Raw genomic sequence first — 115343 nt, forward strand, 5'->3', positions numbered from 1 at the left:
CTTGCGCGATTGAAAAGGTCTGGTAGAATCCGCGGCCTAATTACGTGCGGTATTCAACAATAGTGTTGGGTGGCGGCACGCTAGCCTGAGGAAGACACCATGAAAGCCGAAATCCATCCGAACTACCCGGAAATCGCTGTTACCTGCAGCTGCGGTAACAAGTTCGAAACTCGTTCGACCTACGGCAAAGCCCTGGCGATCGACGTTTGCAACGAATGCCACCCGTTCTATACCGGTAAGCAGAAGACTCTGGACACCGGCGGCCGTGTGCAGAAGTTCGCAGACCGTTTCGCTACTTTCGGCGTCGGCAAAAAAGCCTGAGGCTGATCATTTTGGAAGGTCGCTTCGGCTTCTCCAGACTGATGAAAAAGGCGTCCCTAGCGGGCGCCTTTTTTGTGTCTGCGATTTGACTGTCCGCCGCCCAGGCGTTCTGCCCGGCACCCGCAGGGCTGACCAGCGTTTCCGTGCAGCGAGTGGTCGATGGCGACACCCTGCGCCTGAGCGATGGCCGCAGCGTGCGCATGATCGGCCTCAATACGCCGGAGCTGGGCAAGCAGGGCCGCAGCGACGAACCCTTCGCCGTGGCGGCGCGCAAACGCTTGCAAGCACTGGTCGATGACAGCGGCGGCCGGGTCGGTCTGCGGCCCGGCAAGCAGGCGAAAGACCATTACGGCCGTACGCTGGCGCATGTTTACAGTGTCAGCGGTGCCAATCTCGAAGCGCAGATGCTTGCCGCTGGCCTGGGTTTTCAGGTCGCGGTGGCGCCGAACGTCGATCTGGTCGCCTGCCAACAGGCCGCCGAACGCAGCGCGCGACAGGCCGGACTTGGTCTCTGGCGGCAATCGCCGGTCCAGAAAGCGCAGCAGATCCAGCGTTCGGGCTTCGCCGTAGTCAGCGGTCGGGTGAGCAAGGTGCGGCGCAATCGCGGCGGAATCTGGATCGAGTTGCAGGACACGCTTGTATTGCGGGTTGCACCCAATCTGCTCGGACAATTTGACAGTGCTGGTTTGCAAGCATTGAAAGGCAGGCAGATCGAGGCGCGTGGCTGGGTGGTTGACCGATCCCGGCGCGGTGGTCTGCAAAAAGGTCAGGCGCGCTGGTTGCTGCCGTTGACCGATCCTTCGATGCTGCACGTACCGCGCTGAAGAAAAATTGTAGACATTTTTACGGCTGATTGTGAACAGTCCAGCCCTTGTGCGCCGTGGCTCTTGGCCCAAAGTCGTAGGGCAGGGCGCTTGACAGCGGTGACTGCCCAGTCTTGTGGGGACTTTGCGAGGCGCGTATCCTCGCTGACCAGTCTGTCCAACAGTAAAAAAGCGGAATGCCAAAATGTCTGATCTGAAAACTGCCGCTCTCGAATACCACGCCAATCCTCGTCCGGGGAAGCTGAGTGTCGAGCTCACCAAGGCCACTGCTACCGCCCGCGACCTGTCGCTGGCCTACAGCCCCGGCGTAGCTGAACCAGTGCGCGAGATCGCTCGCGATCCTGAACTGGCCTACAAATACACCGGCAAGGGCAACCTGGTGGCAGTCATTTCCGACGGCACCGCGATTCTCGGCCTGGGCAACCTCGGCCCACTGGCTTCCAAGCCTGTAATGGAAGGCAAAGGCGTGCTGTTCAAGCGTTTCGCCGGCATCGACGTATTCGACATCGAAGTCGACTCGGAAAGCCCGCAGGCCTTCATCGACACCGTCAAGCGCATCTCCATCACCTTCGGTGGCATCAACCTGGAAGACATCAAGGCGCCAGAGTGCTTTGAGATCGAACGCGCTCTGATCGAGCAGTGCGATATTCCGGTGTTCCACGATGACCAGCACGGCACCGCGATCGTGACCGCTGCGGGCATGATCAACGCCCTGGAAATCGCTGGCAAAACCCTGCCGGAAGCGAAGATTGTCTGCCTCGGCGCCGGTGCTGCCGCCATCTCCTGCATGAAACTGCTGGTGAGCATGGGTGCTCGCATCGAAAACATCTTCATGGTTGACCGTACCGGCGTGATCCACTCCGGCCGTGACGACCTGAACCAGTACAAAGCCGTATTCGCTCACGCCACCGAGAAGCGCACACTGGCAGACGCACTGGCAGGCGCTGACGTATTCGTCGGTCTGTCCGGTCCGAACCTGCTGAGCGCCGAAGGCCTGCTGTCGATGGCGGCCAACCCGATCGTCTTCGCCTGCTCCAACCCGGATCCGGAAATCTCCCCGGAACTGGCGCACGCCACCCGTAGCGACGTGATCATGGCTACCGGTCGTTCGGACTACCCGAACCAGGTCAACAACGTGCTGGGCTTCCCGTTCATCTTCCGTGGTGCCCTGGACGTTCGCGCCAAGCGCATCAACGAAGAAATGAAAGTCGCCGCCGCCAACGCCCTGCGCGAACTGGCCAAACTGCCTGTTCCACAGGACGTGTGCGATGCCTACGGCGGTGCTCCGCTGGAATTCGGCCGTGAGTACATCATTCCGAAACCAATGGACAAGCGCCTGATCACCCTGATCTCCGACGCCGTGGCCAAGGCTGCAATCGAGACCGGCGTGGCCACCCTGCCGTATCCGAAGAACTACCCGCTGAAAAGCGTGGATGACGTGTTCAACGGTTAAAAGCAGCCGCCCATAAAAAAACCCAGCCTGGTGCTGGGTTTTTTTATGGGCTGCAAGCTGCAAGCTGCAAGCTGCAAGCGTGCATCGTTCGCGCTTTTGCTTGCCGCTTGTAGCTTGGCGCTCGCAGCTGCTCCCCTAGAACAGATCAATCGGCGCCTGTTCATCCGCCGGCAGCGGGCTGCCTGGCACAACGCCGTTGCCCAGCTCGTTCACCGATGGCGGCGTGTCTTCGGCCTTGAACAGTTCGAAGTACGCCCCCGGTGTGCTCGGCGTCGCTGCACGGCCGCTGACCGGATCCACCCGCAGGCTGAGCAGACCTTCCGGCTCAGGCTGCACATGTGGCGGCTTGTCTTTCAGCGCGGCCGACATGTAATTCATCCAGATCGGCAGCGCCACGGTGCCGCCGAACTCACGGCGACCGAGGCTTTCCGGCTGGTCGAAACCGGTCCACACGGTGGTTACGTAATCAGCGTTGTAACCGGAGAACCAGGCATCTTTCGATTCGTTGGTGGTACCGGTCTTGCCGGCGATGTCGCTGCGGCCCATGGCCAGTGCACGGCGGCCGGTGCCGAGTTTGATTACGTCCTGCAGCATGCTGTTGAGGATGTAGGTGGTACGTCCATCGACAATCCGCTCGGCCACGGCCGGCGCTTGCGGCACTGCCGGATTGCCGGGCGCTTCACCGGCAACTGGTGTGGCGTTGACCGTGAACGACTCGGTAGCCGGCGCAGCGATACCGTCGGTCGCCGAACCACCCTGTGGCACGGTCGGCGGGTTGGCGATGAACAGCGTGTCGCCGTTACGGCTTTCGATCTTGTCGATGATGTACGGGGTGATCTTGTAGCCGCCGTTGGCGAAAGTGCTCCAGCCAGTGGCGATTTCCATTGGTGTCAGCGTTGCGGTGCCGAGTGCCAGCGACAGGTTCGGCGGCAGGTCCTGCTTGTTGAAGCCGAAGCGGGTGATGTAGTCGATGGTCTTGCCCACGCCCATGGCCTGCAACAGGCGGATCGACACCAGGTTGCGCGACTTGTACAGCGCTTCACGCAGGCGGATCGGGCCGAGGAAGGTGTTGGTGTCGTTCTTCGGGCGCCAGACCTTGTCCAGGTACTCGTCGACGAACACGATCGGCGCATCGTTGACCAGGCTGGCAGCGGTGTAGCCATTATCCAGCGCGGCACTGTAAACGAACGGCTTGAAGCTCGAACCAGGCTGACGCTTGGCCTGCATGGCGCGGTTGTAGTTGCTCTGCTCGAAAGCGAAGCCACCCACCAGCGAACGGATCGCGCCGTTCTGCGGATCCAGCGACACCAGTGCGCCCTGAGCCTGTGGAATCTGGCTGAATTTCAGCGAATTGTCGGTCTGGCGCTGCACGCGGATCAGATCACCGACCTGCGCGACATCCGACGGCTGGCGCGGGTTGGCGCCCATGCTGTTGGTATTGAGGAACGGTCGCGCCCATTTCATCGTGTCCCAGGCAACGTGTTCTTCACCGGTGCGGGTCAACACCTGCAGGCCGGTTTTATCGACCTGGGTGACGATCGCAGGTTCGAGACTGCTGATGGTGCGCTGCTTGGTCAGTTCGCTGGCCCACGCTTCGCGGGTCTTGCCCGGCAGGCGCGACTCGGGGCCACGGTAGCCGTGGCGCTGGTCGTAAGTCATCAAGCCTTCGTGCAGTGCGGTGTTGGCCATTTCCTGCAGATTGCTTGGCACCGTGGTGGTGACACGGAAGCCTTCGGTGTAGGCCTCGCTGCCATAACGACCGACCATTTCGGCACGGGCCATTTCGGCGATGTACGGTGCGTTCACTTCCGGGGTCGGCACGTGGTAGCTGGCGTTCAGCGGCTCGTTGATCGCCGCGGTGTAGTCGGCTTCGCTGATCTTGCCCAGCTTGTACATGCGCCCGAGGATCCAGTCGCGGCGTTCTTTGCTGCGTGCCGGGTTGGCCAGCGGGTTGAAGCGCGACGGAGCTTTTGGCAGACCGGCGATCATCGCCATCTGCGCCAGGCTGATGTCACGGATCGATTTGCCGTAATACACCTGCGCCGCCGCCTCGATGCCGTAGGCGCGGTTGCCCAGGTAAATCTTGTTGACGTACAGCTCCAGGATTTCGTCCTTGGTCAGCTGCCGTTCGATCTGCAGGGCCAGCAGGATTTCCGTGGTTTTGCGCGAAAAGCTGCGCTCGCTGGTGAGGAAGAAGTTCTTCGCCACCTGCATGGTGATGGTGCTGCCGCCGGACTGAATGTGCCCGCTCTTGACCAATTGCGTTGCCGCACGCATCAGGCTGCTCGGATCGACGCCATAGTGATTGGCAAAATTGTCGTCTTCAGCACTTAGTAACGCATTGATGAAATTGGGCGGAATGTCGGCGAAACGGATCGGCGTACGGCGCATTTCGCCAAATTCTGCGATCAACTTGTTGTCGCTGCTGTACACGCGCAGAGGAATCTGCAACTGAATGCTTCTCAGCGCCTCCACAGACGGCAAACCCGGACTAAGGTAAAGAAAGGCGCCGCTGAGACCTAAGAGCAGTCCGCAGAAAACGGCGACGATGGACCAACCGAAAAATTTCAGCAGACGAATCAAGGCTTTTGGACATCCAGGGCAAAGAATGAATTTGGCACGGGGCTGCGGTTACACACAGAGCCATCCGCGCGGGCAGTAAAAAGCGGAAAAAATCGCTGGGCATTATAAGCACTTTTCCGTCGGAGGCGTCATTGGCGCTTCTGTCAAGACGGGGGTGAAGGAACGCAATGCGTATTACAGAGTCCGTAACTCACGGAAAGTCATAGGGAATTGGTAGTGCTGGGACTCTTCAATAAAAAGACCAATGCGTTACTGGGGATCGACATCAGCTCCACGTCGGTGAAGCTGCTGGAACTGAGCCGTCAGGGCGAGCGCTACCGGGTCGAGGCCTACGCGGTGGAGCCGTTGCCGGCGAACGCTGTGGTCGAAAAGAACATCGCCGAACTCGAGGGCGTTGGCCAGGCACTGAGCCGCCTGCTGGTCAAGGCGCGTACCGGGGTCAAGAGCGTGGCGGTGGCAGTGGCGGGTTCGGCGGTGATCACCAAGGTCATCGAGATGGACGCCGGGCTGTCCGACGACGAACTGGAAAACCAGCTCAAGATCGAGGCCGACCAATACATTCCTTATCCGCTGGACGAAGTCGCCATCGACTTTGAAGTCCAAGGCGTCTCGCCGCGCAACCCGGAACGGGTCAACGTGCTGCTCGCCGCCTGTCGCAAGGAAAACGTCGAGGTACGAGAAGCGGCGCTGGCGCTCGCCGGCCTGACCGCGCGGGTGGTGGATGTCGAGGCCTACGCCCTCGAGCGCTCGTTCGGCCTGCTGGCGACGCATCTGGCGGCCTCCCAGGAGCGCCTGACCGTGGCGGTGGTCGACATTGGCGCGACCATGACCACCCTCAGCGTCCTGCACAACGGCAAGATCATTTACACCCGCGAGCAATTGTTCGGCGGACGCCAGCTCACCGAAGAGATCCAGCGCCGCTACGGCCTGACCATCGAACAGGCGGGGCTGGCGAAAAAGCAGGGCGGGCTGCCTGACGATTACGTCAGCGAGGTCTTGCAGCCATTTCGCGAGGCGCTGGTGCAGCAAGTCTCGCGTTCGCTGCAGTTCTTCTTCGCCTCCGGCCAGTACAACGCGGTCGACCATATCCTGCTGGCCGGCGGCACCGCCTCGGTACCCGGCCTGGACCGTCTGATCGAACAGCGTCTGGACACGCCGACGCAGGTCGCCAACCCGTTCGCCGACATGGCCTTGGGCAGCAAGGTCAACGCGGGAGCGCTGGCCAGCGACGCGCCAGCCTTGATGATTGCCTGCGGGCTCGCGCTCAGGAGTTTCGACTGATGGCGCGGATCAACCTTCTCCCCTGGCGCGAGGAGCGCCGCGAAGAACGGCGCAAGCGCTTTCTGCTGGTCCTGATCGGCGTGCTGGCCGGCTCGATCGGCGCGGTGCTGATTGCTGACCAGATCATCACTGCGGCCATCGAGCGGCAAATGGCGCGCAACGATTACATCGGCAAACAGATTGCCGTGGTCGACGAACGCATCAAGCAGATCAGCGAGCTCAAGGCGCGCCGCCAGCAATTGGTCGAGCGCATGCGCATCATCCAGGACCTGCAGGGCAACCGGCAGATCAGCGGGCGAATCTTCGATCAGTTGGCACGCACGTTGCCGGACGGCGTGTATTTCACCGATGTGAAAATGGCCGGCAAGACCCTGTCCATCAGTGGCGCGGCGGAGTCGAACAACCGGGTCTCCGAGCTGATGCGCAATCTCGATGCGTCCGACTGGTTCGACGCGCCGAGCCTGAATGAGGTCAAGGCCACCAGCGCCGATCAGGTAGAGCAGGCCAACATCTTCCAGCTGACCGTTCGTCAGACCCAGCCCAAGGTTGTGGAGGACGAGCAATGAAAGCCTCCGAGTGGCTGCAGGGCCTGCGCAACATCGATTTCAACGACCTCGACACCAGCAACATCGGCTCCTGGCCACCGGCAGTGAAAACCCTGTGCGGTGCGCTGGTGATGGTGTTGATCCTCGCGCTTGGCTATTACTTCTTTATCAGCGATATGGAAAATCAGCTCGACCTCAAGCGCGAAGAAGAAATCACCCTCAAGGAACAATTCGCCAGCAAGGCGCGGCTGTCGGCGAACCTTGAGCTCTATACCCAGCAAATGAAGGAAATGGAAAACACCTTCGGCGTGCTGCTGCGGCAATTGCCCAGCGACACCGAAGTGCCGGGCCTGCTCGAAGATATCACCCGCACTGGTCTGGGCAGCGGCCTGGAATTCGAGGAAATCAAGCTGCTGCCGGAAGTGACCCAGCCGTTCTACATCGAACTGCCGATCCAGATCACCGTAACCGGTGCCTATCACGACCTCGCGACCTTCGTCAGCGGCGTCGCCGGCCTGCCACGGATTGTCACTCTGCACGATTTCGAACTGGCTCCGGCCAATCCCGAGGGCGGGACGAAGCTGCGCATGAGTATTCTTGCCAAGACGTACCGCTATAACGACAAGGGGCTGGAGAAATGACCCCGATTCGTTATCTCGTCCTGCCCATGATGCTTGCGTTGAGCGGCTGCGGTGGCGGCGATGACTTCAGCGACCTCGATGCTTACCTCAACGAAGTGCGCCTGCGCCCGGCGGGCAAGATTGAACCAACGCCGACATTCCGGTCTTACCCCACATTCACTTACAGCGCCGCCAACCTGCGCAGTCCGTTTTCGCGGCAGGCGCGGGTCGATCTGGCCGGGCAGAAGCATGGGTCGCGCAACGTCAAACCCGACCCCAACCGCGTCAAGCAATACCTTGAAGGGTTCAATATCGAGCAGTTCGAAATGGTTGGCACGATCGCCAATGCCTCGGGCTCGTTCGCGCTGCTGCGCGGCGCAGGCGGGGTGCATCGTCTCAAGGTCGGCGACTACCTGGGCCGCAACGACGGCCGCATCGTCGCCATCAGCGCGACCCAGGTCGATGTCGTCGAGATCGTGCCCGACGGCGCCGGCGCCTGGCTGGAGCGGCCGCGCACCATTCCTTTGAAAGAGCACTCATAGTGGAAGTCGAACAATGAACAGGATTTTCTCCACCCTCGGTTTTTCGCTATGGATAGCGCTGGTGTCACCGATGGTAATGGCGGCCAGTCTGAAAGCGCTGGATGTTGCCGCGCTGCCGGGTGACCGTGTCGAACTGAAGCTGTCGTTCGACGGACCGCCACCGCAGCCCAAGGGCTACACCACCGAATCGCCGGCGCGTATTGCACTGGATCTGCCGGGCGTGACCAGCCAGTTGGCCAACAGGAATCTTGATCTGGGCAGCGGCAACGCGCGCACGGCCACGGTGGCCGAAGCCAAGGATCGCACGCGTCTGATTGTCAGCCTGACGCAATTGGCGCCGTACAGCACGCGGGTCGAGGGCAATAATCTGTTTGTGGTGGTCGGTCAGGGCGCTTCCGCGACTGCGCCGCGCCCGGCTGCCGTTGCACCGCGTGCCGCCACGGCCGCTGCCGCACCTGCCAGACCAGCCGCGCAACGCAGCAGGGCGATTCGCGGCGTCGATTTCCAGCGCGGCACCGAGGGCGAGGGCAACGTAGTCATCGACCTCTCTGATCCGACCATCGCCCCGGATATCCAGGAGCACGATGGCAAGATCATCCTCAGCTTCGCCCGCACGCAATTACCGGAAAAGCTGCGCGTGCGCCTGGACGTCAAGGACTTCGCCACGCCGGTGCAGTTCGTCAACGCCGCGCTCACCGGCGATCGCACCGTCATCAGCGTCGAGCCCAGCGGCACCTTCGACTACTCCACGTTTCAGACCGACAACAAGCTCACCGTCAGCGTGCGGCCGATGAGCATCGACGACCTGCAAAAGCGCAACGCCGACCGTCAGGCCTATGTCGGCGACAAGCTCTCGCTGAATTTTCAGGACATCGACGTGCGCTCGGTGCTGCAACTGATCGCGGACTTCACCAACCTCAACCTCGTAGCAAGCGATACGGTGCAGGGCGGTATCACCTTGCGCCTGCAGAACGTGCCGTGGGATCAGGCGCTGGATCTGGTGTTGAAAACCAAGGGCCTGGACAAGCGCAAGATCGGCAATGTGCTGCTGGTCGCGCCGGCCGATGAAATTGCCGCTCGCGAGCGTCAGGAACTGGAATCGCAGAAGCAGATCGCCGAGCTGGCGCCCCTGCGTCGCGAGTTGCTGCAAGTCAATTACGCCAAGGCAGCGGACATCGCCAAGTTGTTCCAGTCGGTGACCAGTGCCGAGGCGAAGGTCGACGAGCGCGGTTCGATTACCGTCGATGAGCGAACCAACAACATCATTGCCTACCAGACCCAGGATCGCCTCGACGAACTCCGGCGGATCGTCGCGCAGCTGGATATTCCGGTACGCCAGGTGATGATCGAGGCGCGCATCGTTGAGGCCAACGTCGACTACGACAAGAGCCTGGGCGTGCGCTGGGGCGGTTCGGTGCAGAACAAGGGCAACTGGAACGCCTCCGGGGTCAATGGCTCGTCGAGCACCATCGGTACGCCGGGCAGTACCGGCACCAACTCGCCGTTCGTCGACATGGGCACGGTCAATAACACTTCGGGGATCGGCATCGCATTCATCACCGACAACGTGCTGCTGGATCTCGAACTGACGGCGATGGAAAAGACCGGCAACGGTGAAATCGTCTCGCAGCCGAAGGTGGTCACCTCGGACAAGGAAACCGCAAAAATCCTCAAAGGCACCGAGATTCCCTATCAGGAGGCCAGCTCCAGCGGCGCGACCTCGGTGTCGTTCAAGGAGGCCTCGCTGTCGCTGGAAGTCACTCCGCAGATCACCCCGGACAACCGCATCATCATGGAGGTCAAGGTCACCAAGGATGAGCCGGACTACCTGAACAAAGTGCAGGATGTGCCGCCGATCAAGAAAAACGAGGTCAACGCCAAAGTGCTGGTAAATGACGGCGAGACCATCGTAATCGGCGGTGTTTTTTCAAATACTCAAAGCAAGGTCGTAGATAAGGTGCCATTTCTTGGCGATGTGCCGTATCTTGGCCGCCTTTTCCGGCGTGATGTGGTTTCGGAGAAAAAATCCGAGCTGCTGGTATTTCTCACTCCGCGTATCATGAATAACCAGGCGATTGCTGTGAGTCGTTGATTCTGTGCGAAATTTGATACTTGTAGGACCGATGGGTGCTGGCAAAAGCACCATCGGCCGATTGCTGGCCAAAGAGCTGCGCCTGCCGTTCAAGGATTCCGACAAGGAAATTGAGCTGCGCACGGGTGCCAATATCCCATGGATCTTCGACAAGGAAGGCGAGCCCGGCTTTCGTGACCGTGAGCAGGCGATGATCGCCGAGCTATGCGCGTTCGATGGCGTGGTGCTGGCGACCGGCGGCGGCGCAGTGATGCGTGATGCCAATCGCAAGGCCCTGCATGAAGGCGGGCGCGTGGTGTATCTGCACGCCTCCGTCGAGCAGCAGGTCGGCCGCACCTCCCGTGATCGCAATCGGCCGCTGCTGCGTACCGCCGATCCGGCGAAAACCCTGCGCGACCTGCTCGAGATCCGTGATCCGCTTTATCGGGAAATTGCCGATCTGGTGGTGGAAACCGACGAGCGGCCGCCACGCATGGTGGTGCTCGACATTCTCGACCGCCTCGCGCAGTTGCCGCCCCGTTAAAGCATCGTCCGAAATGCGCTATCCTCGGCGTCCTGTCAGCGTCCGCCGAGGGTGTGGCGGATGCCGGGCGAGCGGCGTCATACCGCTACAGGCCGCAGAACACCAATAATTTCAGGGCAGGATGCCTGCTTCCATCTTCACTGTGGGGACACATGCAGACACTCAAGGTCGATCTAGGCGAGCGCAGCTACCCGATTCATATTGGCGAAGGTCTGTTGGATCAGCCGGAACTGCTGGCGCCGCATATCCACGGGCGGCAGGTGGCAATCATCTCCAACGAAACCGTCGCGCCGCTCTATCTCGAACGTCTGACCCGCAGCCTTGCGCAGTTCTCGGTGATCTCGGTGGTGTTGCCTGATGGCGAAGCCTTCAAGAACTGGGAAACCCTGCAACTGATTTTCGATGGTCTGCTGACCGCCCGTCATGACCGCCGCACCACCGTGATCGCCTTGGGCGGCGGGGTGATCGGCGACATGGCCGGTTTCGCGGCCGCCTGTTATCAGCGCGGTGTCGATTTCATTCAGATTCCTACCACGCTGTTGTCGCAGGTCGACTCCTCGGTCGGCGGCAAGACCGGCATCAACCATCCGCTGGGCAAGAACATGGTCGGCGCGTTCTATCAGCCGAACGTGGTGCTGATCGATACCGCATCGCTGAAAACCCTGCCGCAGCGCGAGTTGTCGGCGGGCCTGGCGGAAGTCATCAAGTACGGCCTGATCTGCGACGAGCCGTTCCTGACCTGGCTCGAGGAAAACGTCGATGCCCTGCGTGCGCTGGATCAGACCGCGCTGACCTATGCGATCGAGCGTTCCTGCGCGGCCAAGGCTGCGGTGGTCGGTGCCGATGAAAAGGAAACCGGCGTGCGCGCCACGCTCAACCTCGGCCACACCTTCGGCCACGCCATCGAAACCCACATGGGCTATGGTGTCTGGCTGCATGGCGAGGCGGTGGCGGCGGGCACGGTGATGGCGCTGGAAATGTCCGCGCGCCTGGGCTGGATCAGCGAGCAGGAGCGTGATCGCGGCATTCGTCTGTTCCAGCGTGCCGGCTTGCCGGTCGTTCCGCCTGAAGAGATGAGCGAAGCCGATTTTCTCCAACACATGGCAATTGATAAAAAAGTGATCGACGGTCGTCTGCGCCTGGTGCTGCTGCGCCGGATGGGCGAAGCGGTAGTGACCGACGATTATCCGAAAGAGGTTCTACAGGCCACGCTGGGAGCGGATTACCGCGCCCTGGCTCAGCTTAAAGGTTAAAACGATTCCGATGACTAGTTTGCATGCCGACGAGGCGTTTCTCGGCCATTTCCAGTTAAGTCACGACCCGTTCGCGCCACGGGTGCCGGGCTTCAAATTCTTCCCGGCCCAGCGCAAACCGGTGCTGGGTCAACTGCATCACCTGGCGCGCTACAGCCAGTTGCTGCTGGTGGTCACCGGCCCGCAAGGCAGCGGCAAGACCCTGCTGCGGCAGGCGCTCGTTGCCAGTACCAACAAGCAATCGGTGCAAAGCGTGGTGGTTTCCGCCCGTGGCGCCGGTGATGCGGCCGGCGTGCTGCGCCAGGTGGCGCAGGCGCTGGATGTCGCTCAGGCAGAGGTCGGTGCGATTCTCGAGCAGGTGGTGCAACTGGGTCTGACCGGGCAGGAAGTCTATCTGCTGGTGGACGATGCCGAGCAGCTCGACGAGTCCGCGCTGGAAGCGTTGATGGCGCTCGGCGCCGGCACGCCGGAAGGTCGTCCGCATGTGTTCCTGTTCGGCGAGTCGTCGCTGATCGCTCAGCTCGAGGCGTTGCAGCTCGAAGAAGAGCGTTTCCATGTCATCGAATTGCAGCCGTACACCGAAGAAGAGACCCGCGAATATCTCGACCAGCGGCTGGAAGGCGCGGGTCGGGGTGTCGAACTTTTCACCGCAGATCAGATCTCTGATATTCACGAAAGCTCCGAGGGCTGGCCAGGCAACATCAACCAGGTCGCTCGCGATGCACTGATCGAAGTCATGATTGCCAGCCGCTCCGCGGTCAAGCGTCCAAGTATGGGGTTCAACATGCCGAAGAAACACGTATTGGCGATTTCCGCCGTCGTTGTGGTCGCGGTTGCCGCCGCCTGGCTGATGCCGGGTCGCAGCAAGGCACCGACCACCGGTGCTCCGGCCAATGAACAGGCGCAACTGCCATTGGGTCAGGGCGCAGCGAATGGCGCCAACCCGTCCGTCGAATTCGCCGGCAACACCCAGCCGATGCCGCTGCCATTGGTCGGCAACTCGCAGCCGGTCATGCGTGGCCCGCTGGCGGAAGCCGCCGGTGGCATCACCGAAGGCGACGACGGCGTGCCGCTGGAAGGCTCCAGCGATACGCCGCCGACCGTAACCACCTCCGCGCCGCCTGCTGGCGTTCCGGCCGGTCCTGCGCCGACACCGGTCCCGACCCCTGCCGCCAAACCGGCACCAACCCCGGCGCCGACGCAGATCGCCACAGCCAAGCCTGCTCCGGCCACTCCGGCGCCAGCCGCGAAACCGGCTCCTGCTCCGGCCAAGCCTGCCGACAAGCCAGTCACCGTGGCCAAAGCCGCCGGTGGCAGCTGGTACGCCGGTCAGCCGACCAGCAACTACGTGGTGCAGATCCTCGGTACCAGCTCGGAAACCGCCGCGCAGAACTTCGTCAAGGAGCAGGGCGGCGAGTACCGTTATTTCAAGAAAGTCCTCAACGGCAAGCCGCTTTACGTGATCACCTACGGCAACTTCGCCAATCGTGATGCGGCCGTTTCTGCCATCAAGGCCTTGCCAGCGAAGGTTCAGGCTGGTAAACCTTGGCCTCGCACTGTCGCCAGCGTCCAACAGGAACTGGCAACAACTCGCTGAAGATTCGGCGGCCTTACCCAGGCCGCCTCTCCCGGCACCTCAAAATCTCCATAAGTGCGCGCTTTCTGAAAAGGATGCGTGCCTTGTGGTGTCTGCGTCACAGTAGTTTTTGAGTCGTTGCGGTCAGAATTTAAAAAAGTTTTGACTAGCACAGCAGATCGTTTTAAACCTTTCACAAATGCGACATGAATTTGCGACAGTTCGTCGTCAAATTTGTGAGCCTCTGTGTCGCTGTGTACAATGACCACCCTTTTGCCCCCGCTAAGCCGGCGTACGTTCGGCGCGGATCGCAAGTGGTTGAATTGAAAAGAAATTTGCCTCGAATAGAGGCAGCCTGGTGAGAAAGTGTCTATGAAAGCAGGTCTGTACCAACCAGATGAATTCAAGGATAACTGCGGTTTCGGCCTGATAGCTCATATGCAGGGCGAGCCCAGTCATACCCTTTTGCAAACGGCCATCGAGGCCCTGACCTGCATGACCCACCGCGGTGGGATTAATGCCGACGGCAAGACCGGTGACGGTTGCGGTCTGCTGATTCAAAAACCCGACGCCTTCCTGCGAGCCATTGCCCGGGAAAGCTTCGGCGTCGAAATGCCCAAGCAATATGCCGTGGGCATGGTGTTCTTCAATCAGGATCCGGCCAAGGCCGAAGCCGCTCGCGAGAACATGAACCGCGAGATCCTCGCCGAAGGCCTGCAACTGATCGGCTGGCGCAAAGTGCCGATCGACACCAGCGTCCTCGGCCGCCTCGCCCTTGAACGCCTGCCGCAGATCGAGCAGGTCTACATCGGCGGCGAAGGCCTGAGCGATCAGGACATGGCCGTGAAGCTGTTCAGCGCCCGTCGCCGTTCGTCGGTGGCCAACGCCGCTGACACCGACCACTACATCTGCAGCTTTTCGCACAAGACCATCATCTATAAAGGCCTGATGATGCCGGCCGACCTGGCCGCGTTCTATCCAGACCTGAGTGACGAGCGCCTGCAAACCGCAATCTGCGTGTTCCACCAGCGCTTCTCTACCAACACCCTGCCGAAATGGCCGCTGGCGCAGCCGTTCCGCTTCCTCGCCCACAACGGCGAGATCAACACCATCACCGGTAACCGCAACTGGGCGCAGGCCCGGCGGACCAAGTTCACCAACGATCTGATGGATCTGGAAGAACTCGGCCCGCTGGTCAACCGTGTCGGTTCCGACTCCTCGAGCATGGACAACATGCTCGAACTGATGGTCACCGGTGGCATCGACCTGTTCCGTGGCGTGCGCATGATCATTCCGCCTGCGTGGCAGAACGTCGAAACCATGGACCCGGATCTGCGTGCGTTCTACGAGTACAACTCGATGCACATGGAGCCGTGGGACGGCCCGGCCGGCGTGGTAATGACCGACGGTCGCTACGCGGTGTGCCTGCTCGACCGTAACGGTCTGCGCCCGGCGCGCTGGGTCACCACCAAGAACGGTTTCATCACTCTCGCCTCGGAAATCGGCGTGTGGAACTACCAGCCTGAAGACGTGCTCGCCAAGGGTCGCGTCGGCCCTGGCCAGATCTTCGCTGTGGACACCGAGACCGGGCAGATCCTCGATACCGATGCGATCGACAACCGTCTGAAATCCCGTCATCCGTACAAGCAATGGCTGCGCAAGAATGCCCTGCGCATTCAGGCGACCATGGAAGACAACGACCACGGTTCGGCTTTCTACGACGTCGATCAGCTCAAGCAGTACATGAAGATGTATCAGGTCACGTTCGAGGAGCGTGATCAGGTGCTGCGTCCGCTCGGCGAGCAAGGCTACGAAGCCGTGGGCTCGATGGGCGACGACACGCCAATGGCCGTGCTGTCCCAGCGTGTACGCACGCCGTACGACTATTTCCGTCAGCAGTTCGCGCAGGTCACCAACCCGCCGATCGACCCGCTGCGTGAAGCGATCGTGATGTCGCTGGAAATCTGCCTCGGTGCCGAGCGCAACATTTTCCAGGAGTCGCCGGAACACGCCTCGCGCGTGATCCTCAGCTCGCCAGTGATCTCGCCGGCCAAGTGGCGCTCGCTGATGAACCTCGACCGTCCGGGTTTCGAACGGGCGATCATCGACCTCAACTACGACGAAAGCCTCGGCCTCGAAGCGGCGATCCGCAACGTTGCCGATCAGGCTGAAGAAGCCGTGCGCGCGGGGCGTACCCAGATCGTCCTGAGCGACCGCCATATCGCCCCGGGCAAGCTGCCGATCCACGCTTCGCTGGCGACCGGTGCCGTGCACCACCGCCTGACCGAGAAAGGCCTGCGTTGCGATTCCAACATCCTCGTTGAATCCGCGACCGCCCGTGACCCGCACCACTTCGCCGTGCTGATCGGTTTCGGCGCCTCGGCGGTCTATCCGTTCCTGGCCTACGAAGTGCTGGGTGACCTGATCCGTACCGGTGAAGTACTGGGCGACCTCTATGAGGTGTTCAAGAACTACCGTAAGGGCATCACCAAAGGCCTGTTGAAGATCCTGTCGAAGATGGGTATCTCGACCATCGCTTCGTACCGTGGTGCGCAGCTGTTCGAAGCCATCGGCCTGTCCGAAGAAGTCTGCGAGCTGAGCTTCCGTGGGGTGCCAAGCCGCATCAAGGGCGCGCGTTTCGTCGACATCGAAGCCGAGCAGAAAGCCCTCGCCGTCGAAGCCTGGAGTCCGCGCAAGCCGATCCAGCAGGGCGGTCTGCTGAAGTTCGTCCACGGTGGCGAATATCACGCCTACAACCCGGACGTGGTCAACACTCTGCAAGCCGCTGTGCAGCAGGGCGACTACGCCAAGTTCAAGGAATACACCTCGCTGGTGGACAACCGTCCGGTGTCGATGATTCGCGACCTGTTCAAGGTCAAGACCCTCGACACGCCACTGGACATCAGTGAAGTCGAGCCGCTGGAGTCGGTGCTCAAGCGCTTCGACTCCGCCGGCATCTCGCTGGGCGCACTGTCGCCGGAAGCTCACGAAGCCCTGGCCGAAGCCATGAACCGCCTCGGCGCGCGTTCCAACTCCGGCGAAGGTGGTGAAGATCCGGCGCGTTACGGCACCATCAAGAGCTCGAAAATCAAGCAGGTTGCGACTGGCCGTTTTGGTGTAACTCCGGAATACCTGGTCAACGCTGAAGTGCTGCAGATCAAGGTCGCGCAGGGCGCCAAGCCGGGCGAGGGCGGGCAGCTGCCGGGCGGCAAGGTCAACGGGCTGATCGCCAAGCTGCGTTACGCAGTGCCGGGTGTGACCCTGATTTCGCCCCCGCCGCACCACGACATCTATTCGATCGAAGACTTGTCGCAACTGATCTTTGACCTCAAGCAGGTCAACCCGCAGGCGCTGGTTTCGGTGAAACTCGTAGCTGAAGCGGGCGTTGGCACCATCGCCGCCGGTGTGGCCAAGGCCTATGCGGACTTGATCACCATTTCCGGCTACGACGGTGGCACCGGTGCTTCGCCGCTGACCTCGATCAAATACGCAGGCGCACCGTGGGAACTCGGCCTGGCTGAAACTCACCAAACCCTGCGCGGCAACGACCTGCGCGGCAAAGTCCGGGTGCAGACCGACGGTGGCCTGAAAACCGGCCTCGACGTGATCAAGGCCGCAATCCTCGGCGCCGAGAGCTTCGGCTTCGGTACCGCGCCGATGATCGCACTGGGCTGCAAATACCTGCGCATCTGCCACCTGAACAACTGCGCCACCGGTGTCGCGACGCAGAACGAGAAACTGCGCAAGGATCACTACATCGGCACCGTCGACATGGTGGTGAATTTCTTCACCTACGTCGCCGAAGAAACCCGTGAGTGGTTGGCCAAGCTTGGCGTGCGCTCCCTCGAAGAGCTGATCGGTCGCACCGATCTGCTGGAAATCCTCGAAGGCCAGACCGCCAAGCAACATCACCTGGACCTGACCCCGCTGTTGGGCAGCGATCACATCCCGGCGGACAAACCGCAGTTCTGCGGCGTCGAGCGCAACCCGCCGTTCGACAAAGGTCTGCTGGCGGAGAAGATGGTCGAGCTGGCCGCGTCGGCGATCAACGACCTCAGCGGTGCTGAGTTTGAGCTGGATATCTGCAACTGCGACCGTTCGATCGGCGCCCGGATCTCCGGCGAAATCGCGCGCAAGCACGGCAACCAGGGTATGGCCAAGGCGCCGATCACCTTCCGTTTCAAAGGCACGGCGGGGCAGAGCTTCGGCGTGTGGAACGCCGGCGGTCTGAACATGTACCTCGAAGGCGATGCCAACGACTATGTCGGCAAAGGCATGACCGGCGGCAAGCTGGTCATCGTGCCGCCGAAGGGCAGCGTCTATAAAACTCAGGAAAGCGCCATCATCGGCAACACCTGTCTGTACGGCGCCACTGGCGGCAAGCTGTTCGCCGCCGGCACCGCAGGCGAGCGTTTCGCCGTGCGTAACTCCGGTGCCCACACCGTCGTGGAAGGCACTGGCGATCACTGCTGCGAGTACATGACCGGTGGTTTCGTCTGCGTGCTGGGCAAGACCGGTTACAACTTCGGTTCTGGCATGACCGGTGGTTTCGCCTACGTGCTCGATCAGGACAACACCTTCGTTGACCGGGTCAATCACGAACTGGTGGAGATCCAGCGGATCAGCGGCGAGGCGATGGAAGCCTACCGCAGCCACCTGCAGAACGTGCTGAACGAGTACGTCGCCGAAACCGACAGCGAGTGGGGTCGTGAACTCGCCGAGAACCTCGATGATTACGTGCGTCGTTTCTGGCTGGTCAAACCGAAGGCAGCGAGTCTGAAATCTCTGCTCTCCAGTACTCGTGCGAGTCCGCAGTAACGACGCAGCTGCAAGCCACTAGCTTCAAGCGACAAGCTGAAGCTAGTACGCGTTGTACCGGACTAATGTGATTTTCTTGCAGCTTGAAGCTTGTAGCTTGGAGCTGTCGTGTAAGAGGTTTTAGTAATGGCTGAACGTCTGAATAACGACTTCCAGTTCATCGATGTCGGGCGCAAGGATCCGAAGAAGAAACTGTTGCGTCAACGCAAGAAAGAGTTCGTTGAAATCTACGAACCGTTCAAACCCCAGCAGTCGGCCGATCAGGCCCACCGCTGCCTGGGTTGCGGCAACCCGTATTGCGAATGGAAGTGCCCGGTGCACAACTTCATTCCAAACTGGCTCAAATTGGTGGCCGAGGGTAACATCCTCCAGGCCGCCGAGTTGTCGCACCAGACCAACACCCTGCCGGAAGTCTGCGGCCGGGTGTGCCCGCAGGATCGTCTGTGCGAGGGCGCCTGCACCCTCAACGACGGCTTCGGCGCGGTGACCATCGGTTCGGTCGAGAAGTACATCACCGACACCGCATTCGCCATGGGCTGGCGCCCGGACATGTCCAAGGTCAAGCCGACCGGCAAACGTGTCGCGATCATCGGCGCAGGCCCGGCGGGTCTGGGTTGTGCCGACGTGCTGGTGCGTGGCGGCGTAACTCCGGTGGTATTCGACAAGAACCCGGAAATCGGTGGCCTGCTGACCTTCGGCATCCCCGAGTTCAAGCTGGAAAAGACCGTGCTGAGCAATCGTCGCGAAGTCTTCACCGGCATGGGCATCGAGTTCCGGCTCAACACCGAAGTCGGCAAAGACGTGACCATGGAACAACTGCTCGCCGAGTACGATGCGGTGTTCATGGGCATGGGCACCTACACCTACATGAAGGGCGGCTTTGCCGGTGAAGATCTGCCGGGCGTTTATGACGCGCTGGACTTCCTCATCGCCAACGTCAATCGCAACCTGGGCTTTGAAAAGTCGCCGGAAGATTTCGTCGACATGAAAGGCAAGAAGGTTGTGGTGCTCGGCGGCGGCGACACGGCGATGGACTGCAATCGTACCTCGATCCGTCAGGGCGCCAAGTCGGTGACCTGTGCCTATCGTCGTGACGAAGCGAACATGCCCGGCTCGCGCAAAGAGGTGAAGAACGCCAAGGAAGAAGGCGTGAAATTCCTCTACAACCGCCAGCCGATCGCCATTGTCGGTGAAGACAAGGTCGAAGGCGTGAAAGTGGTCGAGACCCGTCTCGGCGAACCGGACGCCCGTGGCCGTCGCAGCCCCGAGCCGATCCCGGGTTCCGAAGAGATCATCCCGGCCGACGCCGTGGTCATCGCTTTCGGCTTCCGCCCGAGCCCGGCACCGTGGTTCGAACAGTTCGAGATCCAGACCGACAGCCAGGGCCGTGTTGTTGCGCCTGAGCAAGGTCAGTACAAGCACCAGACCAGCAACCCGAAAATCTTCGCCGGTGGCGACATGGTGCGCGGTTCTGACCTGGTGGTGACGGCGATCTTCGAAGGGCGCAATGCGGCTGAAGGCATCCTCGATTACCTGGGTGTCTAACCCCGGCGCCTGAGCCAAACGCAATACTCCTGTGGGAGCGAGCCTGCTCGCGAAAGCGGTCTGTCAGCCAACTTCAATGTTGGATGTGCCGGCCTCTTCGCGAGCAGGCTCGCTCCCACAGTTGTTTTAGGGTGTTGCGGAAAATCGTGTTCCAGCGCGACAAATTGACCCGATAGACAAAAGGCTGACCCACATCCGTGCCTTTTGCCTCGCGCTCTGAGAAAATGCCCGCACTTTTTTTCCGGATGCCGACATGACTGCCCTGAAGAACGACCGTTTCCTCCGCGCCCTGCTCAAGCAACCCGTTGACGTCACCCCTGTGTGGATGATGCGCCAGGCCGGTCGCTACCTGCCGGAGTACCGCGCCAGCCGCGCCCATGCCGGCGACTTCATGAGCCTGTGCATGAATCCGGAGTTCGCCTGCGAAGTCACCCTGCAACCGCTCGACCGCTACCCGCAACTGGACGCGGCGATCCTGTTTTCCGACATCCTCACCATTCCCGATGCCATGGGCCAGGGCCTGTACTTCGAGACCGGTGAAGGCCCGCGCTTCAAAAAAGTTGTCAGCACCCTGGCCGACATCGAAGCCCTGCCGATCCCGGATCCGCACAAAGACCTCGGCTACGTGATGGACGCGGTCAGCACCATCCGCCGCGAACTCAACGGCCGTGTGCCGCTGATCGGTTTCTCCGGCAGCCCGTGGACCCTCGCGACTTACATGGTTGAAGGCGGCTCGTCAAAAGACTTCCGCAAGACCAAGGCGATGCTTTACGACAACCCGCAAGCCATGCACCTGTTGCTCGACAAATTGGCGCAATCGGTGACTTCGTACCTCAACGGCCAGATCATGGCCGGTGCACAAGCGGTGCAGATCTTCGATACCTGGGGCGGCAACCTGTCGGCGGCGGCGTATCAGGAATTCTCCCTGGCCTACATGAAGAAAATCGTCAGCGGCCTTATCCGCGAGAACGACGGACGCAAAGTGCCGGTGATCCTCTTCACCAAGAACGGCGGCCTGTGGCTGGAAAGCATCGCCGAAGCCGGCGCCGACGCCCTCGGTCTGGACTGGACCTGCGACATCGGCAACGCCCGTGCCCGTGTCGGCGACAAGGTCGCGCTGCAAGGCAACATGGACCCGACCGTGCTCTACGCCAAACCGGAAGCGATCCGCACTGAAGTCGGGCGCATCCTCGCCAGCTACGGCAAGGGCAGCGGCCACGTGTTCAACCTTGGTCATGGCATCACCCCGGAAGTCGATCCGGAACATGCCGGCGCGTTCCTGCGTGCGGTGCATGAGCTGTCGGCGCAGTATCACGAGTGATCAGCGCCCAATAAAAAACGCCCGGCCAATGCCGGGCGTTTTTGTTTGAACAAACCTTAACGACCGAGCAGTTGCTCGGCGTAGCGGGCGATGATGTGGTCGAAAGGCTTTTGATCCGAGGCTTTGGCCGCTCGAATCACAGTGACGAGGCGTTCAAGGTCTTCATTGCTGACGCTCGCGATGAATTCATCATCAAACAGCCGACGGATCGTGTCTCGGCGCCGGTTGTTCAGGTAGGCAATATCGAGCGCTAGAACTTCAATCATTTTGGCGGCTGGCAGGTCTTCAGTGTCTGCGGGCTGAATTCCGCCATTTTGCAGATATCGGAAGCGCAGTTCGCATTGCTCATCCATTGGAGATATGTGCAACGCTTCTTCAAACCAGTTGCCTTTGCGGTGTCCACAATGCAGTGGATTGCCGGGTCTGGTTTCGCGCAGACAAGACGCGAAAAGGTTTTCGTAGTCCAGCGCAAGGGCTTCAAAGTGCTCTTGAGGGCGAAAATGTTCTATGTGACTGGTAGCCGGTTCTATCTCTCTGCCGCAATAACAGCAGAGTGATCCTTGTTCCTCTAACAAGGCCGCGTGTAGCTCTCGCTTTTGCGGGTTTTGCAGAACGGGATAGGTTGGAACCCATTCATCGTTTGCCGAGCTTTTCCAGTCTGTGAATGAGGCGGGTTCAGTTCCTTTGAGCACTCGCTTCATTTACCAAGAATCTCCTTGCGCCTGAGCAGTGCCTCTGCACCGGCAAACTCCGGAAGATCCGGAGCCTTCTTCTTCAGGGCCTCAAGCTGCGATTTCGCCCTTTGCAGGTCGTTGTTCTCCAAGGTTGAAAAAAGCTCCGAGAGCAGGTTTTCAATCTCGGGTTCGCGCTGTTCAACGCCCATGACTTCTTCGAGCACGCTGCTGGAGTCCAGACCATAGGTAACGCGAGGGTGTGAGGATTCGCCGTCGTGCAGGACGATCACCTCTTCGGGCTTCAAGCTGCCGATGATTTGCGGGGAGTGACTGGCGGCGATGAACTGGACATTGGGGAACGCTGCCGTCAATGCCGGAACGATGCTGCGTTGCCACGCAGGATGCAGATGAATATCCAGTTCATCAATGATGATCACGCCTGATGTATTCTTCAGGGCGTCCTTGCCCATATGAGGGTTGAGGATGCACATACGGCGGGCGATGTCGGTGAATAGCGCGATCATGCCGCGCTGACCGTCACTGAGGTGATTGAAGGGAATGGTCTTCTGGTCGATGTCGATCAGCAAGCTTTGCAACCTGAGGTCATAGCGCAGATTTTGTGCATGAGGAATTGCGCAAGCTATAGCACTGTTGACCCAAACCAGCTCGTCGTTGAAATCTGCAGAATGTTGATTGGCATCCAGAAGATCCTGCATTCGTTCCAGTGTTCTGCCGATCAACCAGCTCTCGAAATCACTGAGATCTGCCACCGCATCGAACCAGTTTGCATAACCATCAAAACGCGACAGGCGTTGTTTGGCTGCAAACTCTGCTGATACGCCTGCGCCTTGCCAGCGACGATTGGAGCGATAGAACGCCAGCATCGGTAAATCGACCGGCATGGCCAGGTTGATCTTCTGCCTGAGCTTGACCAACTCAGCCTCGAAAGCTGAATTCACGAGTGGGGGAAAGCCATCTCCGTCTCGTTTCAGAATCCATTCGGTTGCGCCAAAAAACACCCCCGTCCCTTGTACCAGCAGCGGGTACTGCCGTTCGAAACGGCTTCTGTTTTCAAAGCGGTCAATGACGAAGCGAATATCTTCGTCTTTTATCGAGATCTGACTCGGCTTTACCGCGTTGCCGAATTCGATGAAGGAAACAGCAATGGCCTGGAGCAGTGACGTCTTACCGCTGCCATTGACCCCCACCACCAGATTGAACCCAGGCTGGAAGTCAAACGTGGCATCTTCGTAGCAACGAAAATTCCTAATGTGGAGTCGGTCCAGGCGCATTCTGGCTTCCCTTTACCAAAGCAGACGAATGTCGTCAGTGTACCTTGGCGTGCGATTACCGCTAGGGCGCAGTTGTCGCTAAACCTTTGCGCTCCCAGGGAGCGGCGGCAGCTTCGCCAGCTTCAACGCCACCAGCAGGGCAATCAGCAACAACGCACCAATGAACAGGCCGATGCCATTCCACCCACCCAGATGCCAGAACACCCCGCCCGCCGTCCCGGCAATGCTCGACCCGGCGTAATAACTGAACAGATACATCGACGACGCCTGACCCTTGGCGGTCAACGCGCGCCGGCCGATCCAGCTGCTCGCCACCGAGTGCGCGGCGAAGAAGCCGAAGGTGAACACCAGCATGCCGACGATCACCAGCAACAACGAGGTGAACATGGTCAGTGCCAGTCCGGCGAACATCAGTGCAATGGTCGCCCAGAGCACTTTGCGTCGCCCCAGCTTGTCCGCCAAAGAACCGATTTTCGCCGAGCTGTAGATCCCCGACAGATACACCACCGAGAGCAATCCGACAAATACCTGATCGAGGTTGTACGGCGCCGCCAGCAAGCGGTAGCCGATGTAGTTGAACAGCGTGACAAACGCGCCCATCAGCACAAACGCTTCAAGAAACAGTAGCGGCAGGCCGGCGTCGCGAAAGTGCATGGTGAAGCCGTCGAGCAGGCTGCGCGGGTGCAGCGAGCGAGCGCGGAAGTTGCGCGACTCCGGGAGTATCTTCCAGAACACCGCCGCTGCGACCAGCGCCAGACCGCCGATCACCAGCATCGCCGTGTGCCAGCTGACGAAGTCGATCAGCACGCCGGTGATCAAGCGTCCGCTCATCCCGCCGATCGCGTTGCCGCCGATGTACAAACCCATTGCCAGGCCGATGTGCTGTGGATGGATTTCTTCGCTCAGATAGGTCATCGCCACCGCTGCCAGGCCGCTCAATGACAGGCCGATCAGCGCGCGCATGATCAATACGCCGTGCCAGCTCGGCATCATCGAACTGGCGATGGTGCACAACGCGGCAGCGAACAGTGCGGCGACCATCACTGGTTTACGGCCGATGCGGTCGGAAATCGGCCCGGTGATCAGCAGACCGAAGGCCAACATGCCGGTCGCCACCGAAAGGATCAGACTGCTCTGCGCCGCGTTGATCCCGTATTCGTGGGACAGCAGCGGCATCATCGGTTGCACGCAATAGAGCAGCGCGAACGTCGCAAAGCCGCCACAGAACAGCGCCAGCACTGTGCGCATGAACGCCGGCGTGCCTTTTTCGATGTAGATCTCCTGCAGCTCGGCGAGGGCATCGTCGTCGGCTGCGGGCGGGATTTCGTGGGCAAGGGGCGCGACAGCAGTTTTCACTTCAGACCTCGGAGAGCACAGCCGGGCAGGCAATGAAAAAATCATATAGCTGGCTAATGTTTCTATCCAATATATTGTTCGACCTGTTTGATAGCTTCAGCGACCTAATGGTAATCCTATGGAACTGCGTCATCTGCGTTACTTCATCGCCGTCGCCGAAGAACTGCATTTTGGCCGGGCCGCACAGGTGCTGGGCATCTCCCAGCCACCACTGAGCCAGCAGATTCAGGCGCTGGAGCAACAGCTCGGCGCGCGATTGTTCGAGCGCACCAATCGTCGGGTCGAATTGAGCGAGGCGGGCAGGTTGTTTCTGCAGGAGGCGCGGCTGGTGCTGGCACAAGTCGACAAGGCGGCGGATGTTGCCCGCCGTGCGCAACTTGGCGAGCTGGGTGAGTTGAAGATTGGCTTCACCTCGTCGGCGCCGTTCAATTCGACGATTCCGCAGGCGATTTTTTCCTTTCGTCAGCGCTTTCCGGCGGTGCATCTGAATTTGCGCGAAATGAGCAGCACCATGGTCGCCGATGCCTTGGTGGACGAGTCGATCGAAGTCGGCATCATGCGCCCGCTCGGATTGCCGGATTCACTGAGTGTTGTGGAGTTGATGCGCGAGCCATTGGTGGCGGTGCTCAGTTCCAAGCATCCGTTGGCCCAAGGCAGCGACCAAGGCCTGTTTCTCTCGGCGCTGGCGCTGGAGCCGTTCGTGTTTTTCCCGCGCAGCTATGGCAGCGGGCTCTATGCACAACTGTTGAGCCTGGCCCGTGACGCCGGCTTCAGCCCGCACTTTGCCCAAGAGGCTGGCGAGGCGATGACCATCATCGGTCTGGTGGCGGCGGGCTTGGGTGTATCGGTGCTGCCAGCGTCCTACCAACGCATGCGCATCGACGGCGTGGTCTACCGCCCGTTGCTCGATCCCGAAGCGATTTCGGCGGTGTGGCTGGTGCAGCGCAAAGATCAGAAATCACCGATGGCCAAGGCGTTTGTCGAACTGCTGACGCGCAAGGTTGAGCCTGTGACGGTGTGAAGGCCGCTGGCGCTTTCGCGAGCAGGCTCGCTCCCACAGGGAAACGCATTCCAAGGTGGGAGCGAGCCTGCTCGCGAAGGCGTCGGCCCAAACATCACAGATTTCAGGGCAACCGCACCAAATCCCCCTTCAAAGCCACCCGGGTAACAAAAACTCCTGCCCGGCACTCGTACGTATTCAAATCCTTGCGTACACGCTGGTCGTAGTAACTGACGATATTCACAACCGCATTCGCCCCGACCCGCTTGGCATCAGCCTGCAATTTGATCAGATTCGACTGCAACACCCATTCACACGAAGCCTGATCGCTCTTGTTGAAGCCGTTGGTTTTCAAATCACTGACCACCCCTTGGCGCAGCAACTGCTGAGTGCCCTGCGGCCCGTTGCCGATCAGGTAGAACTTAACACTGCCATCCAGCCGACCGGCGCGAATGGCGTCCGACAGCACGGTTTCGAAAGGCATGTACATGAGGTTGGTGGCATGGCTGGCACTGGGCAGCAGGGCGATAAGCGCAGCGGCCATCAGGGCTTTCACTTGCATGGTCATCTCCTTTGACGGTGAAAGAGAACTGCGAGGGCAGGTACTGAGCCGGGACCTGCTTAAGCGAGTGTAGATGGTGCAAGGGAGCGAGGGGATTGCAGAGAGCTACATTTCCCGTTACGGATCTGCCTTAGGGGAACGCTCGATTTTTGCGCAAAATCGCCTCTTTTCCAGTGAGTGCCACGGATGCCTCTTCGATACCAGCCCAAGGAGGGCAGCGTGCTAATTTGCGATTTCAGAGGCTATGAAGTGCCTGAGATGGTGAAAGTCAGGCCCGTTGTCGTTCTGCGTAAACACCGCAGCAATAGTCTGTTGGTGGGACTGTGATGGCACTGAATATGGCGCCGAGAGGCGAAACGCCAGCCGTTGTCTGCCGATGCATTTCAAGCAATACTGCCTGCGTTCCCGAAAGGGGCTTGTGAGACTCTGAGGATCCTGGGCAACCAGCCATCGCAGAGCCAGGCAGGTAATCGGCGATGACAAGCCAACCTGTCTGTGAAAGGGCGCCAAACGGCGCCCTTTGTCGTTTCTGGCGTTTATTGAACCTTCGCCAGATCACCCTTCAACGCAACGCCCGCCATGATCGCGCCGGCGTGGCATTCGTAGGTTTGCGCGTCCTTGCGCTCGTTGCGCTTGTAGAAGCTGACGATGTTGGTCACGGCGTTGGCGCCGGCGTTTTTCGCGGCCTGGTGCAGGCTGATGATTGCCGATTGGGCGACCCATTCGCAGGCGACTTCGTCGGACTTGTTGAAGGCGTTGGTTTTCTTGTTGGTCACGGCGTCGGGGCTGACCACGGTGACTTTGCCGGCCGGGGTGTTGCCGGCCAGATAGAATTTCACGCTGCCATCGATCTTGCCGGAGCGGGTGGCTTCGGCGACGGCTTTGTCGAATGGCAGGTAGACCGCCGTGTCGCGTGCCTGGCTGATCGCTGGCAGGGCGCAGAGCAGCAGGGTGACAGCGGCGAGTTTGTTGAAGTGCATGTAGGTCTCCTTGACCTGGATTGATTCGGTTATGCCCAGCGGCGGAAGATCAACGAAGTGTTGACACCACCGAAAGCGAAGTTGTTGTTCATCACATAATCGTGGTGCATCTGACGAAACTCGCCGCGCAGGTAATCGAGCTTGCCGCAGTGCGGGTCGACCTCGTCGAGGTTGAAGGTGTGCACGTAACGGTCGCTGTTGAGCATCTCGATGCTGAACCATGACTCCAGCGCACCGCAGGCACCGAGGGTGTGGCCGAGAAAACTCTTCTGCGAACTGATCGGCATGTGTTCGCCGAACAGGCTGCTGGTGGCCAGCGTTTCGGCGATGTCGCCCTGTTCGGTGGCGGTGCCGTGGCCGTTCACATAGCCGATGGCGTCCGGGGTGAGGCCGGCATCTTCCAGGGCCAGCTCCATGGCGCGGCGCATCGTGACCTGTTCCGGGCGGGTGGTGTGCTGGCCGTCGGCGTTGCTGCCGAAACCGACGATTTCCGCGTGAATGTGCGCGCCACGGGCGAGGGCGTGTTCCAGCTCTTCAAGCACCAGCATGCCGCCACCTTCGCCGATCACCAGACCGTCGCGGCCCTTGTCGTACGGGCGAGGGCTGGTCTGTGGTGCATCGTTTTTCAGGCTGGTGGCGTAGAGCGCGTCAAACACCATGGCTTCGGTCGGGCACAGCTCTTCCGCGCCGCCGGCGAGCATCAATGGCAGGCGGCCGAACTTGATTGCCTCATAGGCGTAGCCGATGCCCTGGCTGCCGCTGGTGCAGGCGCTGGACGTCGGAATCAGGCGGCCGGTGAGGCCGAAGAAAATGCTGATATTGGCGGCGGTGGTGTGCGGCATCATCCGCACATAGGAGTTGGCGTTCAGTCCCTCGGCCACCGAGTTGAGCAGCATGTTGCCGAACGCTTTGATCTCGTCAGTGCTGCCGGTAGACGAACCACAAGCAACGCCCATGCGCCCGTCCTTGATCGATTCGTCACCGAGCAGGCCAGCATCGGCCAGAGCCTTTTCTGCTGCGCCGACCGCCAGTCGCGAAACCCGGCCCATGCTGCGCAACTGCTTGCGGGTCCAGTGCGACGGCACGAGAAAGTCATCGATGGGCCCGGCCAGGCGCGTGTTGAGTTCAGTGAAGCGATCCCACTCGTCCATGCGGCGAATGCCGCTGCGATTGGCCGCGAAATTGCCGGCAATGGTCGGCCAGTCGCTGCCCAGCGAGGTGATGCCGGCCATGCCGGTGACGACGACGCGCTTCATCAGCACAGGCCTCCGTTGACCGCCAGCACCTGGCGAGTGATGTACGAGGCTTCCGCCGACATCAGGAAATTCACCGCAGCGGCCACTTCTTCAGGGGTGCCCATGCGCTGCGCGGGGATCATTTTCATCAATTCCTCCACCGGCACGTTTTCGTCGAGCATGGCCGTGTCGATCAGGCCAGGGGCGACGCAGTTAACCGTAATTTTGCGCTTGCCCAGCTCGATCGCCAACGCCTTTGCCGCACCGATTACGCCGGCCTTCGAGGCGCTGTAATTGACCTGGCCACGGTTGCCGATCAGGCCCGATACCGAGGTGATGCAGACGATGCGCCCGGCGGCGCGACGACGGATCATCGGCATCATCACCGGGTGCAGAACGTTGTAGAAACCGTCGAGGTTGGTGCGCAGGACCACGTCCCAATCATCATCGCTCAGCGCCGGAAACGCGCCGTCGCGGGTCAGCCCGGCGTTGAGCACCACGCCGTAATAGGCACCGTGATTTTCGACATCGGCTTCGAGAATGCTTTTACAGGTTTCACGGTCGGCGACGTCGAATTGCAGGATGCGCGCGCGGCGGCCCAGTGCTTCGATTTCGGCCTGCACCGCTTGGGCTTCGGTCATGCCGCTGCGGCAATGCAGGACGATGTCGTGCCCGGCTTGCGCCAGACGCAAGGCAATGGCGCGGCCGATGCCACGGCTGGAGCCGGTGACCAGTACGGATTCAGTCATCGTGCGACTCCTTTGTCTGTTGCAGATATTGGTTGGCTTGCGGCGGACGGAACACGTTCAGGCGGGCGCTGGCATGAATGCCGTCACCGTGGATGTGACATTCGAATACGCCCATGCCGTTGTCGTCTTCCAGTGAGCGCAGGCCGTGGACGGTCAGCTCGCTGCCGGGCGCAAAGGCTTCGACGTTGCACTCGAATTTGCGCGTGCCGAGGAGAAAGCCGAGCTCCGGCGGATTGCCTTTTTGCCGGGCGTGGCAACCGGCGAAAGCGGCGACGCTCTGCGCCATCAGCTCGACGCCGACCCACGCCGGCAGGCTGCCGTCGGGCAGGTTGAACAGGCCATCGGGCTTGACCGTCAGGCGGGTAAAAATCTGCTCATCGTCAAAGCGCTCGATGGCGTCGATCAGGATCATGTCGCCGGCATGCGGCAGCAGTTCGGCGAGCGGCCAGTGGCTCATGGTGCGTCTCCGATAATCAGGCTGACGTTGTTGCCGCCGAAGGCAAACGAGTTGCTCATCAGGTAGCGCGGTGCAATGGACGTCAGGCGTTCGCTCGCGGTCACCCAGTTGAGCGGCGGCAGCGCGGGATCGGCGTGACCGTCCCAGATGTGCGGCGGCAACGCCTGTTCAGGGTTTTCGGCACTCAGGCTGAGCCAGCAGAACGCCGCTTCCAACGCGCCGGCCGCGCCGAGGGTGTGACCGGTCAGCGGTTTGGTCGACGAGCAGGCGACGCCTTCGGGAAACAGCGCCGCGACCGCCAGACTTTCCATCGCGTCGTTGTGCGCAGTGGCGGTGCCGTGCAGGTTCAGGTAGTCGATTTGCGCGGCTTGCAGACCAGCGCGGCCAAGGGCTTTGTGCATCGCTTGCAGAGCGCCGCGGCCGCTCGGCTCCGGCGCGGAAATATGGTGCGCATCCGAGCTGGCGCCCGTCCCCAGCAGGGCGATTCCGGGGCCTTCGCCGCGCTGTGTGCTCATCACGAACAGTACCGCTGCCTCGCCGATATTGATGCCGTTGCGGTTGACGGAAAACGGATTGCAGCGCTCGTCGGAAACGGCTTCCAGCGAAGAGAAACCGTTCAGCGTGAGCTTGCACAGACTGTCGACGCCGCCACACAGCACCGCATCGCACAGGCCCAGATCGAGCAGGCGCTGGGCGCTCATTAAAGCGCGGGCGCTGGAAGTGCAGGCGGTGGAAATCACGTAGGCCGGGCCGCTCAGTTGCAGCCATTCGGCGAGGAAATTCGCCGGGGCGCCGAGTTCCTGCTGGCGATAGTCGTACTCGGGGGGAAATTGCTGTTCGCGGATGTAATGCGCCAGACCCCGGCTGGCCTCGTCGATGCCCGAGGTGCTGGTGCCTAGCACCACGCCTATGCGCTCGCGGCCGAAGGTCTGGATCGCACGATCGATGTCGTCTCGAATCTGCAGCGCTGCTTCCAGCAGCAGCTGATTGTTGCGGCTGCTGTGCTCGATCAGTTCGACCGGGATCGGCGCCAATTCACCGTGCACGCTGGCCACAGGCAGTTCACGTTCGGCGACCCAACCGGACTCGCGGCGCATGCCCGAACAGTCGCCGGCAAACAGATTGCGCGCGACTTCAGACTTGTCGCGGCCCAAAGCGCAGATCACGCCGAGGGCATTCAGGTAAGCGGTCATGGCGTCGATTCACCTAACTGGGAAACGCGATAGTGCGGGCCTTGGGGCAGATTCAATTGGAAGCTCAACGGTTGTGAATAGCGGATGTTCCAGCGCGCCGGCAGTGAACGCTGATCGGCCTGTTGCCGGGCGTCGGGATAGTTGCGCAGCAACTCGGCGGACGGCGTAAGGGCGAACAGCAATGCGGCGAACAACTCCCGCGCTTCCGGGCTCGGCGGCAACAGACCGTCGGCCTGCCAACGCCCGTCGATCAGTTGCTGGCGGGCCTGGGGAATGCCCAGCGGATCCATCATCGACCAGCGCGTGCCGGCGCCTTCACGCTGGATCACCAGCAGCCAGTCCTGACGCTGCCCGGCCTGCTCGCGTTCGATGTGCAGTTGCAGCGGCAGGGGCAATGTCGGGTTGGCCGCTGGCAGCGGTGGCTGGCTGGCGCAGGCACTGAGCAGCAGGGCTGACAAAACGATCACCATCCATGCAGCAAACCCTGTGGGAGCGAGCCTGCTCGCGAATGCAATCTGACATTCGCCACCTTTGCTGACTGATACTCCGCTTTCGCGAGCAGGCTCGCTCCCACAGGGTTTCAGGTGTTCAGATCGATAGCCGTACATCAGACAGATTCCTGCAATGGCTTGCGCGCGACGACATTCACCAGCGTTTCTTCACGCTCACCGAATGGCTTGGGTTTGCTCAACCCCAGCCGCTCCAGCAATCCAAAATCCTTCGACCGGCTCCACCACAGATACGGATAGGAGACATTGCGCTCGGCAAACTCGAAACCCTGCTCGCGGATCATCTGCAGATAGCCGGCGGCGCTCTTCTGCACATGCATCGGATGGCGGAACAGCCAGCGAATCACCCAGGTATCAATGTAAGCCTCGGTGGATTCGGCGAACAGCAGATAGCCGCCCGGCTTGAGCACGCGATAGAACTCGGCCAAGGCCTTTTCCTGCTCGACCAGATGATGGAAGGTCTGGTGGCAGAACAGCAGATCGACGCTGGCATCGGCGACGTTGAGCGTGGCGCAATCGCTGCCGATCAACTCGACTGGCATGCCCAGGCGCGCTGCCTCTTCGGCGCTGAGTTGCAGGCTGTGCGGGTCGGCGTCGACGCCGATCAGGCGCTGCGGGGCGAAGGTCTGGCGCAGGTGGCCGAAGGACTTGCCCTGACCGCAACCGGCGTCCAGCAGCACCGGGCGTTCCGGCAGCGGCTCACTGAATAATCCACGCAGATCATTGATCGCCACGCGCAGCACATGGTGCTGCCAAGTGCGGCTGCGCAGGAACCAGAGACCGAAGCGGGTTTCCTCGACGTAGCTGTCGCTCAGGTAATTCATGAGGCGTCCTGCGCGCAGAGTTGGGAAATCATCTTCAGCCGGCGCCGCGCTTCGCTGACGAACGGGTTGCGCTCGTCCCAGGCGTAACCGGCGAGGATCGAGCAGATCATCCGGCGAATCTCCGCCTGGCTGTCTTCGTAGAAAATCACGTCCTGGAAGGTGCCGGCGTACCAGCCTTCGACGTAGCAGCGGAACGTGTCGACGCCGCGTTTCAACGGCTCGGCGAATTCGCTTTGCCAGTCCACCGTTTCACCCTGCAACTGACGGTGCAGCACGCCGGCAGCCATGCTCGCCGAACGCATGGCGATGGTCACGCCGGAGGAGAACACCGGATCGAGGAATTCTGCGGCGTTGCCCAGCAGCGCGAAGCCCGGGCCATGCAGGGTTTTCACATTGGCTGCGTAGCCGCCGAGGGTGCGCGCCGGGGTGTCCCAGACCGCGTTGTTCAGAACCCCGGCGAGGCTTGGCGTCTCGGCGATGAAGCTGCGCAGGCAGACATCGAGGTCGCTGTCGCGGCCCCGGAAATGTTCCTCCGCTGCGACCACGCCCACCGAGCAGCGGCCGTTGCTGAACGGGATGGTCCAGAACCATACATCGCGATGCTCGGGATGGGTGGTGACAAGGATCTTTTCGCGGTCGAACGCAGGATTGTCGATGTGATCTTCAACGTGGGTGAACACCGCCTGGCGCACCGGGAAATTCGAAGGTGCTTCGAGGTCGAGCAAGCGCGACAGCACGCGGCCGTAGCCGCTGGCGTCCAGGACGAAATCGGCTTCGACGCGGTACTCGCTGCCGTCTTCGCGACGCACATCAAGGAATGGTTTCGCCTGATCGAAATCGACGCTGACGATCGCATCGCCATAGCGGATTTCCGCGCCTTGCAGTGCCGCTTGATCGGCCAGCAACTTGTCGAAATCGGCGCGCTGCACCTGGAACGTGGTCGGCTTGCCGGCGGTGAAAGTGTCGCCAAAATCGAAAGCGCTGTAGCGCTCGCCCCAGGCAAACGCTGCGCCGGTCTTGCGCTGGAAACCGGCGGCGTTGACGGCGTCAAGCATGCCGGCTTCTTCGACGAAATCCAGGCAGTGGCTGAGCAGGCTTTCGCCAATGGAGAAGCGTGGGAAGTGCTGGCGCTCGAGCACCAGCACATCGTGGCCCTTGCGTTTGAGCAGGGCGGCGGCGATAGCGCCGGACGGGCCGGCACCGATGATCACGACCTGACGGGATTCCATTTCAACGATTGGCACGTGAGCTCCGGGGCAGAGGACTGTTCAGATTCAAGGGCGCGCGATGCAGGCCGATCAGGGCCGGCAGCAGCGTCGCGATCAGGCCCATCAGCATCAACGCGAAATACAGCGCCGGGGTGATGAGCTGTTGTTGCAACAACAGATTGAGAAAGACGATTTCGCTCAGGCCGCGAATGTTCAGCAGTACGCTTTCGCGCCAGCGGCTGGCACCCGCGAACGAGGCGCCAGCCCAACCGAGGCCGAGCCAGTTGCCGAGCAGTTTACTGACAATCGGCAACAGCAGCAGCGCCGCCCACTGCCCGGCGCCGAGGCTGGCGAGGGCGCTGTGCACGTCGATCTGGACGATGCCAAACGTGAGGATCAGCGGGATCGCGATCCACGTCTGCAAGCGGCTCATCCAGCGTGCCGGCAACGGCAGCACCAACGGCACTTTCAGCAGCGCCATGCACAGCAGATAGCCGATGCCGAAAATCAGCGCGTTGAGTTTGTAATGCTCGGCCATCACCAGCAACGCGAAGAAGCCGAGGCTGTAGGTCAGCGGGCGACGCACGCGCAGCAGGTGCAAAAGCAGCGGCACGCCGGCCATTGCCACAGGCAGCAACAGGCTGCTCAAGTGCAGGCTGCCCTGGGCGAGGCCGAACAGCGTCCAGCAGGTCAGGTCGATAAGGATCGCGGTTTGCACCAGACGCCGGGTGGCAGCGGGCGGGTAATCGATGTGACGCAGATACAGGTACAACACCGGGATCGCGGTAATGGCGAAGACCAGTCCGATGGCCAATGCGTTGAGCCACGGCTGCGACGGCAGCAACCAATACGCGACCGCCAACCCGCAAGCGAACGGCACAGCGAAACTCGGCACAGCGATTTTTACGCTCTGGCGATCCAGACGCAGATCGATGACATCGCTGAGAATGTGCCCGAGCAGCAAGGCGAAACTCAGGCTGTAGAGGTTTTTCAGCCAGTCCGGAGCTATCAGTTGTGCGCCGCTGAGCTGCCAGCCCGGTTCGATCCAGAAGTACATCAGCAACGGCAAACCGAAGCTCGCCAGCAGCAACTGACTGACGATCGGAATCAGGCCGAAGTGACAGCCGACCCGGGTCGCCAGGGCAAACAGCGCCAAGGCCAGCAACCAGAAGCCGAAGACCATCATGCCGCTGGCTCCGCAACCGGTTCATGGCGCCCGGCCCACGGTGCGAGCATGAAGCTGAACGCCAGACCGAGGCTTACCGACAGGCCGAAATTGCTCACCGCCGGCGTACTGGAAACCGCCAGCAGGCCGAACGACAGCCACGTCGTCACTGCTGCGAGCAAGGTGCCGAGCAGGCTCACCGCCGCGCCGCCCACCTGTTCGCGCATGAGGATTGCGTAATCGACGCTGATCGCCGTCACCAGCAACAGGCCGAACAGGCTGAACAGGGTCAGTGGCTGACCGAGCCAGCCAAGGCTGGCCAGACTGCACAGCGCCGCCAGCAGTGGCAGGGCGACGATGCGCAGTGCGCCAGTCAGGCCGAACGGCAGCATCAGCACCAGCACGATCACCACGCAGGAGGCCAGTTTCAGTTCGGCGGCGCTGATCTGCGTGGCGGCGAACACCTTGTTCAGGTCACCGAGGCGATCGACCAGCACCACCCCCGGCAAATCGAGTGCTTGCACGCGCAACAACGACGGATTGTTCAAGCCCTGCAAACTGGTCATCGCTGCGACGCCGTCTTCAGTCGGTCCAAGCCACAGTGTCCGATACGGCTCACCGAGCGGGCCGGCCAGCGCGGCGTCGATGTCTTCGGCGGGCAGGGTCTGCAATTGCTGCAATTCGTTTTGCAACGCCGTCACTGGCACGCCGAGATCGAGCAGCGGTTGCCAGAATGACGGCAGCCTGTTCAGTGATTCGCGCACTTGCTGTTGCTGGCTCGGCGCGCTGACCAGTTGATCGAGGGCGAGAAAGCCTTGCAGCTTGTCGAGGTTGACCAGTTGCTGCAGGCGTTCGCTCAGCGCTGCCTGGCGCTCGAGCAATTGCTCCTGATTGGCCGCACGGATCAGGAAGAATTGGCTGGTCGGTTGATACCCGGTGATGCGCGCGATGGTCTGCGCTTCGTCGGTCAGATGCTGCGGCGCGCCGACCCATTGGCGGATGTCGTTCTTGCTCTGCAACTGCATCAGGCCGCCGACGCAGAAGGCGATCAGCAGGGCCAGCAGCACGGGCGTGCGAATGCAATCGAGCAGCGCTTCACGCAGATGAATCAAGCGTTCGGCCAGGCGCAGCGGCCATTGCGCCGGGCGCAGTTGAACATTTTTCAGCAGCGCCGGCAGCAGGCAGACCGCAGAAAGATAGGCACCGAGCAAGCCGGCGGCGGAGAACACGGCGATCTGCGTCAATGCCGGGAACGGGGTCCAGGCCAAGGCCAGATAACCGATGACGCTGGTGATCAGGCTCAGGGTCAGCCCCGGCAAGGTCAGGCGCAGGGCCGGCCAGCTGCGCCAGGGCTTGAGACTCCAACTCTTGGACAGATAGTGCAGCGGGTAATCGACGGCAACGCCGATCAGGCTCGAACCGAGCACCAGCGTCATCACATGCATGTGACCGAACAGCGCCACGCAGGCCACCGCGCCGAACAGCATGCCGACCAGCACCGGCACAAACGCCAGCAGCACGCCCCAGCGGCGAAACGCCAACAGCAGCAACAGCAGAATGCCGACCGTCGCGCCACCGCCGACCCAGGTCATTTCGCGGGTGGCTTGTTGCTGGCCGTTGGCGGCGTAGAGCAGGCCACTGGCGGCGAGCAACTGCACGTCGCTTTTCGCCGCTTGTTCGCGGCTGTGCTTGAGCAGCTCTGCCACTTGCAACGGCAGGTTCATGTCGAAGGCATTGCCGGTGGTGCGCGCACGCAGCATCACCCAGCTCTTGCCGTCGGCATCGGCGACCAATGCGCCGCTGCCGATGTCCAGTTGCACTGCGCCATGTTTCGGCTGGCTGTTCTGGATGCGCGCGGTCAGGCCGAGCCAGTCGTCCTGGCTCGGCACCAGGGTGAAGCCGTTGAACGGGTCGAACAGCGCCTGCACCCGCTGCTGGATGAACGCGTCGGGGTGCTCGCTGAGTAACTGCCGATCATCCGCCGAGAGCATCGCCAAACGCCCTTGCAGCAATTGCTTGCGCAGCGCCGGCAAGTCGGCTTGCAGGTTCCACTGCACGATTTCGAACAGACCGCTGGCCTGCCATTGTTCGCCCAGTTGCTGGACCATGGTCAGCGCTTGCTGGCGATCGGCGTGGCCGACCAGCACCAGCATTTCGCGATTGAGCGGTTCTTGCATGCGCTGTTCGGCGCGCACTTCCAGCGCATCGGGACTGGTCCCGGGTACCAGCTCCATGAGATTGGCCGACAGCGGCGCACCGTCGCGCCACTGCCAGGCAGCCAGCGCGACGACGGCCAGCAGCAGGCTCAGAAACAGCCAGGGCAGCCTGCGTTCACTCGGCGAAGTCATGTTGCTCCGCTTCGCTCAGGGGTTGCTCGGCCGTGCTGTCCTGCATGCGCAGCAACGTGCTGTCGCCTTGGGTTTCCAGCAGTTCGATGCTTTGCACCAGAGCACCGCCGTCAATATTGATTTGCTTGAACACTTGCTTGAGCAGCATCGAACGCGGCGTCAGGGTCAGTTGCCACTGCTGCGCCGTGCCGCTCAGGGCCAGTTCGAAATCCCGCTGCAAACCGCTGCTGTCACCTTGCAGCACGGCGAGGAACAAACGGTTCTGCTCGGCGCCGGCGCTCTTGTTCGGCAGCAGTTGCCAGCCGTTGCTGTCACGGCGGGCGATGCCGTTGGCGGTGATGCGGTAATCCTGTTGCAGTGGAGTTTTCAACAGCCACAGCAGGCCATGATTTTTCGCGAGGACGAAGCTGCCCTTGCTGATCAGCGGCTGCGGCAGGGCGCGCAGGTGTTTTTCCTGAATGAACTGGCCGTGGATAACATCCGGTTTCGCCAGTTGTTCACTCAGTTGTTGCAGGTCGAAGGCATTGGCCCATGACGACACGGCCAGCAGCGTTAGTGCGCCAAGGCTTCTGAAAAACACATTCATCGCAGCATCCTTTCCACGGCATCGGTGAAGACTTTGGGTGAAGCCAGTTGCATCTCGCGGCTGCTGACCTCGACAGCGACCTGCACGGAGCTTGCGCGGGTCAGACGTTCGCCGGTCTGCAGGTCGCTGATCAGATAGTTTATCTTCAGACGGTTTTCCCACTCGACCAGACTGGCGCGCACGTTCAGCCGCTGGCCGAACACCGCGCTGCGCACGTAGCGCAGTTGCAGGTCGATGATCGGCCAGGCGTAACCCGACTCGACCATGTGCGTGTAGTTATGGCCGATCTTGTCCAGCAGCGCACAGCGCGCCACTTCGAGGTATTTGACGTAATGGCCGTGCCAGACCACGTGCATGGTGTCGACGTCGAAAAACGGCACGAGAATCTCGGTATCGGCGTGAAGCACTCCGGCACTACGCATGCAGCCTCCAGTGTTGCGCGGCGATGCGTTGCAGGCACAGGCGCAGTTCGCCTTCCAGCGCGCGGTCTTCGATGACCGGCTGGAAGTCTTTGCCCAGCTCTTCGTGCATCGCCGCCAGTGCCGGCGGCAGCGGACGCGCATCGGCGGCTTGAGCGCGCAGCCACACGCCCTGATTGGCGGCGAGCAGGGTGGCGGCGGCGACCTGTTCGGTCAGCTCCAGCACCCGAATCGCATCACGGGCGGCGATGGTGCCCATGCTCACCTTGTCCTGGTTGTGGCATTCGGTGGAGCGCGAGAACACGCTGGCCGGCATGGTGTTTTTCAGCGCTTCGGCGGTCCAGGCGCTGGTGCCGATCTGCACGGCTTTGAAGCCGTGGTTGATCATCGCCCGATCGGCGGGGGCGCCGGAGAGGTTGCTCGGCAAGCCGTGGTTGTAGCGCTCGTCGACCAGCAACGCCAATTGCCGATCGAGCAGATCGGCGACGTTGGCCACGAGGTTTTTCAGGCTGTCCATGGCGAACGCAATGTGGCCACCGTAGAAGTGTCCGCCATGCAGAACACGCTCGGCTTCGGCGTCGATGATCGGGTTGTCGTTGGCGCTGTTCAGCTCGGTTTCGATGAAGCCGCGCAGCCAGTTCAGGCTGTCGGCCAGCACGCCGAGCACATGCGGCGCGCAACGCAGCGAATAACGATCCTGCAGGCGATGCAGTGGTGCGGTCGGCGCGTCGATTGCCAGATCCTTGCGCAGCCACGCGGCGACCTGCATCTGTCCCGGATGCGGCTTGGCGGCGAACAGACGTTCGTCGAAGTGCTCCGGATTGCCTTGCAGCGCGACAACGTTGAGCGCGGTGATGCGCGTGGCCAGTTGCAGCAGATAATCGGCGCGAGCGAAGGCGAGGCAGGCGAGGCCGGTCATCACCGCTGTGCCGTTCATCAGCGCCAGCGCCTCTTTCGGACGCAGCACCAGCGCTGTCCAGCCCAGCTCGCGATGCACGTCGGCAGCCTGACGACGTTCGCCACGGAACATCACTTCGCGCTCGCCGGACAGGGTTGCGGCGACATAGGACAACGGCGTCAGATCGCCGCTGGCACCCACCGAACCTTCTTCGGGAATCAACGGCAGGATGTCGTATTCGAGAAACGCATGCAGACGCTCGAGCAGTTCGACGCGCACCCCGGAGACGCCGTGACACAACGACTGCAAACGCGCCGCCAGCACCGCGCGGGTTGCCTGCGCGTCGAGCAGTTTGCCCAGGCCGCAGCCGTGAAAAGTGTAGAGATGACGCGGCAGCGCCTCGACGTGATGCAGCGGCACCGCGACCACGCAGGAATCGCCGTAACCGGTGGTGACGCCGTAGATCACACCTTCCTTGTCCAGCAGCGAATCGAGAAACCGCGCGCCCTTGGCGATGCGCTCGCGATAGTCGGCGTCAGCCTGCAACTGCACGGGCGCCTGACGGTTGGCCAGGGCCAGCACGTCTTCGATGCGCAAAGGGCGTTCGCCGAAGGTTACCGGCTCATGGGTTGGCGTCGTCATCGGTCTTCCAGAAAGGGTAAAAGTTGAACCATTGCTGCGGGGCTTCGAGGCAATAGTGACTCAGGCGCTGCGCGTAGCGAGTGGCCCACTGATGAATGACCTGTTCGCGCTCGCGGCGCGTCCACACCACCGCGTCGGCGAACGGTTCGAGGGTCAGGCGATAGTGGCCGTCGGGTTGCTTGAGGCACATCAGCAGATTGACCGGGCACTTGAGCAGGCCGGCCAGCAACCACGGGCCTTGCGGAAATGGCGCCGGATGGCCGAGAAAATCCACCGTCACGCTGCGCCCGCCGTGCAGTGGCACGCGGTCACCGGCAATCGCCAGCCACTCGCCGCGTTCCAGCCGTTCGTGCAGTTGCAGCATGATCACCGGGTCGAGTTCGCTGACCTGGATCAGGCGCAGATTGGTCGCCCCGGCCTCGCCAAGCAAGCGGTTGAATTGCTCGGCATGCTTGGTGTGCACCAACACATTCATGGTGACCTTTTCGCCGATCTCCGCCAGCGCCCGGCACACTTCAAGATTGCCCAGATGCGCGCCGACCAGCAGTTGCCCGCGACTGCCGCGCAACTGCTTGCGCAGCAGCGCCGGGTCGATGATTTCGATCTGCTCGATGCTCAGCTTGCCATTCCACACGTCGAGCTTGTCGAGCAGCGAATCGGCAAAGGTCATGAACTGGCCGAACACCCGCCAGTGGCTCGGGCGCAGGTCGTCGCGCCGGCTCCACTTGGCCAGCCGCTGCTGGTACTGCCAGGCACTGCGCCGGGCGATCCGGCCGAAGAGGAAAAAATACAGGACGATGCCGTACAGCAACGGACTGAGCAGGCGGCGGCCGAGGACTTTGGCGGCGAACGCGGTAAATTTCATCAGCAGGAAGCTGCCGCGCTCTTCGCGGTCGGCCCAGTGCTTCTTGTCAGCTTCTTCGCTCATGGCTTCCACCGTCGCCAGAGGATCAGCGGCCAACGCAGCAACATGCCGAAGAACAGCCGCGTGTGCATGCTGGAAATCAGCGCGTTGTCGTGGAACAGGCGAAAGTGCGATACACCGTCCAACGGGTAATGCACGCTGGTCTGCAGCCAGCGCATCGGCTGATTGCGCCAGGCCAGACGCACGAGAATGTCCGAATCGAAATCCATGCGCTTGCCGACCTTGGCCGAGTCGATCACGGCCAGAGTCGGCGCCAGCGGATAAACGCGGAAGCCGCACATCGAATCGCGAATCTGCAACGACAGGGTGTTGATCCACACCATCACGTGGGTCAGGTAGCGCGCGTACAAACGTCCTTTCGGCACGCTCTCGTCAAACAGCGGATAGCCGCAGATCATCGCCTCGGGATGGGCGCGGGATTCGCCGACGAAGCGCGCGACGTCGTGCAAATCGTGCTGGCCGTCGGCATCGACCTGCAAGGCATGGCTGTAACCCAGACGCGAGGCTTCACGCAGACCGGTCATCACCGCGCCGCCCTTGCCCTGATTGGCCGTCAGGCGCACCAGAAAAACCCTGTCGCGCTGGGCCAGGGTGTCGAGCACCCGCGCGCAGGACGGCTCGCTGGCATCGTCCACCAGAATGCACGGCAGACCTTGCGCGAGCAGGGCATCGACCACGGTGGTGATCGCGGTTTCGTGGTTGTAGACAGGGATCACGGCGCAGGGGTTATGCATGGGCAGGCCCCAGCAAAATCCGCCCGCTGGAACAGGTCGCCGTGGCATTGCGATAAGCGAAATACAACTTGCCGCGCTCGGCATCGAAACGCAGATGCAGCTGGATTTCATCACCGGGCCGCACCAGTTGCTGGAACTTCAGCACCTCCATTCCGGCAAACGCCCCGTCCAGCTTCAGCAACTGCCGACCCAGATTCAGCGCCCATTCCACCTGCACCACGCCGGGCAAAACCGGCGCTTCGGGAAAGTGCCCGCTGAAGTAGGCCAGATCCGGCGGCACGCTGAGTTGCAGGCTCCATTCGCCGTTGGTTTCGCTTCGCTCCAGCACTTCGGGGGCTTTGGGTCGCGCGGCCAGCAGCAACGCTTCGACGTCGGCCTGCGCCAGTTTGCCCTGGCTGTTCAATGGCAGTTGCCGCAGCAGGCGCCAGCGCCGGGGCAGGGCGAGGGCTTCGCAATGTTGGCTGAGATGTTTGCGCAGGGTTTCGGTCAGACCACGGCGGCCGTGCTCGCGCAGAGCGAACAGGCCCGATTCGCTGAGCACCAGCAGCGCACCGAGCGAGGCGCGGTTTTCCTGGACCACACCGAGGCGCGCTTCGGCGACCCAGTCGTGATCGACCAGAGCCTGTTCGAGCATCGGCAACGAGATGCGTTTTTCTTCCAGTTTGACGATGCGGTCGAGCCGACCCAGCAGTTCGAAGCGTCCATCGGCGGCAATGCGCGCAGCATCGGCGCTGTGTTCGACGTGGCCAACTGGCAGATACGGCGAGGCGATCAGCAGGGCGCCGTCGCTGTCCTGGCTCAGCTCGACGCCAGCGAACGGCTGCCAAAGAGACTCGCCCTGGCGCCAGGCGATGCCGCCGGTTTCCGAGCTGCCGAGGATTTCCGTCGGCCATTGCTGCAAGCGCTGTTGCAGGCTTTGCGCAGCCTCCAGCGGCAACGCGCCACCGGAAGAAAATACCCGGCGCACCGCGCTCAGGGCCGGCCAGTCGAGGTTGTCGCCCATTCGTTTGAGCAGCGCCGGGCTGGCGACCCAGGCGAAGGCCGGGTGTTCGCGGCTGGCGCGCTGCAAGTCTTCGGAGAACGCCAGTTGCCGGCGCACGAACCGACGCCCGGCGCACAAGGGCCACAACACGCGAAACAGCAGGCCATAGATGTGTTGCGTGGCGACACTGCCGATGATGCAGGCTTCACCGAGGTCAGCGCCCCATAACTGTTCCAGCGCTTCGACCTCGTTGGCCAATTGGCGCAGGGTCTTGTCGATGCGCTTGGGTTCGCCGCTGGAGCCGGAAGTGCACAGGCTCAGGCTGCATTGATCGAGATCCAGTTCTGCACCGGGCAGGCCGGGCTGAGTGAAGTCGTGCAACTGGGCGTCGCCGGGTTGATCGGTCAGCCATAGATCGACTTGCTGCGACCAGCGCTGACGCGTCTGCGCTTGCAGATCCGCCGGCAGCAACACGCTGACGCCGGCACGCCAGGCACCGAGCAGGGCGATGGCGAGGTCGGCGGCATCTTCCAGATGCACGGCCAGCCTTTTCACGCCTCGGCTTTGCAGACCCGCGGCGACGCTCAAGGCCTGCGCTCGCAGTTGCGTGTGATCGAGTGCCGGCGCCTGGCAGATCGCCCGTGCCGGCAGTGCCTTGAGCAACAGCTGCTCAAGTTTTATCCAATTCATGTACGGCCTCTTACCCGTTGTCGTATCAGCCATTCAATGGCAAACATCAGGCCGATCAATCCGTAGGAGATCAGGCCGGTGTACAACATCCACCAATCCAGCGGCGCCCACAGGGTGAGGAGGGCGGCGCACAAACCGTTGCAGAAGAAAAACACGCTCCAGGCCAGCGTGACCTTGCGCGTATAGCGAATGGCAACCTCCGGCAGTTGCGGCTCGCGCAAGCGCGCCAGACGCTCGACCATCGGCGGGCCGTATTTCAGGCTGGCGCCGAACAGCACCAGCATGAACGCGCTGATCAGCACCGGGTACCAGCGCAGCAGCTGCGGGCTGTCGAACACCGCCAGCAACAGGCAGAACACCATCGCCACGCAGGCCATCCACAGGCTGCCGGGCTTGCGCTCGCCGGTCAGGGCGCGCGCCAGCCACAGGCTGCCCAGCAGCAGTGCAAATTGCCACGGGGCGAAATGCTCCATGCCGAAATACACCGCAAAGGGGTACAGCAGACCGGCCAGCAGCAGGCCCAGGCCGATCAGTCGGCTCATGCGGCCGGTTGAACCAGACGGAACACCGCCTCGACCACGTCACCGACGGTGCGCACCGATTTGAACTCTTCGGCGGCGATTTTCTTGCCGGTCTGGCGTTTGATGTGATCGATCAGGTCGACCGCATCGATGCTGTCGATTTCCAGATCCTGATACAGATTGGCGTCCATGCTTACACGAGCCGGATCCAGTTCGAACAGCTCGACCAGGGCATCGCGCAGGGTGTTGAAGATATCGTCACGAGTTTGCATGGTCCGTTCTCAAGCTGCCTGTTTTGCCGTGACGAATGCCGCAAGGCTGGCCACGTTGGTGAAATGGTTGCGGGTGTCTTTGGCATCGGCGTCGATCTTGATGCCGTATTTTTTCTGGATCGCCAGACCCAGTTCCAGCGCGTCCACAGAGTCCAGGCCGAGGCCTTCGCCGAACAATGTCTGCTCGTCGCCGATGTCCTCGGGGCTGATGTCTTCGAGACCCAAGGCGTCGATGATCAGCAGTTTGATGTCACGCACCAGGCTAGCGGTGTTCAGTTCGCTCATCTGCGGCGAGCTCCTTAATGAAATAGTCATGCAAATAATCGTTGAGCTTGCGCGAGGCCTGCGGTGCGGGGCCTTGCGCGGCGAAGGTCTGTGGGTCTATATCGGCCCCCACGCGAAAACTGAAGTGCACGCGGCGATGGGGGATGCGATACCACGGCTCGGCTTTGGTCAGGGTGGTCGGGCTGACCTTGATGATCACCGGCGTAACGATTTTCGCACCGCGCAGGGCAATCGCCGCCGCCCCCCGATGAAAGGCCGGCGCCTGCCCCGGCTGGGTGCGCGTGCCTTCGGGGAAGATGATCAGAGTCTGGCCGTCCTGCAACGACTGCGCGGCGGCGTCGAGCATGTCCATGCTGCCGTCGTTGCTGATGTACTCGGTGCGGCGCAGCGGGCCACGGGTGAACGGGTTTTCCCAAAGGGTTTTCTTCACCACGCAGTTGGCGTGGCGCACCAGACCGATGAGAAACACCACATCGATCAGCGACGGGTGGTTGGCGATGATCATCTGCCCCGGCTTACCGAGGCGCTCGGCACCCTCGATGTCGTAGGTGAGCACGCCGGTGCGGGCCATGAAGCGCACGAAAAACCAGAACAGTCGGCTGACCGTACGCCGCGCGCGCAGGCGATGGACCAGCGCGTCACCGGGCAGGCAGCCGAGCAGCGGAAATACCAGCAGGCGCAGACACAGCCCGCCGAGCCCGAACAAGGCGAAGCTCGCAGCAGTGGCCAGCAGGCGCCAATAGTAGGCGTCGCGGTGTTTGGCGGTCACGGGTTGCGATGCCAGGTCCATACACGATTTTTCCACGCATGTTGGCAGTCAGGTTGCTGGCCCAGCAGGGTTCGCAGCAGGTTGAGCGCGTGCGGCCAGTGCGCCTTGGACCGGGTTTCGGTGCTGCTGTTCAGGGTCAGCCGCCAGTCGGTACCGGGCGTGAGCAATAAACCCAGCGCGTAAGGGAACGGCACGTCATCGACCCACTGCGAGTACGCTTCGGGCGGTTGCTCTTCGGTGATCACCAGCAGCACGGCCGGAGCGCCTTCATCAAGCAATGCGGCCGCTTCGAGCATGCCATGTTCCAGACCATCGCCAGCGGCGGCGAGGGCGGTCATTTCGCTGGTTTCACCGCGTATGATCGACCACAAACCGATGATCGCGTTATGCACCGAAAGGCTGAATTGGGTCGGCGACAGGGGCTGTTCGGTGGCCAGATCGCGGAGGATTTCAAATGTGCGTGGGGTTTCGCCGTGCCGCGAGACGAACACCAGCGGCAGATGATCCCGGCCTTCGGCCAGCGGCCAGCCAACGCTGAAGGCCATCCGCGCCAAGCGGCTGAGGCGACGGCGTTGCATGGCCGGCAGAAACGACACATCGGGCGCGGCATCACTGCTCTGCAGCACGACCGGTTGTCGGCTCCAGGCCTGCCAGGCGTCCACGCTGTCGAGCCCCGGGGCCCACGCGCGCCATTGGGCGATGTTGAAGTTGATCACGGACATTCATCCCGCCCCTGCGGGCTTTCGTTGACGCGTTGAGTCGCCAGCGCCGCAGCAGGCTTGGCTTGGCGCAGGGCGCCGGGTGGCGCGCATTATCCCGGTGCGACGTGTGTGTAGCAAATGTTGGTTACATTTTGCCCAACAAAATGTACCGAGCGGTTCGCTGCATAGCTATCACTTGGCCATTATCCAGATTTGACGCGGCGTGTCTGTCAGGTGTCTCTGGGATGGCTGGCGGTTTTTTCCATGCCTGGGCGTCGATTTTTACACCTGACGACGTAGTCCATGTCGGTGAAGGTAGCGAAGCGCGGTCACCGCCAACTACACTCGGTCATTCTTTGATACACGGAGGTTTGGTCATGCGGCGCGTGGTGTTCAATCAGAAAGGTGGCGTGGGCAAATCCAGCATCGCCTGCAATCTGGCGGCGGTCAGCGCCAGCGAGGGTTATCGCACGTTGTTGGTCGACCTCGATGCCCAGGCCAATTCCACCCAGTACCTGACCGGGCTCACCGGCGACGACATTCCTATGGGCATCGCCGATTTCTTCAAACAGACCCTGTCGTCCGGGCCGTTCTCGAAAAAGAATCAGGCGGACATCTACGAAACCCCGTTCGACAACCTGCACATCATTACCGCCACTGCCGAACTGGCCGACCTGCAGCCCAAGCTCGAGGCTAAACACAAGATCAATAAGCTGCGCAAGTTGCTGGACGAATTGTCCGAGGACTACGACCGGATTTATCTGGATACCCCGCCGGCACTGAACTTCTACGCGGTGTCGGCGCTGATTGCGGCGGATCGCGTGCTGATTCCCTTCGACTGCGACAGCTTCTCGCGTCAGGCCCTGTACGGGCTGATCGCCGAGATCGAAGAGTTGAAGGACGACCATAACGAAGGCCTGGAAGTGGAAGGCATCGTGGTCAATCAGTTTCAGGCCCGGGCCAGCCTGCCGCAGCAGATGCTCGATGAGTTGATCGCCGAAGGCTTGCCGGTGTTGCCGGTGTACCTGAGCAGTTCGGTGCGCATGCGCGAGTCGCACCAGGCCAGCATGCCGCTGATCCATCTCGATCCACGGCACAAGCTGACGCAGCAGTTTGTGGAACTGCACAACCTGCTGGAAGACCACTGATACCCCGACTCACACGCAAATCCTGTGGGAGCGAGCCTGCTCGCGAAGAGGCCGGCACATTCACCATCGGCGCTGAATGATCGACCGCCTTCGCGAGCAGGCTCGCTCCCACAGGGTGGTCTGTGTTGGGTCAGATGCCTTGGCTACGCAACCACGCCATCAACTGCGGCAATGGAAATGCACCGCTTTGCCGCGCCACTTCCCTGCCGTTTTTAAACAGAATCAGACTCGGAATCGAGCGAATCCCCAACTGCGCCGACAACTGCTGATTCGCTTCGCTGTCGAGCTTGGCCAGCCGACACTTGCCCGCCAACTGCGCCGCAGCCTGTTCGAACACCGGCGCGAACGACTTGCACGGCCCGCACCAGTCCGCCCAGACATCCACCAGCAGCGGCAGATCGCCCTTGATCTGACTGGCGTAATCGCCTTGCTTGAGTTCGAAAGGCTTGCTCAGCAGTACCGCAGATTTGCAGCGTCCGCACTTGGGTTGATCGGCGAGACGCTCGGCTGGAATGCGGTTGACGCCGTTGCAGGAGGGGCAGGGGATGAGGAGTGGGGTGGTCATGATTGGTTCTCTGATAGGCAGTCTATAGAACTGATTTGGAGTCGATCTGCCAACTTATCAATGTCGCAACTGCTCACATTTTTCTCAAAACCGTTCCGGGATCGATGGCTAGTCTGAAGACCAATTCGGCGTTTTACGCTTGTCGTGAGGAGATCGCTTTGTCTGTATCTGCGTGCTACTTTTGTTGCACTAATCCAGGAATCGATGATTCCTATGCATCAAATCGGAGCGACATAATGTCCGTAACTTCCAAGATACGCCGCCAAGGCGGCGCTGCCGTCATTACGATTCCGCCCACGCTTTTAAAGTTGTTGCATCTGGAGGTTGGCGCACAGCTAGAGCTGAATGTGGTCGATGGCGAACTGATTGCTCGTCCAGCCGTAGCCGCTACGCGTAAGCGTTATAGTTTGTCAGAGCTACTCGAAGGCGCAGAAGAATTGCAGAAACTTAACGCCCAGACTAGCGAGACTCTTGAAGGTGATTCTGTCGGCCGGGAGCTGGGTTGATGGTGCGCCGACAGCCCCCTCAGCGGGGTGACGTTTACTGGATTGATCCAAACCCAGTGGCGGGGCGGGAGATGATGAACAGACATCGCTTTGTGGTGATTACGCCCAGAGAGATCAACGCATTGGGCGTGAGCATGACGGTGCCTGTTACTAGCGGTGGGAATTTCAGCCGGAATATGGGTTTGGCGGTCGCCATTACTGGCCACGAAACCAATGGTGTAGCGGTGTGTAATCAGGTTCGCAGTTTTGACATAGAACAACGGGTACGAAACGGCACGGCCAAATTCATCGAGCGACTGGATGATGTGACAATGTCTGACATCGTCGACCGTGTAATCAGTGCAATCGACCCGCTAAGCTGAAGCGCCTACGAAGAACAACTGATCTCCAAATGCTTGCCCCACTCCGGTGGCCGCTCGGCGTAACCCTCCATCCCCGGCTGCTCCTCAAACGGTTTGCTCAGCACCGCATGCAGCCGGCGCACTTCGGAATAATCGCCTTGCTCGGCCGCATCGATAGCTTTTTGCGCAAGGTAATTGCGCAGGATGTACAGCGGATTGACTGCATGCATTCGTGCGCGGCGTTGTGCCTGATCGGCGCTGCCGTCGCGGGCCACCCGGGCGATGTAGCGTTCGCCCCAAGCATCGAAACCCTTGATATCGACGAAGTCATCGCGCAGGCGGGCGATGGCCTGTTCGGCTGGCTCTTCACCGAGGCGGCGGAAGAACAGCGTGTAGTCGACGCCGCTGTTCTGCATCAGTTGCAGCAGGTTTTCCAGCAGTTGCTGATCGTCATCCTCGGCAGTGGTGAAGCCGAAGCGGCGGCGCATCAGGTCGAGGTAGTGCGCCTGGAACAGCGGCAGGTACAAGCCGAGGGTTTCCCGCAGGGCTTCGACGCTGATGAATGGCGTCAGTGCCTGGGCGAGGGCGCTGAGGTTCCACTGCCCCACCGGCACCTGATTGCTGAACGAGTAGCGGCCCTGATCGTCGGAGTGGTTGCAGATGAAATGCGCGTCGAAGTCATCGAGGAAGGCGAACGGGCCGAAGTCGAAGGTGATGCCGAGGATCGACATGTTGTCGGTGTTCATCACGCCGTGGCAGAAGCCATAAGCCTGCCACTTGGCGATCAGCTCGGCGTTGCGCTCGACGATCTCGCGGAACATCGCCAGATACGGTTCCGGTTGTTCCAGGCATTCGGGAAAGTGCATCGCCAGCACATGCTCACCAAGTTGCTTCTGCTGCTCGGGGCGCTTGGTGTAGTAGAAATATTCGAAGTGGCCGAAGCGGATATGGCTCGGTGCCAGACGCAGCACCATTGCCGCGCGTTCCTGTTTTTCCCGCCAGACCGGCGTATCGGAGCCGATCACGCAGGCGGCACGCGAAGATGGAATGTTCAGCGCAAACAACGCCTCGGAGGCGAGAAATTCGCGAATCGATGAGCGCAGCACCGCGCGACCATCGCCCATGCGCGAAAAGGGCGTTTGCCCGGCGCCCTTGAGGTGCAGGTCCCAGTGCTCACCAGCGTTGTTGTAGACCTCGCCCAGCAGCAGACCGCGACCGTCACCCAGTTGCGGGGTGTAGCCGCCGAACTGATGCCCGGAATACACCATCGCCCGTGGTTCGGCGTCGGCCCACAGCTTGTGGCCACCGAACAGTTGCGCGAATTCTTCGGTTTCAGCGCTGGCCGGATCAAGATCCAACAGAGCCAGGGCGGCCGGACTGGCGACCACCAGGCGCGGATTGTCGATCGGCTCGGGCAGCACGTGCGCGGAGAACGCGTCGCCCAGGCGGGCGAAGCGATTGTCGAAAGTCAGTTCGTCGAGGGCTTTCACGGGCCGGCTCCAGCAGAATGTCCGAGCATTCTGCTGGGACCATGTCGGTTAGTCGAGTTTGCTCGTTGGCGGTTCCGGCAACGGTTTCTGCCCGTCGACGATCGGCACGATGGTTTTGTTCTCCGGTTCCACAGGCACCATCTTGTATTCCTGGCCATGCAGGTTCTTCAGATAGACCTCCATCTGCCGGAACGAGATGTTGATGTGCTGCTTCTTGAACTCGCGGTTGATGAAGCGGTTGACCTCATCCAGCACCGGGTTGCGGTCACCGAGGTCGCGCACATGCATGCGCAGTTCGTGGTCGAGGGTGCTTTCGCCGAAGTTGAGGAAGTACACGTGCGGCTCCGGTTCCTTGAGCACGCGCGGGTTTTCCCGGGCCGCTTTGAGCAGCAGTTCCTTGACCAGATCCAGATCCGAGCCGTAATCGACGCCCAGTTTCAACGTGACGCGGGTGATGGTGTCGGTCAGCGACCAGTTGATCAGTTGCCCGGTGATGAACGTTTTGTTCGGGACAATGATGTCCTTGCGGTCAAAATCCGTGATGGTCGTGGCGCGGATACGGATCTTGCTCACCGTGCCCGAGAGGTTGCCGATGGTGATGGTGTCACCGATCCGCACCGGGCGTTCGAAGAGGATCATGATGCCGGAGATGAAGTTGGCGAAGATCTCCTGCATACCGAAACCGAGGCCTACCGACAGCGCCGCCACCAGCCATTGCAACTTGTCCCAACTGACGCCGAGGGTCGACAGGGTGGTGACAAAACCAACGCCGGCAATCACGTAGGACAGCAGCGTGGTTGTCGCATAAGCGCTGCCCTGGGCCAGGTTGAGCTTGGACAGTACGAACACTTCGAGCAGACCGGGCAAGTTGCGCGCCAGCGCGAAGGTGATGCCGATGATGATCAGCGCGCCGAGCATGTCGCCGATGCTGATCGGCACCATGCTCATGTTGGCGCCGGTGCCGCTGGTGTATTCGTAGAGGGTGATGTTGTCCAGATACGAGAACACCGAAATCAGGTCCGACCAGACCCAGTACAGCGCCGCGATGAAACCACCGAGCAGGGCCAGGCGGATCAGGCGCAGGGACTGTTCGTTGACCTTTTCGATGTCCAGGGTCGGCTCTTCGATCACCGCTTCGCCGTCGCCGGCCTCTTTTGCCGCCTGCCGTTTGGCCAGCGCGCGCTGGTAAGCCAGACGCCGCGCGGCAACGCTCAGACCACGCACGAAGGTGGCCTCGATCACCAGCCAGAACATCAGCAGGTACAGGGTATTGATCAAGCGGTCGCTGAGTTTCAGCGCGGTGTAGTAGTAGCCGAAGCACACCGCGACAAACAGGGCGATCGGCAGCAGGGTGAACATCACTCCGACGGCTTTGCGGAACAGCGAAGCGTTCTGGTGCGTCGGGCTGCTGATCAGCAGGCGACTGAGCAGCCACGCCATCAAGGCGTAGCAGGTCAGCACCACCGGCATGCCGAGCACGTCATCAGCCAGCGCCGCTGGTTGCAACTCGGCGACGGCCACCACGGCCACCAGCGCCATGACCACAAGGCCCAATCGACGCACCCAGCCCTGAAGGAACTCGACCTGCGGCTTCTCCCAGCGGAAGTGCAATTCCGCCACGCCACCCGGCGCAAGAATCCGGTACGCGGTGTAGAACACCAGCCAGGCCTGGCCCATCTGCAACAGCGCCGCGCCCATGTTGGCGTTCTGCCCGCGCGCGTCGATCTGCAGGGCCAGGCCGCACAGCGCCAGACCCAGCGCCACCGGCATCGCCAACAGGATGTTGATCAGAATCGCCTGCGGCGTGTGCCACTGGCTGTCGCGCTTGAAGTGGCCGATGTCCTGGTGAACCTTGTTGAGTCGTCCGTACAGCGCCTTGCGGCGCCACAACAAGGCGCCGATCAGCAGCGCCAGAGGCAAGAACAGCAATGGCCGCTGGGTCAGGCCGTCAGCCAGTTCGCTCAGGCTCGATGCCCACGGCAAGGTGTTGACCTGCCGCTCCAGGCGCTCGGGCACACCGCGCATCCATTCCACGTCCAGCGGCTTGTTGCTGGGGATCCAGAACATCTGTTCGTCGAGGGTCGCGCGCAGGCTTTGCGCGGTGCTCAGCAGTTGTTTCTGATTGAGCTGCAGGGTGATCGACTCATTGAGCATCGCGCTCAATTCGCGGTTCAGCCGCTCAAGCAGATCAGCGCGGGTGTTGGCCAGATCGAGCAGGCTTTTGCGCAGTTGCGGGGTGACCTGCTCTGGCGGCTGCGTCGCCAGCAGGTTTTCGACGTAGGTCGCCGGGTTACTTAGTAGCTCGCGTTGCTGGCTGACATCAAACTGATACAGGCGAATATCGGCAATCTGGTCGGCGAGGTCACGGTCGACCTTCAAGTGCGGCAGCGCCTGCTTCTGTTTATAGAGAATTTTCGACAGCAGCAGGCTGCCCTTGAGCACACTGATCTGCTCGTCCAGCGCCGAATCGCTCTGGGTCAGGGTGTCGAGTTGCTGTTTGGTCTGCAGGTTCTGCTGCGTGACTTCATTGAGACGGTCGGTGCTCTTGAGCAAATAGTCGGAAAGCTTGAGGTTGGTGGCGCTCTCGCTCGCCAACAAGCTGCTGCCGCCGGCCTTCTGCGCTTCGATCGATTGCTGGGTAACGGTTTCCTGCGACTGCGCCAGACGCTTCTGGTTGATCAGGGTTTGCAGTTCCTGGATCTCGCGGTCGAGGCGGTCGGATTTTTCCGAGAGCAAGTCATGCTGAGCGTTGCCCAGATCCTGCAACTGGGTGTTGCCGGCCAGTTCCTGGCGGCGCAGTGGAATCAGCGCATTGAGTGCGGCCAGTTCGGCGTTCAACTGGTCGCGCTGTTCGGCGGTGACCGTTTTGCCCGTGTCCTTGCCGGATTTGAGGATGGTGTTGATCTGCTGGATGCGCGTCTGGCTGGCGGAAATTTCCGCCTGAGCGCGCTCGGGGCGAGTCTGTGCAGTGATGATCAGGCTGTTGGCTTCGGCCAGGGCTTTTTGCAGATCGCTCTGCTGGGTCGAGCGATCGGTAAGGATCTGCTCCAGTTGCTGAATCGACTCCTTCGGAAAACGCTGCGCGACCGGCACTGGGGCGGTGGCCTTGAGGCGGCTGAGTTCGCGGGTGTTTTCAATCGTCTGCTTCGGCGCGTTGGCCAACTGACGCTTGAGATCGATCAGTTTCTGCTCGTAATCACGCTGGTTGTTCAGCTGATTGAGGGTGTTCTGCAGGACGGTCTGCAGGGTCTTCTTGTCGGCGTCCGGCAGTTTGCTGTCGGCCAGCTTGTCGAGGCTGGCCTGCACGGCATCGCTGGACGGTGGTTCGGCAGCATGCAGCGGGCCGACGACAAGACTAAGGCCCAGCAGGGCCGCGGCGAAAAAGGAGCGCAGGGTAGGCATAGAGACCGGTCAAGCAAGTGAGAGTGGAGGCAGTTTAGAGGAAGAGTCCGGGGCCCGGGCGACTTCCTTCGGGGAATCTGACGCCCACTTTGCCGATCTTGTTCCCGTCCATGACCGCGACCGTCCAGTGGGTGTTGTTCCACTCCACCTGGTCGCCGACGATGGGAGCACCCCCGACTTTTTGCGCGATGAACGCGCCCAGGGTCATGTCCGGATCGATGCCTTCGGCCGGCAAGCCATACAGCGCTGCAACCGCTTTAAGCTGGGCATCTCCTTCGAGCACGAAGTCGCCGAAGAAACGCAGATCGAGGCCACGTTGCGGCGCCTGGCTGAACAGTTTGCCGAGGGCGGGCAAGTTGTGTTCGTGGCCAATAACACACAGCAAATCATCGACTTCCAGCACCGTACTACCCGACGGATGGAGCAGTTGCTGGCCACGAAACAGCGCCGCGATGCGTGTGCCTTCGGGCATTTTCAGCTCACGCAGGGGCGAACCGATGCACCATTTCTCGGCGCCGAGCTTGTAAACGAACAGTTCCCACTCGCTGGTGACGTGCACTTCCAGTGCCGCCCGGGATATCGGCGCGGGTTCTGGCGGAACGGTCACCTTGAGTAATTTGGCCACCCACGGCAGGCTCGTGCCCTGCACCAGCAGCGACACCAGTACGATGAAGAACGCCAGATTGAAATACAGCTGCGCTTGCGGCAGCCCGGCCATCAGCGGGAATACCGCGAGAATGATCGGCACCGCGCCGCGCAGGCCGACCCAGGAAATAAAGGCTTTTTCACGACCATGGAAGGCCTTGAACGGCAGCAGGCCGACCATCACCGACAGCGGCCGCGCGAACAGAATCATCCACAGCGCCAGACCGAGGGCGGGCAGGGCGATCGGCAGCAGATCGTGGGGCGTGACCAGCAGGCCCAGCACCAGGAACATGCCGATCTGCGCCAGCCAGGCCATGCCGTCGAGCATGTGCAGAATGCCGTGGCGGCTGCGCACCGGGCGGTTGCCGATCACCAGACCGCACAGATAGACAGCGAGGAAGCCGCTGCCATGCAAGGCGTTGGTCAGCGCGAACACCACCAGACCGCCGGCGATAATCAGAATCGGATAGAGCCCGGCGGCTAGATTGATGCGGTTGACCAGTTGCAGCATCACCCAACCGCCGCCCAGACCGATCACGCCACCGATGCCGAACTCGCGGATCAGGTGGGTCAGCAGGCTCCAGTGCAGGCCGGTTTCGCCGCTGGCGAGCATGTCGATCAGGGTCACGGTGAGGAACACCGCCATCGGGTCGTTGCTGCCGGATTCGATTTCCAGACTGGCGCTGACCCGTTCGTTAAGGCCTTTACCGCCGAGCAGCGAGAACACCGCAGCGGCGTCGGTCGAACCGACAATGGCGCCGATCAGCAGGCCCTGAATCAGATTGAGGTCGAACAGCCACGCCGCGGCCATCCCTGTCAGCCCGGTAGTAATCAACACCCCGACCGTGGCCAGCGACAGCGCCGGCCATAACGCCACGCGGAAACTCGAAACCCGCGTGCGCAAACCGCCGTCGAGCAGGATCACTGCCAGGGCGAGGTTGCCGACCAGATAGGCCGTCGGGTAGTTATCAAAAATAATCCCGCCACCATCGACCCCGGCGGCCATGCCGACCGCGAGAATGATGACCAGAATCGGAATGCCGAGACGTGAAGACAGCGAGCTGACAAGAATGCTTGCGCCTACCAGCAACGCGCCGATCAAGAACAGGCTGTTGATGGTCGTCGCATTCAAAGGCAGTACTCCAGAAGCGTAAAGACGAGGCACAAACTGACCATGCAGTCTGCGTGCCAGCGATTCTAACCTGTTGAAATGTGATGCTGTCAAAAAGGATTTCAGGAGGGCATCGGAATTCGAGTTCGACACGGCATTGCTGCCCCTCACCCTAGCCCTCTCCCGGAGGAGAGGGGACTGATCGGAGTGAATGTGCCTGCTGCTGCGCCCTGAACTACCGAGTCGAACGGGCATTTCGAAAGCCCCCCGATCTGCTCCCTTCCCCCTCGCCCCCTTGGGGGAGAGGGCTGGGGTGAGGGGGTCGCTTTTGATCTTGCTTTCGGTTACAGGCTGAACCGCCCAACCATATTGTTCAGATCCAGCGCCAAGCGCGACAGCTCATTGCTCGCCGCGCTGGTCTGATTGGCGCCGGTCGCCGATTGCACCGACAGATCGCGGATGTTGACCAGATTGCGATCAACTTCCCGCGCCACCTGCGCCTGCTCTTCGGCAGCGCTGGCGATGACCAGGTTGCGCTCGTTGATTTCGACGATGGCACTGTTGATGGTGTCCAGCGACATCCCGGCGCCACGGGCGATGTTCAGCGTCGATTCGGCGCGCTCGGTGCTGTTGCGCATCGAATCCACGGCGTGTTCGGTGCCGCTCTGGATGCTGCCGATCATGCGTTCGATTTCGCTGGTCGACTGCTGGGTGCGATGGGCCAGAGCACGCACTTCGTCCGCCACTACCGCGAAACCACGACCAGCCTCACCGGCACGGGCCGCTTCGATCGCTGCGTTCAAGGCCAGCAGGTTGGTCTGGTCGGCGAGGCCACGGATTACGTCGAGCACTTTGCCGATGTCGCGGGACTCATTGGCCAGGTCGCCGATCAGCGAAGCAGTGCTCTGCACATCGGCGCTCATGCGTTCGATGGCGCTGACGGTTTCCTGCACCAGATCCCGGCCGTCGCCCGCCGAAGTGGTGGCGTTTTTCGAGGCTTCCGAAGTGCTCACCGCGTTGCGCGCGACTTCTTCGACAGCGCTGGTCATCTCATTGACCGCAGTGGCCGCCTGCTCGATTTCGTTGTTCTGCTGGGTCAGGCCGCGAGCGCTTTCGTCGGTGACGCTGTTCAGCTCTTCCGCGGCAGACGCCAGTTGCGTGGCCGAACCGGAGATGCGCTGCAGGGTGTCGCGCAGCTTCGCTTGCATCTTCGCCATCGCCGCCAGCAGGCGCCCGGCTTCATCTTCGCCATCGACATGGATCGGCTGGGTCAGGTTGCCTTCGGCGATGGTTTCCGCCGCCTCCAGTGCCTTGGAAATCGGCTTGGTAATGCTCACGGTCAGCAACCAGGCGAACAGCAGGGTCAGGCCGCTGGCGATCACCAGCAAGGTCACCACCAGATTGAACGACAGCGAATACTGATCCTTCGCGCCCTGATCAGTCTCGGCAATCTGCTGGGTGTTGATCTCCAGCAAGCGCGCCAGCGCGGTGTTCACCGCTTCCGAATTGCTCAGCAAATCGCTGTTGAGCATCTGCCGCAACTCGTCGATCTGATTGTTGCGCGACAGGGTTTTCATGCGCTCTTCAAGCTGACGGTACTGCGCCAGCAATTGCACGTATTGATCGTACGCCGCACGTTCCTGCGGGCCTTCGATCAGTGGCTCATACGCGCGTTGCGCATCCGCGATCTGGCGGTTGCGCATGTCGAACAGTTCGATGGTTTTCTGCTGCACGTCGGGTTCGCGGTTGATCAGCAGGCGGTAAGAGAGCACGCGCAGGCGCAGGGTCAGTTGGGTGAATTCGTCCAGAGCCTTGATCGACGGCACGCTGGCGGTAGCGATGTCTTCGCCGGCCGCGCGGATCTTGCTCATCTGGTTCAGCGCAAACACGCCGAGGATCAACATAAGGGCGCCGATCAGGGCGAAGCCGGTGAACGCCCGTGGGGCGATATTCATATTGCGAAGGGACATGGGCGGATACCGAAAAGGGCCGCATCCATGCGGGCTGAGACTGCTGTATGGGTGACTTATCGGTCATACGACTAAAGTCTTGAGGTGGTGTGCGTATTTGTCGCAGGCAGGCTTGAGCGACGAAGTGCAGGAACCAGATCGACCAATCACAGTCTTTTAAACTCGCGAGAACGCTTGCCCCCAGGAAAATCAAGGCCTTGCGCCGGTTTAACCCTGGCATCCGTGGTGACTTTTCTTTATCGTACGCGCCCTTTGAAAAACGCTTGGAAGATCAAAATGTTGGAAGCATCCCTCAGCCAATTGGAACAGCTCGTCAGCGACCTCGTTCAACAGAACCAGACTCTGCTGCAGACCAACCAGACCCTGTCCACGGAACTGGCCCAGGCCAAGGATGAAAACGAAAACCTGCAACTGAACCTGATGGAGCAGGAAGAAAAACACGGCGCCACCGCCGCGCGCATTCAGGCGCTGGTTGATCGCGTCAATGCCGGTCCTGTCAGCGCATGAACCACGGCACAGCAGGGGTAAAAGTCATCTCCATTCTCGGCGAGGACTATTCGATCAAGGCACCGGCCGGGGAAGAACAGACCCTGCTGGACGCGGCGATGATGCTCAAGGCAGCGCTGGAAGACACCAAGCGCAAGTACCCGACGCTGATCGGCGACCGTTTGCTGGTCCTGGCGGCGATGAATCTGTGTTCGCAGCAGATCGAAATGAAGAAGCAGCACCAGGAAGAGCTCGACCGTTATCAAGAGCAAGTCAGCGCCACGGTCGACACCATTGCCAAGACGATCAGTCAGGGTTGACTCGCTTTTCGCAGCGCCTCGGTACATTGAGGCGCTGAACATGCTGAGGTCTTGTTGCTATGAGGCTTGGAGTATCGGCTGCCAGTAGACTTTTGTTGTCCATTCTCCATCGGATTGCTTGATGAACTCTGAGTGGGAAACTCTATAGGTGGTATTTTCGATCGTCACTTCATCACCCTTGGAAAGCAGGTGGATATATTCTGCCGACGGAATTGGCTGAGCTGTGCTGTACGTCGTGCCTGCGAGGGTGGTGATCGTAATTTTGTAATGGATTACCGGGAAAACCATGACCTCGGTGAAGTGCCTGCGAATAATCATCGATTGAGAAGTCGAGCTCCCGACAAAGTCGCCAATGAGCGCCGATTTAACAAACGTATCGTTGTCAGCCATTGCCTGAACAAAGTTCTCTCGTGGACCGGTGTCAGTCATGTTCTTTCTCCTGCTATGGACGGCTTGGATCTGCGACGCGGATGCTTGTCACAGACGTGAAACCGTGAATCTAAGCCACCCGATGCAAGTTGTAACCTGTCAGACTTGACAGTGAATCCCTAGATATAACGGCCTGCTTCTTGCTAGTAAGGATACGGCTGTACCGAAGGTTGTGTTTTATTCTGATGCTCTTTGTATACAATCGGCACGGCTGTTGCAGTGGTTCAGGCTCTTATTCTTCGGGGGTGATCCATGCAGTGGTGGCGACGCAGTATTCAATGGCAGTTGATTCTCGGCATGGGCGCGGCCCTGCTGATCAGCATTGTGATCGTGGTTGGCATTTATACCCTGGTGGTCAACCGCCTCGCGCAGAACTATCTGGTCGAGCAAGCGCTGCCGTCGAGCATCGAAGCGACGCGCAACGATATCGAGCGCATCCTCGTCCAGCCACTCACCGCCGCCAAGGACATCGCCAGCAACACCATGGTGCGTGACTGGCTGGCTACAGGCGAAGACAGCAGCAAAACCGCGCTCTTCGCGCAATATCTGGAAGGCATCCGCGCCGAACACAGAGCGTTCACCGCGCTGATCATCGGCACCGAATCCAATCACTACATCACCGAAAAAGGTCTGGATCGAACCCTCAGTCGTGCCAAACCGGCCGATGCCTGGTTCTATTCCTTTCTCGACAGCAATCAGCCGCGCACCCTCAATATCGACAACGACGGCGCCACCGGCGAACTGGCCTTGTTCATCGATCTGAAGGTCGAGCAGGCCGGCAAAGTCGTCGGTGTCGCCGGGCTTGGGCTGAGCATGAAAGAGCTGTCGGAGCTGATCCACAACTTCAGTTTCGGCGAGCGCGGCAAGGTCTATCTCGTGCGTTCCGACGGTCTGATTCAGGTCCATCCTGAGGCGCAGTTCAGCGGCAAACGCACCTTGACCGAGCAGATTGGTGCCAATGCGGCACAAGCGCTGATGGGGCACAAGGATGCGGTCAACAGCAGCTTCCAGCGCGACGGTGAAGACTTCCTCGCCTTCAGCCTGCCGTTGCGCGATCTCGGCTGGACGCTGGTGGCCGAAGTGCCGCAGTCGCAGATCTACGCCGAAGCACGCAAAGCGATGTGGATGAGTGGCGGCATCGGTCTGCTGGTGGCGCTGGTCTGCCTGGCGTTGGTGGTGTGGCTGGCCCAGGGGCTGGTGCGACCGATTCGACAAGTAACACGGGCGCTGGTGGCCATCGGTAGCGGTGGTGGAGATTTGACTCACCGGTTAGATTCCAGCCGTGCCGATGAGCTGGGCGACCTCGCGCGCGGCTTCAACCGTTTCCTCGACAGCCAGCGCGCAATGATCGGTGAAGTGCTGACCACCAGCGAGCGCTTGCGCACGGCCGTAGGGCAAGTGGCGACGGTGGTGGACAACACCGCCGAGCGTTCCGGCCGGCAGCAGGAAATGACCGACATGGTAGCCACTGCCGTCCACGAAATGGGCCTGACTGTGCAGGAGATCGCGCAAAACGCCGGCAACGCCGCGCTCGCCTCGCAAACTGCCCGTGATGAAGCGCTACAGGCGCGGGAAGTGGTCGGTGGCTCGATCCGTCATATCGAAAGCATGTCCGATGAAATCGGCGTGGCGGCGGGCGCAGTGGGTGAGCTGGCGCAGCAAGTGGCGTCGATCGATTCGGTACTGGCGGTGATTCGTGGCGTTTCCGAACAGACCAATCTGCTGGCACTCAACGCGGCCATCGAAGCCGCCCGTGCGGGTGACATGGGCCGTGGTTTCGCGGTGGTCGCCGATGAAGTGCGCACCCTCGCGCGCCGAACCCAGGCCTCGACCGACGAAATTCAACTGATGATAGGCAGCCTCAAGCAAGGTGCGGAGAACGCCGTGTCATCGATGCGCACCGGTCAGGCCGCGACCGGCACCGGGGTTGAATCGAGCCAGCGCACCGGTGCGTCGCTGACGGCGATCACCGGTCAGGTCGAGCGCATCAGCGATATGAACCATCAGGTGGCGACGGCGACCGAAGAGCAGTCCGCGGTGACTGAAGAGATCAACCGCAACGTGCAGGGGATTTCCGATCTGGCACGGGCGACGGCGGGGGAGGTCAGGGCTTGTCGCGAAGACTGCCAGATGTTGCAGAAACTGGCGGATGATCTGGCGCGGCAGATGGGTGGGTTCAAGTTGAGCTAAAGGATCAAGATCAAAAGATCGCAGCCTTCGGCAGCTCCTACATTGGAATGCGTTTCCTGTAGGAGCTGCCGAAGGCTGCGATCTTTTGCTTTTAGAACCACGCGTCCCGCATCTCCAGACACGTATCATCCCGCGCCTCCAGCAAGTCCAGCTCATGCTGGCACCCCGGTACTTCCCATGTCAGGAAATACCGCGCCGCCTGCAACTTGCCCTTATAGAAGTCGACATCCGCCGCGTTTCCTTTGCCCAAGCCTTCCTCAGCGCGAATCGCCTGCTCCAGCCAGCGCCAGCCGATCACTGCGTGGCCGAACACTTTCAGGTACAGCGCCGAGTTCGCCAGGCTGCTGTTGACCTTGCCTTGGGCCAGATCGGTGAGCAGGCCGATGGTCACGGTTTGCAAGCGGGCCACGAGTTTTTCCAGCGGTTCGCGCAGGGTGGTCAACGAATCGTATGCAGTGGCACGTTCGGCCGTGTTGGCGATCAATCGAATCAGCTGCTTGAGACCGGCGCCACCGTTCTGCGCCAGTTTGCGCCCGAGCAAATCCAGCGACTGGATGCCGTGAGTGCCTTCGTGGATCGGATTCAGGCGGTTGTCGCGGTAGTACTGCTCTACCGGGTATTCGCGGGTGTAGCCGTGGCCGCCAAGAATCTGGATCGCCAGTTCGTTGGCTTTGAGGCAGAACTCCGATGGCCAGGATTTGACGATCGGCGTCAGCAGGTCCAACAGCTCATGAGCCTGTTTGCGTTCGGCTTCGGTTTCCAGCGTGGTGGTGTCATCGAACAAACGCGCCGCATACAGGCCGAGGTCAAATGCACCTTCGACGTAGGATTTCTGCGTCAGCAACATGCGTCTGACGTCCGCGTGCTGAATGATCGCCACCGGCGCCGTGGTCGGATCCTTGCTGTCCGGCACCCGGCCCTGCGGTCGCTCACGCGCATATTCCAGCGAATACAGGTAACCGGCATAGCCGAGCATGACCGCGCCCATGCCGACGCCGATCCGCGCTTCATTCATCATCTGGAACATGTAGCTCAAACCGTGGTGCGGCTTGCCCACCAGATAGCCGACGCACTCGCCGTTATCGCCGAAGTTCAGCGCCGTCGATGTCGTGCCGCGCCAGCCCATCTTGTGGAACAAGCCGGCGAGCAGCACGTCGTTGCGCTGGCCGAGGCTGCCGTCGTCGTTGACCAGAAACTTCGGCACGATGAACAGCGAAATACCTTTCACCCCCGGTGGGGCGTCCGGCAGCTTGGCCAGAACCATGTGCACGATGTTTTCCGACAGCGGGTGATCGCCACCGGAAATGAAAATCTTGTTGCCCTTCAGGCGATAGGTGCCGTCGGATGCGGGCTCGGCGCGGGTGCGAATGTCCGACAGCGACGAACCGGCATGCGGCTCGGTCAGGGCCATGGTGCCGAAGAAACGCCCGTCGATCATCGGTTGCAGGAAGCGCTGTTTCTGCTCTTCGCTGCCGAAGCTCTCGATCAGGTTGGCCGCGCCCATGGTCAGGAACGGGTACGAGGTCGACGCTGCGTTGGCGGACTGAAAGTGCGCGAAGCAGGCTTGCGACAGCAGGGTCGGCAGTTGCATGCCGCCCGCTTCAAAACTGCGTGCGGCGTTAAGAAATCCGGCCTCGAGAAAGGCATCCACCGCCGGTTTCACTTCGGGAATCAGAATGGCCTGGCCATCTTCATAGCGCGGCTCGTTTTCATCGCCCTTGCGGTTGTGCGGGGCGAAATACTTTTCGGCGATGTTGCGCGCGGTGCCGATGGCGGCGTCGAAGGTCTCGCGATTGTGCTCGGCAAAGCGCTCGCGCCGGGTCAGGCCCTCGGCATCGAGGACTTCGTACAGCTCGAAAGCCAGATTGCGGGAACTGAGCAGCGTCTCGGACATGGCGGCCTACCTTAAAGAAAGTATGCCGCAGTCTAGGTAGGCCCATAAAAATGGGGAAGGAAGATAGATAAGGGTGATGGGGCGGCACAAGCCACAAGCTTCAAGCTGCAAGTAAGAGCAGTTTGCTTCTACTTGCAGCTTGCAGCTTGCAGCTTGCAGCTTACAACTTGCCGCTGCTGCTTAACCTATCGTCATCAGACTGGCATTGCCTCCAGCAGCAGCCGTGTTGACGCTCAATGCCCGTTCGATCACCAGACGCTCCAGGGCAATGTTGGTCTCGCCCTGAGACAGGCCCTGAACGCCAACGATCGCGCCGCCACGCTGGGCGATCTGCTGGCAGACGCCGCGCAACTGGTCGGAGTGGCCGTGATGCAGTACGGCATCGAACACCACTTCGTCCTTGTTCCAGTCGGCAACGCGCTTGATCCGCGCCTGCACTTCTTTAGGCAGACGGGCGAACAAGGCCTTGCTCAGCTCGGTTTCCGGCCACACTGCCGAACCGCCCACTGCCAGCACCGCCGCCAGTTGCGTCAGCAGATCACCTTCAACTTCCGCCAGGCACAGCACGTGCTCGCGCGGCAGGATCGCGTAGCTGTTTTTCTCGCCGGTCGGGCCAGCCAGCACGCGGGTGATGCCGCTCTGCGATTGCGCTGCATATTGCACGCACAGGGTGCTCAGGTCGGCGAACTTGTTGTTGTCGGCCCAGGCTTTCAGCGCGTTCAACGATTGGCTCATGGCATCGCGCAAACGCACGTCCGGGGCGCTGATGGCGTCACCGCGAGCGAAGGATTGCTCGATTGCGTCGCTAGGGCGCGTCGACAGCAGGCGATACAGATACAGCGGGCCACCGGCTTTCGGGCCAGTACCCGACAGGCCTTCGCCGCCGAACGGCTGCACGCCGACCACGGCACCGACGATGTTGCGGTTGACGTAGACGTTACCGGCGTTGACGTTGTCGATCACCTTGGCGATGGTCTCGTCGATGCGCGTGTGCACGCCCAGCGTCAGGCCATAACCGGAGGCGTTGATCTGGCCGATCAGTTGATCCAGCTCTTTGCGCTTGTAGCGCACCACGTGCAGTACCGGGCCGAAGATTTCGCGTTGCAGTTCGTCGAAGCTTTCCAGCTCGATCAGAGTCGGCATGACGAAGGTGCCGCGCTTGACCTCTTCGCTGTCGGCAATCGCCACCTGGTAAACATTGCGACCTTTGTCGCGCATGCCCTGGATGTGCTTGTCGATGCCAGCCTTGGCTTCGGCGTCGATCACCGGGCCGATGTCCACGGACAGACGCTCGGGGTTGCCGAGACGGCTTTCGGCCATGGCACCTTTGAGCATTTCGATGACGCGATCGGCGGAATCTTCCTGCAGGCACAGTACCCGCAGCGCCGAGCAGCGCTGGCCGGCACTGTCGAAGGCCGACGACACTACGTCGATCACCACTTGTTCAGTCAGTGCCGAGGAATCGACGATCATCGCGTTCTGGCCACCGGTTTCGGCGATCAGCGGAATCGGACGGCCCTGGCTGTCGAGGCGCCCGGCGATGTTGCGTTGCAGCAGACGGGCGACTTCGGTGGAACCGGTGAACATCACGCCTTTGACGCGTTCGTCACCGACCAGACCGGCGCCGACGGTTTCACCGCGACCCGGCAGCAGTTGCAGCACGCCTTCCGGAATGCCGGCTTCGAGCATCAGGCGCACAGCCTGAGCGGCAACCAGCGGAGTCTGCTCGGCCGGTTTGGCCAGCACCGGGTTACCGGCGGCCAATGCCGCAGCGACCTGGCCGCTGAAGATTGCCAGCGGGAAGTTCCACGGGCTGATACATACCACCGGACCCAGTGGGCGGTGGGCGTCATTGCTGAAGTCGTTGCGCGCCTGCACTGCGTAATAACGCAGGAAGTCGACCGCTTCGCGGACTTCGGCGATGGCGTTGGCGTAGGTCTTGCCGGCTTCGCGAGCCAGCAGGCCCATCAGCGGCTGGATCTCGCCTTCCATCAAGTCAGCGGCACGTTCCAGAATCGCAGCACGTTCGGCCGGCGGGGTGGCCTGCCAGATCGGCGCGGCGTTCAGCGCGCATTGAATGGCGTTGTCGACGTCTTCGACGGTAGCTTCTTGAACGTGACCGACCACATCGCGGTGATCGGACGGGTTCAGCACCGCGACCGGCGTTTCGTTGCTGGAGGCGCAACCGAGCATCGGCGCGGCTTTCCAGTCGTTGTGTGCAGTGGCGAGCAAAGCGCAGGACAGCGAGGCCAGACGATGTTCGTTAGCCATGTCGATGCCGCTGGAGTTGGCGCGCTCGGCACCGTACAGGTCACGCGGCAGCGGAATGCGCGGGTGCGGCAGGCCGAAACCGCCTTCGACGGTGGCCATCTGCTCGATCTGTGCCACCGGATCGGCCACCAGTTCCTGGATCGAAATCGACTGGTCGGCGATACGGTTGACGAACGAAGTGTTGGCACCGTTTTCCAGCAAACGACGCACGAGGTACGCCAGCAGGGTTTCGTGGGTGCCGACCGGTGCGTACACGCGGCATGGACGGTTCAGCTTGCCCTCGGAAACCTTGCCTACAACTTGTTCGTACAGCGGTTCGCCCATGCCGTGCAGGCACTGGAATTCGTACTGGCCCGGGTAATAGTTCTGACCGGCGATGTGGTAGATCGCCGACAGGGTGTGGGCGTTGTGCGTGGCGAACTGCGGGTAGATGACTTCCGGTACCGACAGCAGTTTGCGTGCGCAAGCGATGTAGGAAACGTCGGTGTACACCTTGCGGGTGTAGACCGGATAGCCTTCCAGACCTTCGACTTGGGCGCGCTTGATTTCGCTGTCCCAGTACGCGCCTTTCACCAGGCGGATCATCAGGCGATGGCGGCTGCGGCGGGCCAGATCGATCACATAGTCGATCACGTACGGGCAACGCTTTTGGTAAGCCTGGATAACGAAACCGATGCCGTTCCAGCCAGTCAGTTGCGGCTCGAAGCACAGGCGCTCGAGCAGATCCAGCGACAACTCGAGGCGGTCGGCTTCTTCGGCGTCGATGTTCAGACCGATGTCGTATTGCTTGGCCAGCAGGGTCAGCGACAGCAGGCGCGGGTACAGCTCGTCCATCACCCGCTCGTACTGCGCACGGCTGTAACGCGGGTGCAGTGCAGAGAGCTTGATGGAAATGCCCGGGCCTTCATAAATCCCACGGCCGTGGGAGGCTTTGCCGATCGAGTGGATCGCCTGTTCGTACGACGCCAGGTATTTCTGCGCGTCGACTTCGGTGAGTGCCGCTTCACCGAGCATGTCGTAGGAGTAACGGAAGCCCTTGGCTTCGAACTTGCTCGCATTGGCCAGCGCTTCGGCGATGGTTTCGCCGGTAACGAACTGCTCGCCCATCAGGCGCATGGCCATGTCGACGCCCTTGCGGATCATCGGCTCGCCGCTCTTGCCGATGATGCGGCTCAGCGAAGAGGTCAGGCCGGCTTCGTTGTGGGTGGACACCAGTTTGCCAGTCAGCAGCAAGCCCCAGGTGGCGGCGTTGACGAACAGCGAAGGGCTGTTGCCCAGGTGCGGATGCCAGTTGCCGGTGCTGATCTTGTCGCGGATCAGCGCATCGCGGGTGCCTTTGTCCGGGATGCGCAGCAGCGCTTCGGCCAGGCACATCAGCGCCACGCCTTCCTGGGAGGACAGGGAGAATTCCTGCAGCAGGCCCTGAACAATACCGGCACGACCGCCGGCACTTTTCTGGTTACGCAGTTTTTCGGCGATGGTCGCCGCGAGCTTGTTGGTGGCTTCGGCCATCGGTGCCGGCAGGCGCGCCTGCTCGATCAGCATCGGCACCACTTCCGGCTCAGGACGGCGGTAGGCGGCGGTGATCGAAGCACGCAGCACCGATTGCGGCAGGATGCTTTCAGCGAATTCGAGGAAGCATTGGTGAGCGTGATCGGTCTGCACTTCGCCTGCGTCATCGGCGTCTTTGGCGGTTAAACCGTTCAACTCGGTCAGGGTTGCACCACTCTCGAGTTTTTCCAGGTAATTGAAAATTGCCTGCTTGATCAGCCAGTGCGGCGTGCGATCAATCGAGGTTGCGGCAGCCTTCAGGCGCTCGCGGGTCGGGTCATCGAGTTTGACCCCAAGGGTGGTGGTAGCCATATTTTTATCCTCATGGTTGCCACAGTTGCGTGGCATCAGCTGGCCGCAAGATTAGCCGTGCGTTGAATGAGGTGCAACCGGGTGCAACCCTTTTTTTACCGGAATAATACGCAGCTCGTCAGGAAATAATTTCTGGTACGAAAGTGCTGCTCCTGCTTGGTGCTTTTGCTTCTAGCAAAGAGCCATGACTGCCACAAAAGGGAGCAAAAACGGGGCGATCGTCGATTAATCCGACTGGGTGCAACTAATTCTCGCGAAACTGGTTGCACCTTATTTGCTTTGTTGCATAGCATTCGCCGCCAAGGTGCAACCGGGAATAACCCGGTGCATCGGCTGATGGCTTTCCTGGGGAAACATCAGTCTTAAATGCGCGGGATCCCGGATCGTCTGCCAAACGTCGTCGTTTGCGAGCGGTTCACCACCGCCGCTACATAAAAACAAAGCCAGGGCGTAACTCAATGAGCGTAAGCAATCCAACCCTGATCACATTCGTGATCTACATCGCAGCAATGGTGCTGATCGGCTTGATGGCCTATCGCTCCACCAACAACCTTTCTGACTATATTCTCGGCGGTCGCAGCCTCGGCAGCGTTGTAACCGCGCTGTCTGCCGGTGCTTCCGACATGAGCGGCTGGTTGTTGATGGGCCTGCCGGGCGCCATCTACATGTCCGGTCTGTCCGAAAGCTGGATCGCCATCGGCCTGATCGTCGGTGCCTACCTGAACTGGCTGTTTGTCGCCGGCCGTCTGCGTGTGCAGACCGAGCACAACGGCGATGCCCTGACTCTTCCGGACTACTTTTCCAGCCGTTTCGAAGATAAAAGCGGCTTGCTGCGGATCATCTCGGCGATCGTGATTCTGGTGTTCTTCACCATCTACTGCGCTTCCGGCATCGTCGCCGGTGCCCGTCTGTTCGAAAGCACGTTCGGCATGACCTACGAAACGGCGCTGTGGGCCGGTGCGGCGGCGACGATTGCCTACACCTTCATCGGCGGTTTCCTCGCGGTGAGCTGGACCGACACCGTCCAAGCCACGCTGATGATCTTCGCGCTGATCCTTACGCCGATCATCGTTCTGCTGGCCACCGGCGGCGTCGACACCACGTTCCTGGCCATCGAAGCGCAAGATCCGAGCAACTTCGACATGCTCAAAGGCACCACCTTCATCGGCATCATCTCGCTGATGGGCTGGGGTCTGGGCTACTTCGGTCAGCCACACATCCTCGCGCGTTTCATGGCGGCGGATTCGGTCAAGTCGATCGCCAAGGCGCGTCGCATTTCCATGGCCTGGATGATCCTGTGCCTGGGCGGCACCGTTGCGGTGGGCTTCTTCGGTATCGCCTATTTCTCGGCGCACCCGGAAGTCGCCGGTCCTGTGACCGAGAACCCGGAGCGCGTGTTCATTGAACTGGCGAAAATCCTCTTCAACCCATGGGTTGCCGGTGTACTGCTGTCGGCCATTCTGGCGGCGGTGATGAGCACCCTGAGCTGCCAGTTGCTGGTGTGCTCGAGCGCCCTGACCGAAGACTTCTATAAAGCCTTCCTGCGCAAGTCCGCTTCGCAACTTGAGCTGGTCTGGGTCGGTCGTGCCATGGTGCTGCTGGTAGCCTTGATTGCTATCGCGCTGGCTGCCAACCCGGAAAACCGCGTACTGGGCCTGGTGTCCTACGCCTGGGCCGGTTTCGGTGCTGCATTCGGTCCTGTGGTGCTGATTTCGGTGGTCTGGAAAGGCATGACCCGCAACGGCGCACTGGCCGGTATTCTGGTCGGCGCGATCACCGTGGTGGTCTGGAAGCATTTCGAACTGCTGGGTCTGTACGAAATCATTCCGGGCTTCATCTTCGCCAGCCTGGCCATCTACTTTGTCAGCAAGGCGGGTGAGCCGACTCGCGGCATGGTTGAGCGTTTCGAGGCAGCGGAAAAAGACTTCCATCTGAACAAGTGATGGACTGAGCTTCGGCTCACATGAAAACGGCCCGTTTCCTACAGGAAGCGGGCCGTTTTTTTGTGCCTGTGATTTCTCGAATCCTGTGGAAATCCATTGTGGGAGCGAGCCTGCTCGCGAACGCGATTGATCATTCAATGAATGTATCGACTGACATGCCGCTTTCGCGAGCAGGCTCGCTCCCACAGGGTGGGTGGCAGGTTTGATTGAATTGTCTGTAGTCGAACGGCCGAATTAACAAGGTCGTTTCAGCAAACCACGTAGGGCAAATCTGAATTTCCCGTCACCTGCTCGGCACCCCTTGCCCCTCATGCAGAATCGCCCGCCCTCACACTGCAGAGAGACATCGGATGTTCGCGCCTGCCAATCAACCGCGTTTCACGTTGACACTCGAAGGCGCCCGGCATGACCTCAAGGTCCTTGAGTTCACGGGCAGGGAAGCCATCAGCCAACCCTTTCGCTTCGAGCTGGAACTGGTCAGCGAGCGGCCGGACCTGGATCTGGAAAGCCTGCTGCATGGTCAGGCGTTTCTGAGTTTCGATGCTCAGGGTTGCGGTATTCATGGTCAGATTTATCAGGTCGGGCAGGGCGATTCCGGGAAACGTCTGATACGCTATCACCTCAGCCTTGTCCCGCGTCTGACGTATCTGGGGCATCGCATCAATCAGCGGATTTTTCAGCATCAGAGCGTGCCGCAGATCATCACGCAGATCCTCAAGGATCATTCGATCCTGCGCGATGCCTTTGAATTTCGCCTGGGCAGCGAATACCCGGAGCGCGAGTACTGCGTGCAATACGCCGAAAGCGATCTGGCCTTTATCCAGCGCCTGTGTGCCGAAGTCGGCATTCATTACCACTTTCAACACAGCCCCGAAGGCCATTTGCTGGTATTCGGCGACGACCAGACCGTGTTCCCCAAGCTGCCCGAGCCGACGCTGTATCTGCCGGGCAGCGGCATGTCGGCGGGGGCGCCGGCGATTCAACGTTTCAATGTGCGCGTGGAAACCCGCACCAGCGTCGTCACCCGGCGCGACTACAACTTCGAAAAACCACGGCTGTCTCTGGAAAGTCGCAGCGACGGCGAGCAGCGTCCGGTGCTGGAGGACTATCACTTCCCTGGCCAATTCAATGATCGCGAAACCGGCAAACACCTGACGCGCCGCGCGCTTGAAAGGCACGTCGCCGATTACCGTCAGGCCGAGGGCAGCAGCGACGAATCCTCGCTGGTCTGCGGGCATTTCCTGCACCTCACCGAGCATCCGCGCAGCGACTGGAATGATCTGTGGTTGCTCACCGCCGTTGAACATCGCGGCCGCCAGCCACAAGTGCTTGAGGAATCGGTGACCAGTGATGGCGAATCCTTTCAGGGTTACCGCAATACTTTCGTCGCCACGCCGTGGGACGTGGTCTTTCGTCCGGCACTGTGCCCGGAAAAACCGCGCATGTCGGGCTACCAACCTGCCGTGGTCACCGGCCCGAAAGACTTGGAAATCCATTGCGATGAATATGGCCGGGTCAAGGTGCAACTGGCTTGGGATCGTGATGGCGAACTCAACGAGCACTCCAGTTGCTGGCTGCGCGTCGCGACCGGTTGGGCTCACGATCACTACGGCAGCGTGTTGATTCCGCGCGTCGGCATGGAAGTTTTGGTCGGCTTCATTGATGGCGATGCTGACAAGCCGCTGGTCATGGGTTGCCTGCCCAACGCCGCGACACCGATCCCGCTGGACTTGCCAGCGGACAAGACCCGCAGCATTTTCCGCAGCCAGAGCAGCCCCGGCGGTGGTGGTTATAACGAACTGCGCATCGAGGACAAAAAAGGTGCCGAGGAAATCTACCTGCGTGCCCAGCGCAACTGGACCCAGCACGTGCTCAATGACCAGCAGCTGCAGGTCGACAACCAGCGCAGCGTGGTGGTCACCGGCACTGCCCGACATGAACTCAAGTCCGACGAGCAGCGCATCACCCACGGCCAGCGTCAGACCGAGGTCAGGCAGGATGACCATTTGTCCGTGCTTGGCGATCAGCAGGTTCGGGTGAACAGCCAGGCCACCAGCGCCTCGGCGCAGATCCACATCAGCGCTGGTCAGCAGGTGGTTATCGACGGCGGGGTGAGTGCGACGATTCAGGCTGGCGGGCAGTGGATCAACATCGGCCCCGGCGGAATTTTCAGCAGCGTGCCGATTGTTGTGGGTGGCTCGCCAATGGCGGCAACGAGTGCGGCACCGGTGGTGCCGGGATTGCCGGAGAAACTGATCGCTGCGTCGGCGGCGGTTCTCACCGCCGCACAGATCATGAGTCTCAAAGGTGATGCGCCTTTCTGCGAAGAGTGTGAGCGGTGCAAGGACGGTGTTTGTGCAGCCTGAAGTACTGACCCCCGAAGATTGGCTGGCGCGGCAGCCGCTGCACGCGTCGGAGCAATTGTTCGCAATTTTCAGCCGCGCCAGCGATGCCGATGCTTTCAAAGCCTGGCAGGGCACGGCGATTCCGGTCTGGGCCGAGACCATTTATGCCGAGTGGGACGCGGTGATGCCCTATGTGGGAATTGTCGCTGCAGACAGTGAGTTTTTACGCTGGGTGATGGAAACCGACTCGCGGGACTGGGGGTGGCTGGCGGTGTCTTCGGCGGATCTTGACGTGCTGGTCGAACATTTCCGTAGCCTGACTCAAGTGCTGATGCCGGACGGTAAAGCGGTGTTTTTCCGCTTTTGGGATGGTCGGTATCTGTTGCCTCTTTTGCAGTCTGACGAGGTGAATCCCGCAGAGTTGCTACCGGTAATTTCGCGAGGGTTGATCAATGGCCAAGCCTTTGAAATCGGGGGCCGTGCGCTGGTTTCGGGGCGAATCTTTCCGTGGTGGAACGTGCCGAAATCAGTGTTGGCGCAGACTGATGAGAGCGTACGCGTCGCGAACGCTCTGCAATGGCTGAGCGAAGAACAGCCAGCCATATTCGAGGCGTTTCCCGGAGCGGTCCTGCGCTGCAAGGTCGGGCAGTTTTTCAAATTATCGATGTCGGAAGATTCGTCACGATCGGCGCTTCTGGAGTTTTTGCTGGCAGAGGCAGAGTGAAATTTCGGGGCAAACGCTTCGGACGTTTCCTTCGAATCGCGGCGGCTTTCATGAACTGGTGCGTGGTGGGTTGCAGGGATAGTCTTTTCGTTGTCACTGCGAGAGCGGTGGCAGGGCGTAGGACCCCTGTGAAATTCACCGCGCACCAGGCTGCCATTTGATTGCGGCACTTAATATGTGTCCGTAGCATCGTTTGCGGCAGCTGTGCGCGGGAACGCTTCGGCGTGACTGAGTTTGGTGGGTTTCTCAGTTTCCTACTCTCGCGTACGGCTGCCACCTATACCCGTAGGAAGGTCATTTGGCAGCCCCTCTATACCTATTGAGGAACAACTGAAATGACTATGCATAAACCCGATCCACCCTACGAAAAAATCACCCCCCACCCCGACAACCGCTTCATGGCCCTGACCGGCAATTGCAGCGACATGCCCAGCCTGTTCATCGACACCCACGTGCCCCTCGATATCCTCATGGACGCCGCCAACCATCGCATCCGCGCCGTGGTCCAGGTTCTGGAAAACATGTGCATGCGCGGCTCGATCGAATGCGACTCCTTCATCCTCAGCGACTTTGCATTGCTATGCGCCATTCCATTGCGTGATGGCTGTGATGTGCTCGATGTCATCGGCAAGCGCCTGCGCAGCTTGCCCGCCTGAAAAGATCAAAAGATCGCAGCCTTCGGCAGATTAAACGCCTATCCCGTGTAGGAGCTGCCGAAGGCTGCGATCTTTTGATGTTGATTGAAATCAGAGTGTCAGTCAGAGATATACGCATCTTGAGTTTGGATAAAGCGGTTGAACGCCTCGGAGTTGTAGATCTTCAGGCACGCAAGAAACACTACTTTTTCATTCGAGTATTTGCTGTTTGAAGGTGTCTGCTCGTAAGCCGCCAATACGTGGTTTCGGGTTTCTTTATAGGGATCGCGCAGCACCTGCAGCATGTCTTCATTTTGCAGGATGGTATGCATGCCTTTGCCCGTGAACGAATAGGCATTGGCGGACAGTGCAATGTCTTTTTCCAGCGCTGAGCGTTCGTTGAATGGCTTCAGAATGCAGTGGCTCAGCCCGTAGTTCTTTAGTGTTTCAATGTGGGTTTCGTCGGCAAGGGCGAGGTATGGGCCAAGAAGGCTGAGTAAACAGATGATCAGATATCCCATGAGTTTTTGACTTCCTGTCGTTCATGGTTAGCCAGTTTAACGCCATAAAAGCAAAGCCCCTCACCCTAGCCCTCTCCCAGAGGGAGAGGGGACTGACCGAGTTGTCTGGGTGATGTACGCCGACCTGCGACTTCAGTGGTGAACTTCGCTTGGCCAAGCCTGGATGGTGGTGTTCTTTCTGGGGACTGACCGAGTTGACCGGGTGATGTACGCCGACCTGCGACTTCAGTGGTGAACTTCGCTTGGCCAAGCCTGGATGGAGGTGTTCTTTCTGAAGACTGACCGAGTTGTCTGGGTGTTGTACGCCGACCTGCGACTTCAGTGGTGAACTTCGCTTGGCCAAGCCTGAGATCACGCTGATCTTCCAGGTCGATGTAACTCGCAAGTTCGCCACCGTCAGTCCCCTCTCCCTCCGGGAGAGGGTTAGGGTGAGGGGCAGGCTTTTGTCCGCTCAGCCGCCAACCCCTGACTTGCCGCCCGGTAAAAGGTAAACTTTGCGCCCTTCGCAGGAGCAGCCATGAATTATCGTCACGCCTTCCATGCCGGCAATCACGCCGATGTGTTCAAACACCTGACCTTGACCCGCCTCATCGCCCTGATGTCGCGCAAGGAGCAGCCGTTTGCCTATCTCGACACGCACGCCGGCATCGGTCTGTATGACTTGCAGGGCGATCAGGCCAATCGCACCGGCGAGTACCTGGAAGGCATTGCGCGGTTGTGGGATCAGCCGGACCTGCCGGCGCTGACTGCCGACTATATGAAGGTGCTGCACGAGATGAACCCGGATGGCCAGTTGCGCTATTACCCGGGTTCGCCGGAGCTGGCGCGGCGCCTGACGCGGCCGCAGGATCGGGTGATGCTCAACGAGAAGCACCCGGAAGACGGTGTGTTGCTCAAGGACAACATGGCCGGCGATCGTCGAGTGAAAGTCCATCTGGGCGAGGGCTGGCACGTGGCGCGGGCGATGTTGCCGGTGCAGGAAAAGCGCGCGGTGATGCTGATCGATCCGCCGTTCGAGCAACTGGACGAGATGCAGCGTTGCGCGGCGTCGATGAAAGAAGCCATCGGCCGCATGCGCCAGACTGTGGCAGCGATCTGGTATCCGGTGAAGGATCAGCGTGCACTGCGGCGTTTCTATCAGGACCTGGCAGGCACCGGTGCACCGAAGTTGCTGCGTGTGGAGCTGCTGGTGCATCCGCTGGACACGCCGAACAGCCTGAACGGTTCCGGGCTGGCGATCGCCAATCCGCCGTGGGGGCTTGAGGAAGAGTTGCGTGAGTTGCTGCCGTGGTTGTCTAAGAAGCTGGGGCAGACCCAGGGTGGCTGGCAGATGGATTGGTTAATAGCGGAATGAAGCTACAAGCTACAAGCTACAAGCTACAAGCTGAAGCGAAAACAGCGCTTGCAGCTTGAAGCTTGCCGCTAGCAGCTTTTAGTTCGGCATGCACACGCCGGTGCCGCCAATCCCGCAGTAACCTTCAGGGTTCTTCGCCAGATACTGCTGGTGATACGCCTCGGCAAAGTACACGGTTGGGGCCTGGTCGATCTCGGTGCTGATTTCACCCAGACCGGCCTTGGCCAGTTCCGCCTGATACACGTCTTTGCTTTTCAGTGCCGCATCCAGCTGCTCCGGGGTGGTCGCATAGATCACCGAGCGGTACTGGGTGCCGATGTCGTTGCCCTGGCGCATGCCCTGAGTCGGGTTGTGCAGTTCCCAGAACATCGCCAGCAGTTCTTCGTAGCTGACTTTGGCTTTGTCATACACCACCAGCACCACTTCGGCGTGGCCGGTCAGGCCCGAGCAGACTTCTTCGTACGTCGGGTTCGGCGTGAAGCCGCCGGCGTAACCGACGACTGTGCTGACCACGCCTTCGCGCTGCCAGAAACGTCGTTCCGCGCCCCAGAAGCAACCCAGACCGAAGATCGCAAAATCGACGTCCTGAAAGAATGGACCGAGCAGCGGAGTGTCTTCGAAGACGAAGTGTTTTTCCGGCAGGGTCATCGGGGTTTCGCGGCCGGGCAGGGCTTGTTCTTTGGTTGGAAGCACGTTTTTGTTCACCAGAATTTCCGAGCGCAGAACCATGAGCGTTCCTCTCAGTCAGGTTGGAGGTAAAAAGTCAGACCGCCAGTGTGCCGAATGATGCCGGAATTCGCACTATCAAAACTGTGGGAGCGAGCCTGCTCGCGAAAGCGGTGTGTCAGGCGACGAAGATGTCGACGGTTTTATCGCCTTCGCGAGCAGGCTCGCTCCCACAAGGGATCTTCATAGAGGCAGGCGTTAGAGGCAAAGCGGCCCACGGGGATAGCGCTTGAGCGCTTTGATCAGTTCATCACCGGGAATTGGTCGGTCGAACAGATAACCCTGCCCGACGTCGCAACGATGCCGGCGCAGGAACGCCAGTTGCTCGGCGGTTTCGATGCCTTCGGCGACAACCTTGAGTTTCAGGTTGTGGGCCATGGCGATCACCGCAGAGGTGATTTCCATGTCGTCCTGGTTGTCGGGAATTTCGTGGATGAAGCTGCGATCGATCTTGATGATGTCGATCGGGAATTTCTTCAAATAACTCAGCGATGAATACCCGGTGCCGAAGTCATCCATGGCTAGCGTCAACCCGAGGCGCTTGAGCTGGTCGAGTTGCAAGTGCGTGTCTTCGGTGGCTTCCAGCAGCAGGCCTTCGGTCAGCTCCAGTTCGAGCAGACTGGCCGGCAGCGCTTCTTCCTTGAGGATGTTGGCGATCGAGGCGACCAGATCCGGATCGGAGAACTGTTTCGGTGACAGATTGATTGCCACCTGCAGATTGCCCAGGCCGGCAGCGGTCAGGGATTTGCTCATGCGACACGCCTGACGGGCGATCCACTTGCCGATCGGAATGATCAGGCCGGTTTCCTCGGCGACGCTGATGAACTGGTCCGGGCGAATCATGCCGCGCTCCGGGTGGTTCCAGCGCAACAGCGCTTCCATCCCCAGCAGGCGACCGCTGCGCAGGCACAGTTTCGGCTGGTAGAACACGTCCAGCTCGTTCTGGGTCAGGGCGCGGCGCAGGTTGTTCTCGACGAACAGTTTGTAACTGGCTTCGGCGTTCAGCGCTTCAGTGAATACCTGCAACTGGTGTTTACCGTTGGCCTTGGCCTTGTGCAGTGCCAGACCGGCGTTGCGCATCAGGGTTTGCGGATCGCGCCCGTGCAGCGGCGCGCAGGCCAGGCCCACGGAGCCGGTCACGCTGATCAACTGGTTGTCGACGAACATCGGCTTGTCGAGGGTCATCAGCAACTGACTGGCAATCTGCTGCCCGGCCTCAAGATCGGTGTCGTCGAGCAACACGGCGAATTCGTTACTGGCAAAACGCGCCAGACTGCCACTCGGGCTGAGGCTGTTGCGCAGGCGCCGGGCGAGGCTGATCAACAGTTTGTCGCCGGTCTGGTGGCCGAGGCTGTCGTTGATCCGCTTGAAGTTGTCGATGTCGACCAGCAACAGGCTGATCGGTGTATCGCTGTCGCGGGCGAAACGCTCGTCGAGATTGCGAATGAATGCCGGACGATTGCCGAGGTTGGTCAGGTTGTCGGTGTAGGCCAGGCGCTCGATACGTTGCTGCGCGAGTTTGGTCTGGGTGATGTCTTCGTAGATGCCGATGTAATGCGTCAGCTCTCGGTTGTCACCATAGACCTTGGAAATCGACAACTGGCCCCAGTACGGTTCGAGATTCTTGCGGCGGCTCTTGAATTCACCCTGCCAACTGTTGCTCTGGGCCAACGCCGAGGGCGCGTCGAACAGCAATTCGCTGAGGTTTTCCAGCGCCGGCAATTCCGACAGGCGCTGACCGTGGACTTCCTCGGTGGTGTACTGGGTGATCGCAGTGAAGCTCGGATTGACGTACTCGACCACGCCGTCGCAGTTGACCAGCAAAAAGGCGTTGGCGCTCTGCTCGACCGCGCGTTGAAACAGGTGCAGGGCGCTGGTGGCGGTGCGCCGGTTGTGATTGTTGATCACCTGCGCAAACTGGTCGGCCAGTTCACCGGCAAAGGCGATTTCGTCGGACTGCCAGGCGCGAGTGACGCCGGTCTGTTCCAGACACAACACGCCGACCACCTGGCCGTCGACGCGGATGCTGGCATCGAGCATGGCATTGACGTCACGCGGACGCATCGCCTCGGCCATCTCGCGGGTGCGCGGGTCATGCATGGCGTTGTTTGCGTCGATGGCGCGGCTGCTGTGCAACGCTTCCATGTAGTCGGGGAAGCCGCTGATATCGATCGGCTCCGGCAGGATGTATTCCTGGGTCGCACGATGGTAGGCGGAGATCGGCAGCAAGCGCTGACCGTCGAGGTTCCACAGGCTGGCGCAGTCGATTTCGTAGATATCGCAGGCGCAGCGGGTGATCAGTTCGGCGGCTTCCTGCAGCGAGTTGTGCGTGCTGTAGCGCTGGCGGGCGAGCAACAGAATCAGATCCTGCTGGGCGCGCACGCGCTCCAGATGCTGCAGTTGTTCCTGTTGGGCACGCTGGTTCAGCTCAAGGGCGATTTGCAGGCGCGAGTTCTGGGTTTCCAGATCCACCGAAGGCAGCGCCTGGGCTTGGTCGAACACCTCGTCGACGGCCAGCAGGTAGCCGCGCAGCAAATGCCGGTTGTGCTGTTTGTAGGCTTCACCCAATTCGAGGATATTCAACGCGCCGGCGGCGGTGTGCAGGGTGTAGCGCACCACGTAATGCGCGCTTTTGCTTAGTTGCTGCTGGATTGCGTCATGCAGTTGATAGCGCGCTTCCGGCTCCATCAGGCTGGCGTAGGGCGAGCCGACCAGCGCGCAGAGCTCGACGGCGGGCTGGCCGAACTGGCGTTCACAGTTTGGGTCGAGGAACAACATCGCCCAACTGGCTTCATTCAAGCGCTCGAAACGCAGCATGCCGAGCCGCGAGGGCACAGGCAACTGCGTCACTACCTCGGCCGCCGTACGGCTGGCGGCATCGGGTTGGCTCTTCATGAATGGAACTCGCTTGGAAATATGCTGAATGCGCCGGGCTCTCGCCCTCTTGTCTGTTGGCTGCGGCAAGGTTGCATCATTGCGGCACCGACTGACAAGAGAGATGAAGGCCAAGTGCTATAAGAATATGTCGGCTGCAGTGAACATTTCTCCAGTGCACAACTGAAATGAGCAGAAGATCGCAGCCTTGAACAACTCTTGCAGGCGCCACGTAGCCATATAGGAGCTGCCGAAGGCTGCGATCTTTGGGTGTTTCAACGCAATTTCATACTGATCGACTGCAGCTGCTTGCCATCGCGGTCATGGTAATTGACCAATATCTGATCAGCCTCAACGACCACATGAGCAAAATTGTCCTGACTCACTACGGCACTGGTCAGCTCGTGCCGATAATCCCCGGCCGCCGTGCGCACCAGCGGTTGATTGAGGATGAATGTCGAGGCTCTGGCATACGGCAGCAATTTGCTGTTGTGCAGCGGCGAGGACACGATGGTGTGCACTTCGAATCCGGCGTCCTCGCTGTGAGACAGGCGACTGGTCAGAGAACCATGAACGTCGCCGGAAACGAACACCACGTTCTTGATCCGATGGGTGCGAATGGTTTCCAGCAGGCGCAGGCGCTGTTCGGGAAAGGCTTTCCAGGCATCGTCACCGTTGAACTTGCGATCGGGATAGAACATCACGCTGGTCACCACGAACTTCACCCGTGCCGGGCTGTGGATCAGCCAGTCAAGCAACGCCTGTTCCTGCTCAGCGTCGAGAATGCGCCGGTCATCCTTCGACAGGTTGCGCCGGGTGCGACTGTCGGTGACGAACCAGGCGATATCGCTGTCGCCGAACTGATACCAGTAATGCTTCAAGGTATTCCGGTCTAGCTGGCCCTTGCCATTACATGCGTAAACCGGGCTGTGGCTGGCTTGATAAAGTTCATAAGCGGCCATGGCATTGCGATACAAGTCCTTGTCTGCTGCTTTGGCATTGGCGGGCCAGTTATCTTCGATTTCATGATCGTCGAGCATCATGTAAGTCGATGTATTGGACATCAGTCTTTGAATATTCGGTTGCGAGAATGCCGTTCGGTACTTTTTCAGAATGTCCTTGGCTGCGCGATCCGGTGCAATGATATTCAAGTCATCTACATAAACTTGATCGCCGGTCATGATCACCGCACTGACCGGTAAATGACTTTGCTCGACGAGCTGATTGATCGAGCCAAAGATGCGGTCGCCCAGCTGCGGCAAGGAGGCGATGCCAGCGGTGATCCGCAGATAACGGCAAGAACCGACAATAAAGCCTCGAGGCTGCCTCGCTTGCGCAGTGCGGGTGCGAAAGCGATAGAGCTGCCGTGGCCATTGCAGTGGAAACTCCACCACGGTGTCGACGGTGTGCACTGGATTCATCGGGCTTAACCAGCCAGCCTGGTATTCATATTCACAATCGGCATCCAGATCCTGTAATACGAGCACACCCGACATATCATTGGCTGGATTCAAAAGTGCAAATACGCTGTTCGACCATTTCTCCGCACCGCTTTTACGGGCGCGGACTCCGGCAAATACACGTTTTCTGTCCTGCTGTTCACCGCGAATGAAAATTCGCACTTCGTTAGTTGTGGTGTGGCCCACAATGGGGCCTATGGTCGGTTTGAACATGGTCGATTCCGTTCGAAAGTCAGAGAAGTAAGAGTTAAATAATCGGAGCGCGTTGAAGCAACTTTCCAGAGCAGAGGTTAGTTGCCGAGCGGCGGAAAATATTGGCGCTAAGTGGACAGGGTTTGTGGCCGATGTCAGCGATAGTTGTGGGAAAAAGACGCCCGCCGATTTCATTCAGGCAAAAAAAAGCCCCGCCAGACTGGCGGGGTTGAGGTACGAGCGTGTGGCGCTCGAAAGGGTGCAGCAAGCGGCCCCCCGTTGCCGGAGGGCCGTTTGAGTTACAGCAGGATGGTGCGGATGTCGCCCAACAGACTGCCCAGACGCTGAGTGAAGCGTGCAGCTGCAGCGCCGTTGATCACACGGTGATCATAGGACAGCGACAGTGGCAGCATCAGCTTCGGCTGGAAGGCTTTGCCGTCCCAGACTGGCTGGATGGTTGCCTTGGACACACCGAGGATCGCCACTTCCGGCGCGTTGACGATCGGCGTGAAGCCGGTGCCGCCAATGTGGCCGAGGCTGGAAATGGTGAAGCAGGCGCCCTGCATCTCGTCCGAGGACAGCTTCTTGGTGCGGGCTTTTTCAGCCAGCGAAGCCGCTTCGGCTGCCAGTTGCAGCAGGCTCTTCTGATCGACGTTCTTGATCACCGGCACCAGCAGGCCATCCGGAGTGTCGACGGCGAAGCCGATGTTCACGTATTTCTTGCGGATGATCGCCTTGCCGCTTGGTGCCAGCGAACTGTTGAAGTCCGGCAGCTCCTTGAGCAGGTGCGCGCAGGTCTTGAGCAGCAGCGGCAGGATGGTCAGCTTGACGCCAGCCTTCTCGGCCACGGCTTTCTGCGCAACACGGAAGGTTTCCAGCTCGGTGATGTCCGCCGAGTCGAATTGCGTCACGTGTGGCACGTTCAGCCAGCTGCGGTGCAGGTTGGCAGCGCCGACCTGCATCAGGCGGGTCATCGGCACTTCTTCGATTTCGCCGAAACGGCTGAAATCGACCACCGGGATCGGCGGGATGCCCGCGCCACCGGTAGCGCCGCCAGCAGCGGCCGGTGCTTCCTTGGCCTTCTGCATCATCGCCTTGACGTAAACCTGCACGTCTTCCTTGAGGATGCGACCGTGCGGACCGCTGGCGCCAACGGCGCTCAGCTCGACGCCGAACTCACGAGCCAGTTGACGCACGGCAGGGCCGGCGTGAACTTTGGCGCCCGGTTTCGCTGGTGTGGCAGCCGGCGCTGCGGCTGGAGCGGCAGCAGGTGCAGCGGCAGCCGGAGCAGCAGCGGCAGGTGCCGGAGCGCTCGGTGCAGCAGCCGCAGCCGGGGCAGCAGCAGGTGCCGCGCCTTTGACTTTCAGCTTGAGGATCAGGTCGCCGGTGCCGACTTCGTCATCCAGCTTGATCGAAACGCTTTCGACCACGCCAGCGGCAGGCGATGGAATTTCCATGCTCGCCTTGTCGGATTCCAGAGTGATCAGCGACTGGTCGGCTTCGACCGTGTCGCCCGCCTTGACCAGCACTTCGATGATCTTGGCTTTGCCAGCCGAACCGATGTCCGGGACATGGATGTCCTGAACAGTGTCAGCGGCCGGTGCCACCGGAGCCGCCGCCGGGGCTGGCGCAGCGGCAGCAGCAGGCGCAGCAGCCTGAGCCGGAGCGGCAGCAGCAGGGGCCGCAGCACCCGCCACTTCCAGATCCAGAATCAGGTCGCCAGTGCCGACTTCGTCGTTGAGCTTGACGCTGATGGCCTTGACCACGCCAGCGGCAGGCGACGGGATTTCCATGCTCGCCTTGTCGGACTCCAGGGTGATCAGCGATTGATCAGCTTCGACGCTGTCGCCGACCTTGACCTGAATCTCGATGATCTGCGCCTTGCCCGACGAACCGATGTCCGGCACGTGCACTTGCTGTACCGAGGCAGCAGCAGGAGCAGCGGCAGGAGCGGCAGCAGCAGGGGCGGCAGCCGGTTTCTCCTCGGCTTTCGCAGCAGGTGCGGCGGCAGGTGCAGGGGCCGCTTCAGCGGCGCCCTCGACTTCCAGCTCAAGCAGTTCGTCGCCTTCTTTCAGACGGTCGCCCAGCTTTACTTTCAGGCTCTTGATGACGCCGGCTTTCGGGGCCGGCACTTCCATGCTGGCCTTGTCCGATTCCAGGGTCAGGATGCTCTGGTCGGCTTCGATGCGGTCGCCGACCTTCACAAACAGTTCAATTACTTCACCTTCACCGCTGCCGATGTCAGGTACGCGAATGAGTTCGCTCACAAAATGTCTCCTCAGCAGTCCAGTGGGTTGCGTTTTTCCGGGTCGATGCCGAACTTGGCGATGGCTTCGGCCACAACCTTAGGTTCGATATCACCACGGTCAGCCAGTGCTTCCAGGGCTGCCAACACCACGAAATGACGGTCGACTTCGAAGAAATGACGCAGTTTCTTGCGGCTGTCGCTGCGGCCGAAACCGTCGGTGCCCAGGACTTTGAATTCCTTGGACGGTACCCACTGACGGATCTGCTCGGCGAACAGCTTCATGTAGTCGGTAGAAGCAATGACCGGACCTTTACGGCCGTTCAGGCACTCTTCGACGTAGCTCAGCTTAGGCTTCTGGCCAGGCTTGAGACGGTTGCTGCGCTCTACAGCGAGGCCGTCGCGACGCAGTTCGTTGAAGCTGGTAACGCTCCACACGTCAGCGCCGATGTTGAACTCTTCACGCAGGATCTTCGCCGCTTCACGCACTTCGCGCAGGATGGTGCCGGAGCCCATCAGCTGAACGTGGTGCGCCGCATCGCGAGTGTCTTCCTCAAGCAGGTACATGCCTTTCTTGATGCCTTCTTCGGCACCGGCCGGCATGGCTGGCTGCTGGTACGACTCGTTCATCACGGTGATGTAGTAGAAGATGTCCTGTTGCTCTTCGGTCATCTTCTTCATGCCGTCCTGAATGATCACCGCCAGCTCGTAGCCGTAGGTCGGATCGTAGGTGCGGCAGTTCGGGATGGTCGCGGCCAGCAAGTGGCTGTGACCGTCTTCGTGCTGCAGACCTTCACCGTTCAGGGTGGTACGGCCAGCGGTGCCGCCGATCAGGAAGCCACGGGTACGGCTGTCGCCGGCAGCCCAGGCCAGATCGCCGATGCGCTGGAAGCCGAACATCGAGTAGAAGATGTAGAACGGCAGCATCGGCTGGTTGTGGCTGGAGTACGAAGTACCGGCAGCGATGAACGAGCTCATGGCGCCTGCTTCGTTGATGCCTTCCTCAAGGATCTGACCTTTCTGGTCTTCCTTGTAGAACATCACCTGGTCTTTATCGACTGGCTCGTAGAGTTGGCCGACGGAGGAGTAGATACCCAGCTGACGGAACATGCCTTCCATACCGAAGGTACGGGCTTCGTCCGGGATGATCGGAACGATGCGCGGGCCGATTTCCTTGTCCTTGACCAGTTGCGCGAGGATCCGCACGAAAGCCATGGTGGTGGAAATTTCACGGTCGCCCGAGCCATCGAGGATGGCTTTGAGGGTGTCCAGATCCGGGGTCGGTACGCTGAAGCTCTGCGCACGGCGCTGCGGCACGAAACCGCCCAGTGCGGCACGGCGCTCGGCGAGGTAGCGGGCTTCGGCGCTGTTTGGCTCTGGCTTGAAGAACGGCAGATGCTCCAGTTCTTCGTCCTTGACCGGGATGTCGAAGCGGTCGCGGAACAGCTTCAGGCTGTCGACGTCGACCTTCTTGGTGTTGTGCGCGGTGTTCTTCGCTTCGCCGGCACCGGTGCCATAACCCTTGATGGTCTTGGCGAGGATGACGGTCGGTTGTTCCTTGTGGTTGACCGCTTCGTGGTACGCCGCGTAGACCTTGTACGGGTCGTGGCCGCCACGGTTGAGTTTCCAGATCTCGTCGTCGGACAGATCGGCAACCATCGCCTTGAGTTCAGGCGTGTTGAAGAAGTGCTCGCGAACGAACGCGCCGTCTTTGGCTTTGTAGTTCTGGTACTCGCCGTCGATGACTTCGTCCATGCGACGTTGCAGGATGCCGTCGACATCCTTGGCCAGCAGCGGGTCCCAGAAACGGCCCCAGATGACTTTGGTCACGTTCCACTGAGCGCCGCGGAACACGCCTTCGAGTTCCTGGATGATCTTGCCGTTGCCGCGAACCGGGCCGTCGAGGCGCTGCAGGTTGCAGTTGATGACGAAGATCAGGTTGTCCAGCTTCTCGCGGCCGGCCAGGGAAATGGCGCCCAGGGATTCCGGCTCGTCGCACTCGCCGTCGCCCAGGAAGCACCAGACTTTCTGTTTGCCCGGCTGGATGAAACCGCGGTGTTCCAGGTACTTCATGAAGCGCGCCTGGTAGATCGCCTGGATCGGACCCAGACCCATCGATACGGTCGGGAACTGCCAGAAGTCAGGCATCAGCCAAGGGTGCGGATAGGACGACAGGCCTTGACCATCGACTTCCTGACGGAAGTTGTTCATCTGGTCTTCGGTGATGCGGCCTTCCATGAATGCACGGGCGTAAACGCCTGGCGAGGTGTGGCCCTGGAAGTAGATCAGGTCGCCGCCGTGTTCGTCGGTCGGGGCCTGGAAGAAATAGTTGAAGCCGATGTCATACAGGGTCGCACTGGAAGCGAAGCTGGAGATGTGACCACCCAGGTCCGAATCTCGCAGGTTCGTGCGCATTACCATGGCCATCGCGTTCCAGCGTACCAGCGAGCGAATGCGGCGTTCCATGAACAGGTCGCCAGGCATGCGTGCTTCGTGGGTAACGGGGATCGTGTTGCGGTAAGGCGTGGTGATCGCGTAAGGGAGCTGCGAGCCGCTGCGGGTCGCGAGTTCGCCCATACGGGTCATCAGATAGTGAGCACGGTCTTCGCCTTCTTTGTCGAGAACCGATTCCAGGGCGTCCAGCCATTCCTGGGTTTCGACGGGATCGAGGTCTTGCATGGCTTGCTCCAGGGCGGAAAGGCTTCCAGAATCGGTTGCCTGAGTTTGCGACTGGCCTTGTGGGCAGACGATTTAAAATTCTTGGATTGCCGACAGGTTGTTCCGGCGGCGTGTAGTTTTACTACAAATCTTCCGGCATTTCAGCCTTGCGAATGTATAGACGAGTAGTAAAACTACAGATGAAAGGCTTGTGGCCTCCGACTGCGTTGTGAGAATAATCGTTAAGGCGGGTCGATTTCCATCCGAATAAGGTGAAAGTTTGATGCTGGATGCCAAAGAAGAAGAAATTTCAGCTATTTCTAACTTTTGTTCGACAGTCCTTCACGTAGCGGGTTTTCATCATTCACTACAAGCGGCCCTTATTACGCCGATCAAGGATAGACCATGACCCTGCCCGTGCTTGCCGATCTGCCCGCCATTCTCCTGCCGTTGGTCAGCCGATCCGAGCAGTCGTTCCGTACGTCCGTCGCCGCCCTTGAGGACGATCATGGCTTGTCGAATTGGTCGCCTGAACGCTGGGCGCAGTTCGCCCGCGTTACCGCCGCGAGCGAGTTTGTTATTGAACAGAGCATTCGTGACCCTTTGATGTTGCTGTCACTGGTGGCGTCCGGCGAACTTGATCGAGCGTTTGCGCCCGGCGAGCTGTGCGCACAGATTGCCGCCGCTGTGAACAGCGCGCAGAGCGAAGACGAACTCGGCCGCGCCTTGCGTCGCCAGCGCGCACGCCATCAGGTGCGGATCATCTGGCGCGACCTGACTCGTCAGGCCGATCTGGTGCAGACCTGCCGCGACCTCTCGGACATGGCCGACGCCACCATCGATCAGGCTTATCAATGGCTGTACAGCCGCCATTGCGAGCAATTTGGCACACCGACCGGGCGGCGCAGCGGTGAGCCGCAGCAGATGGTCATTCTCGGCATGGGCAAGCTCGGCGCGGTCGAGCTGAATCTGTCTTCCGACATCGACCTGATCTTCGCCTACCCCGAAGGCGGCGAAACCGTCGGCGTGAAACGCTCGCTGGATAATCAGGAATTCTTCATCCGCCTCGGCCAGCGTCTGATCAAGGCGCTCGATCCGATGACCGTCGACGGCTTCGTCTTCCGCGTCGACATGCGCCTGCGTCCATACGGATCGTCCGGTGCGCTGGTGCTCAGCTTCAATGCGCTGGAGCAGTATTACCAGGATCAGGGCCGCGACTGGGAACGCTACGCGATGATCAAGGCGCGGGTGGTGGCTGGCGATCAGGTTGCCGGCGCGCAGTTGCTCGATATGCTGCGGCCGTTCGTTTATCGGCGCTATCTGGACTTCTCGGCGATCGAAGCGCTGCGCACCATGAAGCAGTTGATCCAGCAGGAAGTCCGGCGCAAGGGCATGGCCGACAACATCAAGCTCGGCTCCGGCGGCATCCGCGAGGTCGAGTTCATCGCGCAGGCCTTTCAACTGATCCACGGTGGCCGCGACCTGAGCCTGCAACAGCGTCCTTTATTAAAGGTGCTGAGCACGCTGGAAGGGCAGGGCTATCTGCCGCCGGCGGTGGTCAGTGAACTACGCGAGGGTTACGAGTTTCTGCGTTACACCGAACATGCCATTCAAGCGATTGCCGACCGTCAGACGCAGATGCTGCCGGACAGCGCTCAGGATCAGGCGCGGATCGCCTTCATGCTGGGCTTCGCCGATTGGTCGGCGTTCCATGAACAACTGATGTACTGGCGCGGGCGCGTGGCCTGGCATTTCGCCCAGGTGATCGCTGATCCCGACGAAGAAGAGGGCAGCGAAAGCGAAGTGGTAGTCGGTGGTGAGTGGCTGCCGCTGTGGGAGGAAGAACAGGACGAAGAGGCCGCTTGCCGACAGTTGCAGGAAGGCGGTTTCGTCGATGCCGGCAAAGCCCTGAAAGCGCTGGCCGGTTTGCGCGGCAGTCCGCAACTGCGCGCGATGCAGCGGCTGGGACGCGAGCGTCTGGATGCGTTCATTCCGCGACTGCTCGCGCAAGCGGTGGAGCATGACAATCCCGATCTGGTGCTCGAGCGCGTGCTGCCGCTGGTGGAAGCAGTGGCGCGGCGTTCGGCGTATCTGGTGTTGCTCACAGAAAACCCCGGCGCGCTGCGCCGCCTGCTGACCTTGTGTGCGGCGAGCCCGTGGATTGCCGAGCAGATCACGCGCTTCCCGCTGCTGCTCGACGAATTGCTCAACGAAGGCCGGCTGTTCAAGCCGCCGCTGGCGCCGGAACTGGCGGCCGAGTTGCGCGAGCGGCTGACACGAATTCCCGAGGACGACCTCGAGCAACAGATGGAAGCCCTGCGCCATTTCAAACTGGCGCACCGCTTGCGCGTCGCCGCGTCGGAAATCGCCGGCAGCCTGCCGTTGATGAAAGTCAGCGATTACCTGACCTGGCTGGCCGAGGCGATTCTCGAACAAGTGCTGGCCCTGGCCTGGCGGCAGACCGTGGCCAAATACGGCACGCCGCTGCGCACCGACGGCACGCTGTGCGATCCCGGCTTCATCATTGTCGGTTATGGCAAGGTTGGCGGTATTGAATTGGGGCATGGTTCGGACCTGGATCTGGTGTTCATCCATGACGGCGATCCGCAGGCGGAAACCGACGGGCCGAAATCCATTGATGGCGCGCAGTTCTTTACGCGTCTGGGGCAGCGGATCATTCACCTGCTCACAGCGCAGACCAACTCCGGTCAGCTGTATGAAGTGGATATGCGTCTGCGGCCGTCCGGTGCTTCCGGGCTGTTGGTGAGCTCACTCGGCGCGTTCGCCCGCTATCAGGAAAACGAAGCCTGGACGTGGGAGCATCAGGCCTTGGTGCGCGCGCGGGTGCTGGTGGGCAGTCAGGATGTTGGCCAGGCCTTCGAGAAAGTCCGCGCCCAGGTATTGGGCAAACCTAGGGATCTGGCCAAGCTGCAACAGGAAGTCAGCGAGATGCGCGCGAAAATGCGCGACAACCTCGGCACCCGCAGCACCGCAGCCGGCACGGCGGCGAATGCGTTCGACGGGGGCGTGCCGTTCGACCTCAAGCAGGACGCCGGAGGTATCGTCGATATTGAATTTATGGTGCAATACGCGGCCCTGGCGTGGTCGCACAGCCATCCGCCGCTGCTGCGCTGGACCGATAACATCCGCATTCTGGAAGAGCTGGAACACGAACGGCTGATGCCCGCCGAAGATGCCAGTCTGTTGCGCGAGGCCTACAAGGCCTACCGCTCCGCCGCCCACCGGCAGGCCTTGCAGAAGGACGCCGGGGTGATACCGGGCGACCAGTTTGCCGACGAACGTCGGCAGGTTTTGCGGATTTGGCGTGAGTTGGGGCTAAGCTGAAACGCGCCAATGAACGCAATGAGATTCAAACGGTGGGAGCGAGCCTGCTCGCGAAGGCGGAGTGTCAGACGACACCGATGTCGGATGTGATGGCCCCTTCGCGAGCAAGCTCGCTCCCACAGTGATCTGCGCTGAAATGCAGATGTTGAAACAGATGCAAAACCCTGTGGGAGCTGGCTTGCCAGCGATAGCGGAGTATCAGACGACAATACTGTTGAATGTGAAGACCCCATCGCGGGCAAGCCCGCTCCCACAGTAGATCTACAGTGTTTGTAGAATTATCGAGGCGGGGAGGCGTAAATGCCTCCCCGGTTCGTTTTTGGAAACCACATGAATATTCTGATCGTTGGGCCCAGTTGGGTCGGTGACATGGTGATGGCGCAGACACTGTTTCAGTGTCTCAAACAGCGCCACCCGCAATGCGCAATCGACGTGCTGGCGCCTGAATGGAGCCGGCCGATCCTCGAACGCATGCCCGAAGTGCGCAAGGCCTTGAGCTTCCCGCTCGGCCACGGCGCGCTGGAACTGTCGACGCGTCGGCGCATCGGCAAGTCCCTGCGCGGTCAGTACGATCAGGCGATCCTGCTGCCCAATTCGCTGAAATCGGCACTGGTGCCGTTTTTCGCCGGCATCCCGAAACGCACCGGTTGGCGCGGCGAGTTTCGCTATGGCCTGCTCAATGACGTGCGTACCCTCGACAAAGAACGCTACCCGCTGATGATCGAGCGTTTCATGGCGCTGGCCTATGAAGCGAACGCCGAGCTGCCGAAGCCGTACCCGCGCCCGAGTCTGCAAATCGACCCGGTGACCCGCGAAGCGGCACTGGCCAAATTCGGCCTGACTCTCGATCGCCCGGTCCTGGCTTTGTGCCCCGGCGCCGAGTTCGGCGAATCCAAGCGCTGGCCGTCCGAGCACTACGCCAAGGTCGCCGAAGCGCGCATCCGCGAAGGCTGGCAGGTGTGGCTGTTCGGCTCGAAAAACGATCACGCGGTCGGCGAAGATATCCGCGCACGTTTGATCCCGGGCCTGCGTGAAGAATCGGTCAACCTCAGCGGCGGTACCTCGCTGGCCGAGGCCATTGACCTGCTCTCATGCGCCGATTCCGTTGTATCCAACGATTCCGGCCTGATGCACGTCGCAGCGGCATTGAATCGTCCGCTGGTCGCGGTGTACGGCTCGACCTCGCCGGGCTTCACCCCGCCGCTGGCCGAGCAGGTCGAGATCGTGCGCCTGGGCATCGAATGCAGCCCGTGCTTCGATCGAACTTGCCGGTTCGGCCATTACAACTGCCTGCGCCAGCTGATGCCGGACGCGGTCAACGATGCCTTGCAGAAGTTGCAGGGCTCCGTGGTCGAGGTTCATTAACTTGCGGGTATTGCTGATCAAGACTTCATCGCTGGGCGACGTGATTCACGCGTTGCCAGCGCTGACCGACGCCGCACGGGCGATCCCGGGCATCAAGTTCGACTGGGTGGTGGAAGAGGGTTTCGCCGAGATTCCGAGCTGGCACCCGGCGGTCGATAAAGTGATTCCGGTGGCGATCCGCCGCTGGCGCAAGAATCTGTGGCAAACCATCACCAGCGGCGAGTGGAAACGCTTCAAGCAAAGCGTGCGCGCCAATAAATACGATCTGGTGATCGACGCGCAAGGCCTGCTGAAAAGTGCCTGGCTGACCCGCTACGTCAAAGCCCCGGTGGCCGGCCTCGATAAAACCTCCGCGCGCGAGCCGATGGCTGCGCGCTTCTACGATCGTAAACTCGCTGTCGCCCGAGGCCAGCACGCCGTCGAGCGCGTACGCCAGTTATTCGCCATCGCTCTGGGTTACGACTTGCCCAAAGGCCTCGGCGATTACGGCCTCAACGTCGAGCGCCTGGTCGAGTTGCCACGCAAGAACGCCTATGTTGTGTTCCTCCACGGCACCACTTGGGACACCAAGCACTGGCCGGAAATCTACTGGCGCGAGCTGACCGAGCGGGTCGGCTACCTCGGCGTTGGCGTGAAGCTGCCGTGGGGCAACCCGCAGGAAAAGGCCCGCGCCGAGCGCATCGCTGCCGGCTTCAAACACGCCGAAGTGCTGCCGAAGCTCAATCTGGCCGGCGTCGGCAAAGTCCTCGCCGGCGCGCAAGCCTGCGTGGCGGTAGACACCGGTCTCGGCCATCTGGCCGCTGCGCTGGATGTACCGACGATTTCGTTGTTCGGCCCGACCAACCCGGGCCTCACTGGCGCTTACGGCAAGCTGCAGATTCATCTGGCCAGCGACTTCCCGTGCGCGCCCTGCATGCAGAAAAAATGTACCTATCAACCGACCGAGCAGGATGCCCGTCAGTTTGACCTGAAACGCGAGCAGCCTTTGTGCTTCACGCGTGTGAACCCCGAGCGTGTCGCCAGCCGACTGAGCACGTTGTTAATGGCTGAGGAGCTGCGCTGATGCAATTGGCATTCGTCCTGTACAAATATTTCCCGTTCGGCGGCTTGCAGCGCGATTTCATGCGCATCGCCCTCGAATGCCAGAAGCGCGGCCATCAGATTCGCGTCTACACGTTGATCTGGGAAGGCGACGTGCCCCCGGGTTTCGAGGTGCTGGTGGCGCCGGTCAAGGCGTTCTTCAATCACCGCCGCAACGAAAAACTCAGCGCGTGGATGGCAGCGGATCTGGCCAAGCGTCCGGTCGATCGCTTGATCGGCTTCAACAAAATGCCGGGCCTTGACGTCTATTACGCCGCCGATGGCTGCTTCGAAGACAAGGCGCAGAACCTGCGCAACTCGCTGTATCGCCGCTGGGGTCGCTATCGCCACTTCGCCGAGTACGAGCGCGCGGTGTTCGCCAAGGACGCGAAGACCGAAGTGCTGATGATTTCCGAAGTGCAGCAACCGCTGTTCATCAAGCATTACGACACGCCGCTCGAGCGCTTTCACCTGCTGCCACCGGGCATTGCCCAGGATCGTCGGCGGCCGGCGAATGCCGATGAGATTCGCGCCGGTTTTCGCGCCGAATTCGATCTCAAGGACGACGAGCTGCTGCTGGTGCAGATCGGTTCCGGCTTCAAGACCAAGGGCGTCGATCGCAGCCTCAAGGCACTGGCCGCACTGCCCGCCGAATTGCGCAAACGCACCCGCCTGTTTGTAATCGGCCAGGATGACCCCAAATTGTTCCAGATGCAGAGTGCGACGCTGGGCCTGGGCGACAATGTGACCTTCCTCAAAGGACGCAGCGATATCCCGCGTTTCCTGCTCGGCGCTGACCTGTTGATTCACCCGGCCTACAACGAAAACACCGGCACCGTGCTGCTTGAAGCGCTGGTGGCCGGGTTGCCGGTGCTGGTCAGTGCGGTCTGCGGTTACGCCCATTACATTGCCGAGGCCGATGCCGGGCGCGTGCTGGACGAGCCGTTCGAGCAGGCGCAACTGACCCGATACCTGACCGAGATGTTGAGCGATGACGCTGCACGCGCGGCCTGGAGCCGCAACGGTCTGGCCTTCGCCGAGACGGCCGACCTCTACAGCATGCCGCAGCACGCGGCGGATGTGATTCTGGCGGAGCACGCTTAATGAAGTTGATGCTGGCTGAACCGTTCAAAAGCCTTTGGGCCGGACGCGACCCGTTCGCCGCAGTCGAGGGCTTGCAGGGCGAGGTATACCGCGAGCTGGAAGCGCGCCGGACATTGCGCACGGAAGTCGACGGCCATGGCTTTTTCGTCAAGATTCACCGTGGCATCGGTTGGGGCGAAATCTTCAAGAACCTGCTGACCGCCAAGCTGCCCGTGCTCGGCGCCGGGCAAGAGTGGAAGGCCATCCAGCGTCTGCAGGAAGTCGGCGTGCCGACCATGACCGCCGTCGCCTACGGCGAGAAGGGCAGCAACCCGGCGGATCAGCATTCGTTCATCGTCACCGAAGAACTGGCGCCGACCATCAGCCTTGAAGACTTCAGCATCGATTGGGTCAAACAGCCGCCGGAGCCAACACTCAAGCGCGCATTGATTGCCGAAGTCGCGCGGATGACCGGGATGATGCATCGCGCCGGGGTCAATCACCGCGACTGCTACATCTGCCATTTTCTGCTGCACACCGACAAACCGGTCACGCCGCAGGATTTCAAACTCTCGGTGATCGATCTGCACCGTGCCCAGACCCGCGCGAAAATCACTCAGCGCTGGCGCAACAAGGATCTGGCGGCGCTGTACTTCTCCGCGTTGGACATCGGCCTGACCCGCCGCGACAAGCTGCGTTTCCTCAAGGGCTACTTCCAGCAACCGCTGCGGCAGATTCTGGCAGAAGAGGCGTCGTTGCTGAGCTGGCTGCAAGGCAAGGCCGACAAGCTCTACGCGCGTAAACAGCGTTACGGGGATGCGCTCTGATGGCGGGCTGGACACTTGAACCGCAGTACGGCGAACTCGCGGAAGATTTCGGCAGCCTCGAAGCGGTGTTTGCGTTGCAGGGCGAGCGCCTGACCCGCGACCCGCTGTCGGAGGTCGTTCGCGTGCAGCGCGACGGCGTCAATTACTACGTCAAACGCTACGTTGGCGCCGGTAAGGGCCTGCGCCGTTACCTCGGCAAGCCGCGGGTAAAAATGGAATGGCAGAACCTCAAGCGCTTCGCCAAATGGGGCATCCCCACTGCCGAGGTGGTGGCCTGGGGGCTGGAGCGGCGCGGTGCGGCCTATGACCGTGGCGCGATGATCACCCGTGAACTGCCCAATACCGAAGACCTCTCGGCGCTGGCCGAGCGCAAGGATCCCAGGCTCAAGGATCGCGCCTGGGTCGACGGTGTCAGCCAGCAACTGGCCGGCTACACCCGGACCATGCACGACCATCGGTTTACGCATAACGATTTGAAATGGCGCAACCTGTTGATCGACGATCAGGCGCGCATCTTCCTCATCGACTGCCCCAACGGCGAATTCTGGCGCGGCTTCTGGCTCAAGTACCGGATCACCAAGGACCTCGCCTGTCTCGACAAGCTGGCTAAATATCACCTGTCCAACACCCAGCGCCTGCGCTTCTACAAGCAGTATCGCCAGTGTGATCGGCTCGATGTCGCCGACAAGAAACGGATTCGCCACGTGGTGAGATTTTTTGAGGGGCGCGAATGACTGATTTTCTTGCCGAACAGGACCGCGCACTGCTGGAGCGCCACGGTCTCGGCAATTTCGACGCACTGTGGGCCAAACAGCTTGAAGCTGTGGATGAGCCCAACACTGCCGGTGGCGGCTGGAGCAGCGTGTTCCGCCTGGATCTTGAAGGCCAGGGCTATTACCTCAAGCGACAGAGCAATTACCTGACGCGGACCTTGCAGGCGCCGTTTGGCGAACCGAGCTTTGCGCGCGAATTTCGCAACATCAGCCGTTACCGCAAGTTGGGCATTCCGGCGTTGCAGGCGGCGTTTTTCGGTGAGCGCAAGGTCGCCGGGGAAGTGCGCGCCATTCTGCTCACCCGCGCACTCGATGGCTGGAGCGACCTGGATTCGTTGCTGGCGCGCTGGGCACAGCTCAGTGCCGCGCAACATTCGGCCATCCTCAGGGCTTGCGGTCTGCTGGCGCGGCGGCTGCACAGCGCGCGTCAGGTGCATGGCTGTTTCTATCCCAAGCATATTTTCCTGCGCGCCACCGGCGACGGCTATGAGGCGCAACTGATCGATCTGGAGAAAACCCGCCCGCTGCTGTTCGGCATGCGTGATCGGGTCAAGGATCTGGAACCGTTGCAACGTCGCGCGCCGCAGTGGAGCGAGGCCGACTTGCGCCAATTGCTCGCGGCTTATCTCGATCAGCCGACTGACAGCTCGCTGCTCGACAGCTGGCTGAGCCGACTGACCGCGCGGCGCAGTCACAAGGAGACTCGTTGATGCAATTGTCCGAGCTGGCCCGCTCCGGGCGCGCACCTTCACTGCCACTGACCGTAACCCTGGCGGACGCCGCCGGTGCGGCGGATCTGCAATTGCTCAGTCTGCTGCGGGTGTTGCCCGGGCAGCGTTACGTTGGCGCAGGTGTCTGGCGCGGTCGACCGGTGCTCGCAAAGTTATTGGTCGGCAGCAAGGCCGCCCGGCATTTCCAGCGGGAGCTGGACGGTGTGCGCCTGCTCGCTGCGCAAAACCTGACCACGCCGCTGCTGTTGGCCGACGGACTGAAGGACGGCGAGGGTGGCTGGCTGCTGTTCGAATTTCTCGAGGGCGCCGAAAGTCTCGGTGAAGCCTGGGCCAAGGTCGAGTCTCTGCCGGCGCTGGCCGATGAGCAGACCGCCGTTCTGGCCGAAGCGCTGGATGCTATCGGTCGGCTGCACGGCAAAGGGCTCTGGCAGGAAGACTTGCATCTGGACAATCTGCTGCGCCACGGCGGTCAGTTGTACCTGATCGACGGCGCCGGCGTTCGTGCGGAAACGGCGGGGCAGCCCTTGTCCCGGCAGAAAGTGCTGGAAAACCTCGGCGTGTTTTTCGCCCAGCTACCGAAATCACTCGAGCCGTTCACCGAAGAGCTGCTGGTGTATTACCTGCTGAGCAACAGCGAACATGCGTTGCCGCTGGAGGCGTTGCAAAAACAGATCGACAAGGTGCGCAACTGGCGACTCAGGGATTATCTGAACAAGGTCGGCCGAGACTGCACATTGTTTGCGGTGCAGCGCGGCGCATTTGCCCTGCGCGCGGTTCGCCGTGAAGAAGAAGCGGCCATGCTGCCGGTGCTTGAGCAGGCTGACGCCTTGCTTGATCAGGGGCACCTGTACAAGACCGGCGGCGCGGCCAGCGTTGGCAAAGTCGAGATAGCCGGGCGGGCTCTGGTTATCAAGCGCTACAACATCAAGAATTTCGCCCATTGGCTCAAACGCTTCTGGCGCCCGAGCCGGGCCTGGCATTCCTGGCGTGAAGGCAATCGCCTGGCGTTCCTGGGCATCGCCACGCCGAAACCGCTGGCGGTACTGGAAAAACGCTTTTTGTGGCTGCGCCGCAGTGCCTATCTGGTCACCGAATTCCTGCCCGGGCCGGACATCATCGAGCGCTTTGCGCCGTACGTGGAAAACGGCCAGGCACCGGAAGCCGAGTTGCTGGCGCTTGATCAACTGTTTGCCCGATTGATCGCCGAACGCATCAGTCATGGCGATTTCAAGGGGCATAACCTGTTCTGGCAGGCGGATAGCTGGGCGCTGATCGACCTCGACTCGATGTGTCAGCACTCATCGGTCGGCAGTTTTGCCTCGGCCTACGCCCGCGATCGCGCGCGGTTCATGCGCAACTGGCCTGAAAGTAGCGCGTTGTACCAAGTCATTGATCAGCGGTTGCCGAAGGAAGTCTCCAGCGCAGGGTGAGTTCTTCTCACGAGCAGGCTCGTTCTTGCAATGGGCCTGGTCCACTGCGAAACGGAGTCTGTGGGCAGTAACGGACAAAATACAGCGATCTGTCCTACAACTTCTCCAGAAGCCATGAACTGTGCCCTGCTCGGGCTCGATGCTAATTTGCCTGACGATCTCGGAGGGCAAATCTTGGACATGAAGAAATTTCTGACGCTGGGCGTAATATCTGCAGTTCTCTCAGGCTGTGGCAGTGTCTCGACCGTTTTACAGGGCGACGCCGATGCTGCCCGTGACCTGCGCAAAAAGAAGACCTACTGCCAATCGATTCCGCGCATCTACAGTGGTCTGGCCTTCGATTTTTGCACTCTGAATGCGCCGCCTGATCCTACGGGAATGCTGGCGCCCTTTGTGTTGCTTGATCTTCCTCTGTCCGCCGTGTTCGATACCGTTTCCTTGCCCTATACGATCTACCGGCAAATCGAGGATGGCAATCTCAGTATCTATTGGCGTCCCAATCGCGGGTGACGTTGTGCAGTTTTCTCGTTTTGAAAATCGGGGCGAAGTGCGCGAGGTTCTTGAAGGCGTAGAGCCTCAGCACGCCGACGCGAGATACAGTGACTTCGTCATTTATGTTGATGAAAGCGGTGATCACGGAATGCAGCGGTTGGACCCTTACTATCCAATTTTCGTACTCGCCTTTTGTGTGTTTCATAAGCGCCACTATTGCGAAAAGGTCATCCCAGCCGTTCAGATGTTCAAGTTCAATCACATGGGACATGATCTGATCGGGCTGCATGAGCTTGAGATTAGAAAAGAAAAAGGCGCTTTCTCTAGTTTGTTTACCTCAAAGGCGCATAAGCATGCTTTTCTTGCCGAATTGACCAGCATCATTGAGGCCAGCAATTTTGTTTTGATCAGCTGTGTTATCGATAAGGCTCCACTCTGCGAGAAGCAGGGTTCTCTAGAGAATCCGTATCATCTGGCGCTCGGCTTCTGTCTTGAAACTTTGTACGATTTTTTATCTGAGAAGGGTCAGCACCGCGCATCAACACATGTGATTTTTGAGCGCCGAGGAAAGCGGGAAGATAACGAGTTGGAGCTGGAATTTCGCAGAATGTGCAGTGGTGCCAATCGAATGGGCGTGCAACTGCCGTTCGAAATAGTCTTCGCCACAAAGCAGGTCAATTCCACCGGCTTACAGCTGGCTGATCTTGTTGCGAGACCCATTGGTATGAGTGTTTTGAGGGCGGGTCAGGAAAATCGCGCTTTCGAAGTGCTCAAACGCAAGTTTTATTGCAGCGGTGGGCGCATAAACGCTGGAGAAGGTTTCGAAAATTGGGGCTTGAAGATTTTCCCGCCTCCAAAAAGCGAAAAGCCCCGGTGATCTCACCGAGGCATTAGCGCCGACCGGGATCCCCCAGTCCATTTGAGTTGGAGTCTATTGCGACGTCCAAAGCCTGTCAACGTGGCGACTGCCTGTTCCTGCTAGAGGCTTGCGGGCGCTTTTACGCTATAATCCCGCCCTTTAGCTGCCACTCGCCCTGTGCGAGGGCACATCAATTTTCAAGGCGCATCGCGCCTGCATGCAGACTAAAGAGGCTAGACCCCTGTGGCATTGACGATTCTTGGCCTGTCCGGCGCCCTTAGCCATGATCCTTCCGCAGCGTTGTACATCGACGGCAAGCTGGTCGCGGCGGCTGAGGAAGAGCGCTTCGTACGCGATAAACATGCAAAGAACCGCATGCCCTACGAATCGGCGAAATTCTGCCTCGAGCAAGCCGGCATCAAGCCGTCCGACGTTGACGTGGTAGCGATTCCATTCGCTCCGATCAGCCTGTTCGGCAAGGCCCGCTGGCACTACGCCAAGCGCTACTGGTACGCCCCGGATCGTGCTCTCGATGCGATCCTGATGGGCAACCGTCGCTACAAGCGCTATCGCAACAAGATCGTCTGGTGCCTCGAGCAACTGGGCTTCGATCCGAAGAAAATCAAGATCGAGCCGGTCGAGCATCACCTGGCTCACGCCTCCAGCGCTTATCACTGCTCCGGTTTCAAAGAGAAAACCGCGATCCTCGGCATCGACGGTAAAGGCGAATACGCCACGACGTTCTTCGGTTATGGCGAAAACGGCAAGATCCACAAGATCAAGGAATTCTTCGATCCGGACTCCCTCGGCGGTCTGTACGGTGCGATCACCGAGTTCCTCGGTTTCGAGATGCTCGACGGCGAGTTCAAGGTCATGGGCATGGCGCCGTACGGCGATGCCAGCAAATACGATTTCTCCCGTCTGGCCTCGTTCGAAAATGGCGAGCTGGTGATCAATACCGACTACGCCAACGTCATCGGCCTGCGTCGTTATAAAGAAAAGGGCAAAGGCTTCTACTTCTCGCCGAAGCTGATCGAGTGGCTGGGTCCGAAGCGCGAAGGCGACATCGCCGACGAGCCTTACATCCACTACGCCGCGAGCATGCAAGCGCTGTTCGAGAAGCTGGCGTTGCAGATGATCGACTACTACTTGGGTGACGTGCTCAAGGAAACCGGCAAACTGGCTTTCGCTGGTGGCTGTGCCTTGAACGTCAAGCTCAACCAGAAAATCATCGCGCGCGACGACATCAAAGAGCTGTTCGTACAGCCTGCGTCCGGCGATGCCGGCACCGCGGTCGGCGCTGCTGCTTACGTGTCGCACGCCCGTGGCGTACCGGTCGAGAAGATGGAACACGTCTACCTTGGCCCGTCGTACAGCAACGAGGACGTGATTGCCGCCTGCGCCCGCCACGAGAACAAGCCGACCTGGCGCAAGCTCGACAACATGCCGGAGCAGATCGCCCAGATCATGGTCGATGGCAACCCGGTCGCCTGGTTCCAAGGCCGTATGGAATTCGGTCCGCGCGCGTTGGGTGGTCGTTCGATCATCGGTTGCCCGAGCGTGGCCGGTGTCGCCGACCGCATCAACCATCAGATCAAGTTCCGCGAGCGCTGGAGGCCTTTCTGCCCGTCGATGCTCGACACCGTCGCGCCGCAGATGATCAAGATCGATCACCCGGCGCCGTTCATGACCTTCACCTTCGAAGTCGCCGAAGAATGGAAAACCCGCGTGCCGGAAGTCGTCCATGAAGACGGTACTTCCCGGGCCCAAGTGCTCAAGCGTGAGTACAATCCGCGCTACTACGACATGATGAAGGCGCTGGAAAACCTCACCGGTAACGGCGTGTCGCTGAACACTTCGCTCAACCGCCGTGGCGAGCCGATGATCTGCTCGCCGACCGACGCGCTGAACATGTTTTTCGGCTCGGATCTGCAGTACCTGATCATGGAAGACATCCTGGTGGTGAAAGAGGGCGCGAACGCTTATGACTCGCTCGGCTGAACGCCATGTGCTGCAGTTCTGTCACGGCTATGACGGGCCGTTCCTGGACTGCGCACGGCAGTACGCCAGCCTGTTTGCCGGCACCGGCTATCGGGTGACCACGGTGTTTCTGACCGGGGCGGCCGATAGCGAGGTGGCCGCAGCGTGTGCTTCCGATGAAGTGTTGTTCATGGAGTACAGCTCCAAGGCCATCCGTGGCCTGAAACTGGGGGCTATCGGCGATTTGCGCAAGATCGTCGCCTCACGCAATTTCAGTCTTTGCATCGCCCATCGCTTCAAACCGATCTACATCGCCTTGCTCGGCACCTCGCTGCCGGTCATTGGCGTGCACCACGCATTCGGCGATTACCAGCGCGGCACGCGCAAGTTGTTCGCGCATATTTTCCGCAAGCGCCTGAGCCTGCTCGGGGTGTCGGATGCGGTGCGTGACGACATGCGTCACTGCCTGCCGAAGTGGCCGACGAGCCGAATCCAGACGCTGTACAACCGCATCGATGTGCCTGCACTGCAAGCCCGTCAAGTACCGGCCGAAGAAGCGCGTCAGATCCTCGGGCTGTCGCCGGATGCCTGGATTGTCGGCAACGTCGGCCGCCTGCACCCGGACAAGGATCAGGCCACGTTGCTGCGCGGGTTTGCCCAAGCGCTGCCAGGCCTGCCGGCCAACAGTCAGTTGGTCATTCTCGGCAGCGGTCGCCTGGAACAGGATCTCAAGGAGCTGGCCCGTGAGCTGGGGATTGCCGACCGAGTGCTGTTTCTCGGTCAGGTGCCTGATGCGCGCAACTACTTTCGCGCCTTCGATGTGTTTGCCCTGAGCTCCGATCACGAACCGTTCGGCATGGTGTTGCTGGAGGCCATGGCCGCTGGCGTGCCGTTGCTGGCCACCGCCTGCGGCGGGGCGAAGGAGGTGGTGGAGGGTGTGGGCATTCTGTTTCCGCTGGGCGATGCCGAACATCTGGCTCAAGGGCTGCAACACTTGGCCGCGATGGATGAGCCGCAGCGTCGTCAATGTGCGCAGATGATGCTCGAGCGACTGCATGAGCGTTTCTCCGACTGTGCGGTGCGCGAGACCTTCTGGCGCCTGCCGCCAGTTACCGATCTGGCAACGAGGGGCTGATGCTCAACCGATTTCAAGGCTGGCGCGAACGTGGCTGGTCGCCCGTTGACGCCTCGACCTATGCCACTGCCTGGCAGCGTTATGGCGGCAGTGTCGCAACGCATCCGCTGGTCATCGAGCGCTTGGCGGACCTGGCCGGGATCCCGGTGCGTTATCTGGCCTGGCAGCAGCAAGGCGACATCAAAGCCTCCATCGCTACCTGGGGTCGCGATCTGGCGCTGTCCAAGGACGCGCTCAAGCGCCATGGCAAGAAAGGCCTGTTCGACCTCGGCAATGCCGAGCTGATCCTGCCGGGCGCCGTTGATGCCCAGGCACCGCTGCGTCATCGGGCGCGCTATCTGTCGGCACTCAACGAAGGCCGTTTCAGTGGCCTGAAGTTGCAGGCAGAACAGCTTGCCATGGCCCGCACCCCGGAAGAATTGTCGAAAAAGTTCCGCTACAACCAGCGTCGCGAATTGCGCCTGCTGGAAGAAGCGGGCGGTGTGGTGCGAGCGGTCAGCGAGTTCTCCAGCGTCGAGCTGGCCGCGATGTATTGCGATCTGTTCCAGCGCCGCTGGGGTTTTCCGGCCACCGGCGCGGCGCGCATGGCCGAGGTCATCGAGTTGCTGCGCGAGTTGCTGATCGGCTCGGTCATTTTCCTCAACGATGCGCCGATTGCGATTCAACTGGTCTACCGCGTCGAGGCGCCTGAGTGGATCAGTGTCGAATACGTAAACGGCGGTGTTGATCCCGAAACCCGCGAGTTCAGCCCTGGCAGCGTGCTCAGCTTTCTCAATACGCAAAGCGCTTGGGAGCAGGCGCGCGCACTCGGCAAGCCGCTGCGTTTTTCATTCGGTCGCGCTGATCGTGAATACAAGGACCGCTGGTGCAACCCTGTGCCGGTGTTCAGCGTATGAGTCAGACCATGAGCCGCAAACAGCAATTGCTCAAGCGCCATCGACGCAACAAGCGCGTGGCTGTGTTGGTCGCGCTGGCCGCCATCATCGCACTGAGCGTACTGGTTGCCTGGTGGCTGGCCCCGGTGTTGCTGATTGGCGGCTGGATCGCTCATGAGGCGTGGTTTGCCGATCATCTGTTCTATGCCCCGAGCGACGATTATCAGTACAGCTTCCCGCCCTATACCCCGCAACCGAAGGTTCATCTGCACGGCGAGCAGTTGCGTCTGGATGAAGGTGTGATGCTGGCCGACGACGCGACGCTGATCCTGGCGCTGCGGGTCAAAGGCACCTGGCTGGGACGCTTCTTCGATCCTCGGGTCGAGTTGTCGGGCGGCGCCAATCCTGACGTGCAAACCTTTGAGCGCGGTGTCCGTGGCCTGCGCTACCTCAACCTCAGCGGGCAGGCGCAAGCGTTGTCCGAAGGCGTGTTGCGCCTGCGCGGTCGTTTCTGTCGAGTGTCGGGCGAGCCGGTGCTGTGGGCGCTGGAGCACGCTGATTACCGTCGACAGCGGGTCATGGTCATTGCCCCTCACGCGGATGATGCGGAGCTGGCGGCGTTCGGTTTGTACAGTCAGGCCGAAGAGGCCTGGATCGTCACCCTGACCGCTGGCGAAATCGAGGCCGAACATTACCAACAGATGGGCATGAGCAAGGTCGACGCCGCGCGGCTCAAGGGACGTTTGCGCGCCTGGGACAGTCTCACTGTTCCGCAGTGGGCCGGTGTCGCCCAAGAGCGTTGCGTGCAGTTCGGGTATTTCTGCCTGCAACTGGCCGCGATGCGTGACAAGCCGGAGCAACCGGTGGGCTCGCGCGAAGCGGATTTGAGCGATACCCGCCTGTTCCGTCAATTCAATCCATTTGTGCTCCCGGGTGACGCCGACGGCGCGCCGACCTGGAACAATCTGCTGGCCGATCTGCGCGAAACCATGCTGCGCGCGCGTCCAGAGGTCATCGTGCTGCCGCACCCGGCGCTCGACCCGCATCCTGACCACATCTGCGCGCAGCAGGCTGTGCTTGAAGTGTTGAAAGGTCTGGACTGGCAGCCGACGCTGCTCGGTTATGCCAACCACCTGCACGATAACGACCGGTGGCCGATGGGTAACAGTGGTGATGGCGTGGCGCTGCCGCCGGCCTTTGATGCTGGCGTGCCGGTGCAGCCTGTATGCCTGGCGTTGTCGGTGGCGCAGCAGCGTGACAAGGCCATGGCCCTGGGGATGATGCATGACCTGCAGCCGCCCGCGCCGTTCAAGCGCCGCTTGCGCCGTGGCTTGCAGCGATTGCTGGCAGGGCGCTCCGGTTCGCCTTATGGCGAGAACGAATTTTTCCGCAAGGCGGTTCGGCGACATGAACTGTTCTGGCGTTTGTAACGACACAGGCGCCCGCGCAAGACCTTCTTGCGGGCGGGCATGTTCAGGTTTGCTCGGGTTGCTGTTGCGGCAAGGAAGACAATGAAAGTTCTATTTCTGGTGCAGAAAGATCAACGGGCCATACTCGATCGTTTGTACGAGGGTGTTGCAGCCCATTGCGATTGCGATTTGCGCTGGTTGAGTGGTGACGAGCAGCGCAATCTGCGTCGATATTTCCGCCGCGAAGTCGACGTTTCGCGCTATGACCGCATCGTGTTTTTCTTGCGCTTCAAGCAGGAGATCCGTCAAGTCGGGTTTATCCGCACCATCCCCAATCTGGTGATTTTGGAGCACGACGCCTATCAGAATTACATCCCCTGCAAATACACTGGCAAGTTCAGCGCGCACTACCGCCGCTTGCCGTGGGCACGCGTGATCAGTTCCGGTTTCGTGGTTGCCGAGCGCCTGCGCTCGGAGGGCTTCGACGCCGTGTTCGTGCCCAAGGGCTACGATCAGACGCAATTGCAAGACCTGGGGCGCGAGCGGGATATCGAACTTGCCTTCGTCGGCAGTACCAACAGTGTGGCCTACAGCGGTCGCAAGGCACTGCTGGATGAATTGGGTCAGGTCGAGCCGCTGCTGGTGACGCGGACCAAGTCCGGGGCTGAATATCTGGAAACGCTCAACCGTATCCGCTTTTTTGTCAGCGCGGACGTGGGCATGGGCGAGTTCATGATCAAGAACTTCGAAGCCATGGCTTGCGGCTGCGTCCTGCTGGCCTATGATCAAGGCGCCGCCGAAGGCGCGGCGCTGGGTTTGCAGGACATGCACAACGTGGTGTTCTATCAGACGATCACGCAGTTGCAGGAAAAACTGGCCAGGCTGCGCGAAGATCCGCAACTGGCGCAGCGCATCGCTGACAATGGTCGTGAGCTGGCGGTACGTCAGTTCAGTTTTGCGCGGATCGGTCAGCGCATCGTTGAAGAACTTGAGCCGCCGCTGCGTGATCGGGCGCCGCTGAGTCTGCTGGAAAAAATCCGCCTGAAACTGGGCATTTGACAAGTGTCATATAGCCAGTGATATTGCTGGCGACTTCTGATTAACGAGATTTCGGTGCAATTTTCCAAAGAAAGCCAGATTACATTGGTGGTTACCAGCTGCGGTCGACTCGATCTGCTCAAGACCACTCTCGACAGCTTCGACCGATACAACACGGCACCCATTCGTGAAGTGTTCATCACCGAAGATGCCGGCGACGAAGGCGTTGCCGGGATTCTGCCTGCGCACTGGAAAGAGCATTGCACGATCTTCGTCAATCGTCCGAAGCTGGGCCAGTTGGCATCGATCGACCTGGCCTACGGGCAGGTCACTACGCCTTATATCTTCCATTGCGAAGACGACTGGGAGTTCTACCGTCCGGGGTTCGTGGAAGACTCCATGACTATTCTGGAGGCCCGGCCGGAAATTCTGCAGATCTGGTTGCGCAGCTATAATCACGATCTGCGTGTTCACAGCCCTTATATCCATTTGGGCGCGCGCGAGATTGTCGATGGCGTCGCGTGTTATCCGCTGATTTCCGACAAGCCGGAGTGGCAGGGGTTCTCGCTGAACCCGGGGTTGCGCCGACTCGAGGACTATCGGTTGTGTGCACCTTTCGCCGGGCACGGTGGCGAAAAGGCCTTGTCACAGCGCTACTCGCAATTGAACAGGGACGCCTTGATCCTCGAGGCAGACGCGGTCATGCACACCGGTTTCGGCCTGCATGTGCAAACGGATGTCGAGCGTGAACGCAAAGCGCGCCGCAATCGCCGCGAACAGATCAAGTTCGCCCTGTTTCTATTGCTGGGAGTCTGCATTGGCTGGTTCATCAACTGAGTTCGAGTACGCCGCAGCTTGTCCCCGCAAATCCATGCAACGGCTTTCTGCCCGATGAATATCCTGAATATCATGTGGGCCGGTGGTGCTCCGTTCGCATCAATCCATAAAGTGCACCAGCAGATATTGTCTCAGGCCTCGCCTTCGGCGGAGGTCAAGACCTGGCTGCTCCAGGGGCAAGGAACCGAGTGCGGCGTGGACGTCGGCGAGGTGCGGGAGTGGCAATTATCGTCGGCCCGCCTCAAAGGCCGGCATTTCTGGCGCTTCGCCAGGCCATTGATGCGGGCGAGGTTTCGCCAGGCGCTAGTGGACAGTGACGCTCGATTGCTGCTGCTGGACGGCATGGGGGTGGCACGCACGTTATTGCCGGTCCTCAAGAGTCTGCCAGACATCCGCGTCGTGGTGATTTTCCATGGCTCGGCACGTCTGAATGCCGGCGATCAGGCACTTTTTCAGGCATTGCCGGCGTCCCGGCTGACATTGGTTGCTGTCTCCAGCACCCTTGCCGATTCGCTGGCTCATGATCTGCAGATGCCTGTCACTCCGTTGCGAAGTGCGTTCGATCCGGAGGCATTTCGCGCTGAGCTGTTCACCCGCGAGCAAGCCCGGGCACGGTTGGGATTGCCGCAAGGCGATACGCCGGTATTGGGCGCGGTGGGGCGGCTGGTCTCCGAAAAGGGTTTCGGCTATCTGCTTGATGCCTTTGCTGCAGCACTCGACACCCGCCCGGACTTGCGCCTGGTCATTATTGGTGAGGGCTCCAAACGTACGGCCCTGGAGCAGCGCATCGAAGCGCTTGGCTTGCATGGGAAGGTCTTGCTGACCGGGCATCTGAACGAAGCAGCGCAGCTTTATCGTGCATTCGACTGGGTTGCCATACCTTCGTTGGAAGAGGGCTTGGGGCTGGTCATGCAGGAGGCGGTGATGGCCGGCGTACCGGTGCTGTGCAGCGATCTGGAAGTGTTCAGCGAACAGCTGGGCAGCGCTGGCTGGTATGCCCCGGTCAATGACACGCAAGCATGGTCCGAGGCCATTGACCGAGCCTTCAGTGCCTCATCTCGGGCGATCAATGCCGAGCAATACCGGATGCTTGCGCCGGACGAGGCCTGGTCGAGCTTCAGCCAGGCTGCCCGCGCATTGTTTTCATGACGACAACACTGCGCGCTCCAGTGCTTGCATCGGAAAGCTGTCGTTCAGCTTCTCGCGCGCAATATAGCGGGCGAAATGTTGCAGGTTGCGTCTGATCAAGCGTTCGGGCAACGGTCCACGGGTAAAGCGCATGTCGGCGACATCGATCAGGCCCATGCGGTTGTCTGGCGTGACCACGATATTGCCGAGATGCAGGGAGCGGAAATAGATGCCCGAGCGGTGCAGGCTGCGTATCAAAGCGGCCAGATCCGGCAATGCCTGCTTCCAGTCGAACCCTTGTTCGCTGGCTATCTGCCGCAGCGTTTGCCCTGGCAGAGGCTGATACAGCACGGCGGTCATGCCGGGTTTCTCGAGGCGGAAGAACTGGAGAATCTGCAACGTCGGTACGCCGAGCTTTTGCAGTTCGACGGCATTGTCGATGAATCGCTTCGAATAGGGGCGAAACAAAGCGGATGAAAAAAACCGTTTGCGACGGAACAGTTTAAGAATTTTTCCATCCTGCAGCAGGTAGACTTTCGGCCCGTAGCTGTCCGCTTCCAGCACTTTGGCAGCGTCGATCATTTGGTCTAGAGCGGCTTGTGAAAGCCGGGAGCATCGCATCGTAGGAAGCCTTGTCGAAAGTGCGGGGTGTTGTAGCGGGCAATGATGCCGAAAAGTTTCGATTTTAACCATGCCGCGTCGCATGGGCGAACCCTTGTCAGGAGCAGATTGATGCAGGAAACACGCTGGGCGCAACTATGGATGGCGACAGGGCTCTTGTGGTTTCTACTGGCCATTGCCGTAGCGCCCACCAACAAGGTCTACCAACAAGGGCTCGTCGCTCTCGTCTGGTTGCCGGCGCTGTTGCTGTGTTGGCCGGCGCGCCATCGCGTCATGGCAGTGCTCCATGAGCAACGCTGGATCTACCTGCCAATGCTCGGTCTGCTGATCTGGTCGCTGATCAGTCTGGCATGGACAAACGCACCTGAGCCCGGCCGCGAAGCCAAGCGCCTGTTGTACATCGTGGTGTTTCTGCTGTTTTTTCCGGTGTTTGCCAATGGGCGTCCCGAGCGATTGATCCGCATCATGCAGTGGGGCGGGCTGGGGCTGGCAGTGACTGCGCTGGTGGCTATCGTCAAGTTCTACGGCATAGAAGGCAACGTCTGGTCCGCCCGGGTGGAAGGGCTGGGTGAGCTGGCGCATCCGATCCTCGGTGGCTATGTGATCGGTGTGGCGGCTGTGTGGCTGGCATTGTGGGCGCCGCGCGGTGTGATATGGCAAGTGATCTATGCGTTGGCGCTGGCGGTGCTGGGCACATTTGTGCTGATGAGTCAGAGTCGTGGTGCGGGATTGGCATTGTTTCTCACCATCCTGGCCATGCCGATGTGGTGCCGTGACCGCCACAGTCGCATCGTCGCGGCCGTAGCTCTGGTGGTGGCCATGCTGGCGCTGTGGTTTTTCGAACCATTGGTTCTGGCGCGCGGGGTCTCGTATCGTCCGCAGATTCTGATGGCCTCTCTGGATATGATCGCCAAACATCCCTGGGGTGGGTTGGGCCTGGGTGGGGACTATCGGGTTTTCTGGTCGGGCATGACTTTCGACCACGCCCACAATCTGTTTACCCACGTCGCAATCGTGCTGGGTCTGCCGGGACTGCTGTTATGGGCTGCCGTCTGGTTCGGCGTGATTCTCCAGGCTTGGAAAGTTCGCGAGACCCTTTATGCCCGTGGGGTTATCGGGATCTGGCTGTTCTCGACACTGGCGATGCAGTTCGACGCTGCCAGCCTGACCGGCACCCCTCGTGCCGAGTGGTTCATCAGCTGGCTGCCGTTGGGGCTTGCCAGCGTTTTGGTATGGGCGCGGGCCAATGGCGGCGCTTGTGATAAAATTTCGCGTTCTTCTTAACCAGTGAGTTCTACGATGACTGACGCACCGCCCAAAGCGGAACAGGAATCCAGCCTGAAAATCTACTTTCGGCTGTTGGGGTACGTAAAACCCTATATCGGTCTTTTCCTGCTGAGTATCGTGGGCTTCGTGATCTTTGCTTCCACGCAACCGATGCTGGCCGGGATTCTCAAGTATTTCGTCGATGGCCTGAGCAACCCTGAAGCGGTGCTCTTCCCCAATGTGCCCTATCTGCGAGACGTGCAGCTGTTGATGGCTGTGCCGTTGCTGATCATCCTGATCGCCGCGTGGCAAGGCCTCGGCTCGTTTCTCGGCAACTATTACCTGGCGAGGGTTTCGTTGGGGCTGGTGCATGACCTGCGTATCGAACTGTTCAACAAGCTGTTGGTACTGCCCAATCGCTATTTCGATACCCATAACTCGGGTCATCTGATCTCGCGCATCACCTTCAACGTGACCATGGTCACCGGTGCCGCCACAGATGCCATCAAAGTGGTGATCCGCGAAGGCCTGACCGTGGTTTTCCTGTTCGCCTATCTGCTGTGGATGAACTGGAAGCTGACCCTGGTGATGCTGGCCATTCTGCCCGTGATCGCGTTCATGGTCGGCAACACCAGCAAGAAATTCCGCAAGCAGAGCAAGAAGATTCAAGTGGCCATGGGCGATGTCACTCACGTCGCTTCCGAAACCATTCAAGGCTATCGGGTCGTGCGCAGTTTTGGTGGCGAGGCTTATGAGCAGCAGCGTTTTGCAGCGGCCAGCCAGAGCAACACCGACAAACAGTTGCGTATGACCAAGACCGGCGCGGTGTATACGCCGATGCTGCAGTTGGTGATCTACACCGCCATGGCGGTGTTGATGTTCCTGGTGCTGTTCCTGCGCGGTGATGCAACGGCCGGTGATCTGGTGGCCTACATCACGGCCGCGGGCCTGCTGCCGAAACCGATCCGGCAATTGTCCGAAGTCAGCTCGACCATCCAGAAAGGCGTGGCCGGTGCAGAAAGCATTTTCGAGCAACTCGACGTTGAACCGGAAATCGATACTGGCACGATCGAGCGTGATCGGGTCAGTGGCCATCTGGCGGTGAACAACCTCAGCTTCACTTACCCGGGCACTGAACGGGAAGTGCTGAAAAACATCAGCTTCACCGCATCTCCAGGTCAGATGATCGCCCTGGTCGGGCGTTCCGGCAGCGGCAAATCGACGCTGGCCAGTCTGATTCCGCGTTTCTATCACCACGAGACCGGCGAGATTCTGCTCGATGATGTCGAGATCGAAGATTATCGCCTGCGCAATCTGCGTCGCCATGTGGCGCAGGTCACTCAGCATGTAACGCTGTTCAACGACACCATCGCCAACAACATCGCTTACGGCGATCTGGCAGGCGCGCCTCGGGAAGATATCGAGAAGGCCGCGCGGGACGCATTCGCCATGGACTTCATCGCGCAGATGCCCCAGGGCCTCGATACCCAGGTCGGCGAAAACGGTGTGCTGTTGTCTGGTGGCCAGCGTCAGCGTCTGGCGATCGCCCGGGCGCTGTTGAAAAATGCCCCGCTGCTGATCCTCGACGAAGCGACGTCGGCCCTCGATACCGAATCAGAGCGGCACATTCAGGCGGCACTCGACCATGTCATGAAGGGCCGCACCACACTGGTGATTGCCCACCGTTTGTCGACCATCGAGAAGGCCGATCTGATTCTGGTGATGGATCAGGGCGAGATCGTCGAGCGCGGCACGCATGCCCAACTGCTTGCCCACAATGGCTACTATGCGCGTCTGCATGCGATGGGCCTGGATGCCCCGGCCGAAGACATTGCCTGATCTGCAGACCAGGGTGAGCCAGCCTCACCCTCGTGTATTCCCGGTGTGCGCGATCCTGTTAATATCGCGCCCCTGTTCATTTTGTATGTGGGTTGCTCCATGAAATTGTCGATGCCGCGATTCGATCAAGCCCCTGTCTTGGTGGTCGGCGATGTCATGCTCGACCGTTACTGGCATGGCGGAACCTCACGGATTTCCCCTGAGGCGCCGGTGCCGGTGGTCAAGGTCGAGCAGATCGAAGATCGCCCGGGCGGTGCCGCCAACGTGGCGCTGAACATTGCCGCGCTGGGTGCACCGGCATCACTGGTGGGCGTGACCGGCGATGACGAAGCCGCCGACAGCCTGAGCAACAGTCTCAAGGGCGCCGGCGTGCGCGCCTTGTTCCAGCGCATCGCCCATCAACCGACCATCGTCAAACTGCGGGTCATGAGCCGGCACCAGCAACTGCTGCGTATCGATTTTGAAGAAGTGTTTGCCACCGATGCGCTGGCATTGACCGCGCAGGTCGACGAGCTGCTGGAAGGCATCAAAGTGCTGGTGCTGTCGGATTACGGTAAAGGCGCGCTGAAGAATCATCAGACGCTGATCCAGGCCGCCCGTGCCAAGGGCATTCCGGTGCTGGCCGATCCGAAGGGCAAGGATTTTTCGATCTACCGCGGCGCCAGCCTGATCACGCCGAACCTCAGCGAGTTCGAAACCATCGTCGGTGGTTGCGCCGATGAGCACGAGCTGGTGAGCAAAGGCGCCGTGCTGATGCAGGAACTCGACCTCGGCGCACTGCTGGTGACCCGCGGCGAACACGGCATGACCTTGTTGCGCCCGGATCATCCGGCGTTGCACCTGCCGGCCCGCGCCCGCGAAGTGTTCGACGTGACCGGTGCCGGCGATACGGTGATTTCGACATTGGCGGCAGCCATTGCCGCTGGCGAAGAACTGCCGCACGCGGTGGCGCTGGCCAATCTGGCGGCCGGTATCGTCGTCGGCAAGCTCGGTACAGCAGCGATCAGCGCCCCGGAGCTGCGCCGCGCCATTCAGCGCGAAGAGGGTTCGGAGCGAGGTGTGCTGGGTCTTGAGCAACTGCTGCTGGCGGTTGACGATGCCCGTGCGCACAACGAGCGGATTGTCTTCACCAATGGCTGCTTCGACATCCTCCATGCCGGCCACGTGACCTATCTGGAGCAGGCCCGCGCTCAAGGCGATCGTCTGATCGTCGCGGTCAACGATGACGCCTCGGTCAGCCGCCTGAAAGGGCCGGGCCGGCCGATCAACAGCGTTGATCGACGCATGGCGGTACTTGCCGGTCTCGGCGCGGTGGACTGGGTGATCAGCTTCTCTGAAGGCACGCCGGAAAACCTGCTGCGCGAGGTCAAACCGGATGTGTTGGTCAAGGGCGGCGATTACGGCATCGATCAGGTAGTCGGCGCCGATATCGTTACCGCTTACGGCGGCACCGTGAAAGTTTTGGGGCTGGTGGAAAACAGCTCGACGACAGCGATCGTGGAAAAGATCCGCGGCCAATAAGATCAAAAGATCGCAGCCTGCGGCAGCTCCTACAGGGAAATACATTCCAATGCAGGAGTTGTCGAAGGCTGCGATCTTTTGCTTTCAGGAATTCACTTTCTTGCGCGGTACGATTTTCTTCAGCAATTGCCTGGCCTTGCCGCGCAGGCGTGCCAGTCCAGTGGCCTTCTCCGCTGGCGTCAGGCCCTGTTGGCGCAACCAGTCCTTCCAGCGAATCCGCTCATCGCGCACCAGCCAGCCATCCTGTCGGGCAAAGCTTTCAGCCAGATACAGACCGCGCGTACTCGCCGGATACAGTTGATCCTTTTTCAGCGTATACAACTCGGGCAGCGGCTGACCGTCGTGCAATGGCATCAAGTACAGGTCAGGCCGTTTGCGATCGAGCCGCGCCACCAGTTGATCGCCTTCCAGGCGCTCATCGACATGAAACAGGCTCAGGGATTTCGCCTCTTTGGGTACGTCCAGGCGCAGGTCATAGATCAATTGCAATGACGCCGTCGGCAAATGCACGTAGGCCCGTGGCCGCTCCAGCAATTGCAGGTTTGCGCAGCGCACCGGCCGTGCCGAACCGGACAGCGGTGTCAGGCGAAACGGCAGCGCTTCGCGGTAATGCAGCGCGGCGGAGTAGGGCGCAGGCAGCCAGGTGTCGTTGAAACGCCCGCCGAGCCAGCCTTCCGGGGTTTCCAGCAGACACTCTTCGGCAATTTCCTGAATCGCCGTGTGCAGCGGAATGTTCAGCTCATGGGCCGGTACGTAGCCGGAAATCAGCTTCAGTACCACGTCGCCGCGATCCTGCCGACGCTGGCGCACCAGCACCCAGTAATCGCGATTCTGCCAATGCAGGGTCAGGCGCACGGACACGCCGAGGTTGGCCAGTTCCAGGGCGAAGCGCTCGCTGTCGGCGACGCTGACCGGTTTACGCCGTTGCAGGGTCTGGGCGAAGTTCAGCGGCATGCCGACGCTCTGATAGCTCAGGCCTTCGGGTGTGGCGTCGACGAACAGCGGCAGCGTCTTGAAGTTGCTCGGGTTCTTGCGGATGAGCGTGCGCGGCATATCGGCTCCTGGCTTAAGGCCGCGGGGCGGCGTCAGTGACTACGCAGGACCTGGGCAACGGTCGCTACGTTATGGGCGAGGTGCAGCGGATTGATGGTGCCGACAATAGCACTGGCGACGCCGGGATGAGTGAACAGCAACTCGAAGCTGGCGCGCACCGGATCGACTCCCGGACTCAGACAGACATGACCGCTGGCCAAGGCTTTTTTCACCAGAATCGCTTTGCCGTGGGCAGCAGCATAGTCAATGACCGCCTTTTCGTTTTGTTCGTTCAGATTGTAGGTGACCATCGCACAGTCGCCTTGCTCCAGCGCTTTCAAGCCGCCTTCGACGGTTTTGCCGGAAAAGCCGAAGCCGCGAATCTTGCCCTCGGCCTTCAGCGCCGCGAGGGTGACGTACACCTCTTCGTGCTCAAGGATGGCCATGTCGTTGCCGTCCGAGTGCACGAGGACCAGGTCGATAAAATCCGTTTCCAGACGTTGCAGGCTGCGTTCGACCGACATCCGTGTGTGCGCAGCGCTGAAATCGTGACGCGACAGGCCATCGGTAAACTCTTCGCCGACCTTGCTGACGATCACCCAATCCTGACGCTGACCGCGCAGCAGCGGGCCAAGGCGTTCTTCGCTGCGACCATAGGCCGGTGCGGTGTCGATCAGGTTGATTCCCAAGTCGCGCGCCTGGCGCAGCAGCATGCGCGCCTCGTCATCGCCGGGAATCTGAAAGCCGTTTGGGTATTTCACCCCTTGGTCGCGGCCGAGTTTGACCGTGCCCAGACCCAGCGGCGACACCGACAGACCGGTGCTGCCCAGCTGGCGATGCAGTTCGTGCAGGGTGGCGATGGTCATGGCAGCAGTTGCTCCCACGCGGGTACACCGAGCGGTGGTTTCGGCAGCGGCGGCAGCGGTTCAGTCGCCTGCGGCTGGATGCCGTCGTGTTGCAACGAAGCGATGACGCGGTCGGCGAAGTCCGGCGCCAGTGCCAGTTTGGTCGGCCAGCCGACGAGCAAGCGACCTTCCTCGGCGAGGAACGCGTTGTCCGGACGGGTCAGGCCGGTTTGCAGCGGCTCGGCGCGGTCGACGCGCAGGGTCGCCCATTGCGTGGTGCTGAGGTCGATCCACGGCAGCAGTTGAGCGATTTCCTTTTGCGCGGTGGCGATCTGTTCCGCCGGATCGCGGGCCACGCCTTCGCTTTCGGCGATGTCGCCGCCCATGTACCAGACCCACTGGCCATCAGCCGCCGGGTGCGTGGTCACGGTGATGCGCGGCTTGGTGCCGCCGCCCAGGCAGTGCGCGTACAGCGGTTTCAAACCGGGACCTTTGGCGAGGATCATGTGCAGTGGTCGGCGCTGCATGGCCGGGCGACTGAGGCCCAACGCTTCGAGCAGTTCGGCCGTGCCGGCGCCAGCACTGAGGACGATGCGCTGGGCGCGGATCTCACGCCCATCGACTTTCAGGCCGACCAGCACACCGGCTTCCAGCAGCGGCTCGATGACCTGACCGGCGAGCAGACCGTCGCCGGCCAGCTCGGCCAGACGCTGGATCAGGCTCGGCACGTCGACCACCAGTTCGGCGAGGCGATAGACCTTGCCCTTGAAGCGCTTGTCTTGCAGGGCCGGCGGCAGTTCATCGCCCTTGACCTGATCGACCCGGCCACGCACGGCTTTGCTGGCGAAGAAACTGGTCAGGTTGCCGGCCAGCGTGCCCGGCGACCACAGGTAATGCGCTTCGGACAGCAGGCGTACGCCAGACAGATCCAGCTCGCCATTGCCGGCCAGCGCCTCGCGCCAGCGTCGCGGCATATCGGCGATGGCTTCCGAGGCGCCAGTCAGCGCGCCGTGCAGCGCGTACTTGGCGCCGCCATGGATGATGCCCTGGGACTTCACGCTCTGCCCGCCACCGAGGCTGGCGCTTTCCACCAGCACGGTCGAAAAACCCTGACCGCGCAGGCGCGCATTCAGCCAGAGGCCGGCGACACCAGCGCCGACAATCAGAACGTCGGTGGAAATAACGGATGGCATGCAGCGACCTCAGTGTTCAAGACGAGGGCGCAGTATACAGACTCGGGAAAAGGGCGGATTTGTCGATGATCAATGCGCCGAATGCAAATCCAGATGTGGGAGCGAGCCTGCTCGCGAATGGGGAGTGTCAGATGACCATGATTTATCTGACCCAATGCCTTCGCGAGCAGGCTCGCTCCCACAAGTAATGGGTTGATCTCAGTGCCCGGCGGTTTTCGAAAACAGCTGAATCACGACGACCCCCAGCACGATCAACGCCATCCCCAGCATCGCCGGTACGTCGAGCTTCTGCCCGTAAATGAACAGAGCGGCGACGCTGACCATGACAATGCCCATCCCCGCCCAGACCGCGTAGGCAACGCCCACCGGTACGGTGCGCACCACCAGCGTCAGCATCCAGAATGCGATCCCATAGCCGACAATCACCAGAATCAGCGGCAGCGGCGTGCTGAAGCCCTTGACCGCTTTCATCGAAACGGTGGCGATCACTTCGGCGCAGATGGCGATGGCCAGATAGACGTAGGCGTTCATGGTTGTGATCCTCAAATAAAACGTTGCTTGCTGAGGTGACATTCTAGGGACTGCTCAGATGGGGTAAAGTCATTACCTATCTGTTCTAGAGATAGGTCGAAAGCGCGCATGCAATGGAATCTTGAGCAGCTACGCATATTTGTCGACGTCGCCGAGCAGCGTTCGTTCTCCGCCGTGGCACGTCGACAACGTAAGGCGCAGTCGGCGATCAGCAGCGCCGTTGCGATGCTCGAAGAGGATTTGGGCGTGAGTCTGTTCGAGCGCAGCAGCGGTCGGCAGCCGATGCTCACCGAGGCGGGCGCGGCATTGCTGGAAGAGGCCCGCGAAGTGTTGCGCCAGTGCGAGCGCCTCAACGGCAGGGCCATGGCGATGCTGCGCGGTCAGGAGGCGCAGTTGCGGGTGGCTCAGGACGAGGCGATGCCGTATCAGGCGCTGGTGGAAAGTTTCGGCGAACTGGCCGAGCAGTTTCCCAGCCTGGAAGTGCAACTGACCAGCGCCGCCCAAGGCGAAGTCGCGCGCAAACTGGTCGAGCGTCGCGCTGATCTCGGCCTGCTGTTCTATCACGATGAAATCCCCGAAGCCCTTGAGCGCCGCGTGCTTGGCCGCGTCGAAATGCTCACGGTCTGCGGCGTCAATCATCCGCTGGCGCAGCAGGCTTACGTGACGTGCGAGCAACTGGCGCAGCACCGGCAACTGCTGATGTCGACGCAGACCAGCGTCTATCCCGGCAACGAGCCGGCCAGCCCGCAGGTGTGGCGCGCCGACAGCTTTTACGTGATGTCCGAATGGCTGGTGCGCGATCTCGGTTGGGCGTGGTTGCCGCGCCACGTTGTGCAGTACTCGGCGTATCAAGGCCAAATGGTTGAACTCGATAGCGAATGGACGCCGCCAGCGCTGGTGGTGGAACTGGTCTGGCGCCGCGACGAACCGCTCGGCCCGGCCGCGCGCTGGCTGGCGGAACGTTTTGCCGTGCACTTGCGGGCGATCGGCGACAAAAGCCGATAAACTCCGCCGCCATGAATAGAACTCTCTACACCGCGCTGTTTTACCTGGGGCTGCCATTGGTGGCGATTCGGCTGTGGCTGCGCGCACGCAAGGCGCCGGCGTATGCCAAGCGCATTGGCGAGCGCTTTACTCTTGGCATGCCGACCTTGCAGCCCGGCGGCATCTGGGTGCACGCGGTTTCGGTAGGTGAAAGCATTGCCGCTGCGCCGATGATCCGCGCGCTGCTGGAACGCTATCCGACGCTGCCGATCACCGTGACCTGCATGACCCCGACCGGTTCGGAGCGGATTCAGGCACTGTTCGCCAACGAGGCGCGCATGCAGCACTGTTATTTGCCGTACGACTTGCCGTGTGCGGCGGCGCGTTTTCTTGATCGCGTGCAGCCGAAACTTGCGGTGATCATGGAAACCGAGCTGTGGCCCAACCATATTCATCAATGTGCCAAGCGCGGAATTCCGGTGGCCTTGGCCAATGGGCGACTGTCCGAGCGCTCGGCACGCGGTTATGGCCGCTTCAGTAAATTGACCGCGCCGATGCTGGATGAGATGAGCCTGTTCGCCGTGCAGACCGAAGCCGAGGCCCAGCGCTTCCGTGATCTGGGCGCCCGGCCGGAGACGGTTGAAGTCACCGGCTCGATCAAGTTCGACCTGACCATCGACCCGCAACTGCTGCAACGCGCAGCCGAACTGCGTAACCAATGGCAGGCGCAGGATCGCCCGGTATGGATCGCCGCGAGCACTCACGAAGGCGAAGACGAAGTGGTGCTTGACGCCCATCGTCGATTGCTTGCCAGCCATCCCGATGCGTTGCTGATTCTGGTACCGCGTCATCCCGAGCGCTTCAATTCGGTGTTCGACCTGTGCCAGCGCGAAGGTTTCGCCACGGTACGTCGCTCGACCTGGGCCAATGTCGATGCGCAGACGCGCGTGCTGCTCGGCGACACCATGGGCGAACTGCTGTTTCTCTATGCCCTGGCCGACAGCGCATTTGTCGGCGGCAGTCTGGTGCCGAATGGCGGGCACAACCTGCTTGAACCCGCCGCGCTGGCGAAACCGGTACTCAGCGGCCCACACCTGTTCAACTTCCTCGACATCGCCGCGCAGTTGCGCGAAGCCGGGGCGTTGGCCGAAGTGGATGATGCCGAAGGCCTCGCAGTCGAGGTGCAGCGCTTGTTCGAACTGCCGCGTGATGCGCAGCGCATGGCCGAGGCCGGGCTGGCGGTGATGCGCCGCAATCAGGGCGCGTTACAGCGGCTGGTGGATGGCTTGGCGCGGCTGATCCAATAATCGCCTGAAATATTACTGTGATGAGGGGATTTATCCCCGCTGGGGTGCGAAGCAGCCCCAAAACCATTCGACGCGGTGATTCAGAAAAACCGTGTCCACCGCTATTGCGACTGCTGCGCAGCCGGACGGGGATAAATCCCCTCACCACAGGGGTTCATTCCAGATTGTTCATGGCCGGGCCTTACTGTGGCGAGGGGATTCATCCCCGCTGGGTTGCGGAGCAGCCCCAAACCATT

Annotated in this window: 94 protein-coding genes and 2 pseudogenes; 50 read left to right on the top strand and 46 right to left on the bottom strand. The window is 60.7% G+C overall.

The genetic code is table 11. The features are described from left to right. Positions 1-99 precede the first annotated feature (99 nt). From rpmE to ND528_RS18220, 3 genes are all read left to right on the top strand, one after another. Positions 100-321, top strand: coding sequence for a 50S ribosomal protein L31 (gene rpmE / locus ND528_RS18210; RefSeq protein WP_016772055.1), 222 nt, complete (start codon positions 100-102; stop codon positions 319-321). An 89-nt stretch (positions 322-410) separates the two neighbouring features. Beyond that, positions 411-1145 (top strand): thermonuclease family protein, encoded by a 735-nt coding sequence (locus ND528_RS18215; RefSeq protein WP_263470980.1) that lies wholly within the window; start codon positions 411-413, stop codon positions 1143-1145. Positions 1146-1329: 184 nt separating this feature from the next. Next, positions 1330-2598, top strand: a complete 1269-nt coding sequence (locus tag ND528_RS18220) for a malic enzyme-like NAD(P)-binding protein (protein ID WP_016772053.1) — start codon at positions 1330-1332, stop codon at positions 2596-2598. A gap of 135 nt (positions 2599-2733) precedes the next feature. Here the strand turns inward: ND528_RS18220 and ND528_RS18225 are convergent, their stop codons facing one another. Beyond that, positions 2734-5178, bottom strand: coding sequence for a penicillin-binding protein 1A (locus tag ND528_RS18225; RefSeq protein ID WP_408005044.1), 2445 nt, complete (start codon positions 5176-5178; stop codon positions 2734-2736). Positions 5179-5397: 219 nt separating this feature from the next. On the opposite strand from ND528_RS18225, the gene ND528_RS18230 reads away from it, so the two are divergent. The 11 genes from ND528_RS18230 to hemE all read left to right on the top strand — a co-directional run bounded on the left by ND528_RS18230 (position 5398) and on the right by hemE (position 21297). Beyond that, on the top strand, positions 5398-6462 hold the full coding sequence (locus ND528_RS18230; protein WP_130911780.1) for a pilus assembly protein PilM: 1065 nt from the start codon (positions 5398-5400) through the stop codon (positions 6460-6462). After that, a complete protein-coding gene (locus ND528_RS18235) occupies positions 6462-7028 on the top strand; it encodes a PilN domain-containing protein (RefSeq protein WP_110602598.1) in 567 nt (188 codons plus the stop codon). Before ND528_RS18230 ends, ND528_RS18235 begins: the two co-directional genes overlap by 1 nt. Then, a complete protein-coding gene (pilO, locus tag ND528_RS18240) occupies positions 7025-7648 on the top strand; it encodes a type 4a pilus biogenesis protein PilO (RefSeq protein ID WP_137215140.1) in 624 nt (207 codons plus the stop codon). Before ND528_RS18235 ends, pilO begins: the two co-directional genes overlap by 4 nt. Then, positions 7645-8169: a pilus assembly protein PilP gene (locus ND528_RS18245; protein WP_122611069.1), complete on the top strand. Its 525-nt coding sequence runs from the start codon at positions 7645-7647 to the stop codon at positions 8167-8169. The genes pilO and ND528_RS18245 overlap by 4 nt, the downstream gene beginning before the upstream one ends. A gap of 13 nt (positions 8170-8182) precedes the next feature. After that, positions 8183-10261 carry a type IV pilus secretin PilQ gene (gene pilQ / locus ND528_RS18250; protein WP_122611068.1) on the top strand — a complete coding sequence of 693 codons (2079 nt, stop codon included), beginning with the start codon at positions 8183-8185 and terminating at the stop codon, positions 10259-10261. Positions 10262-10265: 4 nt separating this feature from the next. Then, complete coding sequence (gene aroK, locus ND528_RS18255) at positions 10266-10784, top strand: shikimate kinase AroK (protein ID WP_024011270.1); 519 nt, start codon at positions 10266-10268, stop codon at positions 10782-10784. Positions 10785-10936: 152 nt separating this feature from the next. Further along, entirely contained in the window at positions 10937-12037 is a 1101-nt protein-coding gene (aroB, locus tag ND528_RS18260) for a 3-dehydroquinate synthase (protein WP_263470853.1), read from the top strand. Between the two features lie 10 nt (positions 12038-12047). After that, entirely contained in the window at positions 12048-13634 is a 1587-nt protein-coding gene (locus ND528_RS18265) for an AAA family ATPase (protein WP_039756683.1), read from the top strand. A 351-nt stretch (positions 13635-13985) separates the two neighbouring features. Further along, complete coding sequence (gene gltB / locus ND528_RS18270; protein WP_263470854.1) at positions 13986-18431, top strand: glutamate synthase large subunit; 4446 nt, start codon at positions 13986-13988, stop codon at positions 18429-18431. 126 nt (positions 18432-18557) lie between these two features. After that, entirely contained in the window at positions 18558-19976 is a 1419-nt protein-coding gene (locus tag ND528_RS18275) for an FAD-dependent oxidoreductase (RefSeq protein WP_007909438.1), read from the top strand. Positions 19977-20229: 253 nt separating this feature from the next. Then, positions 20230-21297 carry a uroporphyrinogen decarboxylase gene (gene hemE / locus ND528_RS18280; protein WP_016772044.1) on the top strand — a complete coding sequence of 356 codons (1068 nt, stop codon included), beginning with the start codon at positions 20230-20232 and terminating at the stop codon, positions 21295-21297. A 56-nt stretch (positions 21298-21353) separates the two neighbouring features. Here hemE and ND528_RS18285 read toward each other — a convergent pair whose 3' ends face one another. The 3 genes from ND528_RS18285 to ND528_RS18295 form a co-directional block, all read right to left on the bottom strand. Further along, positions 21354-21998, bottom strand: a complete 645-nt coding sequence (locus tag ND528_RS18285; protein ID WP_125917444.1) for a retron system putative HNH endonuclease — start codon at positions 21996-21998, stop codon at positions 21354-21356. Beyond that, complete coding sequence (locus tag ND528_RS18290; protein ID WP_263470855.1) at positions 21995-23263, bottom strand: AAA family ATPase; 1269 nt, start codon at positions 23261-23263, stop codon at positions 21995-21997. The genes ND528_RS18285 and ND528_RS18290 overlap by 4 nt, the downstream gene beginning before the upstream one ends. 78 nt (positions 23264-23341) lie before the next feature. Then, entirely contained in the window at positions 23342-24586 is a 1245-nt protein-coding gene (locus ND528_RS18295) for an MFS transporter (RefSeq protein ID WP_456239200.1), read from the bottom strand. A 151-nt stretch (positions 24587-24737) separates the two neighbouring features. On the opposite strand from ND528_RS18295, the gene ND528_RS18300 reads away from it, so the two are divergent. Next, positions 24738-25640, top strand: coding sequence for a LysR family transcriptional regulator (locus tag ND528_RS18300; protein WP_263470857.1), 903 nt, complete (start codon positions 24738-24740; stop codon positions 25638-25640). 103 nt (positions 25641-25743) lie between these two features. On the opposite strand, the gene ND528_RS18305 is transcribed toward ND528_RS18300, so the two are convergent. The 22 genes from ND528_RS18305 to ND528_RS18415 all read right to left on the bottom strand — a co-directional run bounded on the left by ND528_RS18305 (position 25744) and on the right by ND528_RS18415 (position 45294). After that, on the bottom strand, positions 25744-26181 hold the full coding sequence (locus tag ND528_RS18305) for a hypothetical protein (protein WP_041477579.1): 438 nt from the start codon (positions 26179-26181) through the stop codon (positions 25744-25746). Positions 26182-26717: 536 nt separating this feature from the next. Continuing rightward, positions 26718-27161, bottom strand: a complete 444-nt coding sequence (locus tag ND528_RS18315) for a hypothetical protein (RefSeq protein WP_016772042.1) — start codon at positions 27159-27161, stop codon at positions 26718-26720. Between the two features lie 29 nt (positions 27162-27190). Then, positions 27191-28417, bottom strand: a complete 1227-nt coding sequence (locus ND528_RS18320; protein ID WP_024011280.1) for a beta-ketoacyl-ACP synthase — start codon at positions 28415-28417, stop codon at positions 27191-27193. Continuing rightward, positions 28417-29145 (bottom strand): 3-oxoacyl-ACP reductase FabG, encoded by a 729-nt coding sequence (gene fabG / locus ND528_RS18325; RefSeq protein ID WP_016772040.1) that lies wholly within the window; start codon positions 29143-29145, stop codon positions 28417-28419. Before fabG ends, ND528_RS18320 begins: the two co-directional genes overlap by 1 nt. Then, entirely contained in the window at positions 29138-29602 is a 465-nt protein-coding gene (locus ND528_RS18330; RefSeq protein WP_024011282.1) for a hotdog family protein, read from the bottom strand. The genes fabG and ND528_RS18330 overlap by 8 nt, the downstream gene beginning before the upstream one ends. Next, positions 29599-30795, bottom strand: a complete 1197-nt coding sequence (locus tag ND528_RS18335; protein ID WP_263470858.1) for a beta-ketoacyl-[acyl-carrier-protein] synthase family protein — start codon at positions 30793-30795, stop codon at positions 29599-29601. Before ND528_RS18335 ends, ND528_RS18330 begins: the two co-directional genes overlap by 4 nt. Beyond that, positions 30792-31265: a hypothetical protein gene (locus tag ND528_RS18340; protein ID WP_330221316.1), complete on the bottom strand. Its 474-nt coding sequence runs from the start codon at positions 31263-31265 to the stop codon at positions 30792-30794. The genes ND528_RS18335 and ND528_RS18340 overlap by 4 nt, the downstream gene beginning before the upstream one ends. A gap of 137 nt (positions 31266-31402) precedes the next feature. Continuing rightward, the gene (locus tag ND528_RS18345) at positions 31403-32128 is read right to left on the bottom strand and encodes a class I SAM-dependent methyltransferase (RefSeq protein WP_263470860.1); all 726 of its coding nucleotides are present in this window, start codon (positions 32126-32128) and stop codon (positions 31403-31405) included. After that, a complete protein-coding gene (locus tag ND528_RS18350) occupies positions 32125-33372 on the bottom strand; it encodes an NAD(P)/FAD-dependent oxidoreductase (RefSeq protein WP_263470861.1) in 1248 nt (415 codons plus the stop codon). Before ND528_RS18350 ends, ND528_RS18345 begins: the two co-directional genes overlap by 4 nt. Then, positions 33359-34522 (bottom strand): cation:proton antiporter, encoded by a 1164-nt coding sequence (locus ND528_RS18355; RefSeq protein WP_263470862.1) that lies wholly within the window; start codon positions 34520-34522, stop codon positions 33359-33361. Before ND528_RS18355 ends, ND528_RS18350 begins: the two co-directional genes overlap by 14 nt. Next, positions 34519-36849, bottom strand: coding sequence for an MMPL family transporter (locus ND528_RS18360; RefSeq protein WP_263470863.1), 2331 nt, complete (start codon positions 36847-36849; stop codon positions 34519-34521). The genes ND528_RS18355 and ND528_RS18360 overlap by 4 nt, the downstream gene beginning before the upstream one ends. Next, on the bottom strand, positions 36833-37435 hold the full coding sequence (locus tag ND528_RS18365) for an outer membrane lipoprotein carrier protein LolA (RefSeq protein WP_263470864.1): 603 nt from the start codon (positions 37433-37435) through the stop codon (positions 36833-36835). Before ND528_RS18365 ends, ND528_RS18360 begins: the two co-directional genes overlap by 17 nt. Continuing rightward, positions 37432-37857 (bottom strand): acyl-CoA thioesterase, encoded by a 426-nt coding sequence (locus tag ND528_RS18370; RefSeq protein WP_071174164.1) that lies wholly within the window; start codon positions 37855-37857, stop codon positions 37432-37434. Before ND528_RS18370 ends, ND528_RS18365 begins: the two co-directional genes overlap by 4 nt. Then, positions 37850-39394, bottom strand: a complete 1545-nt coding sequence (locus ND528_RS18375) for an HAL/PAL/TAL family ammonia-lyase (protein ID WP_263470865.1) — start codon at positions 39392-39394, stop codon at positions 37850-37852. Before ND528_RS18375 ends, ND528_RS18370 begins: the two co-directional genes overlap by 8 nt. After that, positions 39375-40322: an LpxL/LpxP family acyltransferase gene (locus tag ND528_RS18380; protein ID WP_263470866.1), complete on the bottom strand. Its 948-nt coding sequence runs from the start codon at positions 40320-40322 to the stop codon at positions 39375-39377. Before ND528_RS18380 ends, ND528_RS18375 begins: the two co-directional genes overlap by 20 nt. Further along, on the bottom strand, positions 40319-41053 hold the full coding sequence (locus tag ND528_RS18385; RefSeq protein ID WP_137215153.1) for a glycosyltransferase family 2 protein: 735 nt from the start codon (positions 41051-41053) through the stop codon (positions 40319-40321). Before ND528_RS18385 ends, ND528_RS18380 begins: the two co-directional genes overlap by 4 nt. Beyond that, on the bottom strand, positions 41046-42725 hold the full coding sequence (locus ND528_RS18390; RefSeq protein WP_263470867.1) for an AMP-binding protein: 1680 nt from the start codon (positions 42723-42725) through the stop codon (positions 41046-41048). Before ND528_RS18390 ends, ND528_RS18385 begins: the two co-directional genes overlap by 8 nt. After that, positions 42722-43267: a COG4648 family protein gene (locus tag ND528_RS18395; RefSeq protein WP_263470868.1), complete on the bottom strand. Its 546-nt coding sequence runs from the start codon at positions 43265-43267 to the stop codon at positions 42722-42724. The genes ND528_RS18390 and ND528_RS18395 overlap by 4 nt, the downstream gene beginning before the upstream one ends. Continuing rightward, on the bottom strand, positions 43264-43518 hold the full coding sequence (locus ND528_RS18400) for an acyl carrier protein (RefSeq protein WP_016772026.1): 255 nt from the start codon (positions 43516-43518) through the stop codon (positions 43264-43266). The genes ND528_RS18395 and ND528_RS18400 overlap by 4 nt, the downstream gene beginning before the upstream one ends. A gap of 9 nt (positions 43519-43527) precedes the next feature. Next, positions 43528-43803, bottom strand: coding sequence for a phosphopantetheine-binding protein (locus ND528_RS18405; protein ID WP_039756723.1), 276 nt, complete (start codon positions 43801-43803; stop codon positions 43528-43530). Beyond that, positions 43781-44593 (bottom strand): lysophospholipid acyltransferase family protein, encoded by an 813-nt coding sequence (locus ND528_RS18410; RefSeq protein ID WP_263470869.1) that lies wholly within the window; start codon positions 44591-44593, stop codon positions 43781-43783. The genes ND528_RS18405 and ND528_RS18410 overlap by 23 nt, the downstream gene beginning before the upstream one ends. Continuing rightward, positions 44569-45294: a beta-ketoacyl synthase chain length factor gene (locus ND528_RS18415; RefSeq protein WP_263470870.1), complete on the bottom strand. Its 726-nt coding sequence runs from the start codon at positions 45292-45294 to the stop codon at positions 44569-44571. The genes ND528_RS18410 and ND528_RS18415 overlap by 25 nt, the downstream gene beginning before the upstream one ends. Before the next feature lie 356 nt (positions 45295-45650). Here ND528_RS18415 and ND528_RS18420 point away from each other — a divergent pair, with 356 nt between their 5' ends. Next, positions 45651-46421: a ParA family protein gene (locus tag ND528_RS18420; RefSeq protein WP_024011296.1), complete on the top strand. Its 771-nt coding sequence runs from the start codon at positions 45651-45653 to the stop codon at positions 46419-46421. Positions 46422-46551: 130 nt separating this feature from the next. Here ND528_RS18420 and trxC read toward each other — a convergent pair whose 3' ends face one another. Continuing rightward, positions 46552-46986: a thioredoxin TrxC gene (trxC, locus tag ND528_RS18425; protein WP_130911754.1), complete on the bottom strand. Its 435-nt coding sequence runs from the start codon at positions 46984-46986 to the stop codon at positions 46552-46554. A 236-nt stretch (positions 46987-47222) separates the two neighbouring features. On the opposite strand from trxC, the gene mazE reads away from it, so the two are divergent. Next, a complete protein-coding gene (gene mazE, locus ND528_RS18430) occupies positions 47223-47492 on the top strand; it encodes a type II toxin-antitoxin system antitoxin MazE (RefSeq protein WP_008077592.1) in 270 nt (89 codons plus the stop codon). Then, positions 47492-47854, top strand: a complete 363-nt coding sequence (mazF, locus tag ND528_RS18435) for a type II toxin-antitoxin system toxin MazF (protein ID WP_212615127.1) — start codon at positions 47492-47494, stop codon at positions 47852-47854. Before mazE ends, mazF begins: the two co-directional genes overlap by 1 nt. A 5-nt stretch (positions 47855-47859) precedes the next feature. Here the strand turns inward: mazF and selO are convergent, their stop codons facing one another. The 5 genes and pseudogenes from selO to ND528_RS28460 form a co-directional block, all read right to left on the bottom strand. Further along, positions 47860-49323 carry a protein adenylyltransferase SelO gene (selO, locus tag ND528_RS18440; protein WP_263470871.1) on the bottom strand — a complete coding sequence of 488 codons (1464 nt, stop codon included), beginning with the start codon at positions 49321-49323 and terminating at the stop codon, positions 47860-47862. Positions 49324-49371: 48 nt separating this feature from the next. After that, entirely contained in the window at positions 49372-52725 is a 3354-nt protein-coding gene (mscK, locus tag ND528_RS18445) for a mechanosensitive channel MscK (RefSeq protein ID WP_263470872.1), read from the bottom strand. 34 nt (positions 52726-52759) lie between these two features. Beyond that, a complete protein-coding gene (locus ND528_RS18450; RefSeq protein WP_024011302.1) occupies positions 52760-54502 on the bottom strand; it encodes a potassium/proton antiporter in 1743 nt (580 codons plus the stop codon). 323 nt (positions 54503-54825) lie between these two features. Beyond that, positions 54826-55698 carry a methyl-accepting chemotaxis protein gene (locus ND528_RS28455; protein WP_394599218.1) on the bottom strand — a complete coding sequence of 291 codons (873 nt, stop codon included), beginning with the start codon at positions 55696-55698 and terminating at the stop codon, positions 54826-54828. Positions 55699-55728: 30 nt separating this feature from the next. Next, a pseudogene (locus ND528_RS28460) lies at positions 55729-56451 on the bottom strand (MCP four helix bundle domain-containing protein); the annotation flags it as partial. Between the two features lie 276 nt (positions 56452-56727). Between ND528_RS28460 and ND528_RS18460 the strand changes: the two are divergent. Further along, the gene (locus tag ND528_RS18460; protein WP_016772015.1) at positions 56728-56958 is read left to right on the top strand and encodes a hypothetical protein; all 231 of its coding nucleotides are present in this window, start codon (positions 56728-56730) and stop codon (positions 56956-56958) included. After that, positions 56955-57257 (top strand): cell division protein ZapA, encoded by a 303-nt coding sequence (locus tag ND528_RS18465; RefSeq protein ID WP_056787426.1) that lies wholly within the window; start codon positions 56955-56957, stop codon positions 57255-57257. Before ND528_RS18460 ends, ND528_RS18465 begins: the two co-directional genes overlap by 4 nt. A gap of 57 nt (positions 57258-57314) precedes the next feature. Here ND528_RS18465 and ND528_RS18470 read toward each other — a convergent pair whose 3' ends face one another. Continuing rightward, on the bottom strand, positions 57315-57686 hold the full coding sequence (locus ND528_RS18470) for a hypothetical protein (RefSeq protein ID WP_130912150.1): 372 nt from the start codon (positions 57684-57686) through the stop codon (positions 57315-57317). 297 nt (positions 57687-57983) lie between these two features. Between ND528_RS18470 and ND528_RS28465 the strand changes: the two are divergent. Together ND528_RS28465 and ND528_RS28470 are read left to right on the top strand one after the other, a co-directional pair. Next, positions 57984-59009 (top strand): annotated as a pseudogene (locus ND528_RS28465) (HAMP domain-containing protein); the annotation flags it as partial. A 135-nt stretch (positions 59010-59144) separates the two neighbouring features. After that, positions 59145-59876 carry a methyl-accepting chemotaxis protein gene (locus tag ND528_RS28470; RefSeq protein WP_373878027.1) on the top strand — a complete coding sequence of 244 codons (732 nt, stop codon included), beginning with the start codon at positions 59145-59147 and terminating at the stop codon, positions 59874-59876. 91 nt (positions 59877-59967) lie between these two features. On the opposite strand, the gene ND528_RS18480 is transcribed toward ND528_RS28470, so the two are convergent. Continuing rightward, positions 59968-61770, bottom strand: a complete 1803-nt coding sequence (locus tag ND528_RS18480) for an acyl-CoA dehydrogenase (protein WP_263470874.1) — start codon at positions 61768-61770, stop codon at positions 59968-59970. 180 nt (positions 61771-61950) lie between these two features. After that, positions 61951-65904 carry a trifunctional transcriptional regulator/proline dehydrogenase/L-glutamate gamma-semialdehyde dehydrogenase gene (gene putA, locus ND528_RS18485; protein ID WP_263470875.1) on the bottom strand — a complete coding sequence of 1318 codons (3954 nt, stop codon included), beginning with the start codon at positions 65902-65904 and terminating at the stop codon, positions 61951-61953. Between the two features lie 458 nt (positions 65905-66362). Between putA and putP the strand changes: the two genes are divergently transcribed. From putP to ND528_RS18505, 4 genes are all read left to right on the top strand, one after another. Continuing rightward, complete coding sequence (gene putP, locus ND528_RS18490) at positions 66363-67847, top strand: sodium/proline symporter PutP (protein WP_130912154.1); 1485 nt, start codon at positions 66363-66365, stop codon at positions 67845-67847. Positions 67848-68197: 350 nt separating this feature from the next. Continuing rightward, entirely contained in the window at positions 68198-70213 is a 2016-nt protein-coding gene (gene tssI, locus ND528_RS18495) for a type VI secretion system Vgr family protein (RefSeq protein ID WP_263470876.1), read from the top strand. Next, the gene (locus ND528_RS18500) at positions 70203-70916 is read left to right on the top strand and encodes a DUF4123 domain-containing protein (protein WP_263470981.1); all 714 of its coding nucleotides are present in this window, start codon (positions 70203-70205) and stop codon (positions 70914-70916) included. Before tssI ends, ND528_RS18500 begins: the two co-directional genes overlap by 11 nt. 335 nt (positions 70917-71251) lie before the next feature. After that, a complete protein-coding gene (locus ND528_RS18505; protein ID WP_263470877.1) occupies positions 71252-71572 on the top strand; it encodes a hypothetical protein in 321 nt (106 codons plus the stop codon). 98 nt (positions 71573-71670) lie between these two features. Here the strand turns inward: ND528_RS18505 and ND528_RS18510 are convergent, their stop codons facing one another. Then, the gene (locus tag ND528_RS18510) at positions 71671-72072 is read right to left on the bottom strand and encodes a hypothetical protein (RefSeq protein WP_263470878.1); all 402 of its coding nucleotides are present in this window, start codon (positions 72070-72072) and stop codon (positions 71671-71673) included. A gap of 517 nt (positions 72073-72589) precedes the next feature. Between ND528_RS18510 and ND528_RS18515 the strand changes: the two genes are divergently transcribed. Next, the gene (locus ND528_RS18515) at positions 72590-73426 is read left to right on the top strand and encodes a 23S rRNA (adenine(2030)-N(6))-methyltransferase RlmJ (RefSeq protein WP_122508537.1); all 837 of its coding nucleotides are present in this window, start codon (positions 72590-72592) and stop codon (positions 73424-73426) included. A 78-nt stretch (positions 73427-73504) separates the two neighbouring features. Here the strand turns inward: ND528_RS18515 and msrA are convergent, their stop codons facing one another. The 5 genes from msrA to aceE form a co-directional block, all read right to left on the bottom strand. Then, positions 73505-74155 (bottom strand): peptide-methionine (S)-S-oxide reductase MsrA, encoded by a 651-nt coding sequence (msrA, locus tag ND528_RS18520; protein ID WP_137215163.1) that lies wholly within the window; start codon positions 74153-74155, stop codon positions 73505-73507. A gap of 195 nt (positions 74156-74350) precedes the next feature. Continuing rightward, positions 74351-77047, bottom strand: coding sequence for a putative bifunctional diguanylate cyclase/phosphodiesterase (locus tag ND528_RS18525; protein ID WP_130912159.1), 2697 nt, complete (start codon positions 77045-77047; stop codon positions 74351-74353). A 254-nt stretch (positions 77048-77301) separates the two neighbouring features. Then, positions 77302-78699 (bottom strand): alkaline phosphatase D family protein, encoded by a 1398-nt coding sequence (locus tag ND528_RS18530; protein ID WP_130912160.1) that lies wholly within the window; start codon positions 78697-78699, stop codon positions 77302-77304. 278 nt (positions 78700-78977) lie between these two features. Further along, the gene (gene aceF, locus ND528_RS18535) at positions 78978-80945 is read right to left on the bottom strand and encodes a dihydrolipoyllysine-residue acetyltransferase (RefSeq protein WP_263470879.1); all 1968 of its coding nucleotides are present in this window, start codon (positions 80943-80945) and stop codon (positions 78978-78980) included. An 11-nt stretch (positions 80946-80956) separates the two neighbouring features. After that, positions 80957-83602, bottom strand: a complete 2646-nt coding sequence (aceE, locus tag ND528_RS18540) for a pyruvate dehydrogenase (acetyl-transferring), homodimeric type (protein WP_130912162.1) — start codon at positions 83600-83602, stop codon at positions 80957-80959. Positions 83603-83864: 262 nt separating this feature from the next. Between aceE and ND528_RS18545 the strand changes: the two genes are divergently transcribed. The 18 genes from ND528_RS18545 to ND528_RS18630 all read left to right on the top strand — a co-directional run bounded on the left by ND528_RS18545 (position 83865) and on the right by ND528_RS18630 (position 103989). Next, positions 83865-83990 carry a hypothetical protein gene (locus ND528_RS18545; protein WP_256584330.1) on the top strand — a complete coding sequence of 42 codons (126 nt, stop codon included), beginning with the start codon at positions 83865-83867 and terminating at the stop codon, positions 83988-83990. Then, on the top strand, positions 83987-86926 hold the full coding sequence (gene glnE / locus ND528_RS18550; RefSeq protein WP_263470880.1) for a bifunctional [glutamate--ammonia ligase]-adenylyl-L-tyrosine phosphorylase/[glutamate--ammonia-ligase] adenylyltransferase: 2940 nt from the start codon (positions 83987-83989) through the stop codon (positions 86924-86926). The genes ND528_RS18545 and glnE overlap by 4 nt, the downstream gene beginning before the upstream one ends. Before the next feature lie 330 nt (positions 86927-87256). Then, on the top strand, positions 87257-88291 hold the full coding sequence (waaF, locus tag ND528_RS18555; protein ID WP_263470881.1) for a lipopolysaccharide heptosyltransferase II: 1035 nt from the start codon (positions 87257-87259) through the stop codon (positions 88289-88291). 1 nt (position 88292) lies between these two features. Then, positions 88293-89354, top strand: coding sequence for a lipopolysaccharide heptosyltransferase RfaC (gene rfaC, locus ND528_RS18560; protein ID WP_130912165.1), 1062 nt, complete (start codon positions 88293-88295; stop codon positions 89352-89354). Continuing rightward, on the top strand, positions 89354-90475 hold the full coding sequence (locus ND528_RS18565) for a glycosyltransferase family 4 protein (protein WP_212615143.1): 1122 nt from the start codon (positions 89354-89356) through the stop codon (positions 90473-90475). The genes rfaC and ND528_RS18565 overlap by 1 nt, the downstream gene beginning before the upstream one ends. Next, positions 90475-91281 carry a lipopolysaccharide core heptose(I) kinase RfaP gene (gene rfaP, locus ND528_RS18570; protein WP_137215166.1) on the top strand — a complete coding sequence of 269 codons (807 nt, stop codon included), beginning with the start codon at positions 90475-90477 and terminating at the stop codon, positions 91279-91281. The genes ND528_RS18565 and rfaP overlap by 1 nt, the downstream gene beginning before the upstream one ends. After that, the gene (locus ND528_RS18575; RefSeq protein ID WP_041477623.1) at positions 91281-92015 is read left to right on the top strand and encodes a lipopolysaccharide kinase InaA family protein; all 735 of its coding nucleotides are present in this window, start codon (positions 91281-91283) and stop codon (positions 92013-92015) included. Before rfaP ends, ND528_RS18575 begins: the two co-directional genes overlap by 1 nt. Next, positions 92012-92764, top strand: a complete 753-nt coding sequence (locus tag ND528_RS18580; RefSeq protein ID WP_137215168.1) for a lipopolysaccharide kinase InaA family protein — start codon at positions 92012-92014, stop codon at positions 92762-92764. Before ND528_RS18575 ends, ND528_RS18580 begins: the two co-directional genes overlap by 4 nt. Continuing rightward, positions 92764-94215 carry a lipopolysaccharide kinase InaA family protein gene (locus ND528_RS18585; RefSeq protein WP_263470882.1) on the top strand — a complete coding sequence of 484 codons (1452 nt, stop codon included), beginning with the start codon at positions 92764-92766 and terminating at the stop codon, positions 94213-94215. The genes ND528_RS18580 and ND528_RS18585 overlap by 1 nt, the downstream gene beginning before the upstream one ends. Positions 94216-94395: 180 nt before the next feature. After that, positions 94396-94725, top strand: a complete 330-nt coding sequence (locus ND528_RS18590) for a YceK/YidQ family lipoprotein (RefSeq protein WP_178083736.1) — start codon at positions 94396-94398, stop codon at positions 94723-94725. Between the two features lie 4 nt (positions 94726-94729). Continuing rightward, positions 94730-95584: a DUF3800 domain-containing protein gene (locus ND528_RS18595; RefSeq protein WP_263470883.1), complete on the top strand. Its 855-nt coding sequence runs from the start codon at positions 94730-94732 to the stop codon at positions 95582-95584. 225 nt (positions 95585-95809) lie between these two features. Beyond that, positions 95810-97567, top strand: coding sequence for a carbamoyltransferase family protein (locus tag ND528_RS18600; protein WP_056787479.1), 1758 nt, complete (start codon positions 95810-95812; stop codon positions 97565-97567). Continuing rightward, on the top strand, positions 97551-98681 hold the full coding sequence (locus ND528_RS18605; RefSeq protein ID WP_263470884.1) for a glycosyltransferase: 1131 nt from the start codon (positions 97551-97553) through the stop codon (positions 98679-98681). Before ND528_RS18600 ends, ND528_RS18605 begins: the two co-directional genes overlap by 17 nt. After that, a complete protein-coding gene (locus ND528_RS18610; protein ID WP_263470885.1) occupies positions 98681-99577 on the top strand; it encodes an antimicrobial resistance protein Mig-14 in 897 nt (298 codons plus the stop codon). The genes ND528_RS18605 and ND528_RS18610 overlap by 1 nt, the downstream gene beginning before the upstream one ends. Positions 99578-99585: 8 nt before the next feature. After that, positions 99586-100986 carry a PIG-L family deacetylase gene (locus ND528_RS18615; protein ID WP_130912200.1) on the top strand — a complete coding sequence of 467 codons (1401 nt, stop codon included), beginning with the start codon at positions 99586-99588 and terminating at the stop codon, positions 100984-100986. 81 nt (positions 100987-101067) lie between these two features. After that, on the top strand, positions 101068-102024 hold the full coding sequence (locus ND528_RS18620; protein ID WP_130912193.1) for a glycosyltransferase: 957 nt from the start codon (positions 101068-101070) through the stop codon (positions 102022-102024). A 54-nt stretch (positions 102025-102078) separates the two neighbouring features. After that, positions 102079-102840 carry a glycosyltransferase family 2 protein gene (locus tag ND528_RS18625; protein WP_130912194.1) on the top strand — a complete coding sequence of 254 codons (762 nt, stop codon included), beginning with the start codon at positions 102079-102081 and terminating at the stop codon, positions 102838-102840. 54 nt (positions 102841-102894) lie between these two features. After that, positions 102895-103989, top strand: coding sequence for a glycosyltransferase (locus tag ND528_RS18630; RefSeq protein ID WP_130912195.1), 1095 nt, complete (start codon positions 102895-102897; stop codon positions 103987-103989). Here the strand turns inward: ND528_RS18630 and ND528_RS18635 are convergent. Beyond that, complete coding sequence (locus ND528_RS18635; protein WP_130912201.1) at positions 103984-104589, bottom strand: BUD32 family EKC/KEOPS complex subunit; 606 nt, start codon at positions 104587-104589, stop codon at positions 103984-103986. The two genes, ND528_RS18630 and ND528_RS18635, sit on opposite strands and share 6 nt — an antisense overlap. A gap of 111 nt (positions 104590-104700) precedes the next feature. Between ND528_RS18635 and ND528_RS18640 the strand changes: the two genes are divergently transcribed. The 3 genes from ND528_RS18640 to hldE all read left to right on the top strand — a co-directional run bounded on the left by ND528_RS18640 (position 104701) and on the right by hldE (position 109215). Continuing rightward, positions 104701-105873, top strand: a complete 1173-nt coding sequence (locus tag ND528_RS18640) for an O-antigen ligase family protein (protein ID WP_137215175.1) — start codon at positions 104701-104703, stop codon at positions 105871-105873. Positions 105874-105888: 15 nt separating this feature from the next. After that, complete coding sequence (msbA, locus tag ND528_RS18645) at positions 105889-107694, top strand: lipid A export permease/ATP-binding protein MsbA (RefSeq protein ID WP_016771984.1); 1806 nt, start codon at positions 105889-105891, stop codon at positions 107692-107694. A gap of 99 nt (positions 107695-107793) precedes the next feature. Beyond that, complete coding sequence (gene hldE, locus ND528_RS18650; protein ID WP_263470886.1) at positions 107794-109215, top strand: bifunctional D-glycero-beta-D-manno-heptose-7-phosphate kinase/D-glycero-beta-D-manno-heptose 1-phosphate adenylyltransferase HldE; 1422 nt, start codon at positions 107794-107796, stop codon at positions 109213-109215. 84 nt (positions 109216-109299) lie between these two features. On the opposite strand, the gene ND528_RS18655 is transcribed toward hldE, so the two are convergent. From ND528_RS18655 to ND528_RS18670, 4 genes are all read right to left on the bottom strand, one after another. Next, positions 109300-110268 carry a metal ABC transporter ATPase gene (locus ND528_RS18655; RefSeq protein WP_263470887.1) on the bottom strand — a complete coding sequence of 323 codons (969 nt, stop codon included), beginning with the start codon at positions 110266-110268 and terminating at the stop codon, positions 109300-109302. A 32-nt stretch (positions 110269-110300) separates the two neighbouring features. Beyond that, positions 110301-111113, bottom strand: coding sequence for an aldo/keto reductase (locus tag ND528_RS18660; protein WP_263470888.1), 813 nt, complete (start codon positions 111111-111113; stop codon positions 110301-110303). Further along, on the bottom strand, positions 111110-112285 hold the full coding sequence (locus ND528_RS18665) for an NAD(P)/FAD-dependent oxidoreductase (protein ID WP_130911112.1): 1176 nt from the start codon (positions 112283-112285) through the stop codon (positions 111110-111112). Before ND528_RS18665 ends, ND528_RS18660 begins: the two co-directional genes overlap by 4 nt. Before the next feature lie 198 nt (positions 112286-112483). After that, positions 112484-112816: a DMT family transporter gene (locus ND528_RS18670; protein ID WP_016771980.1), complete on the bottom strand. Its 333-nt coding sequence runs from the start codon at positions 112814-112816 to the stop codon at positions 112484-112486. Between the two features lie 108 nt (positions 112817-112924). On the opposite strand from ND528_RS18670, the gene ND528_RS18675 reads away from it, so the two are divergent. Beyond that, complete coding sequence (locus tag ND528_RS18675) at positions 112925-113821, top strand: LysR family transcriptional regulator (RefSeq protein WP_263470889.1); 897 nt, start codon at positions 112925-112927, stop codon at positions 113819-113821. Between the two features lie 11 nt (positions 113822-113832). Beyond that, complete coding sequence (gene waaA, locus ND528_RS18680) at positions 113833-115107, top strand: lipid IV(A) 3-deoxy-D-manno-octulosonic acid transferase (RefSeq protein ID WP_263470890.1); 1275 nt, start codon at positions 113833-113835, stop codon at positions 115105-115107. Positions 115108-115343: the final 236 nt, after the last annotated feature.

Origin of the sequence: Pseudomonas mercuritolerans (genome assembly GCF_025706525.1) — a bacterium.
GTDB classification, from domain to species: Bacteria; Pseudomonadota; Gammaproteobacteria; order Pseudomonadales; family Pseudomonadaceae; genus Aquipseudomonas; species Aquipseudomonas mercuritolerans.

Bases quoted from the DNA above. Each gene is read 5' to 3' on its own strand.
- rpmE (WP_016772055.1), top strand. From the start codon at position 100: ATGAAAGCCGAAATCCATCCGAACTACCCGGAAATCGCTGTTACCTGC.
- ND528_RS18220 (WP_016772053.1), top strand. From the start codon at position 1,330: ATGTCTGATCTGAAAACTGCCGCTCTCGAATACCACGCCAATCCTCGT.
- ND528_RS18235 (WP_110602598.1), top strand. From the start codon at position 6,462: ATGGCGCGGATCAACCTTCTCCCCTGGCGCGAGGAGCGCCGCGAAGAA.
- pilO (WP_137215140.1), top strand. From the start codon at position 7,025: ATGAAAGCCTCCGAGTGGCTGCAGGGCCTGCGCAACATCGATTTCAAC.
- ND528_RS18245 (WP_122611069.1), top strand. From the start codon at position 7,645: ATGACCCCGATTCGTTATCTCGTCCTGCCCATGATGCTTGCGTTGAGC.
- pilQ (WP_122611068.1), top strand. From the start codon at position 8,183: ATGAACAGGATTTTCTCCACCCTCGGTTTTTCGCTATGGATAGCGCTG.
- aroB (WP_263470853.1), top strand. From the start codon at position 10,937: ATGCAGACACTCAAGGTCGATCTAGGCGAGCGCAGCTACCCGATTCAT.
- ND528_RS18265 (WP_039756683.1), top strand. From the start codon at position 12,048: ATGACTAGTTTGCATGCCGACGAGGCGTTTCTCGGCCATTTCCAGTTA.
- gltB (WP_263470854.1), top strand. From the start codon at position 13,986: ATGAAAGCAGGTCTGTACCAACCAGATGAATTCAAGGATAACTGCGGT.
- ND528_RS18275 (WP_007909438.1), top strand. From the start codon at position 18,558: ATGGCTGAACGTCTGAATAACGACTTCCAGTTCATCGATGTCGGGCGC.
- hemE (WP_016772044.1), top strand. From the start codon at position 20,230: ATGACTGCCCTGAAGAACGACCGTTTCCTCCGCGCCCTGCTCAAGCAA.
- ND528_RS18285 (WP_125917444.1), bottom strand. From the start codon at position 21,998: ATGAAGCGAGTGCTCAAAGGAACTGAACCCGCCTCATTCACAGACTGG.
- ND528_RS18290 (WP_263470855.1), bottom strand. From the start codon at position 23,263: ATGCGCCTGGACCGACTCCACATTAGGAATTTTCGTTGCTACGAAGAT.
- ND528_RS18300 (WP_263470857.1), top strand. From the start codon at position 24,738: ATGGAACTGCGTCATCTGCGTTACTTCATCGCCGTCGCCGAAGAACTG.
- ND528_RS18305 (WP_041477579.1), bottom strand. From the start codon at position 26,181: ATGCAAGTGAAAGCCCTGATGGCCGCTGCGCTTATCGCCCTGCTGCCC.
- ND528_RS18315 (WP_016772042.1), bottom strand. From the start codon at position 27,161: ATGCACTTCAACAAACTCGCCGCTGTCACCCTGCTGCTCTGCGCCCTG.
- ND528_RS18320 (WP_024011280.1), bottom strand. From the start codon at position 28,417: ATGAAGCGCGTCGTCGTCACCGGCATGGCCGGCATCACCTCGCTGGGC.
- fabG (WP_016772040.1), bottom strand. From the start codon at position 29,145: ATGACTGAATCCGTACTGGTCACCGGCTCCAGCCGTGGCATCGGCCGC.
- ND528_RS18330 (WP_024011282.1), bottom strand. From the start codon at position 29,602: ATGAGCCACTGGCCGCTCGCCGAACTGCTGCCGCATGCCGGCGACATG.
- ND528_RS18335 (WP_263470858.1), bottom strand. From the start codon at position 30,795: ATGACCGCTTACCTGAATGCCCTCGGCGTGATCTGCGCTTTGGGCCGC.
- ND528_RS18340 (WP_330221316.1), bottom strand. From the start codon at position 31,265: ATGGTGATCGTTTTGTCAGCCCTGCTGCTCAGTGCCTGCGCCAGCCAG.
- ND528_RS18345 (WP_263470860.1), bottom strand. From the start codon at position 32,128: ATGAATTACCTGAGCGACAGCTACGTCGAGGAAACCCGCTTCGGTCTC.
- ND528_RS18355 (WP_263470862.1), bottom strand. From the start codon at position 34,522: ATGATGGTCTTCGGCTTCTGGTTGCTGGCCTTGGCGCTGTTTGCCCTG.
- ND528_RS18360 (WP_263470863.1), bottom strand. From the start codon at position 36,849: ATGACTTCGCCGAGTGAACGCAGGCTGCCCTGGCTGTTTCTGAGCCTG.
- ND528_RS18365 (WP_263470864.1), bottom strand. From the start codon at position 37,435: ATGAATGTGTTTTTCAGAAGCCTTGGCGCACTAACGCTGCTGGCCGTG.
- ND528_RS18370 (WP_071174164.1), bottom strand. From the start codon at position 37,857: ATGCGTAGTGCCGGAGTGCTTCACGCCGATACCGAGATTCTCGTGCCG.
- ND528_RS18375 (WP_263470865.1), bottom strand. From the start codon at position 39,394: ATGACGACGCCAACCCATGAGCCGGTAACCTTCGGCGAACGCCCTTTG.
- ND528_RS18380 (WP_263470866.1), bottom strand. From the start codon at position 40,322: ATGAGCGAAGAAGCTGACAAGAAGCACTGGGCCGACCGCGAAGAGCGC.
- ND528_RS18385 (WP_137215153.1), bottom strand. From the start codon at position 41,053: ATGCATAACCCCTGCGCCGTGATCCCTGTCTACAACCACGAAACCGCG.
- ND528_RS18390 (WP_263470867.1), bottom strand. From the start codon at position 42,725: ATGAATTGGATAAAACTTGAGCAGCTGTTGCTCAAGGCACTGCCGGCA.
- ND528_RS18395 (WP_263470868.1), bottom strand. From the start codon at position 43,267: ATGAGCCGACTGATCGGCCTGGGCCTGCTGCTGGCCGGTCTGCTGTAC.
- ND528_RS18400 (WP_016772026.1), bottom strand. From the start codon at position 43,518: ATGCAAACTCGTGACGATATCTTCAACACCCTGCGCGATGCCCTGGTC.
- ND528_RS18405 (WP_039756723.1), bottom strand. From the start codon at position 43,803: ATGAGCGAACTGAACACCGCTAGCCTGGTGCGTGACATCAAACTGCTG.
- ND528_RS18410 (WP_263470869.1), bottom strand. From the start codon at position 44,593: ATGGACCTGGCATCGCAACCCGTGACCGCCAAACACCGCGACGCCTAC.
- ND528_RS18415 (WP_263470870.1), bottom strand. From the start codon at position 45,294: ATGTCCGTGATCAACTTCAACATCGCCCAATGGCGCGCGTGGGCCCCG.
- ND528_RS18420 (WP_024011296.1), top strand. From the start codon at position 45,651: ATGCGGCGCGTGGTGTTCAATCAGAAAGGTGGCGTGGGCAAATCCAGC.
- trxC (WP_130911754.1), bottom strand. From the start codon at position 46,986: ATGACCACCCCACTCCTCATCCCCTGCCCCTCCTGCAACGGCGTCAAC.
- mazE (WP_008077592.1), top strand. From the start codon at position 47,223: ATGTCCGTAACTTCCAAGATACGCCGCCAAGGCGGCGCTGCCGTCATT.
- mazF (WP_212615127.1), top strand. From the start codon at position 47,492: ATGGTGCGCCGACAGCCCCCTCAGCGGGGTGACGTTTACTGGATTGAT.
- mscK (WP_263470872.1), bottom strand. From the start codon at position 52,725: ATGCCTACCCTGCGCTCCTTTTTCGCCGCGGCCCTGCTGGGCCTTAGT.
- ND528_RS28455 (WP_394599218.1), bottom strand. From the start codon at position 55,698: ATGGCGAAGATGCAAGCGAAGCTGCGCGACACCCTGCAGCGCATCTCC.
- ND528_RS18460 (WP_016772015.1), top strand. From the start codon at position 56,728: ATGTTGGAAGCATCCCTCAGCCAATTGGAACAGCTCGTCAGCGACCTC.
- ND528_RS18465 (WP_056787426.1), top strand. From the start codon at position 56,955: ATGAACCACGGCACAGCAGGGGTAAAAGTCATCTCCATTCTCGGCGAG.
- ND528_RS18470 (WP_130912150.1), bottom strand. From the start codon at position 57,686: ATGACTGACACCGGTCCACGAGAGAACTTTGTTCAGGCAATGGCTGAC.
- ND528_RS28470 (WP_373878027.1), top strand. From the start codon at position 59,145: ATGGTAGCCACTGCCGTCCACGAAATGGGCCTGACTGTGCAGGAGATC.
- ND528_RS18480 (WP_263470874.1), bottom strand. From the start codon at position 61,770: ATGTCCGAGACGCTGCTCAGTTCCCGCAATCTGGCTTTCGAGCTGTAC.
- putA (WP_263470875.1), bottom strand. From the start codon at position 65,904: ATGGCTACCACCACCCTTGGGGTCAAACTCGATGACCCGACCCGCGAG.
- putP (WP_130912154.1), top strand. From the start codon at position 66,363: ATGAGCGTAAGCAATCCAACCCTGATCACATTCGTGATCTACATCGCA.
- tssI (WP_263470876.1), top strand. From the start codon at position 68,198: ATGTTCGCGCCTGCCAATCAACCGCGTTTCACGTTGACACTCGAAGGC.
- ND528_RS18505 (WP_263470877.1), top strand. From the start codon at position 71,252: ATGACTATGCATAAACCCGATCCACCCTACGAAAAAATCACCCCCCAC.
- ND528_RS18510 (WP_263470878.1), bottom strand. From the start codon at position 72,072: ATGGGATATCTGATCATCTGTTTACTCAGCCTTCTTGGCCCATACCTC.
- ND528_RS18515 (WP_122508537.1), top strand. From the start codon at position 72,590: ATGAATTATCGTCACGCCTTCCATGCCGGCAATCACGCCGATGTGTTC.
- msrA (WP_137215163.1), bottom strand. From the start codon at position 74,155: ATGGTTCTGCGCTCGGAAATTCTGGTGAACAAAAACGTGCTTCCAACC.
- ND528_RS18525 (WP_130912159.1), bottom strand. From the start codon at position 77,047: ATGAAGAGCCAACCCGATGCCGCCAGCCGTACGGCGGCCGAGGTAGTG.
- ND528_RS18530 (WP_130912160.1), bottom strand. From the start codon at position 78,699: ATGTTCAAACCGACCATAGGCCCCATTGTGGGCCACACCACAACTAAC.
- aceE (WP_130912162.1), bottom strand. From the start codon at position 83,602: ATGCAAGACCTCGATCCCGTCGAAACCCAGGAATGGCTGGACGCCCTG.
- ND528_RS18545 (WP_256584330.1), top strand. From the start codon at position 83,865: ATGCTGGATGCCAAAGAAGAAGAAATTTCAGCTATTTCTAACTTTTGT.
- glnE (WP_263470880.1), top strand. From the start codon at position 83,987: ATGACCCTGCCCGTGCTTGCCGATCTGCCCGCCATTCTCCTGCCGTTG.
- waaF (WP_263470881.1), top strand. From the start codon at position 87,257: ATGAATATTCTGATCGTTGGGCCCAGTTGGGTCGGTGACATGGTGATG.
- ND528_RS18565 (WP_212615143.1), top strand. From the start codon at position 89,354: ATGCAATTGGCATTCGTCCTGTACAAATATTTCCCGTTCGGCGGCTTG.
- rfaP (WP_137215166.1), top strand. From the start codon at position 90,475: ATGAAGTTGATGCTGGCTGAACCGTTCAAAAGCCTTTGGGCCGGACGC.
- ND528_RS18575 (WP_041477623.1), top strand. From the start codon at position 91,281: ATGGCGGGCTGGACACTTGAACCGCAGTACGGCGAACTCGCGGAAGAT.
- ND528_RS18580 (WP_137215168.1), top strand. From the start codon at position 92,012: ATGACTGATTTTCTTGCCGAACAGGACCGCGCACTGCTGGAGCGCCAC.
- ND528_RS18585 (WP_263470882.1), top strand. From the start codon at position 92,764: ATGCAATTGTCCGAGCTGGCCCGCTCCGGGCGCGCACCTTCACTGCCA.
- ND528_RS18590 (WP_178083736.1), top strand. From the start codon at position 94,396: ATGAAGAAATTTCTGACGCTGGGCGTAATATCTGCAGTTCTCTCAGGC.
- ND528_RS18605 (WP_263470884.1), top strand. From the start codon at position 97,551: ATGACTCGCTCGGCTGAACGCCATGTGCTGCAGTTCTGTCACGGCTAT.
- ND528_RS18610 (WP_263470885.1), top strand. From the start codon at position 98,681: ATGCTCAACCGATTTCAAGGCTGGCGCGAACGTGGCTGGTCGCCCGTT.
- ND528_RS18615 (WP_130912200.1), top strand. From the start codon at position 99,586: ATGAGCCGCAAACAGCAATTGCTCAAGCGCCATCGACGCAACAAGCGC.
- ND528_RS18620 (WP_130912193.1), top strand. From the start codon at position 101,068: ATGAAAGTTCTATTTCTGGTGCAGAAAGATCAACGGGCCATACTCGAT.
- ND528_RS18630 (WP_130912195.1), top strand. From the start codon at position 102,895: ATGAATATCCTGAATATCATGTGGGCCGGTGGTGCTCCGTTCGCATCA.
- ND528_RS18635 (WP_130912201.1), bottom strand. From the start codon at position 104,589: ATGCGATGCTCCCGGCTTTCACAAGCCGCTCTAGACCAAATGATCGAC.
- ND528_RS18640 (WP_137215175.1), top strand. From the start codon at position 104,701: ATGCAGGAAACACGCTGGGCGCAACTATGGATGGCGACAGGGCTCTTG.
- msbA (WP_016771984.1), top strand. From the start codon at position 105,889: ATGACTGACGCACCGCCCAAAGCGGAACAGGAATCCAGCCTGAAAATC.
- hldE (WP_263470886.1), top strand. From the start codon at position 107,794: ATGAAATTGTCGATGCCGCGATTCGATCAAGCCCCTGTCTTGGTGGTC.
- ND528_RS18655 (WP_263470887.1), bottom strand. From the start codon at position 110,268: ATGCCGCGCACGCTCATCCGCAAGAACCCGAGCAACTTCAAGACGCTG.
- ND528_RS18660 (WP_263470888.1), bottom strand. From the start codon at position 111,113: ATGACCATCGCCACCCTGCACGAACTGCATCGCCAGCTGGGCAGCACC.
- ND528_RS18665 (WP_130911112.1), bottom strand. From the start codon at position 112,285: ATGCCATCCGTTATTTCCACCGACGTTCTGATTGTCGGCGCTGGTGTC.
- ND528_RS18670 (WP_016771980.1), bottom strand. From the start codon at position 112,816: ATGAACGCCTACGTCTATCTGGCCATCGCCATCTGCGCCGAAGTGATC.
- ND528_RS18675 (WP_263470889.1), top strand. From the start codon at position 112,925: ATGCAATGGAATCTTGAGCAGCTACGCATATTTGTCGACGTCGCCGAG.
- waaA (WP_263470890.1), top strand. From the start codon at position 113,833: ATGAATAGAACTCTCTACACCGCGCTGTTTTACCTGGGGCTGCCATTG.